Source organism: uncultured Marinobacter sp. (assembly GCF_947488835.1).
In the GTDB taxonomy this organism is placed as follows: Bacteria; Pseudomonadota; Gammaproteobacteria; order Pseudomonadales; family Oleiphilaceae; genus Marinobacter.
Genome location: NZ_CANLBK010000001.1, coordinates 1,672,053 through 1,787,395 on the forward strand (window position 1 = coordinate 1,672,053; position 115,343 = coordinate 1,787,395).

Genomic DNA, 115,343 nt, shown 5'->3' on the forward strand with positions numbered 1-115,343 from the left:
AGGTCGCTGGTGCAACCGGACTCTTCTTTCACAATGGTTTGCTCTGCCTCTTCCGAGGGGTAATCAAACCGCAGGGATACGAATCTTTGACGCGTGCTGGGTTTCATACCTTTGAGCAGGCTCTGGTAGCCCGGGTTGTAAGAGACCACCAACATAAAACCAGGCGCTGCGGTAAGCAGTTCACCGGTGCGCTCTATGGGCAATTCCCGGCGATCGTCCGCTAACGGGTGCAATACTACCGTGGTGTCCTTTCGCGCTTCGACCACTTCGTCGAGGTAGCAAATGCCGCCTTCGCGAACGGCGCGGGTCAGCGGACCGTCTTGCCAATAGGTGCCTTCCGGACCTATCAAATGCCGCCCAACCAAGTCGGCAGCGGTCAGATCGTCGTGACAAGCTACCGTGTATATCGGCCGGTTTAACTTTTCGGCCATATAGCGCACAAACCGGGTTTTTCCGCAGCCTGTGGGCCCTTTGATAAGAACCGGCAGGCCATTATCGGCTGCTGCCTGGAACAGCTCTATTTCATTACCAACTGGCTGGTAAAACGTCATGTATTACAACCCTCTGTTACTGACTATCAGTTCTGGCAAAGCCGCAAACCCATTCAGGAAAACTGCAAACACCTGTTTTTCATCCGTTCGGCGCAGCGATAGGCATTGATATTACCGCCCTTTAAATGCATTCCTAATACTGGTTAAAAACGCTCTCTACCACAACAACTTTTTGGTTATACCCATGGATGGGTACCCACTAATCAAATGGCATACATCTGATTTTAATCAATGTTCATCCGGCTAAAGAAGAGAAACCTAATAGCACTCTAATTCAAGGAGATAGCCTGATGAGAGCAAACAACCCACTATTAAAACCACTGGTGCTTGCCATGTCTGTCGCGTCGTTTGGCGTGATGAGTGCAAGCGCAGCACCCACCCATCCCGACTCCACAGAAGCTGCATACGAAGGCACCCCAAGCCCAATTGACTCGGAGTCTGCCAAGATCGTCCGCTCCCCAGGAGCCCCCGATCTTTCTGACGCTGAATTTGAAAAATCCAAAAAGATTTTCTTCGAGCGCTGCGCTGGTTGCCACGGGGTACTGCGTAAAGGTGCCACCGGCTCGGCGCTGACGCCAGACGTTACTCAGGAGCGAGGTATCGATTACCTCAAAATGTTCATCACCTACGGCTCACCAGCCGGCATGCCGAACTGGGGCACTTCGGGTGAGCTCAGTGAAGCTGAAGTCGAGATGATGGCCAAGTACCTGATGCACGAGCCACCCGCACCCCCAGAGTGGGGCCTGGCCGACATGAAAAACACTTGGGAAGTGCTTATAGCGCCTGAAGATCGCCCCAATAAACAGATGAACAATCTGGATCTTCAAAACCTGTTCAGCGTCACTCTGCGGGATGCCGGTGAGATTGCCCTGATTGATGGCGATACCAAAGAAATCGTGGAAATTATCAAAACCGGTTATGCGGTACACATTTCCCGAATGTCAGCCTCTGGCCGCTATCTGTTTGTTATTGGCCGCGATGCGCTGATCAACATGGTTGATCTGTGGATGGAGCATCCTGACACCGTTGCCAAGATCAAGATTGGCCTGGAAGCTCGCTCGGTCGAAACCTCCAAGTACAAAGGTTATGAAGACGAGTACGCCATTGCCGGTGCCTACTGGCCACCGCAGTTTGTAATTATGGATGGCCAAACCCTGGAGCCTAAAAAGATCGTGGCCACCCGGGGCATGACCGTGGGCACCCAGGAGTATCACCCCGAGCCACGGGTCGCCGCTATTGTAGCGTCCCATGCGCACCCCGAGTTCATTGTTAACATCAAAGAAACCGGCAAGATCATGCTGGTCAATTACGAAAACCTCGACAGCTTGAGTACCACCACCATTGATGCTGCTCGGTTCCTGCACGATGGCGGCTGGGACAGCAGCATGCGCTACTTCATGACGGCTGCAAACCAGTCCGACAAGATTGCCGTTGTTGACTCCAAAGATCGTGATCTGGAAGCCTTGGTGGATGTGGGCAAAATCCCTCACCCTGGCCGTGGCGCCAACTTTGTAGATCCTGAGCATGGCCCGGTTTGGGCAACCAGCCACCTGGGCGACCCCACCATCCAGATGATTGGTACCGATCCCGAAGGACATCCGGATAAAGCCTGGAAAGTAGTCCGTAACCTCAATGGTCAGGGCGGCGGCTCACTGTTCATCAAAACTCACCCCAAGTCCAAAAACCTGTACGTTGATACGGCTCTGAACCCTGCAGAATCCGTCAGCCAAAGCGTTGCGGTGTATGACATCGACAACCTCGAAGGCGGCTACGAAGTACTGCCAATTGCAGAGTGGGCGAACCTGGGCGAAGGCCCCAAGCGCGTCGTTCAGCCGGAATATAACGTGGCAGGTGACGAGGTTTGGTTCTCTGTATGGAATGGCAAAGAGCAGAGGTCAGCCATCGTGGTGGTGGATGACAAAACCCGCAAACTGCTGAAGGTTATCGACGACGAGCGCCTGGTCACTCCGACTGGCAAGTTCAACGTTTATAACACCCAGCACGACGTCTACTAGAAACCGTTAAGCAGGCGCAAGCCTGCTGGCTAACGTGGCGGCTCCGGAACAGCAATGAATCTGATAGCCGCCCGCATTAACCGTCCTCCGGCCCTCAGTCTTGGCCTTGCCAACTGAGCTTGGGACCTGGCATTAGGAATAGCGAGTTGAGCTTCAAAACCATACCTTTCGTCTTGAGTAACTTGGTGCGACCCGTGACCAACAACCATTCAGGCCTTTTGTGCCTGGCTGCAGCTCTGTTGCCAGCCCCCGTTTTGTGGGCACAAGAGGCCGCTGAAGCCCTACCGTCAGAGGCCATTACATTAGATACCATTTCGGTAACGGCCACGTTATCACCCGTTGACACGCGCTTGGCTCCGGCTTCCGGCTCGGTAATTTCCCGTGAAGAATTGGATGCGCGCCATGCCGATTCCCTACCGTCTGCAGTTGCTGGCGAGCCCGGAGTTGCCTTCACGCAGGGTGGCGGCATAGGGCGCAAATCCATTGCCTTGCGCGGCATGGACAGCAAGCACGTGCTCACACTCATAGATGGGGGACGTATTCCTGCCAGTGATGATGTATTCGGCCACGCCGACTACCAATACGGCTGGGTACCTATGTCGGCGGTAGAGCGCATCGAGATCATCCGTGGCCCTATGTCTACGCTCTACGGCTCCGACGCTCTGGGCGGCGTCATCAATACGATTACCCGAAAGCCTGGCAAGGAATGGGAAACCAACCTGTTGCTGCGTGGTTCAACGCTGGCAAACAGCGAAGCCAGTGACGACAGCGTGAACGGCGGACTGGCATCCATATACACCTCGGGCCTTGTTACCGAGCGCCTGGGACTTCGCTTTACCGGTGAAACGTCACGCCAGGACAGAACGCAGAATCCGACAGACAACCGCCAGAGTGAACTCGAAGGCAGCAAGGCCAATCGCGGCAGCGTTACGGCTTTCCTGGAGCTTACGCCTGAGCAGTCACTGGAACTGCAATTCTCGATGAGCAACGAGGAACGCGAGTTTGACGCCCAAGCAGGAAGCAGACTACCCGCACCACCGGTTTATTATGAGAATCGTTACGAGGTGGATCGATCCGGGTTCGGTTTAACCTGGAACGGTGAGTTTACCAACTGGGTGAGCCAGGTACGGGCCTACCGCAGCAAAGTCGAGGTCAGCAATGAGCGCTCGGCCGGCATAGCCGCCACAGACCCGCAAGCGCTTACCGATGAAATTATCGATGCCCATACCAGCCGTGCCCTCGGTAACCACTGGCTAACGGTGGGCGCCGAAGTACGGCGTGAAACTCTTGAAAATACTGATCTTGAGGATGGCGAAAGCGACGCTGATCACACCGCTGTCTTTTTGCAGGATGAGGTGGCGCTGACCAGGCAACTGCTGCTGACGGCAGGCCTGCGTTACTATCACCAGGACGACTATGGCAGCGAAGCCAGCCCGCGCGCCTATCTGGTATGGGAAGCCACACCGCAGCTTATCGTTAAGGGCGGATATGGCCGCGGATTCCGTGCCCCAACGTTGAAGCAAAGTTCACCGAGCTATGAAAGTACACCGGTGCCCTTCTTCAAATTTATAGGCAATAGTGATATCAAGCCGGAGACAATCGATTCTTACGAATTATCTATCGATTGGCAGGGCGACACTGTGGGCCTTAACGCCACTGTGTTTCATAGCGAAGCAAGCGACCTGATTATCAACAAGCCAGTTGTTATAGCCAGACCGCCGCAAACGTCTGTGTTCCAATTCGCCAACGTTGACGAAGCCCGCCTTACAGGCCTGGAAGCCGGGTTTTCCTGGCAGCTCCACCCTGTCGTAACCTGGCAGAACAATTTCGGCTGGCTCAGAACCAAAGACCTGGGTACTGGGGATGAACTGGAGTACCGGCCACGTAGAACCTTTAACTCGTTTTTGAACTGGCAAGCAACCGCTAGTCTATCGGCCCGCTTGAACGCAGAGTACACCGGCAGCCAATACCGTGCCGACACCGACGACCTGCCCGCCTACACACTTTGGAACGCCAGCGTGGCCAAAGACTGCGGCGAAGATGTCACCTTGCGCGCGGGCATTGACAACATTGGGGATGAGCACCTGGCAGACAAGTCGCCGAACTATCGCCATGTTGAACGGGGCCGGACGGTTTACGTGAGTACTCAGCTAAATTTCTGATTACCGTAGTTTGAACTCAACTGGAATGGCCATGCGAACCTCCTGCCCCGGTAAATCAACCGGGAACCGGGGCAGAGGGTCGGCCCGTTCCAGCATTTCCTCGACCGCACGGTTCAGTTCAGCGTGCTCTGATAGCCCGGTAATTTCAGACGCTCTGACACTGCCATCACGGGCAACCACAAAGCTCAGGGTGACCACCGCTTCTTGCCGCATACGCCGGGCACGCATGGGGTAGTGCTTATGGCGTGCCAGATGCGCAGCCACTTCTGCATGCCATAATTTGCGCGCATTCGCGGCTTTGGCCCCTGCCTTAGCGGTACGGTCACCTGCGCTGCCACCTCCAGAACTTACGCCCTCGGAGTTAGAACTCCCGCCAGCTGCAGCGCTGGGATTTGTAGGGCTGACCTCGGCATCTATCGGCTTGCCTGCAACCTCGGCTGAGGTTTGTGCGAGCTTCCGTTCTGGTTCTGGCTCTGGCTCTGGTTCTGGCTCTGGCGCCGCCACAGGTCTGGTTTTCAGTGCAGGCTCAGGTGAAGATTCAGGTTTGGGCTCGGGTTCAGGTTCTGACTCTGGTGCGGATTCTGGCTCGACTTTGGAGGCCCGCTCAGCCGGTGGTGCCACATCCGCCTGCGGCTCCTTATCTTCTCCACTGGCCTGCGACCCATCACCCGGGTCTCCCAGCATACTCAGCTCCACCTCAATACTGTAGTGGCCAGGCAACTCAGCGCCTTGATCAGGCTTAAGAACCAACACCGAAAACGCCAATGCGTGCAACGCCACAGAGGTAACAACGGCCACAGCCCAGTGTCGATGACGAATCATGGCACCACATCACTTACGGCAATACGCCCCGCGATCATAAAAAACATGAGCAGAAGGAAGATAATGTTGATCAGCGGCACCAGATTGTCATTACTACGGAAGTCGCGCCGGGCTATCGGCGGAGAAATTCTCATAAGGTGTTTCCGATGTGCTCAGTTCAACGAGCAACGCCCGCCAGGGATGCCCGCCTTATGCTGCCTGCCGACCGTTACATTTCAACAAATTGTGATCGCCCAAATTGTGTACAACAACCGTGAACGCCACACGAAATCCATCTTAACCGCCTGACCAGAATTCACCAGCAACTAAGTCATTATCGAGTGAATGAAAAAGCCTTAATGATTTAAGTCATTTCCTGTAGCATCTCTCTGCTAGGATAATTGACACATATTCCAATGGCGACTACGCAATGACCCGCAGCACCACCCCAGAACTGTCTTCCTCCCCCTGCATGCTCGGAGAAAACAACCCGGACATCATCCAGTACGGGACAGCGCCACAGTCAATGGCCTTGCTCAACGGGCTGAGCCGCGTATTTGGAATACGCCTGACCGAAAAGCAAGACACCCCGGAAGCACGGTTTTTAAGCGACCTGACGCGACTGTTTCACCAACGCCGGGTCGATGCCGAAGCGGATATGGAAAAACACGACACCCCTTGGGCCAATGTATACCTGATTCAGCACGGCATCATGCGGCTGTTCCGGGAATCACCCAGTGGCAAGGTGGCAATACACCACTTCTTTACCGAAGGCGATATGGTGTGGCCGGTGTTTGGCCGCAGCCGCACGGTACGCAACACTCTTTGCCTCACCACGGTCACACCCGCCACCGTATGGGTCGCCGACTTCGCGGCTTTCCGCGCCGCAATTCATTCTCACGGTGATGGCATCTGGCCCAAGTTTGCCATGGCGCTCACCGAAGAGTTGGCAGAACTTACCAGCATGCGGGAGTTTCGTAAGCACACCATGTCGGCCAAAGAACGCTATCAATTGCTGCTTGAAGAGTACCCCGAGCTGGTAAAACGTGTGCCAGACAACCAGCTTGCCTCATGGCTGGGCGTGGTGCCTGCAACCTTTTCCCGGCTCAAAACCGGCGCGATAAAGTACTGAGGAATAGCTCGCAAAACTGCTACCGTTAGTCATTGCGTACACGTGTACGCTGAAGTACCGTGTTGCCACGATAAAACACGGACTTTATCCCAATGGCTGCATTACAACCTTCTTCCAAATCAGTGCACTCGCGAATAGAAGAATTTCTGAACAGCGTCACCCACGGCATAGGCGCACTGCTAAGCGTAATCGGAACCATCGCGTTGATCGTTGGCGCCACGCAGTTAAACGACACCTGGAAAATCATCAGTTTCAGCATATTTGGCGCATCTCTGATTTTGCTGTACATGGCCTCCGCGTTGTATCACGGTTCACGCCGGCCTGAGTTGAAAAAAGCCTTCAAAACCCTGGACCACTGCGCCATTTTCCTGTTGATTGCCGGTACCTATACCCCATTCCTGCTGGTAAACATGCGCGGCACCGTGGGCTGGACGCTCTTTGCAATAATCTGGTCGCTTGCTATAACGGGTGTCGTCTTGAAAGTCATCTTCGCCAATCGCTTCAAACTGGCACGAGTAGGTATCTATATAGCCATGGGCTGGCTCATCACGTTTGCCTCGTCAGATCTGGTGGCAAGCCTGAACGAAACCGCGCTAACCCTCACGATTGCTGGCGGTATCGTTTACACCGCCGGCGTTGTCTTTTACCTGGCCGACCGCATTCCCTACATGCATGCGGTTTGGCACCTGTTCGTTATCGGCGGCAGCGCCTGTCATTTCAGTGCTATTTATTTCGGCGTACTTCCATACGCGACATGATGGCAGCAACTAATAAGCGTGCTACCCTTCTGATTCATTGAATCCATATTCATTTATGCCGGTCACTTCCTGGCCCAGACAATCCTGGGCAACCGCATAATCACGGAACAAGATAATCAGAACAAAAGGTGCGTGAGTGAAATTCAACAAGCTACTGATCGCCAACCGCGGCGAAATCGCCATTCGGATCGCCAGAGCAGCCGGAGACATGGGGCTGGAATGTGTTGCGGTCTACTCTGAAGACGATAGCGAATCCCTGCATATCCAGCACGCGAATCAGGCTATAAAACTTCCCGGCAAAGGTGCCCGAGCGTATCTCGATATTGATGCGATTATAGCGGCCGCAACTGAGGCAGGCGCAGATGCCCTGCACCCTGGGTACGGCTTTCTAAGCGAGAATCCGGAACTGGCCCGCCGCTGCCTGCAGCAAGGCATCACGTTTATCGGCCCCGATGCCAACACGCTTGAACAACTTGGGGATAAGGCTGCGGCACGGCAGCTTGCGCAGAAGTGTGGCGTACCCATTACGCCCGGCACACAAGGCTGCACTTCCCTTGATGAGGTTAAAGAGTTCATAGCCAACCAAAGTGGCGATGCCTCAGCTGTGATCAAGGCAATATCCGGTGGCGGTGGCCGGGGCATGCGTATTGTTCGGCCAGGCGATGATATTGAAGCCAATTTCCACGCCTGTGCTCGTGAGGCCAAAGCCGCTTTCGACGACGACAATCTATACGTTGAACAGCTAATTGAGCGGGCTCGCCATATCGAAGTTCAGGTGTTGGGCGATGGCCTTGGAAACGCTGTGCACATGTGGGAGCGTGAGTGCAGCCTTCAGCGGCGCAACCAGAAGCTGATTGAAATTGCCCCCAGCCCGACACTTTCCGAGGCCACCCGAAATCGGCTGCTGGAAGCGGCTTTACGCCTGGCACAGGAAGTAAACTACGCAGGCCTTGGTACCTTTGAGTTTCTGGTGGACGCAAACGGCTCTGACTTCTACTTTATGGAGGCCAACCCCCGGCTTCAGGTAGAGCACACCATTACCGAAGAAATCACCGGAATTGATCTGGTTCAGGCGCAGATTGCTGTGCTTGGCGGTGCCAGCCTCCAAAGTCTTCAACTGTTGCAAACCGATATCCCTGCACCAAACGGATTTGCCATTCAGTGTCGTATCAACATGGAGTCCCTGGACGCCAGCGGAGCCACTCGCCCAAGCGGCGGCACGCTGAGTATATTCGAACCACCCGGCGGCCCGGGTGTGCGGGTCGACACCTACGGCTACAACGGGTACACCACCAATCCCAATTTCGACTCCTTGCTAGCCAAGGTTATCGTGCATAGCCGCTCACAGGATTACGCCCAATCGGTGAGAAAAGCCTACCGGGCTCTTTGCCAATTCCGGGTTGAAGGGGTTAGAACCAACATCAGCTTCTTGCAGGTTTTGTTGTCCCAAACCGATGTTGCGGACAACAGCGTGTATACCCGTTATGTGGACGACCAGATGACGGCACTGGTTGCCAAGTGCGAGCAGGAACACCCTCGGCTGTTTTCCACCACAGAGCCGGCACAAAAAGCCGATAGCGCCAAGCCCTCGGCAGAGGCTCCGGATGGTACAGAGGCAGCCTTGGCTCCCATGCAGGGGCAGTTAATCAAGGCTCCGGTGGCGGTAGGAGAAAGCGTTCACAAGGGCCAGATCCTCGCCATTATTGAAGCCATGAAAATGGAGCATGAGATACAAGCCTCCGTTGCAGGCAGTGTTCATAGCCTTCCACTTGAACATGGCGACTACGTGAGCGAAGGCCAGGCGATTGCCTATATTGAGCCTGGCGAGGGAACCCAAAACATAGAAACGACTGAGAAAACGGTCGACCTGAACCACATCCGCCCGGACCTGGCAGAGTCCTTCGAGCGTCACCGATTAACTCAGGATGACGCCCGTCCGGAGGTAATGGCAAAGCGCCACAAACGGGGCATGCTGTCGGCACGGGAAAACGTAGCCAACATCTGCGACCCGGGCAGCTTCATGGAATACGGCGCCCTCACCTTCGCAGCCCAGCGTAAGCGCCGGTCTGCAGAGGAGCTGATGCAGTCTACCCCGGCCGATGGATTGGTAACCGGCGTCGGCGCTGTGAATGGTGACCATTTCGACGAAGAGCAGGCACGCTGCGCTGTGCTGGCTTACGATTACACGGTGCTTGCCGGTACTCAAGGCACCATGAACCACCGCAAGACCGACCGGATTTTGCATGTGGCGGAAGAGCAGCATTTGCCGGTGATTTTCTTCACAGAAGGTGGCGGTGGCCGCCCCGGCGATACGGATGATGCAACTTTGATCGCCGGCCTGCACACGCCCAGCTTTCTGCAATACGCCAGACTGAGCGCTCTGGCCCCACGTATTGCAATAGTGTCTGGCCGTTGCTTTGCCGGAAATGCGGTGTTTGCCGGTTCCAGTGACCTGTTGATTGCCACTCGGAACTCGAGCCTGGGCATGGCTGGCCCCGCAATGATTGAGGGCGGTGGTCTGGGCGTATTCGCACCAGAGGATGTTGGCCCCATGTCTGTGCAAGTGGCCAACGGCGTAGTGGATTGCCTGGTAGAGAATGAGCAAGAGGCTGCTCAAGTAGCCCGCAAACTCATGTCGTATTTCCAGGGAACCATCTCTGACTGGCAATGTGACGACCAACGTTTATTACGCTCAAGCATTCCGGAAAATCGTCTACGCTCCTACGACATTCGCGCTTTGATTCAAACACTGGCCGACGCCGACAGCTACCTTGAGCTAAGGCCAGATTTCGCCTCAGGCATGGTCACCGCCTTTGCCCGCATTGAAGGCCGCCCCGTCGGAATCATTGCCAACGATCCAAGACACCTTGGCGGCGCCATTGATGCCAACGGTGCAGACAAAGCCGCACGGTTCATGCAACTGTGCGATGCCTTTGATGTGCCACTGGTAAGCCTGTGCGACACCCCAGGCTTCATGGTGGGGCCAGAGGCTGAGAAATCCGGGCTGGTTCGTCACACCAGCCGCCTGTTTGTGACTGCCGCCAGCCTGCAGATTCCCGTGTTCACTATTGTGCTGCGCAAAGGCTATGGGCTGGGTGCCATGGGCATGGCCGCTGGCTCTTTCCACAATCCCTTCTTTACTGTGGCCTGGCCCACCGGAGAGTTTGGCGGCATGGGACTGGAAGGCGCGGTTCGCTTAGGGTACAAGAATGAACTGGCGAAGGCGGGTGACGAAGCTGCACAAAAAGCGCTTTTCGAAAAACTGGTGGCCAAGCACTACGAGCAAGGCAAAGCCTTGAACATGGCGGTTTCGCTGGAGATTGACGCGGTGATTGATCCGTTTGAAACCCGGAGCTGGATTATCCGGGGGCTCAAGTCTGCGAAGAAAGTTGGGCCAAGGCGGGGTCGTCGCAGGCCTATGATCGATACCTGGTAAACGAGAGAGCTCGTTGGCCTCGCGGGGTCTTTCAGGCCCCCGCAGGCCAACTGATCTGAAACGTCATATCAATACGCCCAGACCAATGCCATCAAAATACCCCAGGCGAGCAGTGAGGCAGCCATAACAGTGTAAGTAACGGACATGGTTAGCACGTCATCCGGGCTGCGGTGGCACAAGGATCTCAGGCCCTGATACACAAGGGTGCACGACAGCACCATAGCAACCATCACCGCCAACACACTCACCATTACCGCCGGCACAAGTAGCGCCAGCGACGACAACCAAAGTGGCAATGGCGCAATCGCTGCAAGCAAATACGCGTCGTTATAGCTGATTTCCAACTTATGGCTTTCAACGACGCTGTGAATCAGCCAGCCCATTACGAAAAAAGTCAGAAGCTCCGCCAAAAACAGGATGGTGGTGATGTGACGCCACTCTTTACCACCAAACCCTGCAATGAAACCGTCACCATAATGCGTGCCGGCGTAGTACAACAGCACCGGCGGCAACAACGACAGAGGAACCACAACTGTCCAGGCAAGCATGGGTATGGAAAGCTGCCTTTCCTGAAGTTCACCCCAGCCCCCATTGCTGGAAAACGGAAGTTTAAGCAAGCTTGAAACGTTCATGTTGAATCTCCTTGCTCTCAGGCGGGCGCATTTGCCACACGGGACAGCTTTTGCAATATTATGATGGCTTTTACTTATTCTTTTTAGGCGCCTTTTGCCCAACCGTCAATAAACCGGGATGACCTTGAGCAACTCAAACAGCATGCGTAAACAGAAACCTCAGGCCTTCTGGCTGTTTTTCCCTGCCGCAAGCCTACTGGCCGCCATTGCAGTTCCGCTCTCTGTTTGGGCAGTCTGGTCAGGCACAGGTTGGCCGGCCGGGTTGCTGGGCTCCGGGCATGGCCATGAATTGATTTTCGGCTTTGCGCTGGCCCTTGTGGCCGGCTACACCCTTGGCCCGCAGCCGGTGTCGATGCTCTACCCGCTTCTGGGGCTGTGGCTAGCTGCGAGGCTGAGTTGGATTCTGGTACCCGAGACGCTTCTGGCACAGCTTCTGGGGCCTGCCTTCGCGTTGCTGCTTGCCTGGCATGTGGTGCCCCGCTTCAACGCCGCAAAAAAATGGCGAAACAAAATGGTCGGGCCCCTCATTTTGCTGATCTGCCTGCTCGCGCTCGTGTTCTGGCTTTCTACTGCCTTGTATTCTCCTCTGGCGGCTTGGCTGCCTGGCCCATTCCCGCTCATGCGCTCCGCCATTGCCGGGCTGCTATTGTTGATGACCTTCATGGGTGGGCGCCTTATTGCACCGGCGGTTGCAGGTACTCTGGAGAAAAAGGGTATACCTCTGGAAGCCCGGGTTCAGCCGCGAATCGAGGGCTTATTAATCTTCATTCTGGGGTGTTCCATTTTTCTTATGGCATTTCCCGCCGCAAACCCGATAACAGGTAGCCTGTTCGTAATAGCGTCAGGATTACTGGCCATTCGCACCTTTCGCTGGAAGCTATGGCTGTGCCCGGAGCGCCCTGATTTGCTGGTGTTGGCTCTGGGCTATTCCTGGCTTGCCATCGGGGCTTTCGTTACAGGATTGGCGCTGATTCAGGGCACCCAACCCGCCGCTGCTTTGCACCTGATTACCATTGGCGCATTGGGCACCCTGTCCGCCAGCGTGATGCTTCGCCTGGCTTGGCAAAGAAGCCATCGCACGCCACCGCCTGCGGGAGAAGTTTTCTCTATTGCGGCACTCATTGCTATCGCCGCAATCAGCCGATTCATTGCTGGCCCCTCGCCGTTTGGCGCACCTATGCTGTTATGGCTATCCGCAAGTTGCTGGGCGCTGGCCTATCTTTGGGTAACAGTCAGGCTTCTGCACCTTGCCAAATACTCTAAAAAGCGCAGGAAATGAATGGCTACCTCTCCTGCGCCATGCTCGAAAACGCCTACCTCCTTGGTGATATCACCAACATATTCCTATATATATCAACTAGTTAAAACAACAACCCTACCCCACACCCCTGACAAAAAATACGACCCTCATCGCTAAAACCTTTTCCTTGACTAATATCATGAATACACGGGCATCTCACTTTGCACAATGGAACCATGACGCCCGGTAACCGCGCCCAATGCGGCACAGGGCAGGGTAACCAAGGGAGTATTGTTATGGCCAAAACCAACGCCGACATCGAACACTGGGATGTCGAAAACGAAGAATTCTGGGAGAAAGAGGGCAAGAGAGTTGCCTCCCGCAACCTGTGGATATCCATTCCCAGCCTGCTCCTGGGTTTTGCGGTATGGCTGATGTGGGGGATGATCACCACCCAGATGAAGAACCTGGGGTTTGATTTCAGCATTGAACAGCTGTTCTCCCTCTCGGCGATTGCTGGATTGTCTGGTGCCACCTTGCGGATACCGGCGTCGTTCATGATCAAAATTGCCGGCGGCCGTAACACCATCTTTCTGACCACAGCCCTGCTGATGATCCCTGCGGCAGGCACCGGCTTTGCGTTGATGAACCCGGACACACCGTTCATCGTCTTCCAGGCACTGGCGCTGTTATCCGGTATTGGTGGCGGTAACTTCGCCTGCTCCATGAGCAACATCAGCTCCTTCTACCCCAAGAGCAAGCAAGGCTATGGTCTGGGCATGAATGCCGGCCTGGGCAACTTCGGCGTTACTACCATGCAGATCCTGATTCCGCTGGTGATGACCGTTGGCATGTTCGGCTTTTTGGCGGGCGGCCCCATGGAGCTGCAAAGCCCAAGTGGTACGCTGATTGGCCGGATTGAAGCCGGCACAGATACCTGGATCCAGAACGCTGGTTTTATCTGGTTGGTTTTCCTGATCCCCTTGGCCTTTGCTGGCTGGTTCGGCATGAACAACCTGAAAGTTGTCACCCCCAACCCGGGCAATCCGGCTTCAGCTTTCGGCAAGATCCTGGGGCTTTATGGCGTGGGGATTCTGACATCTGTTGTAGGCGTCTGGGCTCTGAGCATTATGAACATGTGGCTGGCCCTGCCATTAACCATTGTGTTGACCGTTGTTCTTCTGCGCCTGATTCCTGGTGACATCAAACCCAACATCAAGAACCAGTTTGCTATTTTCAGCAACAAGCACACCTGGTCCATGACTGTGCTGTATATCCTAACCTTCGGCTCGTTCATTGGTTTCTCTGCAGCATTGCCGCTGTCCATTGGCGTTATCTTCGGCAACATGATGGAAGTGGCTGCCGATGGCACTGTTACCCGTGTTGTGAACCCCGATGCGCCCAGCGCACTGACCTGGGCCTGGATGGGGCCATTCGTAGGCGCTCTGATACGCCCGGTAGGTGGCTGGATTTCCGACAAGATGGGCGGATCTATCGTTACCCAAATCATCTCTGTGGTGATGGTTGTGGCGTCGGTAGCCACCGGCTATGTGATGATGCTGGCCTACAACTCCACTGATCCCAACAGCTACTTCGCGCTGTTCCTGATCCTGTTCATTGTGATGTTTGCCGCCAGCGGCATCGGCAACGGCTCTACCTTCCGCAGCATCGGGTATATTTTTGACCAGCAGCAGAAGGGCCCAGTGCTTGGCTGGACCAGCGCCATCGCCGCCTACGGTGCCTTCATCGCGCCCAAGCTACTGGGGCAGCAGATTCAAGCAGGTACTCCGGAAGTGGCTATGTACGGGTTCGCAGTGTTCTATGCGCTGTGCCTGATCGTTAACTGGTGGTTCTATTTGCGCAAGGACGCCTATATCAAGAACCCTTAAAACGCTCAGCTGAACCGCAGACAAACAAAAGCCCGCCGAGGATAATATCCCCGGCGGGCTTTTTAGTATGGTTGAAACGCTTTAGCTATCCAGGGGTATCAGCCTGCGGCTAGCACACCACCTACAACCGCAACGACACCACCCAATGCACGGGTAACACGGTTATCGGCCTTCAACATCAAAGCTCCCAAGCCTCGCCCCATAAAGGTAATTGCCAGAGTAGCCACAACAAAGCCCGCCATATATGCCATCAGGCTGGAGCCTGCGGCCATTTCAGTGCCGTGCGCATAGCCGTGGGTGATCATGAACAGAGCAACCAGAGCGCCCCCGACAACAGTTGGCAGCTTTGCCATGGTGGCAATCAGCACACCGGCCAGGAGAACCGACATGGCAATGCCGGTTTCCACACCCACCAGGCTCACACCACCCCAGGCGATAGCAGCGCCCAGCACCATGCCTCCCACCACAAATATCGGTGTTGCGTTTTTCATGATCCGGTTCTGCCGAACGCTCCAGAAACCAATGGCGGCCATTGCCAGCAAATGGTCAATGCCCAACATCGGGTGCAACAATCCACTGAGAAAACCGTTATGGATGTGGCCAGTCTCACCCGGGTGCGCCACAGCGAGGGTAGCGGTCAGCATCAAACCAACGGTCATCAGCAACTTGGTTATTCTAGTCATAGTACTCTCCGTCTATTCTCTGCGTTTGTTGTCAGGCTTGTGTGCACTCAGGCGGTATCGGTGAGTTTTTCAGGTCGACGTTCGGGCAGCATGCCCTGCTTCAGAATGAAGCTGATAATCTCTTCCAAACCAACACCGTCATACAGATTGGTGAAAACGAAGGGGCGATCGCCACGCATTTTTTTGGAATCCCGCTCCATCACATCCAGCGATGCGTGCACGTATTCAGCGATGTCGATCTTATTGATGATCAGCAAATCCGATTTGGTAATGCCGGGGCCGCCTTTTCGGGGGATCTTGTCGCCAGCCGCAACATCGATAACGTACAGGGTCAAATCCGACAGCTCAGGGCTGAACGTAGCTGCGAGGTTGTCGCCACCAGATTCCACCAACACAAGTTCCAGATTTGGATGGCGCGCATGGAGGTCATCAATGGCCGCCAGGTTCATGGACGCATCCTCACGGATTGCCGTGTGCGGGCAACCCCCTGTTTCCACTCCTAAGATGCGGTCTGCAGGCAGCGCCTCGTGTTTCAGCAGGAAGTCGGCATCTTCCCGGGTGTAGATGTCGTTGGTAACTACCGCTATGTCGTAATGATCTTTCAAAGCACTGCATAACTGTCGCAACAGGGCCGTTTTCCCGGAACCTACCGGCCCACCAACGCCTACTCGTAAACAATGTTTCATTGTTGTTTGTCCCTCTGTGTACTCAAAGCCGTCAGCTTCGGAATAGTCTTGAATATTGGGTTTCATGCTGGGCACTGCCAAGGGCCAGCCCTGGCAGAATGGGGCCCATGTGTTCGTCAGGCAGCGACAGTGCGTTTTCAACCGCAGCCACCAGCTTCGAGCGAAGCTGTTCGTTCAGGCGTTGCGCAGCCGTATGCCCGAGGGGCATGGCCTTACACGCAACTGCGAGCTGGTTTTCAAGCCATCCCCAAACGAAGCCAAGCAAGCTTTGGCGTACCGGCACACCTCGTTGATAGGCGGTCCAGGCAAACACTGTGACGTAATCCGGCTCTTCCGGCAGTTGGTCAGCCTGCGGCTCAAGCTTCAAGCTGGTCAGCAGGCGAAGCAATGCCAGCCCTAACCGGGTTCCTTCGTCACTCAGTTCTGCTGTTTCCCGGCTGGCATGCAACCAATCGTTCCAGTATGCAAGGCCGCGGCTATCACTCTTGGCCCAACAGTTTTGTAGCCTGTACAACACCGGCAGCTCGCACCGGGTCAAGCCATCCTCCAGTACGCCTTCCAACCACTCGCCCAACTCTTCTTCGTTTCGAACCCATCCCATTTCAAAGGCACTTTCCAGGCCTTGCGACCAGGCGAAAGCACCTATCGGTAAAGCCGGGCTGACCAGTTGCATCAATCCGAGCAACGCCAAGTCGCTCGGCACGGTGGGCTGGTTGTCAGTGTGCATGGTTATGCTCTTCATCATGACTATGACCATGGGAGTGCTCACGCCCCGCATGGGCATAAGCACCGGACTCTGGATCAAAGGGGGCCAGATGGTGCTCCAGGCTTGCCCCCAACAGCTTCGCCAGTTCTTCCAGCACGTGATCTGGCGGAAACCTGACCCAATAGCGCCCGTCTGCCTCAACACCCAGGGCAAGCGTTACATGGCGGTTGCCCAGGTGATAGCACAGGCGTGCCAAGGGCAGTCCATTTTCAATATAGGCGGTTGTGACCGACTCATCAGCAGCGCACACACGAACTACCTCGCCACCACTGGAGCGCAACAGATCGCCGTGACGCAGCACAGGGCCACGATCCAGAAACAGCCCAACATCGCGCCCCTTGTCGGTCTTGGCCCGCAACCGACCCCGGATGCGCAGTTCGTATGGCAAGGTCAGAGTGTCGTAGATTTCCCCTTCAGAATTGCCATCCAGCCTTTGTGTTAACTCAAGCATTTTGATGTCCTTACAAACAGTTAAAACAGGTGATAGCGCTGAGCCAGTGGCACTTCTGTGAGGGGTTCACAGGTCAGTAACTCGCCGTCTGCATGAACTTCGTAAGTTTGCGGATCTACCGTCAGTTTTGGGCAGGCGCTATTTAGCTTCATATCGCTCTTGCGCATCTGGCGGACATTTTTAACAGGCACCAGCGGGCTCTTCAGCCCCAGCTTTTCTTCCAGCCCTGTGTTCATTGCCGCCTGGCTTACAAAGGTCATTCGGGTTGCTGCTGCAGCCCTGCCCAAAGCCCCAAACATACGCCGGTAATGCACGGGTTGTGGCGTGGAGATAGCAGCGTTTGGGTCACCCATGGCAGCGCCTGCAATCATGCCGCCCTTGAGGATGATCGATGGTTTAACGCCAAAGAAGGCCGGCTTCCATAACACCAGGTCCGCCAGCTTACCTACTTCCACAGAGCCAACCTCATGGCCAACGCCGTGGGTAATAGCTGGGTTGATGGTGTATTTGGCGATGTAACGCTTCACCCGGAAATTATCAGTGCCGCGTTCCTGATCCTCCGGCAGCAAGCCTCGCTGAACCCGCATTTTGTGGGCGGTTTGCCAGGTGCGACAGACCACCTCACCAATACGTCCCATAGCTTGGGAGTCTGACGAAATCATGGAGATCACGCCGAGGTCATGGAGAATGTCTTCAGCAGCGATGGTTTCACGACGAATACGGGAATCTGCAAAGGCCACGTCTTCCGGAATATTTGGATCCAGGTTGTGGCACTCCATCAACATATCGAGATGCTCATCAACTGTGTTGATGGTGTATGGGCGGGTAGGGTTGGTGGACGATGGCAGCACGTTGGGCAGGCTACAGGCAACGATAATGTCCGGCGCGTGACCACCCCCGGCTCCCTCGGAGTGATAGGTATGGATACAGCGGTCTTTGAATGCGGCCAAAGTATCTTCCACAAACCCCGATTCGTTCAGGCTGTCGGCATGGATGGCGATCTGTATATCGAAGCGATCTGCTACATCCAGCGCGTTGCTGATCGAAGCCGGCGCAGCACCCCAATCCTCGTGGATTTTCAAGCTCATGGCTCCGGCTTTTACCTGCTGCTCCAGCGCTTCTGGCGTACTGGCGCTACCTTTACCGAGAAAACCAATATTGATAGGCAGGTCATCCACCGCCTGCATCATTTTACCCAGGTGCCATGGGCCAGGAGTGTGAGTGGTCGCAACCGAACCCGTTGCCGGCCCGGTACCGCCGCCGATCATGGTGGTGAGGCCGCTCATCAAGGCCTCATCAACCTGCTGCGGGCAAATATAGTGAACGTGGGTGTCCACAGCGCCCGCGGTAAGTATCTGGCCTTCTCCGGCGATGATTTCAGTGCCGGCGCCAATAACAATGTCAATATCCGGCTGAGTGTCGGGGTTACCGGCTTTGCCGATGGCGGCAATGCGCCCGTTTTTCAGCCCCACATCAGCTTTAACTATGCCCCACCAATCAATAACAATCGCGTTGGTGATCACTGTATCCATTACGGCATCATCACAGCGCTGGCTTTGCCCCATACCATCACGAATAACCTTGCCGCCACCGAACATCACTTCTTCGCCGTAATGGGTGTGATCCTTTTCGATTTCGATCCACAGCTCCGTATCACCCAGGCGAATACGGTCGCCGGTCGTAGGGCCGTACATATCTGAATAGGCTTGTCGGGAAATCTTCATGATTTTGCTCCCTCGTTCGTGTTCTTATCCAAGGGGCCCATCACTTCGCCACGGAAACCGTAGATGCGGCGCAAACCCACATAGGGAATCAACGTCACTTCGCGGGTCTGGCCGGGCTCAAAACGAATAGCGGTACCCGCAGCGATAGCCAGCCGGTAGCCGTATGCTTTTTTGCGATCCAGGCGCAGAGCCGGGTTGGTTTCAGCAAAGTGGTAATGGGAGCCGACTTGTATTGGCCGGTCGCCGGTGTTGGCGACGCTCATGGTGATGCTTGCCCGCCCCACGCACAGTTCAATGTCTTCGCTCTTCAACTGATATTCACCAGGAATCATGGCGCACCTCCTCAAACAATGGGGTTATGGACGGTGACCAGCTTGGTGCCGTCGGGAAAGGTTGCTTCTACCTGAACGGACTGAACCATCTCGGCAACGCCTTCCATTACATCGTCACGGGTCAGTATTTCGCGGCCGGCACTCATCATATCTGCCACAGTGCGACCTTCGCGGGCACCTTCCATAATGGCGCAACTGATCAGCGCGACCGATTCCGGGTAGTTTAATTTGAGGCCTTTTTCCTTGCGGCGTTCAGCGAGCAGCCCAGCGGTGAACAACAGCAGTTTGTCTTTATCTCTTGGTGCTAATTCCATTGTTAACTCCGTTGTTATCCAGATCGCTTTTTCTATAGCTCTTGCCATTTGACGGGCAAAAGCGCTGTTCAGCGCCCAAGCGACTGCCTCGGCGTAATGTATAAATCAGGTCAGCCAGATGCGCGGCACAATGGCTTGATGCCCCGTCAGTCGTGGACGAAGAATATCCCGTGCCTGCTGAAACAATTCCCAGGCTTGGTTACGCTCCTTACCCAGGTATCGCAGCAGCAATACATTGCGCCGGAAAGTTACAGCCCAGTGACTGCCCGATGGTAGTTGCTCCCTGAGCATTGAGATGGCGTCAGCCGGTTCACTCAACCCTACGGCCCAGAGTGTGGCATGCACAGTGGCACCGCCCTGCCCCCATTTTCCGGTATAGCGCGGGTGATGAGGGTCTATACATTGACGCTCCAACCACAAAGGGCGGCCATTACGGGTGAGCTGAAAGCGTTGCTCAAGGCGGCCATTTACGAATGGCAGGTCGCTGGCGGGCCGGCCAAGGCCGAGAATTTCCCAGCCAAGGCACTTGGCGCTGCCGTCCAGATCAACATGCAGGGTTTGTTCGCCGCGGGAGCCGTCAAACGCCAGGGTTTCCTGGGGCAACCATTCCAGCGTAGCGCCATCGGCAATTTTGAGATGAGTGTGCTGTGTCCAGGCAACGCCGTTACTGTCAGCTCTGTAGAGTTTGTTGGCAGCAGGTGTGGTTAACAGCGTGTGCGAGTTTGCACCAACAGTGACATCGATATTGAGCGCATCGCCACTGACAACGCCGCCAGGCGGGTGCAACAAATACACGTGGCAGCAGCCGTCGCGGCCTTCTGGGTAGAACGGCCGCTGCACTCGTAGGGGGCCATAATGGCGAGCGGTGCTCATGCGGGTGATGCTGGCATCGCCCTCGACATAGGCGTGGAAGCCCAGAGTTAAAGAGGCTGCCCAATGGCGAGTCACATCGAAACGGTGCCCGGAGTCCGAAATCACCTGATTCTTTCCGGGTGCAGAAAATAGAACAGTCATTCTATCAAACACCTTAATTTAGTGGCCTGGAGTGGACGCTTCTGGGTCGTCGACCACTTTGCCATATGGCAAGGCTTTCAATTTAAGATAGCAGTGCAATCGCCCATGTGCGCGATCAGAGGGAGGCACAACATAAAAAAAGTTCTATGGCAGGCAAGAGATCAATGCGTCGTCTAAGATTAATTTCGGGGGGGGGTGGCAAGACTCAAGCCCACATAAAATGCCATGAAATTGGGGCACTATCGATATGAGCGACAACATCGTTAAAGTTTCAAGAAATACGGAAAATGCACCCAAAAACCTGTCATCGACGCACTCAGTGGCATTTTCTCATTACAATAATATTTCAGCGCAACTACCAATAGACCCCGAAACAGGTACGGTGGTTACGGGTGGGATCAAAAATCAGACAAAGCAGTGCCTTGAGAACATAAAAGCAATTATAGAAAGCATCAATCATGTCATGGACGATGTAGTCAAAATCAATATATTCCTGACAAACATCTCCGATATTGACGCTGTAGAGACAGTGTACGAATCATTCTTCCAGAACTATCTCCCTACACGAACAACCGTCGCGGTTTCAGCTTTGCCTGCGGAAAACGCATTGCTGCAAATAGACGCCCTCATTTCGAATGGCGAAGGCACTCCGCCACAACAGCCATGCGACCTCTTAAAAGCGGCAATAGACACGAAAGCCGCGCCACAAAGCGCGTCCTCAACACAAACCGTCGCGTTTTCTCACTACAACAACATTTCGGCCCAATTACCGATTGATCCCGAATCTGGCGGGTTGGTTACAGGCGGTGTAAAAGCTCAAACCGCGCAATGCTTGAAAAACATCAAAGCAATTCTAGAAAGTATCGACGTTCCTTTTGACGACATTGTCAAAATCAACATATTCCTTAAAAACATATCGGATGTTGATGCAGTAAATGAAGTTTACACAACGTTTTTCCCCGACTCAGCTATAGCAAGAACCGCTGCCTATGTACCGGCACGGACAATAATTTCAGCATCAGGATTGCCGTTGGATGCGTTAGTGCAGATTGATGCGGTTGTATCGCATGGAGACGGTACGCCCCCGCAAGCCGTTGAAGACAGGCACGGAATCGTCATAAGAGCACACAATACGGAGCGGGCACCCCGGAGTTCACTGTCTACACAGACAGTCGCATTTTCACATTACAATCACTTATCCGGCCAACTGCCTCTGGACCCGGACACCGGCAGCATGGTCGCAGGAGGCGCAAAAGAGCAGGCCGGGCAATGTTTGCAAAATATAAAGGCAATTATAGAAAGCACTGATCACGTGATGGACGATATCGTTAAGGTAACGATCCAGGTAAAAAATATTGCAGACATTGGCTCTATAAACGAGGTTTACACAACATTCTTCGAAAGCGATCTTCCTGCCAGAACAACCATTGGCGTTTCAGCTATCCCTGAGGGTGCTTTGGTTCAAATCGATGCCGTTCTTTCGAACGGAGAAGGTACACCACCCAGTCTGTGACGATCACAAAATAAAGCCCGCCGAAATCACTTCCGGCGGGCTTTGTTACTTCAGGATATTGATACTGGCATCACGCCCTGCCAAGTGCTACCTGGCGCTGACGCTCCTCTTCCTCAATCTGCAGATCGACAGAAGACACTTCATACTCTTCCGCAAAGCCGGACTCGGGCTCTTTCAACCACATCAGGCAAAGCACCCAGCTTATGAAGGCTCCGCCAGCAATGATAAAGAAGAACTGGCTAGGGGTAACGAAGGTGAAGATAGTCAGGTAGACAACCGCCCCCACGTTGCCATAAGCACCTGCCATGCCTGATATTTGCCCGGTCAGGCGGCGTTTGATCGACGGGATAATACCGAAGGTTGCACCTTCTGCACCCTGCACAAAGAAGGAAGTGAAGACAGTAATGCCTACGGCGATAATCAGCGGCCAACTGGAGTTGAGCAAGCCCATCAGCGCAAAGCCCACACAAATACCAAACATATAGCTGAGCATCACGAAACGGCGATTACCCATGCGGTCGGAAACCATGCCACCCATGGGGCGGGCCACCAGGTTAACGAAGGCAAAGGAGGCTGCAACCATGCCGGCGGCCGCCGCACTCAAGCTCCAGGTTTCTTCGAAGAACATTGGCAGCATGGAGACCACCGCCAGCTCGGCGCCAAAGTTGGCAAAGTAGGTGCTGTTCAGTGCAGCAACACTGTTGAACGGGTATTTGTCGTCCTCTGGCACACCCTTTTTCAGGATAGGCAGGTTCACCCGCAGGATTTGCACGATCTGGTAGAGCACAATCGCAACGATGACTGCGTAGGCGATCACCGCACCGGTCACACTCAGGTAGCCCATATTCTGGATACGCCATACCAGAATAGCCAGAACGCCGATCAAGGGAATGGTCCACAGGATCAGTTTGATCATGTCGCCCCAGGTACTGACTTCCAGCGCGCTGGCTTTGCGGGGCTTGCGGTGCACGGTTCCCACCGGGCCGTCTGTTACGGCGAACCAGTAGTAAACACCGTAGAGCGCCATCACAATCGCACTCTGGGCAATGGCCCAGCGCCAGCCGTCATCGCCGCCATACATTTGCAGCGCGATGGTAGGCAGAGTCAACGCCGCTGCTGCGGAACCGAAGTTACCCCAGCCTGCGTAGAAGCCCTCGGCAAAGCCAATGTCGCGAGGCTTGAACCACATGGCAGTCATGTGGATACCCACCACAAAGCTGGCACCGATGGAGCTAAGAACCAAACGGCTGACCAGCAGCTGGGTCATGGTGTCGCCAAAGGCGAAGGTGAGTGCCGGAATCGACATCAGAACCATCAGTATGGAGAACACCCGGCGCGGGCCAAAGCGGTCAAGGGCCATGCCCACAATGATTCGTGCGGGGATCGTCAACGCCACGTTACAGATGGCGAACAGGCGTAGATCATCAGCCGTCAACCAGTCGACGCTTTTAAGCATACTGGACGCCAGCGGCGCCATGTTGAACCACACATAAAATGTGATAAAAAACGCTATCCAAGTCAGGTGCAGTGCCTTGATCTCTGGATTCTTGAAACCGAATACGTCTGCAACTCTCATTCTAAGCCTCCGGGGGCTTCCAGTTCAGCGCCAGTGGCTGTCAGTGGCTAGGCAGGATAAGTAGGGGGCATTGCACCCGGCGCGCCAGAAAAGAGCTGACTTTGCCAAATGTCATGTAATCCAGCTCATCCACAAAGTAGGTCAATGAACGAGCAATCAACCCGCCATCCACCTCTTCACTGTGGCGGGCGATAACCAGCATGCCGGGCTTAACTTTGCTCTCTGCGGCATACAGCAACATTTTCCGGGCATCGCCTTCCAGAAGTAGCGTCTCCGAGGTGACGTCCTCTTTCTCGCAAACCTCTTGCGCCTCAAGAAGGTGCCGCTTGAGGTCCATCAACTCTTCCTGAAACATATCTTCATTACTGGCAGTGATGTCTCTGGGGTTTTCCGCCACAGCCACCAAGGTGATCTGCGGGTTCAGCTCGCGAAACATCGTAATCGTCTGAACCAGCGCCAGCTTTGCATTCCTGGAGCCGTCGTAGGCAATCATGATTTTCATAGCAGTCTCCGAAGGCGGCCACACCCCACACGGGCACTCCGCCAATTGATATTGCTCAGCATTAGCCCACATTCCTCAGCGACGCATATTTGATTTAAGTCAAATTCAACGGCGGGTACCCCTACAGAGCAATCGAAGCCCTACCCCCTCTCAGTAATTCCCTGCCGGCACCTACCACCCGCCCACCCTGCTGGAGGTACCCCCAATGCTTTCCCACGGAAAAACCCACTTTTGATATGGTTGCAGAGGCTTTGAAAAAGCCGGTATGTGCAGACAGATAGGGCCGCAGCAATGAACTCGCCAACCAGATCACAACAACATCGCGCACTTGGCCTTTCCACTCTGGCCTTCACCCTGTGCTTCGCCGTTTGGACCATTTTTTCCATCATTGGCATCCGCATAGCGGAAGACCTGGGCCTGTCTGACACACAGCTTGGCTTGCTTATGGCCACCCCTATCCTGACCGGCTCAATCAGCCGGCTGTTCCTGGGAATCTGGACGGATCGATACGGCGGTCGCTGGGTGTTGGGCATACTCATGCTGACCACGGCTACCTGCGTTTACTTGCTCACCTTTGCCACTACTTACCTGATGTTGTTGGTTGGCGCTCTTGGGGTTGGCCTTGCCGGTGGCGCGTTCATTGTGGGTGTAGCCTACACGGCTGCCTGGTTTGAACCCGCCCGACAAGGCACGGCGTTAGGTATCTTTGGTGCAGGCAACGTGGGCTCCGCAGTGACCAACTTTGGTGCACCCTTTTTGTTGGTGGCCTTCGGCTGGGAAACAACGGCCCAGATTTACGCCTCTGTGCTAGCGGTTATGGGCATCGTCTTCATGCTCCTGGCAAAGGAAGACCCTATCTCAGCTGGCCGAAAAAAAGACGAGCAGCAACGCTCGTTTATGGAGCAAATGGAGCCCCTGCGGGATCTGCGCGTATGGCGTTTCGCGCTTTATTACTTCTTCGTATTCGGGGCTTTTGTGGCACTGGCTCTTTGGTTGCCCCATTACCTGATAGGCGTTTACGGCCTCGATATAACAACCGCAGGCATGATTGCGGCGCTGTACACAATTCCTGCATCCCTGTTCCGCATTCTGGGCGGCTGGATGTCAGATCGTTTTGGTGCACGCAGAGTAATGTACTGGACCTTTATCGCATCGGTTATCTGCACCTTCTTGCTGAGTTACCCCCCTACCGATTACGTAGTCCACGGCATTGATCGAGACGTTCGTTTCACACTTGAGATGAACTTGCCCGTATTCATTGTTCTGATCTTCACCCTGGGGTTTTTCATGTCACTGGGTAAAGCAGCAGTCTACAAGCACATCCCCGTTTACTACCCCATGCACGTGGGTGCTGTTGGTGGCGTGGTGGGCATGATAGGCGGGCTGGGTGGGTTCATTCTGCCGCTCACTTTCGGGGTTTTGAACGACGTTACCGGCATTTGGCAGAGCTGCTTTATGCTGATGTTCATCATTGCCGCTGCGGCCCTGGCCTGGATGCATTACGCCATCCGCTCTGCAGAGCGCGTGGAGTGGGCTGCCAACCAGGAGCAAACCGACCTGCCGGAGCTCGCATCTCCTCAGCTGTTCTATCCACTGAATCGCAAGCAGCGCCGCGGCGGCAGCACAGAATCACCGCCGCAGTAAGTTGTTTGGTGCGAGTTTCTTGAAATCTCTGTAACAGTGCTGTTCCAGCGCTGGCCATGCCTTTAGAATCCGCACACTCGATTTCACCTGGAGCAGTAACCCCCATGTCCCTGGAACTTTCTCCTACGGCCGGCTTCAACCAGCTGCACCGTATTGAATCCAGCACGCTCTTTCAGGGCGTAGTGATTGCCATAATCATCCTGTCTGCCCTGACCATAGGCGCGAAAACCTACGACTTGCCCCCACTGGTGGAGCAGTCATTAGGTGTTATGGATGCAGCGATCACTCTGTTTTTCCTGATCGAGATTCTTTTCCGGTTTGCCGCCAGCCCGATTAAGCGGCGCTTCTTCATGGACGGCTGGAACGTTTTCGACACACTGGTGGTGATTGGCAGCCTGATTCCTCTGGATAACTCGGAGGCGGTCTTGCTTGGAAGGTTGTTGAGGGTTTTCCGGGTATTGCGCCTGGTCTCTGTGGTGCCGGAGCTGCGATTCCTGATCAACTCCCTGCTCAAAGCCATCCCGCGGATGGGTTACATCGCGTTGCTGATGTTCATTATTTTTTACATCTATGCCGCCATGGGTTCGATGTTCTTTGCCAAAGTGGATGAGGACCTCTGGGGTGATGTCGCCATTTCCATGCTCACGCTATTCCGTGTGGCCACCTTCGAGGATTGGACAGATGTTATGTATGCAACGATGGAACACTACCCGCTTAGCTGGATTTTCTATCTGACGTTCATTTTCCTCACAGCTTTCGTGTTCCTGAACATGATGATCGGAGCGATTCTGGAGGTGATGAGCGAGGAGCAAAATGCCAAGCAGGCTCAGCAAGCTCACGATGAGCGCGATGAGATTACGCGCCAGTTGCGAGACGTGCAGAGCCAGCTGGCAGAGCTGGTCAGCCTCTCCAAATCAGAACAGAACGGGCTTGGCCATGGCAAGATGGAAGATAGCTGACACCTGGACTAAAGCCAGAACAGCCGCCACAACACGAACCGGGCGTGACACGGTAACTTTCAGGGCGAATAGTCCGGCGGCGATGTAGCCTAGCAACAGTGTAATTTTCGCCAGAATCCAGCCTTGTTCAAGCGGGTTCCAGCCACCCACAAACAGCAGGCTGATGGCCGCAACCAGCAGCACTGTGTCGTTAGCATGGGGTATCCAGCGCAGCGGGGTCATGCGCCAGCCGGGCCGGCCCACGGCATCCATCAGCAATCTCAGTGTGAACAGGACTACGGTGAGGTAGGCTGTCGTCATGTGAAGGTGCTTCAGTATCATGTATGAGTTCATAAACCATTCCATTGTGAATCAAAACGATAGAGACATTGTACGCATAGATACCACCAACCGGGTATGTTAATTCTGCGCTCAGCCGTTTAACATATAACTCACATATATGTATCGGCAGGAACCAACATGCAGGCTACTTCAACACCCCCTAACGCTGGGTCCGCCAGCTTCAGTCAGCTTTTCGGCTACCCGTTTCGTATTTTCTTCCTATCCATGACAGTACTGGCACTTCTCGCCATTCCGCTTTGGGTGCTGCAGGTAACAGGCACAATCAATATGCCATTAGCCATGCCGGGGCTGTTCTGGCACCAGCATGAGATGTTGTTTGGCTTTCTGACCGCTGCTATTGCAGGCTTCTTGCTCACGGCTGTCTGTGTTTGGACGCAAACCGAACGCACCCATGGCTTCCGGCTGGTACTGCTTTGGGGCGTGTGGTTAGCTGGGCGGCTACTGCTGGCGTTTGGCGCGGAATTGCCAGATTGGTTGGTGCAAGGCGTCAACCTGGCATTCCTCCCTCTGGTAATGCTGGATGCAGGATGGCGGGTTTGGCATGCGAAACAAAAACGTCAGCTCATGCTGCTGGTGGTTCTCGGCTTGCTGTGGCTCATGCAGATTGGTTTTGTAACTCGCCTGGACATGACATACAGCCACGGAGCACTTATTGCAGCCATGGCTCTGATCAGCATTGTGGGTGGACGCATAACGCCTGCATTCACTACTGGCTGGTTGCGCCAGCGCGGGCTGAATGCTGATGCGGTAAAGAATATCCCGGCGCTGGATATGGCATCCCTGTTTTCCATGATTCTGCTAATGGCCTCACTGGTAACCGGTTGGCAAGCCATCACAGGCATTCTGGCGATTGTTGCCGGCACCCTTGTGTTGGTGCGCCTCGCTAACTGGAAGGGCTGGCTGGCTCGCAAAGAGCCCCTGCTGTGGGTTCTTCACCTCTCCATCCTCTGGATCCCGATTTCCCTATACCTTCTGGCTGGCACCATTTTCGCGGGTTGGCCGTCTAACGCCTGGAGCCATGCTGCAGGTACTGGCGCCATCAGCTGTCTCATTCTGGGCGTTATCGCCCGGGTAACACTTGGCCATACCGGCCGCCCCCTGGTACTGCCCAAAGGTATGGTTACCGCATTCATTGCGATCCAGTTGGCGGCAACGCTTCGCGTACTAACGGCCTTCGACATAGTTCCCTGGCACCCCGGAATTGGCAGCAGTAGCCTGCTTTGGATATTCGCCTTCGGCATGTTCCTGGTGCGTTACACAAAAATACTGGCCAGCCCGAGACCCGATGGCCGCGCTGGCTGACACCCTGGGGATGAGGTTTTCCAAGGGGTTAGAAGAATGAACAGGCTCGCAGGAGCCTGTTTTTTTTGGCGCTACAACCCGCCCCGGAGAACAAACCGAACTTGCAACTGCACCGCTTAAGCGTTAATCATCCACTAATGGTCAATAGCGACTCTCGAAATAACAGCTAAAGTAACAATAAATCATTCTGTAACAGAGACGATGGCACTATGAACCCGGATCATTTTGACAAGGAAGACCTGATTAAGTGTGGTCATGGCAAACTTTTCCCGGGCGCCACGCGGCTGCCCATAGATGAGATGCTAATGGTTGACCGCGTCACCCATGTAGGAACAGACGACGGCATCTACGGGAAAGGTAGCCTGGTGGCTGAACTGGATATCAATCCCGACCTCTGGTTCTTTAAAGTCCACTTCGTAGATGATCCCGTTATGCCTGGCTGCCTGGGCCTTGATGCTCTGTGGCAACTGGTGGGGTTTTATCTGGCCTGGGGCGGCAGTGAAGGCAAGGGCCGTGCGCTGGGCGCTGGAGAGGTGAAGTTCACCGGCCAGGTTCTCCCGACCAACAAAAAGGTAACCTACTACCTCGACCTCAAACGCGTAATCCGGCGTAAGCTTACAATGGCTATTGCCGACGGACGCATGGAAGTGGATGGCAAAGAAATATACACCGCCAAAGACCTGCGGGTTGGCGTGTTCACTTCCACCGACGATTTCTAGGAGCAAACAAGATGCGGCGTGTTGTTATCACCGGCATGGGGATTGTCTCCAGCCTTGGCACCAATCAAAAAGAAGTCACACGCTCCCTGAAGGAGTCCATTCCAGGAATCGCCTTCAGTGAAGAAGCCCGTGACAACGGTTTGCGCAGCCACGTGTGCGGCCAGATCAACCTGGACCTACCAGAACTGATTGACCGCAAGCTTTTGCGTTTCATGTGCCCGGCTGCTGCTTACACCTACCTCGCAGCCTGCGAAGCCATTGAGCAGGCTGGACTGACCAAAGAGCACCTCACGGCTAACACCACCGGCGCCGTATTTGGCACCGGCGGCGCGTCAACGGTTGAGCTTCTCGATGCGATCGACACCCACCGTGCCAAAGGCATTCGTCGCGTTGGTCCTTATCGCGTGCCTCGCACCATGGGCAGCTCAATCAACGCGACCATTGCAACAGCATTTGGCATTACCGGCATCAACTACGGAATTACCTCAGCCTGTGCCACCAGCGCACACGCCATTGGCCATGCCGCTGACCAGATTGCACTGGGGCGCCAGGACGTGATGCTTGCCGGCGGCGGCGAAGATATCCACTGGACCCTGAGCCTGATGTTTGACGCCATGGGCGCACTCTCAACCAAATACAACGATACGCCTGAGAAAGCATCCCGCACCTATGATGCAGACCGTGACGGCTTTGTTATCTCCGGCGGCGGCGGTACCCTGGTGATCGAGGCTCTGGAGCATGCAGAGGCGCGAGGCGCGAACATCATTGCAGAACTGGTTGGTTTTGGCGCCACATCAGACGGCGCCGACATGGTTGCCCCAAGTGGTGAAGGTGCTATTCGCTGTATGCACCAGGCCATGAAAAACCTGGATGGCGAAATCAGCTATATCAACACCCACGGCACCAGTACACCTGCTGGTGATGTAACTGAACTGAAGGCGCTGAAAGCGACCTTTGGTGACAAAATCCCACCGCTAAGCTCCACCAAGCCGCTTTGCGGCCACGCTCTTGGTGCGGCAGGCGTTCACGAAGCCATCTACTGCTTAATCATGCAGCGGGATGGATTTATCGCGCCCTCAGCTAACATCGAGAACCTCGACGAAGGTGCCGAAGGCTATCCAATCGTGCGTAAGCGCCTGGACAACCAAAACCTGGATCTCGTTATGAGCAACAGTTTTGGCTTTGGTGGCACCAACGCAACATTGGTATTTAAAAAGTTCTGATTTCTCGCAATCAAAGTTCAGGACAATCTGATAGAGCGATATTCAGCCGGGGAAGTGCCCATCCAGCGCTTGAATGCCCGGCTGAACGCGCTCAATTCTGAAAACCCAAGCTGCTCAGCAATTTCCACCAGCGGCTTGGTTTTATCCTGCATGTAAGTTAGCGCCTGCTTACGGCGCACATCCTCCAGTATACGGGCAAAAGTCAAACCTTCCCGCTTCAATTTCTTGTGGAGCGTATACCGACTCATGTGCAACTGAGACGCCACTACCTCAACACCCACCTTGCCTCGGGCAAGCTGAATGCTGATCAGCGAACTCACTCTGTTACCCAGTGAAACCCGCGCCACATCTTGGCTCAGGGGGCCTGACACCATCTTTCGATCCTCCAGATTCATAACCGTCCAATCACGTACCACGACTTACAGCGTACACATGTTAGCTGAAAATAATCAATAAGACGTTTGAGCAGGATCAAGGGAAAGCGCATTAGCCTGCGGCAAAATAGCCCACCATTGATTTACCCGGAGCGCACATGAATATCCCGGAATTGCTCGCACCCGCCGGCACCCCTGAACACATGGAAACCGCATTCGCCTATGGCGCTGACGCTGTCTATGCCGGCCAGCCGCGCTACTCTCTGCGGGTGCGCAACAATAGCTTTAAAGACGCAACCGCACTGGGCTCCGGTATCCGGCGCGCCCATGAACTGGGCAGGCAGTTTTATCTGGTATCGAACATAGCGCCCCACAATGACAAGGTGCGCTCTTACCTGCGAGACTTGGAACCGGTGTTGGAGTACAAACCGGATGCGCTGATTATGTCCGACCCCGGCCTGATCATGCTGGTGCGGGAAAAATGGCCAGATCAGCCCATTCACCTATCGGTGCAGGCCAATGCCGTAAACTGGGCCACGGTGGAGTTTTGGCGCCGCCAGGGCGTCAGCCGGGTGATTCTTTCACGGGAACTGGGGCTGGGTGAAATCCGCGACATACGCGAACGGGTTCCGGGTATGGAGCTGGAAGTCTTCGTTCATGGTGCCCTGTGTATGGCCTATTCCGGGCGCTGCCTGCTCTCTGGCTATATGAATCATAGGGACGCCAACCAGGGCGCATGCACCAATGCCTGCCGTTGGAACTACAAGGAAGTTGCCCACACTCAGGACCAAACCGGCGACCTGATTGCCACATCGCCCGTGACGGATGTTCAAAGCTACGAGCCAAAAGAAATTCTTCTGGAAGAGCCCAACCGCCCCGGCAGTTTTATTCCTGCCTATGAAGATGAGCACGGCACCTACATCATGAACTCCCGGGATCTGCGTGCCGTGCAACACGTGGCAGAACTGGCCGCCATGGGCGTGCACTCCCTGAAAATCGAGGGCCGCACCAAAAGCACCTATTATGTTGCCCGAACTACTCAGGTTTACCGCAACGCCATTGATCAGGCGGCACAAGGCAAGCCTTTTGACATGAGCCTGATGAACGAATTGGAGGCACTTTCCAACCGCGGCTACACAGAAGGATTCCTACGCAGGCACATGCCACAGGAATACCAGACCTACGAGCGTGGTTCGTCCTATCTGGGCACGCAACAAGTTGTAGGCACCATCACCGATGATGACGGGCAATGGCTCACCATCGATGTGAAAAACAAATTCTCCCCTGGCGACCAGATGGAACTGATTACACCTTCTGGCAATCTGCAGTTTTCAATACCGGTTATGGAGAACCGCAACGGCATCGCTATGGATTGCGCGCCGGGCAGCGGCCACATTGTTCGCATCCCTCGCCCACCGCACACACCTGAAGCACTGAAACACAGTTACCTCACCCGCATTTTGCCACCCGAAGCCTAACGTTCACGGAGCTATCGACTCCGTATATACGCCTATCAAAACCGCTCCAAACCCGTCAGATTTAGCGTCTGGCGGGTGTATTACGATATACTTGCCATTCCCCCCAATTTAATACCTGACTAATTTAGTATGGTATTGTACAATTACGAACCAGAAGCAACAGATCAGGCCCCGCAACCCGTCACGGTTGCCGGCAAATCAAAGGGCCTCAGAGCCCGCGAGAGAGAATACGGAGCGACGATCATGACGACCGCCAACAAAGAGGTGAACGAACTGATCAAACGGGAATACGAACACGGTTTCGTAACAGATATCGAAGTAGATACCTTCGAGCCCGGTTTGAATGAAGACGTTATCACCCGCCTTTCTGAAATCAAGAAAGAGCCGCAGTTCATGCTGGAGTGGCGCCTCAAGGCCTATCGTCGCTGGCTTGAAATGGAAGAGCCCGATTGGGCTCACTTGGGCTACGAGAGAATCGACTATAACGATATTTCCTACTACTCAGCCCCGAAACGTAAAGAAGACATGCCTCAGAGTCTTGATGAGGTAGATCCCGAACTGCTGAAAACCTATGAGCGGCTGGGCATCCCCCTGCACGAGCATGCAAAGCTCGCGGGTGTAGCCGTTGATGCGGTATTTGATTCTGTTTCAGTAGCCACCACGTTTAAAGAGCCACTGGCAAAAGCAGGCGTTATCTTCTGCTCTATTTCAGAAGCCGTGCGCGATTACCCTGAACTGGTGCAAAAGTACCTCGGTACTGTTGTGCCCCACACAGACAACTTCTTTGCCGGCCTTAACGCAGCAGTCTTCTCGGACGGAACCTTTGTATACGTTCCAAAGGGCGTTCGCTGCCCCATGGAACTGTCCACCTACTTCCGCATCAACGCGGCAAACACCGGGCAGTTCGAGCGCACACTGATTATTGCCGACGAAGGCAGCTACGTGAGCTACCTGGAAGGCTGTACCGCCCCCATGCGCGACGAGAACCAGCTGCACGCAGCGGTGGTTGAGCTGATCGCACTGGATGATGCGGAGATCAAATACTCCACAGTACAAAACTGGTACCCGGGCGATGAGAACGGCAAAGGTGGCATCTACAACTTTGTAACCAAGCGCGCGGCCTGCATCGGCAAGAACTCCAAGGTTTCCTGGACTCAGGTAGAAACCGGCTCAGCCATTACCTGGAAGTACCCCAGCTGTATCCTGCGCGGTGAAGGCAGCGTTGGTGAGTTCTACTCAGTTGCGCTTACCCACAACTACCAGCAGGCCGATACTGGCACCAAGATGATTCATCTGGGCAAGAACACCACCAGCACCATCATCTCCAAGGGTATTTCAGCCGGCAAAAGCTCCAACGTATATCGCGGTCTGGTCAAGTTCGGCCCCCGCGCCGAGGGCGCTCGCAACTTTACCGAGTGTGATTCGCTGCTGATCGGTGACCAGTGCGGCGCACACACCTTCCCGTACATTGAGAGCCTGAACAAGTCCGCCATCGTTGAGCACGAGGCCACCACCTCGAAAGTGAGCGACGAGCAGATGTTCCTTTGCCGCCAGCGCGGGATTGATATGGAGCGGGCCGTGTCCATGATTGTGAACGGTTTCTGCAAGGACGTTTTCAAGGAACTTCCCATGGAGTTTGCGGTTGAAGCCGGCAAGCTTCTTGAAGTTAGCCTTGAAGGTTCTGTTGGTTAAATTACATACACAGATTTTCAGATTAAAGAGAGAAGCCACAAATGCTGAGCATCAAAAACCTGCACGCCTCCGTTGAGGGCAAAGAAATCCTCAAGGGTATCAACCTGGAGATCAAAGCCGGGGAAGTACATGCGATTATGGGCCCGAACGGTTCGGGCAAAAGTACGCTGGCCCAAGTGCTTGCAGGCAACGACGCATTTGAAGTTACCTCTGGCAGCGTCACCATGCACGGTGAAGACCTGCTTGAGAAAGCGACTGAAGAGCGTGCGCGGGATGGCGTGTTCCTGGCGTTTCAGTACCCGGTAGAGATTCCGGGCGTCAGCAACCTGCAGTTCATGCGCACATCCGTGAACGCCATGCGTCACCACAGGGGCGAGTCAGAAATGAACGCTGCTGAATTTATGAAGATGGCCCGGGAAATTTCCAAGCAAGTGGATCTCGACCCTGCTTTTCTCAAGCGCGGTGTAAACGAAGGCTTCTCCGGTGGCGAGAAAAAGCGTAACGAAATCATGCAAGCCCTGATGCTGCAACCAAAGTTGGCCATCCTGGATGAAACCGACTCCGGCCTGGACATCGACGCACTCAAGGTTGTTTCTGACGGCGTTAATGCTCTGCGCGCCGAAGACCGGGCCATTTTGATGGTCACTCACTATCAGCGCCTGCTTGACCATATTGTTCCTGATTTCGTTCACGTTCTGGCCGAAGGCAAGATTGTGAAGTCTGGCGGCCGCGAATTGGCCCTGGAGCTGGAAGAGCGTGGTTACGCATGGCTTGGCATCAAGGACGATGAAACTGCAGCCAGTTCAGCCCTCTCCAACTCAGCCAACTAAGGAGACCGCGGAATGAAACCAGCACCAAGTCTTCTTTCCAGCGCGTTTCTGCAGCCGGCTGGCCAGGCACTACCCGCACCATTGCTTGCCCTGCGTAAACAGCGTGGCGCCGCCTTGGTAGACATGCCCATGCCAACGCGGAAAACCGAGAACTGGAAATACTCCAGCAAGTATCTGAAGCTGACCGACGAGATGGCTGTCTCACTGCCCACGGCGGGCAAAACCGGCAGCGCTCTTGCTGTACCCGGCTACAAGGTGGCTTTTATCAATGGCGTAATGGTGCCAGAAGCCAGCGAGTACCCGGATCTGAACGATATCCTTATCCAGCGCTTCAGTGATCTTTCAGACGCCGAAGCCAGCGAACTGGCTGAACGCCTGGACAGCACCCTCGATGCCAAAGCCGTGCAGTTTGCAGGATTAAACACTGCACGCTTTGAAGACGGCCTCGTCATTCGCCTGAAACCAGGTGCGGTGCTTGACCAGCCACTGTTCATCATCCATGAAGTGACCGCCGACGCCAGTGGATCTGCCTTCCCACGCATCTTTGTGGAAGCCGGCCGTAACAGCCAGGTCACGCTGGTTGAAGAGTTTATCTCCAGCGGTCAGGAAGCGGTATTTGTGAACTCTGTAACCGAGTTCACCCTTGCAGAAGGCGCAAACGTTACCAACATCCGGCTGAGTATGGGCGGTGAGAACGTACAACACATTGGTGCCACTGGCGTAACCCAACAGCGTAGCTCTCGCTTCGAGAGCCACTGCGTAGGCTTTGGCGGCCCCCTGCGGCGCCATGATCTTCGAGTGCGACTGGAAGGCAAAGGCGCAGAGTGCAAGCTCAACGGCGTTGTTGTAACCCAGGACACACAGCATTACGACAACCACACGACCATTGAGCACGTAGCGCCCAATTGCGACAGCGAAGAAACCTATCGCAACATTGCGGCGGATAAATCCCACGCCGTGTTCAACGGCAGGATTCATATTCACCCGGACGCCCAGAAGTCCAATGCGAATATGAGCAACAAGAACCTGCTGCTCTCCACTGGCGCCGAGATCGACACCAAGCCCGAGCTTGAGATCTACGCGGATGACGTAAAATGCGCCCACGGGGCCACAATCGGTCAGCTGGATAAAGAATCGCTGTTTTATCTGGTATCGCGGGGCATTGGCCTTCGTGAAGCCAATGTTCTGCTGACTATGGCGTTCATCAACGAATTGGTTGCTCAGATTCCAGTGGATGCCGTGAAAGATACGGTGCAAATCCGTCTCAACCAGTTTTTTGATCAAGCATTCCAGGAGGTCTGACCGGTATGAATGACCTGTCCATGGCAAGCACAGCAACCCAAAAGGCGTTTGATGTACAAGCCATACGCCGGGACTTTCCCATCCTGTCCCAACAGGTAAATGGAAAGCCGCTGGTATACCTGGATAACGGTGCGTCGGCACAGAAGCCGCTCGCCGTTCTGGATGCCATGGACCGTTATTACCGGGAAATGCACTCCAACGTACACCGGGGTGCCCACACCCTTGGCGACCGTGCAACCGCCGCATTTGAAGGCGCGCGGGAAACCGTTCGCAGTTTTTTGAATGCAGGCAGCACCCGGGAAATCATCTGGACAAAGGGTACAACCGAGGCCATCAACCTGGTGGCGAATGGTCTGGCCCCCAAACTCAAAGCCGGCGACGAAATTCTGGTGAGCCACATGGAGCACCACGCCAACATTGTGCCCTGGCAGATGATTGCCGAACGCACTGGCGCAAAAGTGGTGCCGATTCAGGTTACGCCCGCGGGCGAACTGGATCTTGAGTCCTTTGATCGCTTGCTGAACGAGCGCACCCGAGTATTGGCCATCACCCACGTCTCCAATGTTCTGGGTACAGTCAATCCGGTAAAAGAATTAGTCGGCAAGGCGAAGGCTCGTGGTGTGATCACCCTGCTAGACGGCGCCCAGGCAGTTCCCCACTTCCAACCGGATGTGCAAGAACTGGATTGTGACTTTTACGTGTTTTCATCCCACAAGCTGTTCGGCCCAACCGGCATTGGTGTGCTTTTTGGTAAAGCCACGCTGCTGGAAGACATGCCCCCTTATCAGGGCGGCGGCGAGATGATTGAGCGGGTATCGTTCGAGCGCACCACCTGGAACGTTCTACCCTACAAATTTGAAGCAGGTACGCCGGCAATCGCTGAGGCCGTGGGTCTGGGTGCGGCAATTGACTACCTTAACCGGCTCGACCGGCCAGCAATGGAAGCGGCGGAGAATGCCTTGATGGCCCGCGCCAATCAATTGGTTGAGACCGTTCCGGGCATGAGCATTATTGGCACCGCCAAGCAAAAAGTTCCCGTGATGTCCTTTAAAATCGACGGCTTGCACCCCAGTGATATAGGTACCTTACTGGATCAGCAAGGCATCGCTATTCGCACTGGCCATCACTGTGCCATGCCGCTGATGGATTTCTACGGAGTTCCCGGTACAGCCCGGGCCTCCTTTGCGTTCTACAATACACTGGATGAGGTGGAGCAACTGTTTGCCGCCTTACAAAAAGTCCAGCGCCTGTTTGCCTGATGGAGGAGACACCATGACAGCTGAAGTCTTCACGCCGACCGTAGGCGTCACCATGACGCCAAGTGCCGTCAAACACGTGCGCAAGCAACTCGACAAAGCATCGAATGCAAAAGGTATACGGCTGGCAATCAAAAAAAGCGGATGCTCCGGCTTCAAGTACGAAACCCAGTGGGTGGACGAAGCCTCATCCGACGACAGAATATTCCACATTGACGGGGTTGATGTGTTTGTGAAAGAGGAACACCTTGCCATGGTGAATGGCATCGAGATCGACTTCGTTACCGAAGGCGTAAACTCCATGTTCCAGTTCCGCAATCCAAACGCCACCGCCGAATGCGGGTGTGGCGAGAGCTTTACCGTAAGCTGATTACGCCCCCTCTCCGCGCCAAACGAGGTTCAACCAGGCATGCAAGAACGTGAAGTCGTCCTGACCAAACGCGAGGTGGAAGCCCGCCTTGTTCCTGTTGGAACAGAAATCATGATTCCGGCAGACACCTTTGTCACGATCACCCAGTCACTAGGTGGCACCTTTACCGTTGCAGTTAACGGCAACCTTGCCCGCATTGAAGGTCACAACGCTGACGCCTTGGGCAAAAAGCCCTTGGAAAGCAGCTTCGAAACGCCGGAAGACGGTACTATCAACGAAAATCAAGTGTGGGAGGCCATGCGCAACTGCTACGACCCGGAAATTCCGGTCAACGTGGTGGACCTAGGCCTGATTTACGAGTGTCGGATTGAAAACGGTACGCCCGACGGCAACCATGTTTTCATTCTTATGACTCTCACGGCCGCCGGTTGCGGTATGGGGCCAGTAATCACCGACGATTTGAAAACAAAAGTTGAGCATGTTCCCAACGTAGACAAGGTAACCGTAGAGCTAACCTTTGATCCGCCCTGGAACAACGACATGCTGACTGACGAAGCCAAACTCGAACTGGGAATGTTGTAAATGCCAGCGACAGAACAGGATTTTCTGGACAACCCACTCGGGAAAAACCCGACACTGGAAGACGTACTCGACGGTTTTGAGTTTCTGGACGACTGGGAAGAGCGCTACGCATTTATTATTGATCTGGGCAAACAGCTACCGGACTTTCCGGACGACGCCCGGATTGAGGAAAACTACGTCCACGGCTGCCAGAGCCAAGTCTGGGTAATTTCCCACTTCCACGAAGCCAGTGGCAAGCTCTATCTCCTGATAGATTCAGACGCAATGATCGTACGTGGCCTCGCCTCTATGATTCTGATTGCACTGAACGGGAAAACCCCAAGAGACCTGCTGGCTACCGATATAGACGAGCTGTTTGAACAACTGGATCTGTTCCGCCATATCTCCCCTACTCGCGGCAACGGCCTGCGCTCCATGATCGGGAAGATCCGCGATATTGCCGCGGCACAAGTGGCTGAGTGACCTACGCACCGGCTTAGGTGTGAGTTACCAGATTATGGCAATATCGTCTCGCTGAATGTTTACCTGCCCACCTATGCTGGGCATTTTGCCATTACTGAAGTCCGGATGAACATTATTCAGGGTGACCGTCATCTGGCTGTCACTCAATTCCGGCGTCCCTCCCAAAGAATCAAAATACCGGGCACTGCGATACAGATGCAGCTCATCGCCAGGGCGTAAACCTGCGGTTGCTCCTGAGGCCAGCGTTACCAACTGCCCATCTACCCGTGTAATCCGGGTCATAAACGGCTGACATGCCAAGGCTTCGGTTACGGCCTGAGTCATATCGCTCAGAACACCAGCCACTGCCTTCCCATACTGGGATTTACGAAATCCTTCGGAGCCAAATCCGGTAGAGCTACCCACGTCGGCAGTCCAGACTGCGGCCGTTTCAAAGCGTTGCTGATAGACAGGCGAGCCACTGAAGCCATCGAGAACAACAAGATCCACCGCGAAACGCCGACGCATATCCGCGACACCAATACCTCTCTGAAATTTGTCCAGAACCGATGTGCCCCAAGCTGTAGGGTCTGCAACGCCAAGATCCCGTATAACACCTGTCACCACAAACTGGGCGCCCATTTCACGGGCCACCTGGATCACATTGGTAAGGCGGTTGCTCCCCTGCTGCAGTGTTGGCGCATTCAGCAAATCAGGGAACAAACGAGAGGTAGAGGCAGACAACACCTGCAGGTTCCCAGCTTCCCGCAAGCCTTGCTGCAAAAACTGCGGCAGAACTTCACCAGCGTCATCAATACGCCCCACACGGGCCTGTTCAGGGTGTAGAAGCGGGAACCCGGCCACTGCCACCCGTTTTTTCAAACGCCCGGCATCTCCGCCACCACAGCTGGCTTGCCCGGCAGAAATTTCTCCCCGCACGGTCACACGCATGAGGTTGCCGATGCGATGCTCATCAATCACTTTTACATTCCGCGCTCTCGCGTTGGACGCCAAGCGAATACTGGATTCGGTAAGAACACCGTTTTCCATGGTGTCTCTGGTACTCACCTGCGCCTCATACTGAAGGGCGAGATCACGCATGGCGGCATTGCGGGCTTCCGCGCGTGCTGTCGCGAGATCCTCATTATGGATACTGGCATGGCCCACACCTTCCAGAACAACAGCCTGAGCGTTGGCAACCAGCATCAGTGGTAGTACGACACACCACAGTGACAACCGAACAAACTGCCTCATAAACCCACGCATCGCTTCATACCCGCTTTTCCAATTTTCTCACGCTTCAGGAGCCATAGAGCCGACACAGCACAACCCGGTGGGTGCCAGCGGTATCAGTCGAGATAGTACAGAGAGTCCACATTTTTGCTCTGAACATCACCCACACTGTCGTTGTAACTGGGCATAGGTATAGGGCAAAGATCCTGTACCTGATCGGCATCTACTTTAGATACACAAGCCCGGAAACGTGGTTCCAGCTTTAGCTCCATTACGGTCTCAACAACTCCATCGCTGTGTTCGTTAACAGCAACCATCTTTGCACCGCGGATATAGCTGTCCACGTATGTGCGGAAACTGTCGTTTCGAAGAACAAAGTCGTTCACGGTAGAGCTGCCATACACAACCGTGCCATACACCCGCTCTGCAAGGTTTCTGTATGCATCCACCTGGGATGCACGGCGCGCCATCAAACGTTTGCGGGTATTCAGGCGGTCCTTACTTGCGTCCTCATAGGTACCAAAACCACTGACTCGCACTGTAATAGGCTCAAATTTTGGTTCAGATTGTGTTTTGCTTTTATCGCTGTCCCGGTGTCCACCAACAGGCGCACAGGCCGCCAGCATGACAGCCATAAGAGGAACAATTATCCAGCGGATGGCCATTTTTTCGTCTCCAGAATTCGTTTCAACTTGCCGTTTCCAATAACCATGAAAAAATCACGCCACCTTTCCTAACACGCTGATAAAATTAAATTTCTTTCTCGGAGCTACAAAACAGCCCGCTAAACCGGCAAATAACTGCCTCCGTTTACATATCAAAAACAAACCGTTACCGGTTATGCCGTGTTCCCGTACGCATATTGCTCTAACCTTTCAGTATTCTCATTGTTCGTAAACACATACTTATCCCAAAGGTACCGAAATGCATCAATATCGTCTGTCCAGACTGTTCATTGCCGTGGGCTTGTCCGTTGCAACCTCCTCAGCGCTCGCCAGTCCGCAGTCGTTTATGTCTTCACGTTCCTTTGCCATGGGTGGCGCTGGCGTAGCTATTGCTCACCCAGCCTCGGCCACCTCTGCAAACCCGGCAATGATGGCTGCAGACCAGCATGACTGGGCTGATGATTTTGGCCTCACTCTGCCCTCTGTTAACGCGCGGGCTGCGGATGAAGAAGAAACCATCGATCAGGTTGATGATATTCAGGATTCAATTGATCAGCTTGATAATGCTATCAACTCTGCAAACCCAGCCGACGTGCAACGGCATGCGGGGCAGTTGCGTGAACAACTTGCCGCCTTCGATAAAGACACCGTTCGCGCCAACCTCGGTTTGGGCCTTGCTGTTGCCGTTCCCGGAAAGAAGATTGCAGTCGGTGTTTTCAGCAATGGCAACTTGACCGCTACAGTCAGGGGTGAGTACGACGAAAGGGACGACAAAATACTGGAGGATATTGAAGACGGCACGGTGGTCATTCCTCCCGGCCAAACCGTCAACCTCAATTCCCGCGGCAAGGTCCTCGCTTCAGCGGTGGTGGAGGCGGGTCTGAGCTTTGCTCACGCTTTGAAGCTAAATAACGGCGAAACTCTCCAGCTGGGTTTTTCCCCCAAATACGTAAAACTGCAAACCTTCCAGTACACGGAAACCGTTTCCGGTTTTGATGACAACGATTTCGACAGTGATGACTCCCAAACGGATAAGAGCGGCTTTAACCTGGATATCGGTGCTGCGTATGCGTTTGGAGATGAGAAGCAGTGGAACGCAGGAATTCTGGTAAAAAACCTGATTCCCATGAAGCTCGATTCTGCAGCAAGCCGGAGAGATCTTGGCGAGGAAGTGCGAACGCTAAAAGTTGGCCCGATGGCAACCGTCGGCATCGCCCACAAGAGCAACTACCACATTGTTACCGCAGAGTTGGACCTCACCAAAAAAGAAGCCTTCGGCTTTGAAGATGACACCCAGTGGCTTGCCTTGGGCGCAGAGTTTGACGCGTTCCGTTACGCCCAGCTTCGCGCCGGTGTTCGCTACAACCTTGCCAGTAACGATGACAACGACGGTATTGCCGAAGAAACCCAGTTCACGGCCGGCTTGGGAGTTAACCTGTTAGGCGTTCGTCTTGATCTTGGCGCGCTGTTCAGCGATGCGGATATGGGCGCATCTCTGGAGCTGGGCACAGCATTCTGATTATTTTGTAAACACCTCTTCCGGAGTCAGGCAAGCCCATCAGAATATACGGGTTTGCCTGACCCGCCCGGGAAACGGATAATTCCCGAACATTTCTCGGAAAGGAACCGAACTCTCCATGCAAACCTATCTGGTTGGCGGCGCTGTTCGCGATGAACTACTGGGCCTGAACGTTAAAGATCGGGACTGGGTAGTTGTCGGTGCAACCCCGGAACAAATGCTTGCCCTTGGCTTTACCCAGGTAGGATCAGACTTCCCCGTATTCCTGCACCCGAAAACCCATGAGGAATACGCCCTCGCCCGCACAGAACGCAAGCAAGGGCATGGCTATCATGGCTTCTCAGTCTACAGCGCCCCGGATGTCACGCTGGAAGAAGACCTGCTGCGCAGGGATCTCACCATCAACGCCATGGCGCGCTCCGAACAGGGCGATCTGAGCGACCCCTTTGATGGACGCAAAGATCTTGAGGCAAGAGAGCTGCGCCACGTTTCACTGGCCTTCAAAGAAGACCCCCTGAGAATTTTGCGAACCGCGCGGTTTGCGGCGCGTTTTCAGCCTCTGGGTTTTCGTGTTAGTGCAGAAACCATGGAACTCATGCGTTCTATGGTTGCCGAGGGCGAAGTGGGACATCTGGTGCCTGAGCGGGTATGGCAGGAGATTCAGCGGGCCCTGCACGAAAATGCCCCCGGGACGTTTTTTCAGGTGTTGAGAGACTGCGGCGCACTCGACGTGTTGATTCCAGAACTTTCACCGGAGGCGCACTTCAGCGCAGCCATTAACGCCCTGCAAAGGATTCACGCCAGAAATGGCTCAACAGCAGAGCGCTTTGCTTCGCTGTTTTGCACACTTGATGAACCTGGTGGCACAGCAAGAGCCAAGGCACTGAAAGCACCCAACGACTGCCAACAGCTTGCCCGGCTGACCATGATCTTTATTCCCACACTGCAACAGCTCAAACCGCTACAGCCAGATACCCGTGTTGGTGCCGGCAGTCCTTCGAACACCCTGCTAGCGCTATTGGAGAAGGCCGATTTATGGCGGCGACCAGAACGGTTTGAGGGATTGATCAATGTGCTTGAATGCACTCTTGGCACCACGAATCGGTTACAACTGGAAGCACTGAATAATGCAGCAAAGGCTGCATCAGGCATTGACCCGAAAATGCTGATGGACCAAGGCTTTTCAGGCAAAGAGCTGGGCGATGCAATCCGGCGCGAACGTTTGGCACGTATAAGTCAGGCACTATGCAGCTCACTATCCTGAGGAACCACCATGCCTGAACATGCGCCTGTCGCCCTGATTACCGGTTCGGCCCACCGCCTTGGCGCTCGCACTGCGCAAATGCTGCATGAGCGGGGCTGGAACATCGTCATCCATTATCGTAGCCGCGAAGATCAGGCCCTCAGCCTTGTTGAATCAATGAATCAGCAGCGGCCAAACTCTGCCGTGGCACTGCAAGCGGACTTGAGCAACACCTCCGACACCAGGCACCTGGGTACCGAAGCCACGGCTCAGTGGGGGCGGCTGGATGCACTGATTAACAACGCATCGGTGTTTTACCCAAACCCGACGCCTGAAGCCACGGAAGACGATTGGGACAGCATCATGCACACCAATCTGAGGGCGCCATTCTTTTTGCTGCAGGCGTGCCTTCCGGCTTTGCAGGCTAGCTCAGGCAGTGTCGTAAATCTCATTGATATCTACAGTGAAAAGCCGCTGGCAGACCACCCACTCTATTGCGCCAGCAAAGCAGGGCTCGCGGCGCTCACCCGCGCCTGGGCCAAAGATCTGGCTCCAGAGGTGCGGGTGAATGGCGTGTCTCCCGGTGCCATTCTCTGGCCCGAGGGCGACGCGGCCGTTGATGCGGACTACCAAAGTATAATACTGGCAAAAACGCCCCTCAACCAAACCGGTACACCGGACGATATCGCCCGCACCATCGTGTTTCTGCTAGCCGAGGCGCCATTTATCACCGGCCAAATCATTTCCGTCGACGGCGGCCGCAGCCTTAACATGTAGGCCGAGGTTTGGGCCTACGCTTTTGCCCGCTCGTCCTTTCCGGCTACAATGCGCGCAACTTTATACTCTGTGTGAGCAAGGCTTGTTACAGCGCCCTGCCGAAGCACACTCACCTGACTGGAGATTTCCTATGCGTGATGTCGTCATCGTTGCCGCTCGGCGTACAGCTATTGGAGCATTTGGCGGAGGCCTTTCCAGCCTTCGTGCGGATCAGCTCGGCACCGCTGTTATCAAAGCACTTCTGGAAGAAACCGGTGTTGCCGGCAACCAGATCGATGAAGTCGTTCTGGGGCAGGTCCTGACCGCAGGCTCCGGCCAGAACCCGGCACGCCAGTCGGCCATCAACGCTGGGCTGCCCGCTTCTGTACCCGCTATAACCATCAACAAGGTGTGCGGCTCCGGCCTCAAAGCCGTTCATATGGCCGTTCAGTCAATTCGCTGTGGCGATGCTGAAATGATTATTGCGGGCGGTCAGGAAAACATGAGCCAGTCGCCCCACGTGCTGCCCAACAGCCGCAATGGCCAGCGCATGGGTAACTGGACCATGATCGACACCATGGTCACAGACGGCCTCTGGGATGCCTTCAACGACTACCACATGGGCATCACTGCAGAGAATATAGTTGAGAAATACGGCATCAGCCGCGAAGAGCAGGACGAGTTCGCAGCAGCCTCTCAACAAAAAGCGGTTGCCGCCAGAGAAGCCGGTCGCTTTGATGGCGAAATCGTGCCGGTTTCTATTCCCCAGCGTAAAGGCGACCCGGTTGTAGTGAGCAAAGATGAAGGGCCCCGCGACGGCGTAACCGGCGAGGGCCTGGGCAAGCTTCGCCCGGCGTTCAAAAAGGACGGCACGGTGACCGCAGGCAACGCTTCATCCCTGAACGATGGCGCGGCAGCTGTTCTGGTGTGTAGCGCCGACAAGGCAAAAGAGCTGGGCCTGACACCTCTGGCAACCATCAAAGCCCACGCCAATGCCGGCGTAGACCCCACTATTATGGGCACCGGCCCAATTCCTGCCAGCCAACGCTGCCTGAAACTGGCGGGCTGGAGCGTTGACGATCTCGACCTGGTTGAAGCCAACGAAGCCTTTGCGGCCCAAGCTATCTCCGTAAACCGCGATATGGGCTGGGATACCAACAAGGTAAACGTCAACGGCGGCGCCATTGCTCTGGGCCACCCCATTGGCGCTTCGGGCTGCCGCATACTGGTTTCACTTTTGCACGAAATGGTACGCCGTGATGCCCACAAAGGCCTGGCGACTCTGTGCATCGGCGGCGGCATGGGCGTTGCCCTTGCAGTCGAGCGCTAAAGCCGAATGCTGAATGTGGTGCTGTACGAGCCGGAGATACCGCCCAATACGGGCAATATCATCCGCCTGTGCGCCAACACCGGCTGCAACCTGCATCTGATTGAGCCTCTAGGATTCACTCTGGAGGACAAGCAGATGCGGCGTGCGGGCCTGGACTATAACGAATACGCCACAGTAAAAGTGCACAAGAACTATCAGGCGTTCCTCGACAGCGAGCAGCCCAGGCGCTTGTTTGGCCTTACCACAAAAGGCCACCGTTATTATCACGAGGTGGCCTATCAGGAAGGTGACTACCTGATGTTCGGCCCGGAAACCCGCGGCCTGCCAGAGGATGTACGCGAGGGTTTATCTTCAGAGCACTGCCTGAAGGTGCCTATGTGCCCAAATAGCCGAAGTTTGAACCTTTCCAATACGGCCGCTTTGGTGGTCTACGAAGCCTGGAGGCAGCTAGGGTTCGAGGGCTCACCACACAGCACGTCATAAGCAAAAAAACCCGGCAGTTGCCGGGTTTTTTTAATCAGGATAGAGCAAAACGCTTAGTGAGTTTTCTGCTCGGCACCGGCTTCACCGGCTGCCTCTTCCTGCTTGCGCTGCAATGCCTGAGCATAGATAGCGTCGAAGTTAACAGGCGCCAGCATCAACGCCGGGAAGCTGCCCTTGTTAACAACACCATCAATTGCTTCACGGGCATAGGGGAACAGAATGGTGGGGCAATAGGCTCCCAGCATCTGGCCAAGCTGCGGCCCGTCAATACCAGAAACCAGGAACACACCCGCCTGCTGAATCTCGACAATGTAAGCAACTTTGTCGTCAATTTTCGCCGTAACGGTCAGCGATAGAACAACTTCGTACTGGTTGTCACTCACTTTTGTGTGAGCGGTATTCAGATCGAGGTTTACATGCGGCTTCCACTGCTCCTGAAATACCACCGGTGAATTCGGGGACTCAAAAGACAGATCCTTCACGTAGATACGCTGAAGCGCAAACTGCGCTTGATTCTGGTTTTCGTTGCCTGCGGCGGCTTGCGGATTCTCAGCCATGTTAAGTCCTTTTGCTTTAGTAGGGAGTCGTAGAGAGGGCTCAGGGCCCGTTGTTATAGTTACATCTGCCGTGACAGTCTACTGCCTGGCGGCGATCTGTTATGTGAAACAGTGCGGCAGATCGGCGCTCAGATCAAGTTATGCTGACGCTGCTACTTCTTTACCAGCGGCAAATTGCTGGCCTTCCAGTCGCTGACTCCGCCATTGAGTCGCACCACATTCGTGAACCCTTCTGCGTTCAGCTGCTTGACGGCCATGGCGGAATGCTGGCCCATCTTGTCCGCCACAATAATCTGCTTGCTCTTGTGCTTGTTCAACTCGGCAGCTCGGCCTTTAAGGCTGCTCAGCGGAATATTGATTGAACCGGTAATGCGGCCCTCGCCGAACTCTTTGCGGTCACGGATATCCACCACTATGGCTTCGTCCCGGTTGATCAGACTAACAGCGCCCTGGGCAGAAATCTTGGCACCACCGCGCCGGGACTCCAACACAAGAATAGCGATCAGAAAGGCTACAAACAGCGAAGCGAGAATGTAGTGGTTAACGACGAATTCAAACAACCGATCCATGAGGTTACCCTGAAAATAAGTTTGGGCGGATTATACACAGCCTGCACGCCGGACAGAAGGCGACCATACAGGTGACGACTGTGGCCTCAAAGTGTAAAAATGGATAAGCTTCACGCCTACTTCTGTAAATTTACTGCAACTCTACCTCCGGACTGAATGATGACAGCATTGCGCAAGCCGACAGCACTGATAATTCTAGACGGCTGGGGCCACCGTAACCCCGCTGAAGACAACGCCATCAGCAACGCCAATACGCCTTTTTGGGACAAGCTCTGGGCATCCAGACCTAAAACCCTCATCAACACCTCCGGTATGTTTGTAGGCCTGCCCCAGGGCCAGATGGGCAATTCCGAAGTCGGCCACATGAATCTTGGCGCGGGTCGCGTGGTTTATCAGAGTCTGACACGCATCGACAAGGATATTGAGGAAGGAACCTTTAACGAAAACAAGGTTCTTTGCGCAGCAATCGACAAAGCCATCAGCAATGGCGGCGCCGTTCATCTTATGGGACTGCTCTCTCCCGGCGGCGTTCACTGCCATGAAGACCACGTGCTCGCCGCCGCCGAGCTCGCAGCCGCTCGAGGTGCGAAAGAAGTATATATTCACGCATTCCTCGATGGCCGCGACATGCCACCCCGCAGTGCTCGCCCATCCCTGGAGAAGGCTGCGGCAAGGCTAAAAAGCCTGGGCGTAGGCCGGGTGGCCTCCATTGTAGGCCGCTATTTCGCTATGGACAGAGACAACCGCTGGGACAGGGTGGAAGCTGCCTACAACCTGATGACGCTAGGCGAGTCTGATTTCATAGCTACCGACCCCGTTTCAGGTCTGGAGCAGGCATACGAGCGCGGCGAGAATGACGAATTCGTCAAACCAACCCTGATTCAAAGCGCCGGAGAGCGTGCCGCCACAATCAATGATGGCGATGCGGTTCTGTTTATGAACTTCCGGGCTGACCGGGCGCGTGAGATCACACGCACATTTGTAGACGAAGGCTTTGAAGGGTTTGAACGCAAGAAACACCCGAGGCTCGCAGACTTTGTAATGCTCACCGAGTACGCGGCAGATATCAAAACCTCCTGCGCTTACCCGCCGGAGCAACTGGTCAACGGTTTGGGCGAGTATCTGGCGGGGCTCGGTAAAACACAGCTTCGCATTTCCGAAACCGAGAAATATGCCCACGTCACTTTCTTCTTTAACGGTGGGCAGGAAACACCTTTTGCGGGCGAAGACAGAATTCTGGTGCCATCCCCGAAAGTGGCAACCTACGATCTACAGCCTGAGATGAGCGCACCAGAAGTTACAGACAAGCTGGTAGAAGCCATCAAGAGTGGAAAATATGATCTGGTGGTATGCAACTACGCAAACGGTGACATGGTGGGCCATACCGGCAAACTGGATGCAGCCGTAAAAGCCGTAGAGTGCCTGGATCATTGCTTACAGCGAATAGTCGAGGCGCTGGAAGAAGTAGATGGTCAGGCACTGATAACAGCCGACCACGGCAACTGCGAACAGATGACTGACCCTGAATCTGGTCAGGTTCATACAGCACACACCATTGGGCCCGTACCTCTTGTCTACACAGGTAGCCGCGAGGTAAGCCTGAGTGATGACGGCAGCCTGAGCGATGTAGCCCCCACCCTGCTCGCATTGATGGGGCTGGAACTGCCAAAGGAAATGACCGGGCACAGCCTGGTTAAAATCGGTTGATCCGGAAACAGGCTACAGCATTGCGACTGACGGCGGCACTGACGCTGGCACTCACGTTTCTGGTGGGTGCTGCTGCGCCATTAGCGTTTGGGAAAGAGGTAACGCCAGCTCAGATCGAAGCCCTCAAAAAACGCATTGAGGGAATCGACAAATGGCTGGCGGACGCTGAAAAGGACCGCTCCGCCCTGGAGCGGCAGCTGGCTGCGGCTGAACGCACCATCAGCCGGCTGACTCACGAGCGCAGATCTCTGCGGGAACAGGTAAAAGAGCAGCAACAGCAGCTGGCTACGTTGCAAAGTGAAGAACGGCAACTGGCGCGCACTCTGGAGCGCCAGAGAGAAAGCCTGAAGAAGCAGATACGCACCGCATGGATGGAAGGCGACGCTCCCGCCGTGAAAGTGCTACTCAACGAAATCGATCCGGACAACATTGCCCGGACCATGACCTATTACGAATACCTCAGCCGGGACACAGTGCGGCGCCTGGAAACCTTCCATAAGAACCTGGAGGAACTCAAGGTCACGCAAGCCGCCGTGCAAAGCACCCGCGCCGAACTTGCGAGCGCAGAGGAAGGGGTCATTAAACGCCAGCAAGCGCTAAAAGCCTCTCGCCTGGAGCGCCAAAAGACGCTCGCTGCGCTTGACCAGGACATCCGCAGCCACCGCAGCGAAAAGGATGAGCTGGAATCCGATCGCAAGCGGCTGGAAAAACTGCTTTCCGAAGTTCAGCAAGCCATCGCCAGCATTCCATCTCCCAATGAATCCGCGCCTTTCCAGTCGCTACGCAAAAAGCTGCCATGGCCTGCACAAGGCAAGGTAGTCAGTCGTTTTGGCGAAAAATACGCAGATGGCAAACTAAGCAGGAACGGGTTGATCATTCAGACCGGGGAAGAAGCCGAAATCAAAGCCATTCATTATGGTCGGGTTGTATTTGCTAACTGGCTCCGAGGCTTTGGTCTGATAACAATTATTGATCATGGAGATGGCTACATGACACTCTATGGCCACAGCAGTAGCCTGTTCACCAGCCCTGGAGACTGGGTTGCAGCAGGGGAAGCCATTGCACAAGCGGGCCGCACAGGCGGAACCGAAGCGCCGGCACTCTATTTTGAAGTTCGACATAATGGCAAACCGGATAACCCGGGGCGCTGGCTGACTAACTGAGCATCCGCAGCGGGGCTGACAAATGGGCCCGCTGACGCCATACTGTCGGGATATAGCAGGTTCAGCCCAACTACCGGAATAACCACGGGATATGTGAATGAAACGGGTCCGATGTACACTCCAAGCCTCACCTTTGCGCTCAGCCATCCTCACCGCCTGTTTCATCTCCCTACCCGGGTTTGCATTCGCCCAGGATTACGCGGCAGATAGCCCCCAGGTACTGGAAGGTATTCAGGACGGGGAGCGTGTTGAAATCACGCTGCCGGACCCGGAAAAACAACTGCCCCTGGACGATCTGCGCAAATTCACCGAGGTTTTCAGCCGCATCAAGGCAGCCTACGTGGAAGAAGTAGACGATCGCCAACTGCTGGAAAGCGCCATCAAAGGCATGCTATCCGATCTCGACCCGCACTCTACTTACCTGGCGCCCAAGGACTATGAAGAGCTGGAGGAAAGCACCTCTGGCGAGTTCGGCGGCCTGGGCATTGAAGTGGGCATGGAGAATGGCTTTATAAAGGTTATCGCCCCCATTGATGACACACCCGCGCAACAGGCCGGCGTTCAGGCAGGTGATCTGATTATTAAGCTTGATGAAAAGCCCGTAAAAGGCATGAGCCTGGAAGAATCCGTTCAACTTATGCGCGGCAAGCCTGGCACCATCCTTACGCTGACCATCATGCGTGAGGGCCAGAGCGGCCCCGTAGAGATTGATGTTGAGCGCGCAGTTATCAAGGTAACCAGCGTGAAGAGCCGCATGATCGAAAACGGCTACGGTTATGTGCGCGTGACTCAATTCCAGGCTGAAACCGGCGGGCAGTTTTCGAAAGCCCTTAACAAACTGAAAGAAGAGCACGACGGCGATCTGGACGGGCTGGTAATAGACCTTCGCAACAACCCAGGCGGTGTATTGCAGGCGGCAGTAGCAACCGCTGACGCTCTGCTGGATGAAGGGCTGATTGTGTACACCGAAGGCAGAATTCAGAGCTCACGCCTTCGGTTCAGCGCCAAAAACGGCGATCTGATGGCCGGGACGCCCATTGTTGTATTGATCAACGGCGGCTCGGCGTCTGCATCTGAAATTGTTGCCGGTGCCCTGCAGGATCACAAGCGAGCCGTCATCATGGGCACACAGTCCTTTGGCAAGGGCAGCGTTCAGACTGTTATCCCGCTGGATGAAACCCACGCCATCAAAATGACAACGGCGCGCTATTACACCCCCGACGGTCGCTCCATACAGGCCACTGGCATTAAGCCAGACATTGAAGTAAAACCGGCCGAACTGAAAGAACTGGATAGCCGCCCGTTCTTTACTGAAGCGGATCTGAGTGGCCACCTGATAGGCCAGGACGAAGAAACGGAAAACAAAGACAAACAATCGAAGAGCGAAGATCAGCCTGGCTCCATAGCAGACAGGGATTATCAGCTACGGTCAGCACTTAATCTGCTGAAAGGACTGAGCATTCTGAACCGTAAGGGAGCCGACGCAGCACAGTGAAGGCATTCTCTCGCTTAACTCCGGCCACCTTACTGGCCAGACTGGCTCTGGCTACCTTGGTGGGCGTTGCTGCAAGTGCAGCAGCAGAGCCAATGGCGCAGGATGTTCCGCCTACCATCGCCATCATTATTGATGACATGGGGCACAACCTGCACGAGGGCGAGCGCCTGGCCAATCTGGACCAGCCGCTTACTCTGGCTTTCCTGCCCTATCGCCGGCACACAGACCCGCTCGCGCGCCTGGCACATAGTCGCAGCAAAGAAATCATGCTGCACATACCTATGGCCAACACCCGGAACTTCAGCCTTGGGCCGGGCGGCCTAACGCCGGATATGGACGAGCCGGCGACAACCATAACCCTGCGCCGTGCTTTGCAATCCATCCCCTACGTGCAAGGGGTGAACAATCACATGGGCAGCCTGCTAACCCAGCAGTTGAAACCTATGGACTGGGTTATGAAGGAGCTGTACCGCTACCCGGTCTATTTTGTCGACAGCCGCACCATTGCATCATCCGTTGCAGGTGACGTCGCCACGGCTTACCAGATTCCCACAATGACCCGGGACGTATTTCTCGATCACGAGCAAACGGAAGAGTTTGTAGATCGGCAATTCAAGGAATTGATTCGGCAAGCGAAGGAAAACGGCAGCGCAATTGGCATTGGCCACCCGCATACCGTGACTGTGGATTATCTGGAAAAGCATCTGCCCCTGCTGGATGAGCAAGGTATCGCTATTGCCACGGTCAGCGGACTTTGGGCTATTCGCAACAATAACCAGAAAATGTTTGCAGAAGGGGAAAAGCAGACCATACGACCTGCCTTTGCCAAGAAAGACTAATCCCGGACTTCAATTCCCTGGGCCCTCATGAAGGCCTTTGCTTCGGGAATGGTGTGCTCACCGAAGTGGAATATCGAAGCTGCCAACACCGCATCTGCGCCGCCTCTGGTAACGCCGTCTGCGAGATGCTGAAGCTCGCCCACACCGCCTGACGCGATTACAGGAACGGATACCGCATCACTCACTGCACGAGTCAGGCCCAGATCAAAACCGATTTTGGTTCCATCTCTATCCATGCTGGTAAGCAAAAGCTCGCCGGCACCCATTTCTACCATTTTGCGCGCCCATTCCACAGCATCCAGCCCTGTCGGCTTGCGCCCGCCATGGGTAAAGATCTCCCAGCGCGGCGTTTCACCTTCAGCACTTACCTGCTTGGCATCAATCGCAACCACAATGCACTGGCTGCCAAACCGCTCTGCGGCTTCTTTTACCAGCTCCGGGTTGAACACAGCCGCGGTATTTATCGCCACCTTGTCTGCGCCGGCATTTAGCAGCTTACGAATATCCTCAACGGCACGAACACCACCGCCAACAGTCAGCGGAATGAAGACTTCGGCCGCCATGCGCTCAACCATTTCATAGGTGGTATCGCGGCTTTCACTGCTTGCGGTGATATCCAGAAAGGTGATCTCGTCGGCGCCCTGCTCGTTATAGCGGCGAGCCACTTCTACCGGGTCGCCGGCGTCCCGGATATCCACAAAGTTCACGCCTTTTACAACGCGCCCCTTGTCCACATCCAGGCAGGGAATAATGCGTTTTGCCAGTGTCATAATATCTGCCTTGTTCAGCCTTTCAGGGAGTCGCAGTATGCCTGGGCTTCAGCAACATCCAGCGTGCCTTCATAAATCGCCCGGCCGGTGATCGCGCCGATGATGCCTTTATGGGCAACGGGTGCCAAACGCTTGAGGTCATCCATATTGGTTACACCACCGGAAGCAATTACCGGAATGCCGCCTTCCTCAGCCAGAGCTGCGGTGGCTTCCACGTTAACGCCCTGCATCATGCCGTCACGGTTGATGTCAGTGTAAACGATGGATTCAACACCATCGTTGGCAAATCGCTTGGCCAAATCAACGGCCATCACTTCCGAGACTTCCGCCCAGCCATCTGTAGCAACGCGGCCGTCTTTGGCATCCAGGCCCACAATAATGTGACCGGGAAAACGCTTGCACATTTCCGTCACAAACTCAGGCTCTTTGACCGCCTTTGTGCCGATGATCACCCACTGCACACCGGCTTTCAGGTAGGCCTCAATGGTTTCTGCGGAGCGAATGCCACCGCCAATCTGAATAGGTAAATCCGGGTATTTGCGGGCAATGGCCTTAACAATTTCCCCGTTAACCGGCTCGCCTGCAAAAGCGCCGTTCAAATCCACAAGATGCAAACGGCGGGCACCGGCTTCCACCCAACGGGTGGCCATATCAACCGGGTCACCACCAAATACGGTGTAATCTTCCATACGGCCCTGGCGCAACCGCACGCACCGGCCGTCTTTCAGATCAATGGCGGGAATAATCAGCATGTTCCGTTCCAGTCAGTAAAGTTTTTGAGAAGTTGCAGCCCGGCCCCGGCACTTTTCTCCGGGTGGAACTGCACTGCAAAAATATTGTTGCGGGCGACTGCCGCTGCCAGATCGACGCTGTAGTGGCTGCGCCCGGCAATGTCTGCATTCCCTTCTGCCTCAGCGTAGTAACTGTGCACAAAGTAGAAGCGCTCGCCATCGGGAATGCCCTGCCACAGAGGATGCTTAACCGAATGGTAAACCCCGTTCCAACCCATGTGGGGCACTTTCAAACGTTCACCGTTTTCTACCAAGTTGTCGCCAAAATAGCGCACCTCAGAAGGAAATAGGCCGATGCAGTCAACACCGCCATTCTCTTCGCTGCGGGACATTAGCGCCTGCATGCCAACACAAATCCCGAGAAACGGGCGGTCGCGGGACACTTCGCGCACCAGTTCATCCACGCCCAGCCGGCGAATTTCCGCCATGCAATCACGTATGGCTCCGACACCAGGAAGAATCACCCGGTCGGCTTCACGAATCTGGTCTGCGTTGTCGGTTACCAGAACTCTGGTACCCGGGGCTACATGCTCTACCGCCTTGCGGGCAGAGTGAAGATTACCCATGCCGTAGTCTATGATGGCAACGGTTTTCATGGTCGGTTCTGTGTCCTTCAGTGGCTTTGGAACGGCAGCTTACAGCGAACCCTTGGTAGACGGAGTAACACCCGCCATTGCCATGCGCTCATCCATTTCAACGGCCATACGCAGAGCACGGCCGAATGCCTTGAACACAGTCTCAATCTGATGGTGGGTATTCTTTCCGCGCAGGTTATCGATATGCACGGTCACCATGGCATGGTTGATAAAACCACGGAAAAACTCTTCAAACAGATCCACATCAAAGCCACCCACAACAGCGCGGGTAAACGGCACTTCCATAATCAGGCCAGGGCGGCCAGACAGGTCAATCGCAACGCGAGAAAGGGCTTCATCCATGGGCACATAAGCATGACCATAACGGCAAATGCCTTTTTTATCCCCAACAGCCTGCTTGAACGCCTGGCCAAGAGTAATGCCAACGTCTTCCACTGTGTGGTGGTCATCTATGTGCAAATCGCCTTTGGAAACGATATCCAGATCCATCATCCCATGACGGGCAATCTGCTCCATCATGTGTTCCAGAAAGGGAACGCCAGTATCAAATCTGGATTTGCCGGTACCGTCGAGGTTAATGTCGACAGTGATCTGGGTTTCAAGGGTATTTCGTTCTACCCGAGCCTTACGTTCGGCCATGGAGACTCCGTAGCAAATTAAGTGGCACAACGCCGGTAAATATCAATTCCGGGATTATACCTTTTATGCCCTCAGGAGTCCCATAACCGGATTAATCGCAACAATAGTTTGTCAGAACAGAAAAATCAGAAGGCCTTCTTAAGATTCGCCATATAAGTGTCCACCAAGCCGTTGAACTCATGCTTGATAACAGGACTGATAGCGAGTTTCAAAAGCCCGGGCAGCGGCAGCGTAAGCTCAGCGCTGGTCTGGAATTTTGCAATGGTGGCATTATCTCCTTTGGCCTTCAGCACCCAGGACCCGCGCACCAGGCCATTACCCTCGCCTTTTACAGGCTCCCAGGTAATTTTCCCTGAGTCTTTGTCTGAAGCATACTTGCTTGCGTATACAGATTGGATTGCGTGCTTGTCGACACCCACCTTTTCCATTTCCCAGCGGTAGGTGTTATCGCCCAGGTCGGTGAGCTTATTCACTTTGGGGAAATGGGCTGCAGAGCGCGGCACATCTGCGAGCAGGTCGAATACCTCGTCATAGCTGCCCGGTATTTCAAGCTCTCGGTTCAGTTCAATCGAAACAGTAATAGCCACAGCGAACTCCTTTTTATGGTTATTCAATAATTCTCAGCGCGGAAACAATGGAGGTATTTTGGCCTAACACTACGGCATTGTCATACTCCCACCCTGTTAATTTGTTAACCCTGCGTTATCCTTTAGCTTATTCGCACCCGGATTCGACTTGAATCCTGAAAGCTATCGCACCAGTTCTCGCAACAAGAAAGGACGCCCGAAACATGAAAGCCATACGTTATGTGCTGATCGCCATCGTTGCAGTAATTGTTCTCGCCATTGCCGCGATTGCTATTGCCATGGTTGTTATCGACCCAAATGATTACAAACCGCAGATCGAAAAAGTTGTTGAGGAAAAAACCAACCTCGACCTCATTCTGGAAGGCGATATCGGTTGGTCTTTCATCCCTCTCGGGCTTGAGTTGAATGATGTTGAGGCCACCCTGGATGGCGAGCGACTCGTTGCATTGAAAAAATTGGTGGCACAGATCGACTTCTGGTCTCTGATTGCCATGTCGCCCCAGGTAGACACCTTCGTACTCGACGGGCTCGACGCCCACCTGACCATCAACGAACAGGGCGAAGGCAACTGGACCCGCATCATGCCGGAGCCGGCAGAAGGCGATGCGAAAGATAAGCAGGATGTTGCCAGCACACCTGAACAAACGCCAGCAACGGACACCGGCGACGAACAGGGCGGTGAAGCCCTTAACTTCAATGTTGATAACGTGCAGATAAGCAATGCTCAAGTGCACTACAGCGATCTGAGCACCGGCCAAAAGGTGACACTTGAGGATTTCACGGTAAACGCCAGCAGCATTACTCTGGGCTCTGAGTTTCCGCTGGAAATCGCTTTTCGCGTAGAAACAACCCAGCCGCAGTTCGCCGTGGACGGAAGTATAAAGGCACGCCTTGCAGCCAACGAGGCGCTGAACGATTTTGCAGTCTCAGGCCTGAAAGCAGAATTCAAAATGAACGGCGAGCCGTTTGGTGGCAAATCCGTAACTGCCGAGTTGTCTGGTTCAGCCAATGCAAACCTGGAAAATGAAACAGCAACGCTGAGCGACTTTACTGCCAGCCTCGCCAACCTGACCCTTAGCACAAACCTGGACGTTAAAGGGTTCGGCGCCAAGCCAGCCCTGAAAGGCAAGCTGGCCATCAACGAGTTTTCCCTTAAGGATCTGCTCGAAAACCTGGGACAACCTGCGGTTGAGACAACCGATGAAGCCGTCCTGCAGGCCATCGCGTTCTCCACCAACATCGGCGGCCCCGCAGGCAAACCTGCGTTGTCTGACCTCGTGATCAAACTGGATGACACCACCTTCAAAGGTTCGGGTAGCTACAACCTCGAAAACGGCGGCATTGTGTTCGACTTGCAAGGTGACACGCTCAACGCCGACCGCTACCTACCCCCTGCAGTTGAGGGTGCAGAGGCTAAAAGCGCTGAACCTGCGCAAACCGCCGGCGGCCCGGAAAGCGATCTCCTGCCACTGGAAACCCTGCGCGGCCTGCTACTGGATATCGACTTCGGACTGGGCGAGCTGATTGTAAGCAACCTGTCGATCAACGAGATCAAGGCCAGCACAACCGCCAGCAAAGGCCTGCTGAAAGTGGATGAATTCAGCGGCAAACTCTATGAAGGCAGTTTTGGCGCAAACGCCACCATTGATGCCCGCACCGATACGCCAAAATGGACCATAAATTCAGATGTCAGCAATGTGCAGACCCTTCCCCTGCTGGCAGATCTGGCAGAAATCACCATGCTTGCCGGTGGCGCCAACCTTAAAATAAATGCCACTACCTCGGGCAACCGTATCTCGGTTCTGAGAGACAAAGCTGATGGCCAGATCAGCTTCAATCTTGCGGAAGGCGAGTTCCGCAAAATGAACCTGACTCACCTGGCTTGCCAAGGCATTGCTTTGGTTAACCAGGACGAGCTAACAGCAGATGACTGGGGCGACACTACGCCATTCAACGATATGCACGGCACCCTGGACATCAACGGCAACACCTTTGACAACACCGACCTGGTTGCATCACTTGCAGGCATGAAACTGGAAGGCCAAGGCACCGTCGACCTGAAGCAAACGCTGGTTGATTATGAGCTAGGCCTGCGGATTGTAGGCGACATCCACCGCGACAACGCCTGCCGTGTAACCGAGTACGTGGAAGACGTGGTTATACCGGTGGAATGCCGGGGCGATTTCTCAGCCGGCGCCGCCAGCCTGTGCTCCTTTGATGGCTCACGCTTCCGCGACACGCTGAAAACCATTGCCTCAAATGCCGCGAAGAAGAAAGCCAACGAAGAAATAGATAGAGCGAAAGATAAAGCTGAGGAAAAGGCACGTGAAAAGCTGGAAGAAAAGCTCGGCGAAGGTGCAGGCGACAAGGTAAAGGATGCCCTCAAAGGTTTGTTCAAGTGACGGCAGACAGCTTCGCTGACAAACTTCTGAAATGGTATGACCAACACGGCAGGCATAACCTGCCGTGGCATCACCACCGCACCGCCTACCGGGTTTGGGTGTCTGAAATCATGCTTCAGCAAACTCAGGTAGCGACTGTTATCCCCTACTATCAGGCCTTCATGGCGCGCTTCCCGGATGTTCAATCCTTGGCGGAGGCGCCAACGGATGATGTGCTCAGCCACTGGTCCGGGCTTGGCTACTACGCCCGCGCCCGCAACCTGCAAAAAGCAGCTCGTGCAGTTATAGAAGATTTTGGTGGCACCTTCCCAAGTACACAGGAAGAACTGGAGAGCCTCACCGGCATTGGCCGCTCCACCGCCGCAGCCATTATTGCCCAAGCTCACAACAAACGCGCAGCCATCCTCGATGGCAATGTGAAGCGAGTACTGGCGCGCTATCACGCCGTTCCCGGCTGGCCCGGCCAGACCTCTGTACAAAAGCAGTTATGGGTACACGCAGAAGCACACACACCCGATGAACGTGTTCGGGACTATACCCAGGGCATCATGGACCTCGGCGCCATGGTATGTACGCGCACCCGCCCAGCCTGCGAGGACTGCCCTCTGCAACAAGGTTGCACGGCATACGCCAGAGGTGAAGCCACGCTCTATCCCGGCTCAAAACCGAAAAAAACAAAGCCGGAAAAGACCACATGGATGGTGATACTTGAAGATCAGGAAGGTCGCATTCTGCTGGAACGTCGACCACCCAGCGGCATTTGGGGTGGGCTTTGGAGCCTGCCAGAGTTGGACCCGGCTTATGGTGCAGATGAGCTGCAGGAAGCCTGCGAGAGGAGCCTTGGGGTTAATTGCACAGAGCCGGAGCTGATCGATGGTTTTCGTCACACTTTTTCCCACTACCACCTGCACATTCAGCCCGCCCGGCTAAATGTAACCAGGCAAAACTCAGTGAAGGACGATGCCCAGCAGAAATGGCTCCACCGGCACGAAGCCCTAACCCTGGGCTTGCCCGCGCCCATCCGCACGTTGCTCACAACCCCGGAACAGACCAACCTGCTGTGATAACAGCGCGCACCCGCTCAGCCGGCACTATCTGATATCATCCATTTACTTATCTTTAACAACAGGAGCGATCATGAGCCGTACCGTTTTCTGCCGTAAACACCAGAAAGATCTCGAAGGCCTGAGCTTCCCCCCCATGCCAGGCGCAAGGGGTCAGGACATCTACGACAACATCTCCAAACAGGCTTGGGAAGAATGGCAGCACGAGCAAACCATGCTCATCAACGAAAAGCACCTGAGCCTGATAGACCCGAACACCCGCAAGTACCTGCAAGCTCAGATGGAGCATTTCTTTAACAACGAACCTTTCGACAAAGCCGAAGGCTATGTACCACCGGAGAAATAACCCCGGTTTGGTCAAAGCCTGACCAACCCTGAAAAGAATCAGATATTTTTCCGGACCGGCCTTGACTCACTACACCGAAACCGGTTTAATAGCGCCCCGTTGCATAGCAGTAAAGCAACTTGCCCGGATAGCTCAGTCGGTAGAGCAGAGGATTGAAAATCCTCGTGTCGGTGGTTCGATTCCGCCTCCGGGCACCATTAAGAATTCAGATGAAACCCGCCTTGTGCGGGTTTTGTTGTTTCTGGGCACACATCATTCGCAGTACCGTTTTCAAGCCGCAGAGCACACGCGGTTTCGCCCTCCGGCCTTGGCTTCGTAAAGCGCCTTATCAGCCCTTCTGGCGGCATCTTCAACCGACTCCGTGGCACTACTCACCTGTGCAACACCCAGACTCACAGTTACCCGAATTCTCACATTATCACCGGCCTGAACCACGTGTTTCTCAACGCCTTGGCGAATACGCTCAGCACAACCTTCGGCCTCTGCGTGGCCCGCGCCGGGTAAAAGAATCATAAATTCCTCGCCGCCGAAGCGGGCAACCAGATCCCTGTCTCGACTGAACTTCTGGAAAATATCTGCCACATCTTTCAAAACCAGATCTCCGACATGGTGTCCGTAGGTATCGTTTACCAACTTAAAGTGATCGATGTCCATGGTGATAACAGACACTTGCTCCCCCGTAGCTCTGGCCTGTTCAACCAGGTACCCACCTTCTGCCATGAAATATCGACGATTATAAAGCTGGGTAAGCGGATCAGTAGCTGCCTGCCGTTTGAGCTCATCCTGCTGGGACCGGATATCTTCCAGCACTTTGATTCGGTACGAAATGATAAATGCCAGAGTGATCGCTTCCAGCACGATACCAACCCCGACACCGTGGCTGTTGAGGTAATTTGGCTCGATCAAGCCTTTGTAAAACAGCACCGCAAGCCCGTTGAACACGACAAAGAAACTGTGCCCCACGAGAAAGAATTTTGCCAAGGGGTGGCCTTTGCGCAATATCGAGAGGCTTACCGAAAAAGTGACCACCATCATCAGCGCAGCCAGGCTGCTTGCAGGTATTAAAGCCCCTTCAATATCGAAGAAACCATAACCGAAGCCTGCGACCAGCAAGGCCAGCAATACTTTCAGTATTCTATGTTCGGTAACGTAAAATTCACGGGTCTCGAAAATCACCATCATGAAGAGAACAAGAAAAATCGGCATAGTAAATACCGACAGATTCAATATGAACACGGCATCTCCGTACATATTGAACGCTTTGGCAATCAGTCCGTAGGAAAGGGCTATCCAGACAACACCCGAAATGAGGTAGAGGGAGTAAAGCAGGTTTTCTTTCTTGCTGGTGGCGAAGTAGAGCAGGCCGTTATAGAACACCAACGCCATCATCATTCCCACCAGTAGTGCAATGTCCAGATGCCCACCTACCAAGGCCTTTCGCGAGTGCTTGTCGTCGTATATTTCCGCCGCAAACCACTGATGTGAGTACAACTGGCTTCGAACAAATAAAACTGTAGTTTCTCCTGCAGGCACGGAGAATGGATAGATTATTGTCCCTCGATGCATCAATGGGTTGTCACTGGCATCGTTAAGATCAACCGCCGCCTGCCCAACCACGCCTTGGGAGCGCTCTTCGTAAATTTCGATTGCGCGCACCTGGTACGCCATGGGCATGTGCAGATAAAGCGCCTTTTCCTCAGCTCCTGAGTTGTGCAGCGCAATCCGATGCCAGGTTACCGATGCGCCAGTGCCAAGAGTGGCGGTGTTGTTTGCGGCTTCAAAAGTCTCCTTACGAACTGTCTCGTAACTCAGCGATTGCGAGTTATCGACAAGGTACCCGACGGGAAAGTCCGTCAGGCGGATCTCGTCACCGCTAACATCCAGGGCTGGCACAGCGTGCGCTGCAATACTCACGACCCACAGCAAAAACATGGACACAATCATTCTGCCGGGCACCAATACAGTGGCAGCTGGAAACATTATCGGGAGCGACATGGAGAGAGCCCTTGTGCTTGCAAAACAAGTAACCCTGCCCTGCGCTTTTTAACTTCTTATACTGTATTTCTTTAGGCTTGACAAAGATGCTTAGGAATTCAGTCTTCCCATGATTTCACTCTACTCAAGTCGCGCTAATGCGACTTGCGCTCTCTGAGCCGAATAGCTACATTAATCGGCTCACATAATGATCCCGAAAGGCAACCGATTCGGCTCATGTATATCTGGCAACATGCAAACTGGCCTCACTTTCTCTGGGATGAATCAGCACTGCGCTCCCAGCTGGATAGCGTGCGCCTTTTACAAGGGCGCTTGCTGGGCCGAACTGAACTGGCCCCGGAGCAGGCCGATCTTGAAGTGGAAATGGACGCCCTGATCCAGAATGCCATCCGCACCAGTGAAATCGAAGGCGAACACTTGGATGTCAGTTCGGTGCGTTCGTCTGTGGCTCGCCAGCTGGGAATTGAGCAAGCCGGCATGGTAGAGCGCGGCACTCCTGAATCAGACTCACTGGTTACCTTGCTTCTGGAAGCCACACATGAGCCAGACAGTCCCCTCTCAACCCAGCAACTGTGCCACTGGCAAGCGTTACTCTTTCCCGACGCAGCTGGCGCGTTTACCGAAGTCCGTGTGGGCGACTGGCGTGGCGATCAACCTATGCAAGTGGTGTCCGGTCGCATTGATCGGCCCAAAGTACGTTTTGAAGCGCCGCCGCGCGTGGGGTTGGAAACTCAGGTTAACGACTTCCTGGCATGGTTCAATGCACCACCTGCGGATCTCGACCCTTTGATACGTGCGGGCATTGCTCACCTTTGGCTGATCACCTTGCACCCGTTTGATGATGGCAACGGTCGCACTACCCGTGCGGTTACTGACCGGGCTCTGGCACAGGCCGAACGGCATTCTGTACGCTTCTATTCCCTCAGCGCCGCAATCATGGCCCGGCGCAACGCTTACTATGAGCAACTGGAGCAGGCTCAGAGTGGCGAACTCGACATAACTCAGTGGCTGGCCTGGTTTCTGGACACTTTGGAAGAGGCGTTGCAGCAGGCACTGCTAAGGGTAGAGAGAGTTTTGGCAAAGACCCTGTTCTGGCAACGCCATGCAACCAAGGTACTCAACCAACGCCAGATCAAAGTGCTGAATCGCTTATTGGATATGGCAGGTGAAGAGTTTGAGCACGGCATCAATGCGCGCAAATACCAATCGCTCACCAAAGTCAGTAAAGCCACAGCCACCCGAGATCTGGCTGAACTTCTGGAACTTGGCTGCCTCGATAAGTTGCCCGGAGGCGGGCGAAGCACACGCTACGGCGTAAGATCTGAAAACAACAAGGGAGACGTCTGACAGAATACAGGCCGACTCTATACTGGCCAGCTCACTTCACATGAGCTGGCCTGCTGAAAACTCAATATCACCCGTTAACAACAGTAACCGGCCCCGAAGCATGGCGAACCACTTTCTCGCTGATGCTACCAAGCGTAAGGCTGCGCACCAACGAATGGCCGCGACGCCCCAGCACAAGATGCACACCCGGATTATCCTCCAGGTAGTCGAGTATTACCTTGGCCGGGTCGCCTCTCAGAAGAACCTCTTCAGCTGACTCAACTGTGCTGCCCACCGCTTTCCTGGCGGCATCAAGCACTTCGCGTCCGTAGCTATTCACTTCTTCATCAATGCTTTCAGGCATGGCGCCGCCAATTACCAGCTTTTCAACCCGTGAACTCGGGAACACAGACAAGAGTTTGAGGGGTTGGCCCATCGCCTTTGCCAACTCCGCCGCCATCCTCGCCGCTTCTAACGAGTGCTCTGAACCATCGCAGGCCACCACTATGCCGGAAGTAACTTTTGCCATGACACACCTCCATTTCTGTTAGGTACGCCAATACCATAGCACAGGCAGACGGTGGAACTTGTCGTAGAAAACGGCTCCTCTGCCGCGTCTAAAAACAACAGGGTGTCGCGTTCCAACAAGCTTTTGCTTCAATGCCAAGGTACCTTCAATCTATAAATAAAATAATGAGGGTGACCATGGCTGATCACTATGTAGCTTTTTCCATTCCGTTCTTTTTGCTGTTTATAGGTCTGGAATCACTGTTTTTCTGGCGTAAAAACCGGACTTCGCTGCGTGTGAACGATAGCCTCACCAACATGAGCTGCGGAATTATCACGCTGATATTCGAGCTGTTCACGAAAGGTGGTTTGTTCGTGATCTTTGCCTACCTCTCAAACAGGTTCGGCCTGTTTGAATGGAGTATGGGTTCTGCATATACCTGGATTCTGTTTTTCTTCGTTTACGACTTCTTTTACTACTGGGGCCATCGCCTGTCCCATACCATCAACTTTATGTGGAATGGTCACCTGCCCCACCATCAAAGTGAGGAATACAATTTTACCGTAGCCCTCCGCCAAGGCGCCCTGCAGGACACATTGGTATTCCCGATCTTTCTTCCAATGGCATTTATGGGTTGCCCAATCGAAGTCTTCGCGACGGTATTGCTACTGAACAAGTTCTTCCAGTTCTGGATACACACCAAAGCTATTGGCCGGGTGCCGCTAATTGAAGGCGTTTTTAACACACCCTCCGCCCATCGCGTGCACCATGCGGTGAACCCCCGCTATGTCGACAAAAACTATGGCGGGGTGGTTATGTTTTGGGACAAGCTTTTTGATACCTGGGCAGAAGAGCGGGACGAAGATCCCTGCATTTACGGCGTGCGCAAACCCTATCGAAGCTGGGACCCGCTATACGCTCATGTGGATTGGTGGGCAAGGCTATGGAAAGACGCAGTGAATACCGAAAAGTGGACCGACAAGATCAAGCTGTGGTTCATGCCCACGGGCTGGCGCCCTGCAGATGTCACCGAGAGCGATCCGTGGAAGCCCTATGACATTGGGAACTATAAAAAGTACGACCCGGACGTGAGCCTCTGGCAAAAAATCACAGCGATTGCCCTGTTTTTAGCCACTCTCCCCTTGATCAGCCACCTTCTGTTTGAGCAGTTCAGCTTGCCTTTGTGGAAAAAGGCCGTGCTTTCGGTGGTGATAGTTGCCTGTCTTTACGGCTGTGCCTATCTACTCAACGGCACCAAGCGCAAGTCCCTGGAGGTAGTGGCGACAAACAGCACAAACGAAGGATTTTCGTAAAACAGCCCATCAGGCAGCTTTGCGAAAATCCTCCATCCGTACATTTTTGTCGCGGCTGCGGCGATATTTGCTTTTGTCTTCGACCACGCGCATTTGATACTTGGGGGTTTTGAGTTCCCGCTGCACAGCACTGTGCTTTGTGGGGCTTACCTTCTTTTTCGCCATCGTAATGTCTCCATTGGCATTGTGTTTTAACCGTTGCATCTTAGCAGTTACCGAGACGGCTAAGAATATAGGGAAAGACACGCACCTCATGGCCTGCTTGTCTTCTACTGTGTTTAACGCGCCAGTGCCTCTTCGTTCGTTTACAAAACTCAACAGAAGAACGCATGGTCAGCCATTACCCTTAGCGCCCTACTCAAATACCCCCCTTTTAATAGAGGCTCTATAAACGCATATGAACAACACCGATCTGGTTTTCCAAAGCTACGGAAGGTGCTGCAACCGTGATGAGTTTTTCATCGATTTCTACGACCATTTCATGTCTAGCTCGGATGCCATCAGGAACCGCTTTGTGAATACAGATATGCCCGCACAACGGCATCTTCTTCGCCACGGCGTTTTGCAACTGATCCTTACCGCACGTGGTATGCCAGACCGCAAGCTCAAAGCACTTGGCGAAAGCCATAACCGCTCGAACCTGAACATCAATCCTGAGTGGTACTCGTTTTGGCTGGACTCGCTGCTGAAAACCGTTCGCCTGCATGATCCTGAGTACACCAAAGAACTTGGCGATGCATGGGAAGAGGTGCTGACCCCGGGAATCGATCTGATTCGCGGAGCCTACTGAGCGCCCCACTGATACTTCTTGATTCGGCCCATTGATTTCCACACACTTGAATGCCAGCCCTCAAGCGATAAACTGTTTTTATGCTCTTCAAACTATTGCCTGGTTTGCTCTGGTTGCAAGGATACTCGGCCCACACATTAAGGCGGGACGTGGTATCGGGCTTGGCTATTGGCGTTATGCTAATCCCGCAAAGCATGGGCTATGCAGTGCTGGCCGGCTTGCCACCAGAGTTTGGGCTGTATGCGTCGATCTTTCCGCCGCTTTTGTACGCCCTGCTGGGAACCTCCAACAAGATTTCCATTGGGCCGGTGGCACTGGATGCCATTCTTATTCTCTCCGGCCTCAGCGTGCTCGCAGAGCCTGGCTCAGACCAATACCTCCAGCTTGCCATTGAGTTAACCCTGCTGGTTGGCTTGATTCAGTTTCTGTTTGGGGTGCTTCGCTTCGGCTTTATCGTCAACTTTCTCTCATACCCGGTTGTCGTTGGCTACACCTCGGCCGCTGCCATTATCATCATAGGCAGCCAGCTCCAAAGCCTGACAGGGGTGCATGTTGATAGCGCCAACGTGCTCGACCTTTGCTACCAACTACTCTTGAACATAACCAACTGGCATGGCCTTACCGTAGCTATTTCTGTGGCAAGCCTGCTGTTTATATATCTGTGTAAACATCGTGCACCAAAGGTGCCTAGCGCGCTGATTCTGCTGGTTGGCACCATGCTGCTCTCGGGGCTTTTCCATGCCGGGCAGGCGGGTGTAGAAGTTATCAATTCTGTACCCCAGGGTTTCCCTTCGTTGCAGTTCCCGGATTTTGATCTTGCAAAGCTTGGTGAGCTGCTGCCGGTGGCATTTACCGTAGCCCTGATGGGCTTTGTAGGCACCATGTCGATTTGCAAATCCCAGGAATCGCCTAAAGACAAACGCAGCGCCCAACCCAATCAGGAATTGATTGCACTCGGTTTGGCCAACGCTCTGGGTGCCATGTTTCGCAGTTTTCCGGTTTCAGCCAGTTTTTCTCGTAGTGCGGCGATGCGGGAAGCGGGCGCACTAACTCAGGTGTCCGGGCTCATTTCTTCTGTCTTGATTGCGATCACGGTGATTTTCCTTACGCCTCTGTTCACCGACTACCCCCTACCGAAAGCTGCTCTGGCAGCAATTATCGTTATGTCGGTGTTGGGGCTATTCAAATATAAGGAAATGAAGGCGCTGTTCCGGCAAGACAGAAAAGAATTTCTGATTCTGCTGGTCACCTTTGTTATCACCATCTTGTTGGGCGTACAGCAGGGTTTGCTGGTGGGCGTAGCGGTATCGTTAATGCTGGTGATTTATAACAGCACAACACCGCACATGGCCGAACTCGGCAAACTTGATGGCGAAGATCTCTATCGCAACATAACTCGATTCGAGAGCACCAGCGTTCGCAAAGACCTGCTTATTTTCCGCTTCGATGCACCCCTGTATTTCGCCAACAAAGACTATTTCAAAAGCCGGCTATACAGCCTTATCAAGAAGCGCCCGGAGGGTGCTTTGAAGGGCGTGATTCTCGATGCTCAATCGGTTAGCAGCATCGATACCACGTCGTTAATCATGCTGGAAAGCGTGATTGAAAACCTGCGGGAACAGGGCATTGAGTTCTATCTGGTTAGCCTGATTGGCCCTGTGCGCGACACCCTCACACAATCATCTGCACTGGGGCCGTATGTGCTAAATGAGCACATGTTCCCTCAAATTACAGATGCAGTATTGTACATTGATCAGGGTATTAGCTCCCGCGCTTCGATTGCCAAGCAGAGCAATGCTGCAAAGGCTCGGCGCGCCAAAAGCTAGTTCTGGCAGCCAACCCTAGGCCTGCTTCTTACGTTCAATCGCCGCTGGCCCGCCAGCAGCCAACACAGCAGCCCCATAAACGCACACCGCCATAATCAGCACGATGGGCAACAGTGCACTACCTGCCAGAGTTGCTGAAAGTGCACTGATAGCGCCCGCAATCGTGAACTGCGCCGCGCCCAGCATTGCTGCTGCAGTGCCGCCAAGATGGGGGAAGAACTCCAGAGCATTAGCCATGTTGTTGGGAATAATGGCGCCCATGAACCCAACTGCAACAATAATGCAGCCTGCTATCACCCAGTAGGGTGCGCCCGCCCAAGCGCAGATTACCAGCGCGCTCACAGCAATGGCCTGCAGGAACACGCAGATTCTGAGAATGCGCACGGATTCATATTTGTTTAGCAGGCGACGGTTGAGCAGATTCAAACTTGCCATAGCCACTATGTTGGCAGCGAACAGCCCCGAAAACATGGCATTTGAGAGCCCAAACCACTCCTGATAAATAAACGATGCGTGGGTGATAAACACCATCATGGAACTGAAGCACAGCGCTTGCAGCCCAACAAAGCGCATGGTGACACCATGGCGAAGCACCAGCCCATAGTTGGTTACCAGCGTGGCAACCGGGGTGCGTTCTGTTTGGCGGGGAGGTAGGCGCCGAAACAATTGGAAATGCAGAACAACGGCCAGCAGAGCTGCGTAACCTGCCAGCATCAGAAAGATCACATGCCACTCGCTGAAATACAGTAATGCCGAGCCAATAGAGGGCGCGGCCGCAGGTGCAATGAACATGACCAAGCCAATCAACCCGAACAACCGGGCAGCATCCTGACCACTGGTTTGATCGCGAACTATGGCCGGCACGGACACTGCGCAAAACGCCCCACCAATGCCCTGCACAATCCGCCATCCCAGCAAGTTTGCAAGGGTTTCAGACTGGGCAACCATATAGGCGGCAATAGCGAAAACCAGCAGCCCGGCAAACAGTATCCGCTGTCGACCATAGCGGTCAGATAATGGCCCGCCCAGCAACTGTGCAAGCCCCAAAGCGCCAATATAAGCACTCAACGTGAGGCCAACGCCTCCATGCCCAATACCTAATTCATCAGCAATTTCCGGGAAGGCCGGCAAGTATGCATCAAGTGCCAATGGCCCCAAGGCAACGGTCATGCCCAATAAGACGGCTAGCTGAAGGTGGGACATAGGGGCTGTATTCAAATCGGTATCCAAATGAGAGGGCCAGACAGAAGATGCTGCAACCGTGGATTGTTAGCGTGCTCACAACTTAGCAGTCTAGCGCATAGCAGCAAGATACACTCCCTTAGTGACGGAAATCACTAAGGGAGCAATACAATCATCATAGGGAATGCAGAGCAGCCTAGCCTTACTACTTATTGATCAAGCAGCTCTATCCAGTGTTGCACCGGTACTTGGGCTTTGGTCTCAAGGTGCATCTGGCAACCTACGTTGGCGGTTACGATACGATCAGGATCATCCACCGTCAGTGCTTTGAGTTTGTTGCCCAGCAGTTTCTGGCTAAGTTCTGGTTGCAATACCGAATAAGTGCCTGCAGAACCACAGCACAAATGCTTGTCTTTGGTGATGGCCAAGTTGATGCCTGCCTTGGTAAGCACCTGCTCCACAACACCGCTCTGTTTCATTGCATGTTGCAGTGTGCAGGGGCAATGAAAGGCAACTTTGCCAGAGGTGTTCTGCACCTTGAGGCTTTCGAGATTCTGATTCAGCAAAAATGCGCCAAGGTCGGTGCTGAGCTCGCTGACTCTCGCGGCCTTGGCGGCATAGACAGGGTCGTTTCTCAACAAGTGTCCGTAGTCCTGCACCATGGCCCCACAACCAGAGGCGGTCATAATCAGTGCCTCTGCACCAGATTCGATGGCTGGCCACCAGGCATCGATGTTCTGGCGCATGCGCTCAAGGCCCTTTTCGTGCTCAGAGAGGTGATAGTTAACCGCCCCGCAGCATCCGGCTTCAGGGGCTTCGACCATGGTGATGCCGAGCTTGTCCAGCACTCGAGCGGCAGCTGCGTTGGTGTTCGGTGTGGCAGAGGGCTGCACGCAGCCTGCCAGTGCCAGAACAATTCTGTTATGGCTTGCGGCGGGCCAGGGGCTTGCCTGTTTTTTGGGTGGTACTTTGGATCGCAGTTTGGCAGGCAGTATGGGGGCGAAGGTTTGCCCGAGCTTTAGCAAGTTTCCAAACAGTACTCGATTGGGCAGTACTCGCGCCAGGGCCCAGCGCACCCACTTTTCTTTCGGGGGGCGTGGCAGTTCTTTGTCGATAAGGTTGCGGCTGATGTCCAGAAGGCGACCGTACTGAACACCGGATGGACAGGTGGTTTCGCAGCTGCGGCAGGTTAGGCAGCGGTCGAGGTGTTCACGGGTTTTTTCGGTGACTTCGGCGCCTTCGAGGAACATTTTCATGAGGTAGATGCGGCCTCGGGGGCCGTCGCGCTCGTCGTTGAGTTCCTGGTAGGTTGGGCAGGTTGCGGTGCAGAATCCGCAGTGGACGCACGCTCTCAGGATGGCTTCTGCTTCCTGTCCTTCTGTTGTGTTGGCAAATTGTTGAACCAGGTTTGTTTGCATGTTTTACCTGCTAAAGACTCATATTCGGTGGTATCGCGCTTGGATGAATGGTTCTCTGAAACACGCTGTGAATACTTCCCTGTACGCTTGGCTACGCCATCCATGGCTTCGCACAGTTTCAGAGAACCATTCACCCAATCGCTGTTCTGACCTTCGCGAAATTACAACCAGCTATACAGTCGTCCCGGGTTAAATATTCCGTCGGGATCAAACGAGTTTTTCACCCGCTGCTGGATTGCTTTAAGTGCATCAGGCTGGCCGTGCATTACCTCACCACTTCTGTCACCACCCCGGAACAGGCTTACCTGTCCGCCAGCGGCGCGAGCCAATGGCTCCATGTCGCTCAATTGGCTCGCTCCCCTGAACCATCGCTGGGAGCCGGCCCAGTCTATGAACCAGTCGCCTTCGATGGCGGGGTTCACAGCGGTGGAGTTAACGGAGAAACGCCATAGTGCTTCGTCGCTGCGGGTGAAGAAGTCGTGCTGCATGTCTTGCACTGAGCGCCAGAAATCAGCACCTGCCTCTACCACCTCCCCACTCCACTTTTCGGCTGTGGCTTCTACGGCTGTTTTGGCTCCGGAGAGGCGCAGATAGACTTTGCCATCTACCCAGCAGGCGGCTGTTATGGGTTTGGGTTCGGCTGAGCGGCTGTTCATGTAGTGGAGGACTTCGTCTATGCCCATTTCCTGCACTAAGGTCATGCTAGCAGCGGGGCTAGGCATTACTTTGAGGCTGATTTCAGTGATGAGCCCCAGGGTGCCTAAGGCTCCGGCTTGGAGTCGGGAGACATCGTAACCGGCGACGTTTTTCATCACTTCGCCGCCAAATCGTAGATGCTCGCCTTTGCCGTTAATCAGGCGTATGCCAAGCACTTGGTCCCGCACTGAGCCGGTCCAGGGCCGCGCAGGGCCAGACAGGTTGCAGGCGAGTGTGCCGCCAATGGTGGATTCGGGGCCAAAGTGAGGGGGTTCGAAGTGCAGTGCCTGGCCTTGTTCGGCAAGCACCGCTTCAATGTCAGCCAAAGGTGTGCCAGCACGTACGGTCATTACCAACTCTACGGGATGGTAATCCACTATGCCGGTGTGCTCGCCCACGTTGAGGGTGCCAGCCTCTGCACTGGGTTCACGGCCGATGAAGGCTTTGGTGTTGCCACCCACTATGTTGAGTTTCTCCCCGCCAGCGCGGGCCTGGAGCACTTGCTCCTGCAGTTGTTGAGAGATATCAGCCATGTTGTGCGGCTTCCGTGTGTTCGTGCTTGTGTTGTTTGTATTCGAGCGACCGATATTCCTGGCAGAACTTCAGCGCAGGCACAGCTTTGCCCGGATTGAGAATCCCCGTTGGATCAAACGCGGCTTTCACATCGTGAAATTGCTGCAGCTCTTCATCGTTGAATTGAATCGCCATTTGGCGAATCTTCTCCACGCCTACACCATGTTCACCAGTAATGCAGCCACCCACATCCACGCACATTTTCAGTATTGCCGCTCCGAAGGCTTCGGTACGTTCGAACTCCCCCGGTACGTTTGCATCAAACAGGATCAACGGGTGCAGGTTGCCATCGCCGGCATGGAATACGTTGGCGACACGCAAGCCGAACACTTCAGACATTTTGTCCATCTCAGACAACACATAAGCAATGTGTCGCCGGGGAATGGTGCCGTCCATGCAATAGTAGTCGGGAGAAATGCGACCGACGGCCGGGAATGCAGATTTCCGTCCCAGCCATAGAAGTGCCCTCTCCTCTTCGCTTTGAGAGGTGCGAACCGAGGTGGCTCCAAGCTTGCGGAAAACCTCTTCGGCCTCGGCAATGTGTTCGTGCACTTCTTCTTCGGTGCCATCCACTTCGCAAAGAAGCAGCGCTTTGGCCTCTCGGGGATAGCCCGCACCGGCAAAATCGTCGGCCGCCACAATGGCGTAGCCGTCCATCATTTCCAAACCGCCAGGAATGATGCCATGGGAGATGATGCCACCCACCGCATCACCCGCCATCTGCACGCTGTCGAAACCGGCCATCACCACTTGCGCCACTTCAGGCTTGGGCAGAAGCTTTACTTTCACTTCTGTCACCACACCCAGCAGGCCTTCTGATCCGGTTAGCAGGGCGAGAAGGTCCATGCCGCAGCTATCCAATCCGTCGCTGCCCACGGTTACCACATCGCCCTCAGCGGTCACTATTTCCACGCTGAGAAGGTTGTGTACCGTTAGCCCGTACTTCAGGCAGTGCACACCACCTGAGTTCTCCGCCACATTGCCGCCAATGGTGCAGGCAATCTGCGATGAGGGATCGGGGCCGTAGTAGAGGCCGTATTGAGCGGCTTCTTCGCTAATCGCCAGGTTGCGAACACCCGGCTGCAAGCTGGCCGTTCGTGCCAACGGATCTATGTTCAAAATACGGTTGAACTTGGCCAGCGATAACACCACACCTTCTTTATTCGGCATGGCACCAGCACTAAGACCGGTTCCCGCTCCACGGGCAACAACCGGAACTCCATGCTGATGGCAGATTCGCATAATCCGCTGCACCTGTGTTACGGTTTCCGGCAGCACGACCAGTAACGGCATTTCGCAGTACATCGACATGCCGTCGCATTCGTAGGGCTTCATAGTTTCGTCATCAGTGATAACGAAATTTGCATCAACAAAGCCCCGGAGCTTTTCAGCCAGCTCGGCTTTGCTGATGGTTGGCTTGGTTGTCATAAGGCCTTCCTCAAACCGCCTGTTTCAGCCTCGCTGGGCTGCAAAGTAATCAAGACCTGCCTGGGCGCAATCCATATCCTGTTGTGGCGTGCCGGAACTTAATCCGATACCGCCCACAACCTCCCCATCGACGATCACGGGCAAACCACCGCCAACAGAACTTACGCGCCCGCCCACTTCGGTATGGATGCCAAAAGCCAGGCTGCCAGGCACGTTCACGGCATTGTATTCGTGGGTAGCTTTCTTGGCCGCTGCGGCTGTGAATGCTTTGTCCTGGGCAATGGTGACGCTTGTGATCTTGCCTCCATCCATGCGCTCGAAAGCGATCAGATTGCCAGATTCGTCAACAATGGCAATGCACATGGGGACGCCAATTTCCCGGGCCTTGTCAGCTGCTCCAGCAATCAGCAGCCGGGCTTCCGTCAGATCAAGTCTCTTGATAGTTAACATGTTACTTACCTCCAAAATGGATCAGCCGTAAACCAGCCCTGGCAACCAGGTAACAACACCCGGAATAGCGATGCATACCATCAGGCCAAACGCCTGAATGGCAAGGAACACCAGAGAGGATTTGAAGATAGTGCCCATGGATATTTCCGGCGGGCACACGCCACGTATGTAAAACAGTGCATAGCCAAAGGGCGGGCTAAGGAATGACATCTGCATGTTCACCAGATACAGCACCCCGAACCAGAGCACCACATCATCGCCATCTACCGGCGGCAAACCGAACAGCCCCTCAAACGTCAGCGCCTTCACAATCGGAATGAAGATCGGAACGGCCAGAAGCAGGATGCCCACCCAGTCAAGGAACATGCCCAGCACTATCAGCAGCCCCATCAACAAAAACAGAATGCCGTATGCGCTCATACCAGTGCTCAAGATGGAATCTGTTACAAACTCCTGACCGCCCTGAAGAATATAGAAACCCACAAACACTGAGGCACCAAACATGATCCACAGGACCATGGCAGACGCTTTAGCCGTGGTTATGGAGGCCTCACGCAAGCCACTGATATTGAACCGGCCGTGCATGATGGCGACAACAATGGCGCCGAATGAACCAATGCCCGCTGCTTCAACCGGGGTCGCTATGCCACCGAACAGAAGGCCAAGCACCAGAGCCACAAGTATGAGGGGCGCAATCAGGCCTTTAAGCAGAAGCAGTTTTTCCCGCAGGGAGATTCGCTCTTCCACGGGCACAGGCGGCCCAAGGCTTGGGTTAAGCCAACTGCGAATCAGAACATACGCAATATAAAGGCTCGAGAGCATCAGCCCGGGAATAACGGACCCCAGGTAAAGCTCGCCCACCGACTGCTGCGCCACCACTGCATAGAGAATGGCAAGAATGGAGGGTGGGATAAGAATACCCAAGGTGCCGCCCGCCATAATGGAACCAATGGCGATCTTGTGGTCGTAGCCACGCTTCAGCATGGCAGGCAGAGCAATGATGCCCATGGTTACAACCGCAGCACCGATTACCCCCACCATGGCAGCCAAAAGCGTGGACGCCAGTATGGTTGCCGTTGCCAGGCCACCGCTAAGGCCGCCCATCCATTTGTAAACCACGCTGAACATTTCCTCGATCAGCCCGGCACGCTCAAGCATGGACGCCATGAAAATAAATAGCGGAATCGCAGCCAGATCGGAGTTGGTCATCATCGGGAATATCCGGCTGGGCACGATATTGAGCATCATCGCATCCCCTACCAGATACACGAACAGTACCCCGAGGCCACCCGTAACGAAGGCCAGTGGCAAGCCCATCATCAGGGCAACGAAAAGCGAGCCAAACATCAGATAGGTAAGCGGGCCGATTTCAACACTGGCAAGACTGCCAGCAAATTTGAAAAGGAATTTGTCGTCGCTGAAGGGATCGTAGAACAGGATATTGATCATCTCGACACAGATGACAAACCCGAAGCCTATGGTGGCCAGAATCATCAACCAGGTGCCGAGCTTACCCGACAGAGTAGGTCCTGAAGCAGTCGGTGTACTGGTAGTCATGCGGCACGCTCCTGTCCAAGGCGAACAAATAGAACAATATCTTTAATGAGCTTGGATATGCCCGCGAGTAGCAACAAAGTAGAGCCAAGCATCATCATGCCTTTAACCGGCCAGTACTGAATGCCCCAGGTCTCAACAGTGGTTTCGTTCATGGAGTATGAGTTCTCGAAAAAGGTCCAGGAGGTGACCATGAGTACCAGGGCGAATACGAAGAAGAACATTGAAGTAAAGATGTCCATGCCAACCCTGCCGCGCACCGGCAAGAGGTTGTAAACCACATCCACCCGCACATGGGCGCCATGGAGCATGGCAAAGGCGCCTGCCAGCAGGTACTGCATGCCCAGCAACAAGAAGCTGGCTTCATGCACCCACACCGTGGGCTGGTTGAACATGTACCGCATGACGACTTCGAAAAAATAGAAAACCACCGCGTTGACCGTCCAAAAGGCGACAAACTCGCCAGATTTCTCACTGATCCAGTCAATAATGCGGGTAAACCAGTTACCTTCGAACTTCAGGTAGACCAAAGGGTCATCTTCCATTGCCTGCAATTCACCGGGCGTCATGCCAGGCTCTGCAGGTTCACCGCCCCTCGCGCAAGCCCACTTGTGCCACCCCATCATGATGAGCGGCATCACCGCCAGCCAGCCCCAGTACATCCAGTGCGGCATTACAAATCCGAAGCCTTCCAGATCAGACATACGCTTACTACCTCAGCCATAAAACGGGGAAGGAGGCGCTCCGCTTTTCAGGAGCAGTCCCTAGCCTTCCCCACTGTGCTTTTATTGTTATCAGATAACGCAGGCTTACTTGCCTTTAACGCCTTCCAGATCAGACTCGCTCACATAACCAACGGTGTCGTTCATCATGTATTCAAGCTGCATATCGAAGATGGCGCGGGCATCCTCATCCTTGTTTGCCCACTTGTACCAGATAGGAATCGCGGCACGGCGGAACTCGGCAAGGTCATCCTGGCTGAGGCGGGATACCGTATCGCCGTCGGCCCGGAACTTCTTCATGGCTTCAATGTTGCGCTTCTGAATGGTGAGGTAGTGAATCTGGGAGTAATTGCGAACTTCATCTTCAACCAGCTTTTGCAGTTTCGGATCAAGGTTGTTCCAGTTTCGCAAGTTGACGGTGAGGTCCATCAAGTCCACTGGCTGGTAGATAGACATAACACCGGGAGGGCCGAACATGATGTAGTCCGTCACTTGGGAGAAGCCCAGCTCGTAGTTCACCGCAGGGCCAACGTAGTCCGCTGCATCAATGGTGCCTTTTTCCAGTGCAGGGAAAATATCAGAGCCTGGTAAGCTCACAGTCGAGACACCAAACTGCTGGAACACTTCGGCGACCATTCCGCCGGGCACGCGAATCTTCATGCCCTTCAAATCGCTCAAGCTGTTAACCGGCTTTTTGGAGTGGATGATGTTGGCATCGTGCTGAATGGGGCCTACGTAAAATAGACCATACTTTTTATAGATTTCCCGGGTCTTTTCCAACATACCCATGGAGTAGAACATGGTGTCCCACTGGTGCGGCTGATCCGGGCCAGCAGGATAGGAAGACAGAAATACCGATGCCGGAATCTTACCAGACCAGTACAAGGTGAAGGGATTCATCCCTTGCAGCACGCCATTGCGCACGGCTTCGAACAGGGCGTTGTTATCGGCAGCAACCGCCTTGGCAGGGAACGGCTTGAAAATCAGCTCGCCGCCGCTTTTTTCCTTGATGCTCTCGCACCATTCTTCAAACAGGTCGTAACCGACAGTGCCTGCATCCCAAACTGACTGTATTTTCCAGGTTGTTGCAGCGTGAGCCTGGCCTGCCCCCATCATCAGCGCACCCGCCAGAGCGGTGCCAAGGGCTGCGGTTTTCAGAAAACTCCTGCGCTGCGAAACTGCGCCGGCTCCGCAATTATTGGTATTGGTCTTGCTCGGTTTCATCGAGACATCTCCGCTAAAATTGTTGTTATGTTTTTTTGTAGAGCTCTGAGCAACACCGGCTTCATACCCGGTATCAGAAACGATATTCGTTGGCGGCACCTGTTTAGTCCAGCAAAGAGACCACTGGTCAGACCAGTTTCTGTAACGGACAAAATGGACGAATGCGGCCCAATCGGCCATATTCAAAGGGCTGTCGTATTGCAGTCAGCATAAACCTGATAACAACAATGACAAACGGCACTGGTCAGACCAGCGTCCCCGCAGGCAAGAAAATGGCTATTTCACGTGAAGTTTCGTACCGGCTGGAAAGGCTCATCCTTGATGGAGGGCTGGCACCAGAACAAAAAATACCGTCAGAACGGCAACTTGCGGCACGCCTTCGGGTTTCGCGGTCGGTGATTCGCGAGGCGCTTCATGAACTCCAGGGGCGCGGAGTTATCGAAACCCGCCACGGCAAGGGCTCCTTTGTTTCCACAATGGTGCCCGGGTCTGACGACCTCCGTGAGCAAGGCCCGTTAATGCATCTTTTTGAAGGGCATCCACGAACCCTCTACGATTTGTTGGAGGTTCGTGAACAGTTGGAAGGGCAAGCAGCGTTCCTGGCTGCCAAGCGTGCAACCAGCCTGGACCATCATCGGATCACCAAAGCCTACAGGGCATTGGAAGAAACCGACCCGCTAAGCAATGCCCGGCCAGATCACGGTTTCCATCAGGCAATTGTTGAGGCTTCGCATAATCCGATTCTGGTTCATGTACTCAACAGCCTCAAAAACATGATGCTGATGACGGTGCAGGCATCTGTCGCCAATCTCAACCCCAGAGCCGAAAAGCGTAAGAAAATTGTGCAGCAGCATCGCCAACTCTATGAAGCCATTATGGCTGGCCGACCCGCAAGCGCACAGAAAGTGGCCATGGCTCATGTACGCTTTGTAAGTGAATCCATGCGCGACATGGAAAGCGAAGGCAGCGAGCTTATACGCATTCCAGTTTTGCCGGAAACAGCGCGGAATCCACACCACATCAGCGGCTGAAACCAGCAAAATGCTTGCATTGAGCACTCATTACGCCACAATACGTGGTCTCAATTACAGGCGCTGAAAAATAACAATACTGTGTGCGTAAGGCATTGATTTCTTCAACCACAGTCCGTAAAACAAGCGCCCTTGATTTCCAGTTTCAGGAGCCATCCATGGCGGACCAAGCGCCTTTGATCTGCAAGGACATACATAAGACCTTTGCCGAGCTTGAAGTGCTCAAAGGTATTTCACTCGAAACCCGCAAAGGCGATGTGGTTTCTCTGATCGGCAGTTCCGGCTCTGGTAAAAGTACCTTTCTGCGCTGCATCAACCTGCTGGAAACACCCACCTCCGGTGACATCATTGTTCACGGCGACCCCATAAGGTTTACCAATAACCGCAAGGGCGAGCGTATTCCTGCGGATAACAAACAGGTAGAACTGATTCGCGCCAAGCTTTCCATGGTCTTCCAGGGTTTCAACCTTTGGTCTCACATGACGGTGCTGGAAAATATTATTGAAGCGCCAATCAACGTGCTTAAGGTTCCCAAAAAGGAAGCCATTGAACGGGCAGAGGCTTACCTGAACAAGGTGGGCATATACGAGCGCAAGGATTATTACCCGGCTCAGATGTCCGGGGGCCAGCAGCAGCGGGCAGCCATAGCCAGAGCACTGGCCATGGAACCAGAAGTAATGCTTTTTGACGAGCCCACTTCAGCACTGGACCCGGAGCTGGTTGGGGAAGTATTGAAAGTTATGCAAAGTCTGGCTGAGGAAGGCCGCACCATGATCGTAGTAACTCACGAAATGGCATTTGCAAAGGATGTGTCGACTCAGGTGCTGTTTTTACACCAGGGCGTTATCGAGGAACAGGGAACACCCCAAAAGGTGTTTGATAACCCTGACTCGGAGCGCATGAAACAGTTCTTGGCTCCCAAGTTCTGACAGGCGGTGCTATCTTTATCGCTGTCGGACATATAGTTTCCAAAAAAATAACGCCCTAGAGGCGATACACTGGAGAAGTGACACATGAAAAAACTGATGATTGCAGCAAGCTGCGCGCTGGCCATGTTTGCTACAGGTGCGCAGGCAGACGAGCGTAATTTGCGCATTGCTTTCGACGTACCTTATGAGCCGTTCGAATACAAAGATGAAAATGGTGAGCTGACAGGCTTCGAAGTTGATCTGGCCGCTGCCATGTGTGAAGAAATGAAGGCCGACTGCGAGTTCGTCATTCAGGCTTGGGACGGCATGATTCCTGGCCTCTTGGCCCGTAAATTCGATCTGATCATGTCTTCCATGTCGATCACGGAGGAGCGTGCTGAGCGGGTTCTTTTCTCTGAGCCGTACTACAACACGCCAGGCGGCTGGTTTGGCCCGGACAGCTTCAATGCAGACGTTACCGACATGGGCGCCATGAAAGGTAAAACTGTAGGCGTTCAGCGCGGCACCACTATGGACACCTTTGTTACCGAAGAAATGAGTGGCGTAGTAACCATCAAGCGTTACACCACCGCAGATGACATGGTTCTGGACCTCGAAGGCCAGCGCCTGGATGTCGTATTTGTTGATTACCCGGTAGGCGAACAGACCGTTCTGACCAAGAAAGGCTTCAAGGAAGTCGGCGAGCCCGTAAAGCTGGGTGAAGGCGTGGGCGTTGCCATGCGCAAGCGCGACAAAGACGTTGCCGAAGAGGTGAACGCGGCCCTGCGTAAGCTGAAAGAAGACGGCACCTACGATGCCATCATGAAAAAGTATTTCGCTTACGACGTAAAAGTCTGACCGTTAAGATCTGATACTTCCAGCCCCAGGGGTAGCCGTAGTGGCTACCCCTGACTACCGGACACTCCCATGTTTGATCTGAAAGGCTATGGTCCGGCCCTTTTGAACGGGGCAGTTGTTACCGTAGAACTCGCTTTCCTGTCTCTTGCTCTGGCATTGATTCTCGGGCTTATTGGCGCGGCTGCAAAGCTGTCAAACAGCCGTGTCGCTGTGGGCATTGCGACCACTTACACCACCCTGATTCGTGGTGTTCCTGATCTGGTGATGATGCTGCTGTTCTATTATGGCGGCCAGGTGGGCGTGAATATGCTCTCCGACTATATTTGGGAAACCTATGAAGTCGACTTTTTCTTCCAGTTCAATCCATTCATTTCTGGCGTGATAACCATCGGGCTGATTTTCGGGGCCTACATGACAGAAACCTTTCGAGGTGCCTTTCTGGCAGTTGAAACCGGACAGATTGAGGCGGCGCGAGCCTACGGCTTTAGCAAATGGCACACCTTCCGCAGAGTGATGGTTCCACAAATGTTGCGCCATGCCCTACCCGGCATTGGCAATAACTGGCAAGTTTTGCTCAAAACCACAGCTCTGGTTTCTATTATCGGCCTCACGGATATGGTGCGTGTAGCAGAGGAAGCAGCCAAGGCGGAGCGCATGCCCTTTCACTTTTTCATTCCGGTGGCGTTTGTGTATCTCGCCCTTACGGCAGGCTCCGAGCTTTTCATTAAGTGGCTCGATAAACGAGCCAATGTCGGCGTGATTCAGGAGACTTGATAATGCCACCCGACTTTATTGCTGCCTGGCTTAACAAGAACGACATTTTTACGGCCATGACCATCATGGAGTACTGGGATGGGATGGTCACGACCGTTCAACTGGTATTTCTGTGCCTGATTATCGGGCTTGTGTTTGCGGTTCCTCTGGCGATTCTTCGCACGGTTAAAAACCCGTTTGTGTCTGGCCCTGTGTGGCTTTACACCTATCTTTTCCGTGGCACGCCGCTGCTGATTCAACTGTATATTATTTACTATGGCGTCGCCCAGATTCCCGGCATTCAGGAAACCTTCTGGTGGGAGATTTTCCGGGAGCCGTTTTACCCTGCCCTGCTGGCCTTCACATTGAACACCTGCGCCTACACCACTGAGATTATCCGTGGTGCGATCATTTCTACGCCCCATGGTGAAATTGAGGCGGCGAAGGCTTACGGTATGAATTGGTTTATGCGGATGCGGCGCATTGTGTTGCCAAGTGCGGCGCGGCGGGCGGTGCAGGCGTATTCCAATGAGGTTATTTTCATGCTGCACTCGAGTGCGATTGCGAGTGTGGTAACGATTGTGGATCTTACGGGGGCTGCGCGGAATATTTATTCGCGGTTTTATGCGCCGTTTGATGCGTTTATTTTTGTGGCGCTTTGCTACATGGTGCTGACCTTTATTCTGGTGTTTGCGTTCCGCAAGCTTGAGAATCATTTGTTGCGGCATCAGCGGCCTGTGGGCTCTTGAGTATTCTTAAACCATCAAAACTTTACTCTGTGCAAGGTCTGGCAGGGCATTCCCTTCCGGGAGACGCTACGAGCACATCCATGTGGGCTTGACTGAAGCCATCCATGGCTTCAGACACTCCCGGAAGGGAATGCCCTGCCAGACCCCAGACTTTATTCGGGGATTCTATGGCTGCATATCCAGATCTTTTTGAATCCAGCCCTGATTGGCTAGCCCACACGCTTGCCAATGCCGCAGCTGACCTTCCCGAAACCACAACCACACTCCCGGATGGCACTCGCATAAACCGCAAAGCGGTTGGCGTTCTGCAGCTCACGCCGCCACCCGGTCGCACCAATCCGAATCAGGAGGCGTTGATCGTCTCTGCCGGAATCCATGGCAATGAAACCGCTCCCATAGAGGTTCTTAACACGCTTCTCAGCGAGCTGTTGAACGAAGAGTGGCAGTTGGCTGTTCCGCTGCTGCTGATTCTGGGAAACCCGCCAGCCATGGTGGCCGGGGAACGGTTTTTGGATGTGAATCTTAACCGGTTGTTTAATGGGGCTCATGGTAAGCCGGAGTATGACGGGCTGCCGGAAGCAGCTCGAGCGCAGCTTCTTGAGGAGGCTTGTCGGCAGTTCGCTGTGGCGCATCCGCAGGCACTTTCCCACTATGATTTACATACGGCCATAAGGCCCTCCCAGCGGGAGAAGTTTGCACTTTACCCGTTTGTTGAAGGTAGGCAGGTGCCGGAGGTGCAGTGTGATTTTTTGCTGGAGGCAGAAGTGGAAACCTTATTGCTACAGCATAAGGCAGGCACTACGTTTTCGTCGTTTTCTTCATCCGTGCTGAACGCCGAGAGTTTTACGGTGGAGTTGGGCAAGGTTCATCCGTTCGGTATGAACGATCTCACTCGGTTTGAGGGCGTTAAAAATGCGCTTCGGCGGCGTTTTTGTGGTGAGCCAACGCCCGCAAAACAACCACCCTTTGACCATCTCACGGTGTTCGAGGTGGTGTACGAGATTTTGAATACAGGGAAGAACTTTCAGTTTCACATTCCGGATGATGTAGCCAACTTTACCGAGTACGCCCCGGGTACCGTCATCTGGGAGGATGACGATACCTGTTACAAGGTTGGCGAGATTCCAGAGGCGATTGTGTTCCCGAACCGGGACGTGCCGGTTGGCCAGCGGGTGGGCCTGTTGATCAGGCCCCGTTAAAAACCGCCGGCACAGAGCTACGCCGGAGCGTTTTCGGGTTCAGCCACTTTCACCTTGATCAGCTGCGTACACACCGCGGGGATCACCAGCAGGGTCAGCACAGTTGAAGCCAGTAGCCCTGAGATAATCGCCCAAGCCATGGGCGGCCAAAGTGTGGAGCTCGAGAAGGCAAGCGGCAACAAGCCGGCTACGGTGGTGGCTGTGGTCAGCAGGATGGGCCGGGTTCGCTGTATTACGGCTTTGCGCATGGCTTCGTGGATGTTTTCGCCGTTTTCCAACTCTCTGTCCATCACATCCAGCAGCACTATGGCGTTGTTGACCACAATGCCCACCAGTGCGATCACGCCCAACATCGACTGAAATCCGAAGGGCGAACCAGATAGCACCAAGCCGGGGAATATACCCACGGTGGCCAGGGGTACGGTCAGCAGGATAATGCCAACCCGGCGGAAGGAGTTGAACTGCAACAGCAAAAAGAAGAGCAGCAAGAGTATGCCAATGGGCGCGGCTGTTAGCAGAGCACCGTTAGCGTCGCCTGAGCCTTCGGCATCGCCGCCCATTTCCATACGGGTACCTTCAGGCAGAGGGTTATCTTCCAGCGCTCGTTGCAGCCCATCCAGCGCCTGGCTGAAGCTGTAGCCTGTCAGCAGATTTGCGGTCACGGTGTTCAGCCGGGTTCCGTTACGCAGGTAGCGTGCAGCTGGCTCCCAAGTTGTCTCCACGCTGGCCACAGCAGACAGCGGTACCGCTTGCCCTCGCTCGTTATAGATATTCACTGAAAGCAATCGTTCCAGTGGCAGCGAGGTGCCTTCCTGGGATCTCAGCACCAGTGGTATCGGGTCTTTTTCCTGGCGGTAGCGCTCGGCAACCACACCAAAACTCTGGCCATACAGGCTTTGAGCCACATCCGCACGGGTAAGCCCGTATCGTGCAGCGGTGGCGTCGTCTACGTTTATGGCGATGCTGGGTACGCCAATGTCCAGATCGTGCCGCACATCCACTGTGCCCTCCACCTGACGCAATGCACTGAACAACTGCTCTACTGCATGGGTGCGTGTCTTGTCGTCGGCGTGGTACACACGCACTTCCACCGGAGCAATGCTCGGCGGCCCCTGCCCCAGAACACCCACGCTTACGTCCAGCTCGGGCATCTGTTCATCCACGTGGGCACGAATCCAGTGAATCATGCCGGTTGTGTCTTCCAGCGTCGGCGTGGCTATCACAAGCCGGCCTCTGTTCGGCGCTTGGGGGGCCCGCTGGAGATTGTAATAAAAAGCGGGGCCGGTAAAGCCCACAAACCGATGAATCTGAAGCGCATTGGGCTGAGTGCGTATGGCGTGCTCCAGATTGGCAGCGGCTTCAGCGGTGCGCTGTTGGTCTGTGCCTTCCGGCATAAAGAGCTCAACAATCACCTGAGGCCGGTCGGCATTGGGGAAGAACTGTTGCGCCATAAATGTCGTCATGGACAAACTGATCACAACCAGAAAAGCGCCAGCAGCAATCAGGCGCTTTGGATGGCGGTACACCATGCCACCAAGAAAACGCGCCAATCCAAGCAGGCGGTCAGCCTCGGCATTGCGGCGAGGCTTGAGGAAGCGTGCTGCCAGCAGGGGAACCACTGAGATCGCCAACAGGTAACTTACAGACAGCGTGAGCATAATCATCACCGGCACGCCCCGGGTGAAATCTGCCGCACCGCCCTTGGCAAGTAATAGCGGAGCAAAGGCAGCAAGTGTGGTGCCAGTGGAGGCTCCCAATGGGCCCGCAAGCTCACCAACCGCTTTGCGCAGAGCGTCCAAACGGCGCACGCCCACATCAAGGTGCCCCTGAATGTTCTCAACAATCACAATGGCGTTGTCGATCAGAATGCCCAGAGAGATCACCATGCCGATAACTGCTATCTGGTGCAGCACGCCACCGCCAAGATCGTAAAGCCCAACGCTGATCAGAGCCACCATCGGCAGAATGGAAGCCACCAGCAGGCCCATTCGGATGCCCATGCCGGTGAACACCACCGCTACGATGATCAGTACCGAAAGCACCAGACTCCAGGCCAGATTATCCAAACGCTCAGAGACTTTATCCGGCTGAAAGAACATCTCGCGGATTTCGTAGGGCTCGAAGTCCCCGCGTATCTGTTCAACCCGCTCCCGCACTCGCTCACCAAAACGGATCGCGTCGGTGGTGCCCTCTTCCATAATCAACGAGAGTAATACAACCCGCTCACCATCAAACCAGGTTTCTGGCTGGCGTGGCTCTGCTGGGCCACGCCACACGTCTGCAGCCGCCGCCAGTGGCACCTGAGAACCGTCCGGAAGCTCTATGGGTGTGGCTCGGATGGCATCAATATCCGCAAACTCCGTATTAGGAAGCACAGACAAACGGCGACCGTCCACAACCACAAAACCGCCGGGGGTGGTCTGGTTACGTTGAGCAAGGGTTTGCAGAATTCGAGCCGGCGAGATACCAAGGCGGTAAAGCGCCGCATCATCCAGAGCCAGGGTGATCTGCTCATCGGCATCCCCTTCCAGTTCAATACGGGAGACACCACCCAGATCGGACAGGTTTTCTTTGAGCCGTTCCGCCACATCCGTCAGCTCACTCACTGAAGACGCGCCGCCTATGGCAAGAACAATCGCTGGGTTATCAATCAGGCGGTCATCCAAAGCCATCTGGCCAATGTCGTCGGGGAAGTCTTGCTTTGCACGCTCCATCGCTTGGCGAACGCGGTCCCACGCGGGATCTGTATCGTAAATATCGTCGTTCAAGCGCAACCTGACAAGCGCCACACCGGTACGGGCTGTACCTTGGGAAAAGTCTATTTCCTCGACCTGCCGCAGTTCATCCGTTAGCGGCCGGAGCACCAATCGCTCTACAGCATCGGCACTGGCACCCGGATAGCTCACCGACACCAACCCGGCCCGGTACGGAAATGAGGGGTCTTCCTGGCGCGGCATAGTGCTGTATGCCGCAATACCCAGCAAACACAGCATGGTAACCACCATGCCCAACAATCGCTGATAATTGAGTAGCCGGCGCGTCATCAGCGCACCTCCACGGCATCACCGTCTGCAAGGCGCGTCATACCTGCGTAAACCACTTGATCGCCGGGTTCCAGCTCACCTGTGCGCACCACGACGCGCTCACCCACAACACGCTCAACCTGTATGGGTACTCGCCGGGCAATACCTTCACGCACGCGGAATACCGTCATGCCATCCGCGCTGCGGAGCACGGACAAAAGCGGCACAGTCATGGCTGATTCCCGGGTGGGTGTTATACCTACTTCAACTGGCTCTCCGGTATCCAGGGTATTGATCGGCAAGCTAACCAGAACCGGATGCAACTCACCCCGGATAGCGCCCGCCTGAGCAATTTCAACAACAGAGCCAAGTACCGGAGCCTCGATTCGATTCTGCACAGACCACACTGGCAATTCTTCATCCACTGCCACGTGGGCCAACAGATAAGCCGGCACCCGCACTTCCACTTCTTTACCTTCAGGTGAAGACAAGCGCATTACCGGCTGGCCCGCCGCCACAAACTCATCCCGTTCTACCAATAGCGCTTCCACACGACCGCCAAATGGCGCTCGCAAGGCGCTTTCTTCCAGCAACTGGGTAGCCTCAGCCAATGCCGCTTGAGCTGTTGCCACGCTGGCCTTCAGGGAATCCCGGCGAGCCGCAATCTGTTCAAGGTTTTGCTCGGATACCACGCCTCGTTCGTGCAGCCGGCTTGAGCGCTCCCACTCACGTTTGGCCTGTTCGTGACGGGTGTGCAACTCGTCAAGCTTGGCTTTTGCCGAATCCCGTGCAGGTTCCAGCGCCGGATTGTACACCCGTGCCAGCAAGTCGCCGGCGGCAACTGTCTGGCCCAATTCCACGGCCCGCTCCCGAAGCGTTCCGCTAACTTGAAAGGTAAGCGTTGCGCGCTGGGTTGACCGTACAATGCCGGAAAAACGCAGGGTAATTTCCTGGGCCTCGCCACCCGTGACCTCTGAAACACGCACCGAAACTGCATGCTCACCCGAGGCAGCAGGGGCATCATCGGCCATGCAACCGGATAGGAACAGGCCGCAGGCAGCAAGAAATAAAAGGGCAACAGGGGTGCGCGATGGTGTCATAAAGTATCCTTTCGTCCGTGCTCAAGTTGGTGTTGATACCGCTTCCTGCGGAAATCCGGGGGCGTTGAGCACGACATAATGTCATTCTTTGACATTATGTCAATAATCAGCTTTCATTCTCCAATTGAAAAATTAACCGCTGAAAGAGCCTGACGAGAGAGCCAGATGACTGAACCGCTGAAAACACGCCGTGAACGGGAGAAACAGGCCCGCTACGACACGATTCTGGACGCCGCTGAACGGGTCTTTTCAGAGAAGGGCTACGAACGCACCTCCATGGATGACATTGCACGCACGGCAAGCCTGAGCCGGGCTTTACTGTATGTTTACTTCAAGGATAAGGCGGCAATTCAACGGGGCATCATGCTGCGTGCAGGGCATAGTTTGTATGAACGCTTCAGAAAGGCACGGCTGACTGCCGATACGGGGCTGGCGCAAATTCGCGCTATGGGGGAATCCTATTATCGCTTCTATCTGGATGAGCCAGATTATTTCTCTGCCCTTACCAAAGCCTCCACCGCCATGGCAGAGGCAGATGAAACACAAGCCAAAGAAATGCTTTGCTCAAAGACAGAGCTGATGACGCTTATGACTGAGGCCATAGAACTGGGGCTGAAAGATGGCACCATGAGCCGTCAACGTATCCACAGCCCGGAGCAGACCGCGCTCTATCTGCGCGGGGCACTGCACGGCGCGCTTTTGCTATGCCAATCCGAAGCCAGCGAAAGTGGCGATATCTTCCCGGCCGAAAGCCTTATCCGGCACACTATGGACATGCTGACTGCTTCGATTGCCGCACCCTGACCATGCTTTTATGACCAGTGGGGGAGGCTGCTACATCTGGAAATCGTAAATAGAACCCAGCCCCAGAATTCCGGTCAGCTCATCCAGCGCTTTGCGTACTTCTTCCAGCAGCATGGGATCCGCCAGGTCATCCCTGCTTAGTTCGCTACGGTAGTGGGCTTCAACCCAGGTTGTCAGGCGCTCATACAGCGCATCAGTCAGAATCACACCCCGATGCATGGCCTTTAGTTCGTCGTCATTCAGAACCACTCGCAAACGCAGGCAAGCAGGGCCACCGCCATTGCGCATGGACTGTTTCACATCAAACACTTCCACCGCGGTAATCGGCCCGCCAGAGGCCAGCAGCTTATCCAGGTACTTGCTCACAGAGGGCACTTCCCTGCACTCACCCGGAACCGCCAGCAACATACCATCGGGCGTATTCAGCAACTGGCTGTTGAAAAGATAAGACGCGACTGCATCCGCAATCGGCACTTCCCCGCTGCTTACGCGAACGGCCTCCAGTTCAGCGCCAGTCAACCGAGCACGAATATCTGACAGCACCCGCTGTTCATCAAGAAACGCCATCTCGTGGTAGAAGAGCGTATTACCATTACCTACCGCAATAACATCGTTATGAAAGACACCCGCATCAATGGCTGCAGGGTTTTGTTGGGCAAATACCAGATGGCCATTTTTGAGGCCGTGCAGACGGGCGATTGCCTGTGAGGCTTCAAGAGTCTGCCGGGCCGGGTATTTTTTCGGAGCCGGTGCTTGCTCGTTAAATGCAATCTGGCCATACACAAACAGCTCCACCCCCGGTTCACCATACCCGCCGCAAAGCCGGGTGTGGTTGGCTGCGCCTTCATCGCCAAAGTGGCTGACTGATGGCAGCGCCGGATGATGGGCAAAGTACCCCTCGTCCGCAAAGATAGATTTGAGCATGCGGCCAGTTACCCTGTGCTCAATGGAGCGATGGAACTTGGCGCTCAAATTGGCGGGGGTGAAGTGCACCCTGTGGTCGTCTGTATCGGCACTGGGAGAAACCGTCGCTGCATTGGCTGTCCACATGGACGAAGCTGACGCCACAGCCGCCATAATCGACGGGCTGGACTTGGCTGCCTGCGCCAGAATTTGCGCATCCGTGCCGCTGAACCCGAGCGCTTTGAGAGAGGGAACATGAGGACGTTCATGGGGCGGCAATACACCCTGAACGTAGCCCCGGTCCGACAGGCGCTTCATTTTCGCCAACCCCTGAAGCGCAGCCTCCCGGGGGTTGGATACCGCATTCACATTGGACTTCGATGCCACGTTGCCCCAAGACAGGCCCGCATAATTGTGGGTTGGGCCAACCAGGCCATCAAAGTTTGCTTCTACCGCATGTTTTGCCATGTCTGGGAATTCCGTCCATTCGGATTCAGGGAATAAAGCTCAACGTTGCCAATCAGGAATCGAAGTTAAGGCCCGGCGACAAGCTTTCCGGCACCTCGCTTTTGCCCGCTTCAAGAGAGGCCATAGGCCAGGCGCAGTAATCTGCAGCGTAATAGGCGCTGGCCCGATGATTTCCGCTGGCGCCTACGCCACCAAAAGGTGCGGCACTGCTGGCGCCGGTCAAAGGGCGGTTCCAGTTAACAATGCCCGCCCTTGCCTCTTCCAGCAACCGCTCGTAGAGCTTTCTGTCGTCCGAAAGCAAGCCGGCAGAAAGCCCATAACGGGTGTTGTTAGCCAGCTCCAGGGCATCATCGAAACCCTTGTACCGATAGACGGTTAATAGCGGCCCGAAGAACTCCTCATCCGGCAGCTCCAACCCGCTTACATCCACAATGCCTGGAGAAAGAAGGCCAGTGTTTGGTTTGAGTTGTTTCATCTCCAGCATGGATATTCCACCTTTTTCGAGCATGCTGGCCTGAGCAGCCAAAAGTTTTTCTGCCGCCTGTGCAGAAATCACCGAGCCCATAAACGGTTGGGGTTTATCATCAAACTCTCCAACCTGGATACGTGCAGACACCGCCACAAGGCGATCCAGAAACTCATCGCCCTTCGTGCCCTTTGGAACCAGCAATCTGCGGGCGCAAGTGCAGCGCTGTCCAGCAGACAAAAACGCCGACTGCAGAGCGTGATGGACCGCGCCATCGATGTCCGAAATATCCTGTACAATCAGCGCGTTGTTACCACCCATTTCCAGGGCAAGAATCTTCTCCGGCTGGCCTCCAAGTTGCTCATGCAGCTTATGACCTACCGTTGAGCTACCGGTAAAGAACAAGCCGTCAATTGCAGGGTGGCCCGCAAGCGACTTGCCTGTATCCGCAGCACCCTGAACCAGGTTGATTACACCATCGGGCAAGCCAGCTTTCTCCCACAGTTTCACCGTCAACTCCGCCACGCCGGGCGTCAACTCACTGGGTTTGAATACCACCGTATTGCCCGCCAATAGCGCCGGCACAATATGGCCATTAGGAAGGTGGCCGGGAAAGTTGTAAGGGCCAAACACCGCAACCACCCCATGGGGCTTATGACGAAGCACCGCATGGCCACCCGCAACATCCGATTCGCTGTGCCCGGTGCGTTCATTATAGGCTTTCACCGAAATGCCGATCTTGCCGGCCATGGCAGCCACTTCCGTACGGGACTCCCAAAGGGGTTTACCGGTTTCCAGGCCAATCTGGTGGGCCAGCTCCTCCTTGTTTGCTTCCAGCAATTCAGCAAAAGCCTCAACAACCGAAAGGCGCTCGGCAAAGCTCTTGCGCCGCCATTTCAGGAAGGCGTCCCGCGCGCTGCGCACGGCTGCATCCACATCAGCCAGGCTGGCACCAGTACCTTCCCATACGGCCTTGCCGGTAACGGGCTGAACAGACTCGAACGCGGGGCCATGGCCCTGAAGCCAAAGCCCACCAATAAACAGTTCGCCGGTCAGGTTTGCCATATCACTCACTCTCCTGCTGCTGGAATTGTACGTTTTTAGCTCGCGGCTTTGGCCGGTGCCTGAGTCCTTTCCTTAAGGGGGGCCAGCCGAACCGGGTCGCCCGACTCTATCTGCAAGGCCTCTGCCACTTCCGGTGGAAGGCTGATTGTGTCTATACCCACGCAACTGGCGGGCACCGTAGTTACCCGAAAGTTACGGAACGAGCGATTGGAAATCATCACCCGCTTATCCGCCGGCACATCGAGATCTATGGCTTTTCGGGTCACAGAGGCATAGCGGTTGAAACTGTCCCGAACTGTGCGAATGGTGTGCACGAATGCCTCAACCACCGGGCCACCATCAAAGATGTCGACCATGCCATTAAAGTTAAACCCTTCGGCTTTCAGCATGGTAAGCGCCGGAGCCGTATTACCATGAACCATGCCGACAACCGCCCGTGCCGAATCCGGCAGCATAGGCAGGTATATAGGGTATTTGGGCATCAGCTCAGCAATAAACGCCTTATTGCCAAGCCCGGACAGCATGTCGGCTTCTATGAATTCCATATCAAAGAACTTGCTACCCAGCGCGTCCCAAAGCGGGCTCATTCCCTGCTCATCAGACACACCGCGCATTTCCGCAAATACTTTTTCAGAGAAGTGCTTTCTAAACTCATCAAGAAACATGAAGCGACAGCGGGACAGAAGCAGACCATTGCCGCCACCGTGGTAATCGCTGGATAGCAGCAAGGAACAGATCTCACTGGTGTCTGTCATGTCGTTTGACAGGTGCAGTGTTGGCGTTCGCACATGCACACCCAGCTCTTTGGAGGCGTTTACGGTAACGCTGAGCCGATAGTTATAAAACACCTCATCCAGGCCCACCCGGGCCTGAATACCGCTGATTCCTACCGCTTTGCCAGTATCCGTATCTTCCAGGGCAAACAGGTACAGGCCCGCTTCCGGTGCACAACGCTGATTGAAGGTTTCCTGTGCCTGGTTGATTTTACGCTGCAACATGTCCCGGTCGGCCGGCAACGAGGTCAGTCCCTTGCCCGCTTTCTGAGCCATGGCGTAAAGATCTTCAAGATCAGTTTGCTGAAGTGGTCGAATGACTAGCATGGCGCTACCCTCACTTCATCACCTGCAGTCTTGTCGAGTAAACCCCAGACCTTCACAGGTACCTTGAGGGTACCTTCAAGCGTGCCGGCAGCACGAGCAAGCGTACAACGGAACCCAGCGCCACCACCCGCGGCAATAAGGCAAAGATCTCCGCTCCCATCGCCAGCATCATTCACAGAGCCATGGAGGGCTTTGCGCTGACTGGTTACCAATGTGTGCAGGGCGTCGGTGCGCGCTTCCAGCACCGGCCCACCATCGAAAATGTCCAGATAGCAACCCGCCTGAAAACCTTCTCTCTGCAACAACTCAAGGTTTGGCACAGTCAGTTCGTGAGGCTGCCCTAACGCCTCCTGCGCCGCTTCGGAAAGCAAAGTGACGTACACAGGGTGCGGCGGCATAAGCTCCGCAATAAAGGTTTTACTGAGCGCGCCCGAGTGCTGGTCAGCTGTTTCAAAATCCATATTAAAAAAGTGACGCCCCAAACTGTCCCAGAAGGGCACACTGCCATCCTCGTGCTGCACGCCCTGAATTTCCACAGCAACCCGCTGGGTAAACCAGTCGCGATGCTCGGCGATGAACAGGATTCGGGCTCGGGACAAGAGCTCAAAGGCTTCCGTGTTGCGCAACTCAGGCGTGATGGAAAACGAGCAAAGCAATGTGTGATCGGTCAGACCGTGACTCGGGTAGAGAACGTCTACGCGGCTTGATATGCCTAGCTCGTGGGAGGCATGAATCAATGCATCCCGGCGGTAGTTATAAAACGGCTGACCATTACCTGCACGAGCATCAATACCCGCCGTGCCATGGATCCTGCCTGTGGCGGTATCCTCCAGAACGAAAAGAAACCGTGGCAACGGGCCGCCAGAGATTGTTTTACCGGCGAGAGAAGTTAGCGAGTGTTTTATTTTTTCGGCAAGCGCGTCACGCTGCCGGGGCAGCGTGGATGAGAGACGGGCGGTTTCTGAACCCGCCGCGCCGGCTATCTCCAGTATCTGGTTCACGTCATCGGGTAGTGCCGGACGTACCAACCACATAAAAGCTCCTAGGCAGTCAGTTTCTTCACCGCTGCTTCAAAGCGCTCAAGCGCTTCATCAATATCGGTATCCGGAATGATCAGCGAAGGTGCCAATCGAATAACATCGGCGCCAGCAATCAACACCATCACACCTTCATCCAGGCCGGCGTTGAGAAATTCCTTCGCCTTTCCTTTCCATTTTTCGGTCAGCACACAACCCAGCAAAAGCCCGGCACCGCGAACCTCACTGAAGAGTTCATAGCGCTCACCAATATCCATCATGCCTTTACGCAGGTGCTCAGAACGGGCCTTGACACCCTTGAGGATCTCGGGCTGGCTTACGGTATCGATAACCTTTTGGGCAACCGCGCAAGCCAGGGCATTGCCACCATAGGTGCTGCCATGGGTGCCTACGCCAAGACTGGCTGCAACTTTTGCAGTGGTCAGCATGGCGGCTACCGGGAAACCACCGCCCAAGCCTTTGGCGCTGGTAAGAATGTCTGGTACTACACCATACATCTCGTATGCATACAGATGACCTGTACGGCCCACCCCGGACTGCACCTCATCAAAAATCAGCAAAGCGCTGTTGTCATCACAGAGCTTGCGCAGGCCTTCCAGGAATTCAGGGTCGGCTGGAACCACTCCGCTCTCACCCTGAATTGGTTCCACAACCACCGCACAGGTCTTTGCCTTGGAGATCAGTTTCTTGACGGATTCCAGATCGTTAAAGTCTGCGTGGTGGATGCCGCCCGGCGCAGGCTCAAATCCCTCCAGATACTTTGCCTGCCCGCCCACACTCACGGTGAATAAGGTACGGCCGTGGAAGGCGTTCTTGAAAGAGATAATTTCGTGTTTCTCAGGGCCTGTGTGCTCCCAGCCATAACGACGTGCCAGCTTGAACGCCGCCTCGTTGGCTTCACCACCGGAGTTGGCAAAGAACACCCGCTCAGCAAATGTGAGATCGCACAGAGTTTTAGCCAAACGCAAAGCAGGCTCGTTGGTCATCACGTTAGAGAGGTGCCAGATTTTCTCCGCCTGCTCCACCAGGGCACCCACCAGCCCTGGGTGCGAATGCCCGAGACAACTCACGGCAATACCACCCTGAAGATCTATAAACTCGCGGCCATCCTGATCCCAAATTCGGGAACCCTCGCCTCGCACGGGAATAATAGAGCCCGGTGCGTAGTTGGGTACCATAACTTCATCAAACAGTTCGCGGCTGACAGGTTCTTTGTTCATAGATCTCTCTCGGAAAAGCAGTTAAGCCTATAAAAATAGTAGAGTTGCCGGCGTAGGCAAGTAAGTAGGTGTGCGGATCAGTCACTTATACTACGCCACTTAATGCTTCAGCACATCTGGTGCTATTGCCCCCTTAAAACTCCGTCACACCAATGCAGCACTGCTGCCTCGGAGAACGGCAAGTCAACCGCGGTTTCACCACCAAAATCATGCCACTGAGAAAGGAACTTTCGCTTCACCACCGTTAAAACCGGAATGCCGGCAGCAAGTAGCTGAACAAATTCCGCGCGGAACCCATTGCCGCCGATTTCCTGCTGGCCGAACCGGTTAACAACCGCCAGCTTGGGTGGCTGCTCTAGCAATCCGCGTATCACGCTCGTTGCATCTGCCAACCCACGGGGATCGAGGCAACAGGATTGCGATTCTTTTCCAAGGTTCTGGGCAATGGAATACTCCTGACCCGTTTCCAGATCCTGTAGCGCCATGGGTTCTCGCCGTAACCCATGCTCATTCAACACCATGGATAAGCCAGCCACTCGATCGCCTCGCTGGTTCAGGGTTGCTGCCACCTTATGCAACAACTGATCCACTGCCTGCTCATCGTTGTCGTAGATTATTGCCGCGAAATTCAGCTGTGTGCTCATACGTGTGTTACCTGCTGACTAAGTAAGACAAGCCTAGCGGGTTTGAAAATACGCTCATTGCTCTGGATCAGTAACTCCGGACTGCTTTGCTCCATACCAAAACGCAAAAGGCGGGCCTGTTAAGCCCGCCTTTTGCTGCCCCCAAATTTCATAGACTGGAAGCCTGTCTGGCTAGTTTCACAGCAAAAGGGAGCGAATATCCCCAAGCAGCTCACCAAGCAATGAGGTAAAGCGCGCTGCATCAGCCCCGTTCACCGCTCGGTGATCGTAAGACAACGACAGCGGTAGCATCAGCCTCGGCTGAAACTCGCTTCCATCCCATACAGGCTTCATTGCAGCCCGGGACACCCCAAGAATCGCCACCTCCGGCGTATTCACAATTGGCGTGAAAGCCGTACCACCGATTCCACCCAAGCTTGTAATGGTGAAACAAGCGCCCTGCATCTCTGCAGGCTTTAACTTCCTGTCACGGGCTTTCTGGGCAAGCTCGGCACTTTCTGCCGCCAACTCCCAAAGGCCTTTCTGATCGACATCGCGAATCACCGGAACCATCAGCCCGTTGGGCGTATCCACAGCAATACCAATATGAATGTATTGCTTGCGAACCACCTCTTTGCGCTCCAAATCCAGAGACACGTTGAATTGCGGCAGCTCCGCCAATGCCGTTGCACAGGCCTTGAGAATAAACGGCAACGGCGTCATCTTCACGCCCCTCTTTTCACCAGCCGCTTTCTGGGATTTTCGGAATGCCTCCATATCGGAGATATCCGCATCCTCAAACTGGGTGACGTGGGGCACGTTCAGCCAACTGCGCTGCATGTTGCTGGCCGTCACCGCCATCATCCGTGACATGGGCTCTCGCTCAATATCACCGAATTGGCTGAAATCTGGCAGCTTCACACCTGGTATTCCAGACCCCGTACCAGCGCCCGAACTTCCTTGCTGAGTCTGTTGCAGCTGACTTTTCACATAATCGTTCACATCGTCTTTCAGAATCCGGCTTTTCGGGCCAGACCCTTTGATGCGAGTCATATCTGCACCCAGCTCGCGAGCCAGTTTGCGCACGGCCGGGCCAGCATGAACTCTGGAACCCGGCGAAGGCGGCTCGTAGGTTGAGCTCTGGGGCTGTGCCTCGGGCTCCTTCGACGGCTTATCATCGGCTTCAGGTTCAGGCTTTGCTTCCTGGCCCGAGTCGGCAGCCGTCTCGCCCTGATCGTCATCGTCCTCGTCGCTATCGTCGGCGACCGTCATTTCCAGGAGCTTGTCGCCTTCAGACAACTTGTCTCCTTCACTCACCAGAACCTTCACCACCTTACCGGCGTATGGAGACGGTATATCCATGGATGCCTTATCGGATTCAACCGTTACCAAAGACGCATCTACCTCAATGGTGTCGCCTTCAGATATGTTGACCTCGATAACCGGCACGTCTTCCATACCATCCAGAGGCGGAACCAACACCGTTTCCGTGCGGGAGCCGCCTGACTTTTTCTTCGGTTCTGGCTTGGGTTTTTCGGGCTCGGGCTTTCCATCCGAATCAGCACTGGACTCACTTTCTGCTTTCGCTTCCGGCTCATCGTCAGTTCCGCCAGAAGCTCCGCCAGCGTCCATCATTGCCACCACGTCGCCTTCTTTCACCTTGTCCCCAACCTTCACGGAAAGCTTGGTGATTTTACCGGCACCAGGGGATGGCAAATCTACAGAGGCCTTATCGGTTTCAACAGTCAGAATGGAGTCCTCTGCCTCAACCGAGTCGCCAACACTGACCAGAATCTCGATTATCTCAACTTCATCTGCCCCGCCAAGATCGGGAACCTTGATTTCCTGTTCGCTCATGACGGTCTCCTTAGCAGTGCGCCGGGTTCGTTTTATTACGATCGATACCGTACTTGCGCATGGCTTCAAGAACCTGCTCCTGCTTCACCTCGCCATCTTTGGCCAAGGCCGACAGAGCAGCTACCGTTACGTAATAACGATCCACCTCGAAGAAGCTTCTCAGCTTCTCGCGAGTGTCACTGCGACCAAAACCATCGGTACCCAGTGTCAGGAATGTTTTGGGGATGAACGCACGCAGTTGCTCGGAGTGCAGCTTGACGTAATCTGTCGACGATACGACAGGGCCTGTCTGCTTCTCCAGGCACTGAGTGACGTGAGCCTTACGAACCTTGTCATCCGGATGCAGCAGGTTCCAACGTTCAACGTGCTGACCGTCTCGGGCAAGTTCGTTAAAGCTGGTGACGCTCCAGACATCGGAGGCTATACCCCAGTCGTCTTTCAGCATCTGAGCCGCTGCCCGCACTTCGTTGAGAATGGCTCCGGCACCCAGTAGCTGTACACGCAGCTTTTTCTTGCCACCTTTTACTTCGACGGATTCGAACTTGTACATGCCTTTGATAATGTCGTCTTCCACGCCCTTGGGCATGGCCGGCTGCTCATAGTTCTCGTTTTCCATGGTGATGTAGTAGAAAACGTTTTTATTCTCTTCAAACATTTCCTTCATGCCGTGGTGAATCACTACGGCCATCTCATATCCGAATGCCGGATCGTACGCTTTACAGTTGGGAATGGTGTTTGCCAGCACATGGCTGTGACCATCCTGGTGCTGCAAGCCTTCACCATTCAGCGTAGTGCGCCCGGCAGTGCCTCCAATAAGGAAACCACGCGCCTGCATGTCGCCGGATGCCCAAGCCAGATCGCCCACGCGCTGGAAGCCAAACATGGAGTAGAACGCGTAGAACGGAATCAGCGGGAAGTTGTTGTTGCTATAAGATGTCGCAGCCGCCATCCACGCGGCCATAGCACCACCTTCGTTAATACCTTCCTGCAGAATCTGTCCTTTCTTGTCCTCCCGGTAATACATGATCTGTTCACGATCCTGGGGTACATACTTTTGCCCCTCAGACGTGTAGATCCCCAGCTGACGGAACATACCTTCCATACCGAAGGTACGAGCCTCATCCGGCACGATTGGCACTATCCGCTTGCCAATACGCTTATCTTTAACGAGCGCTCCCAGCAGGCGCACAAACGCCATGGTTGTGGAGATTTCACGGCCACTAGAACCTTCCAGAACCTGTTTGAAAATATCCAGATCAGGAATCTGAAGAGGCTGACAATCCTTGCGGCGACGGGGATAAAAGCCACCCAACTCCTGCCTGCGCTTGTTCATGTACACCAGCTCGGGGCTGTCTGGCGCTGGCCGGTAATAGGGTACGTCTTCCAGCTCTTCATCTTTCAGCGGAATTGCAAAGCGATCGCGGAATGACTTGAGGGTTTCAATATCCAGCTTCTTCAGTGAGTGGGCCGTGTTCTGAGACTCGCCCGCCGCACCAAAACCATAACCTTTAATCGTGTGCGCAAGAATAACCGTCGGCTTGCCGTTCGCCTCGGTCATAGCCTTCTGATAAGCGGCGTACACTTTGTAGGGGTCGTGACCACCCCGATTGAGCTTGTTGATATCTTCGTCGGTCCAGTCTTCTACCAGCTTGGCCAACTGCGGGTACTTGCCAAAGAAGTGTTTGCGGGTATGGGATGGACCGTTATGGGTAAAGTTCTGCAGGTCACCATCGCAAATCTCGTCCATGGCCCGCTGCATAACGCCGTGTTCATCCAGGTCGAACAGGGTGTCCCAAACCCGACCCCAAACCACCTTGATCACGTTCCAGCCAGCTCCCCGGAAGGTGCCTTCAAGCTCTTGAATAATCTTACCGTTACCACGCACCGGACCATCCAGGCGTTGCAGGTTACAGTTCACCACAAACACCAGGTTGTCGAGATTTTCCCGACCGGCTTTTGAGATACACCCCAGGGTTTCCGGCTCGTCGGTCTCACCATCACCCACAAAGCACCAAACCTTGCGATTGCCCATTTCAACGAGTTCGCGGCTATCCAGGTACTTCATCACGTGGGCCTGATAAATGGCCTGAATCGGCCCAAGCCCCATAGATACGGTGGGGAACTGCCAGTAATCCGGCATTAGCCAGGGGTGCGGATACGAGGAGAGGCCGTCTCCATCCACTTCCTCGCGATATTTATCAAGCTGGGCTTCTGTAAACCGTCCTTCCAGAAAAGACCGAGCGTAGTTGCCCGGCGAGGCGTGACCCTGAAAATAGATCAAGTCGGACTCACGCTTTTCATCACCACCATGGAAAAAGTAGTTAAAGCCAACGTCGTAGAGCGTGGCTGCAGATGAGAAGGTCGATATATGGCCGCCCAGATCGCCCGGCCGCTTGTTGGCACGCACAACCATGGCCATGGCGTTCCAGCGGATCAGTGACCGAATCCGGCGCTCCATAAACAGGTCGCCCGGCATCCGCGCTTCCTGGGTTGCCGGAATAGTATTTCGGAACGGTGTAGTAATTGAATACGGCAGCTCGGTGCCGTCACGGCTGGCACGCTCAGAAAGGCGCTCCAGAATGTACTTAACCCGCTCTATGCCTTCGTTCTCCATGAGCGACTCAAGTGCATCAAGCCATTCGCTCGTTTCTATGGGATCATCATCCTGGTACATCAAACCTCCCCCTTCGCATCCAAAAGTGCTGCAAGTGCCAGGCGTGGCACCCGCGCATGCGGTATCAAGTTAACTGCAACAACGGCAACGTTTTCGTTATGTATTTTTTTCCGGTAGACATACCGGTCAAGGTTACTAACTGCGTCCATCAAGCATAGAACAGCTTTTCTGTTTTTACTGCCCGTCCCTGCCGGATGATCAGACTGTGGCGCCAAACCAGCCAGGTATCATTCGGTCAGTACTCAAAATCCGTAGTATTTTTACTACGCATTTACGGTAAAAACCAACAAAAAGGCGAAACCTACGCGCCAAACACAATCACAATTACGATTAGTTACGCAATAATGCCCTTTTTAAGAGCACCAAACAACCAGACTCAGACCAACGTCTTAGTCGCGATAACACCCAAGCTTTCATTACCACGCTAAACGATCTTGACACTCAAGCCTGCCGCGAAACCATATTTTTATGTATACATTTCAATTTGTTACGGTCACAAAAACAAAATAACCGAATTTTCTTCTGCGCATTTTTAATTAGACCTGAAACTAAACAATAATTTATGTATACTCGCCTGCCCATTTTTTGACCACCGGAGCGGCGTTTATTTTGCGCTCCTGACATTTCATACCTTTAATTACTGAGGGCGAACCATGAACTCAATCGTCACTTTTCCAAACCGGATTCCTACAACAGAATTCGAGGAACGACGCTTCAAGGTTTATACAGACCGCCAACTAGACAAAATCGAGATCATCCAGAATCTTCCGGAAGAGACCCTGTTTGAAATGAAGGTAGTAGCCAGCGTGCTGCCCTTCCGTGTGAACGAGTACGTGATCAACGAACTGATTAACTGGGACAAGGTACCCAACGACCCCATTTATCAGTTGGTGTTCCCGCAAAAAGGCATGCTGAAAGACGAGCACTTTGACCGCATGGCCAAGCTGCACCGGGAAGGCGCGGAGAAGAAAGAGATTCAAGCGGTAGCAAAAGAGATCCGTGACGACCTGAACCCGCACCCAGCCGGCCAAATGGAAATGAACATGCCGGAGCTGGAAGGCGAAGTGCTCGACGGGGTGCAGCACAAATATCGCGAAACCGTGCTCTTCTTCCCGGCCCAGGGCCAGACCTGCCACTCTTATTGCACCTTCTGCTTCCGCTGGGCGCAGTTTGTGGGCGACAAAGACCTGAAGATGTCCAGCACCGAGGCTGAAAAGCTGCACGGCTACCTGCAGGAGCACACAGAAGTAACCGACCTGCTGGTAACCGGTGGCGACCCCATGGTGATGAAGACCAAGAGCCTGGCCCAGTACCTTGAACCTCTGTTACAGCCAGAGTTTGACCACATCCAGACCATTCGCATTGGCACCAAGGCTTTAACCTTCTGGCCGTACCGCTTTGTGACTGATAAAGATGCTGACGAGCTAATTGAGTTGTTCGCCAAACTGGTAGATGCCGGTAAGCACATTGCGATCATGGCCCACTACAACCACTGGCAAGAAATCACCACCGACATCGCCGAAGAAGCCATCCGTCGCATTCGCGCCACCGGTGCTGAAATTCGCGCACAAGGGCCGCTGATCAAGCACGTTAACGACAATGCAGATGACTGGGCCAAGCTCTGGAAGAAAGAAGTTCAGCTGGGCATCATCCCCTACTACATGTTTGTAGAGCGGGATACCGGCGCCAAGAACTACTTTGAAGTGCCGCTAGCCGAAGCCTTCCAGATTTACCGCGAGGCCATGAAAAAAGTCAGCGGCCTGGCCCGCACTGCTCGCGGACCTAGCATGAGTGCAGGGCCCGGCAAGGTAGAAGTTCAGGGCATTGCAGAAGTCGCCGGTGAGAAAGTCTTTGTGCTGCGCTTCCTGCAGGGCCGTAACCCGGACTGGGTACAGCGCCCGTTCTTTGCCAAGTACAGCGAAACAGCTACCTGGCTGCATGAGCTGGAGCCGGCATTCGGGGAGGAGAAGTTCTTCTTTGAGGATGAGTTTGAGGAAATGAAGAAAGGGAATGGCTAAGAGGCCGTGACCTGATAAGAGATGGAGAAAAGGGCCAGATGAAGGGATTCATCTGGCCCTTTTTCTTGGCCCCCAGCTCTCCAGCCACTCATTTCAAAGGATTGCGGTTCATGCAGAATCTGCAACCTGCATCCAAATTGCACCCAACACCGTAAGGTCTATCATTAACTAAAACCATCTAAGAACCTACCTGCGGGAGCCAAACATGCAAGCCTCCGGAAAACCCTGGCTCACCAACAAAGTTTGGCTCGCCCTGCCCATCATTCTGTTACTCCTGCTTGCCCGCTGCAGCAGCGACAACAACGACGAAACCGAAGCGGCCAGCCAACAGAACCAACCCATTGACCAGAGCAGTGATGAGCCACAAGCCAGCGCCGCACTGGTATCATCGAGCAATAAACGCTTTACCTCCAGTCAGATCAAAGCCGCCATGCGTGAACACATCGCCAAACGCACAGCGCTCGGCAACCCCGGTGTTTTCGAAATTACCGACCCGCGCACCAGCCAAAACCTGGAACTGCAGTTTCAGGTCATCCACGACCCGGTTCGAGTGATCGACGGCAAGTTCTATTTCGCCTGCACCAATTTCGCTGCTATCAACGACCCGGACAAAACCTATGACCTGGATTTCTGGCTGCAGGAGCTGGATGGTGAACTGGTGGTCTACGAAGAAAACGTCCACAAGCTACCCATACGATCAGACAATCAATGGGTACAAGAGCCGCGATACAACTTTGTGAATGACCGGATCAACCTTCTCCGGTAGGCAGGCGCGTAGCTATGGATGACGCAAAGCTGATTATCTTCCTGCTGGGTTTCGCTCTTCTCTACGGCGTGGAAACCCTGTTTTCAGCTCGTCCCTGGAAAGAAGCGCGGGGCAAGCGCCTGCGCACTCACCTGTCCATGGCTATTTTCAATACGGTACTGCTCAAACTGATCATTCTGGCGCCGTTTCTATACTGGACTGAATGGGTTGTGGAACAGGGATGGGGTCTGGCACCCATGCTTGGTTATAGCGGGCTCGGTGGCATTCTTGCCACCATTATTGTGCTGGATATGCTGGACTACTGGTGGCACCGGTTTAATCACAGGCTGGGCCTGCTTTGGCGGTTCCACAAGGTTCACCATGTGGACACCCACGTGGACATAACCACAGCGCTGAGATTTCACCCGGGGGAGCTCTTCATTTCTTTCTTCGTGAAGCTAACCTGGATTGCGCTTTGGGGGCCATCCCTTGCGGGCTTTATTGCATTCGAAATTGCGGTAAGCCTTGCCAGCCAGTTTCATCACTCCAACATTGATCTACCAGAGCGCTGGGAGCGCAGGCTAAGGAAATTCATCGTCACGCCCCGATTTCATGCCAGCCATCACACTGTGGCCCGGCGCACAGGCGATGCCAATTTTGCCACTATCTTTATTGTTTGGGATCGCCTGTTTGGCACCTACGCCGAACCCGACGAACAGGAGATGACACATCTGGGCTTGCCAGAAGGTCGCGACGACTATTTATCCTTCAGCACCTGGCTAACGGAACCATTCCGACCACGGAATCAGGCGCCGGAAAATCCACCCTAGGGCATTGCCCGTATATCAAGTTGCACTTATAAATAAGTGGCAATGACATCAAAAAGGAGAAATAAAATGAAAATGCTCCAATCAATTACCTACCTGCTATTCCTGCTGGCCGCCTTCGCATTCGGCGGCGTTGCCGTGGCTCAAGACGAGCATGGTGGAACCGCTGTTGAAGAGAGTAGTGGTGATGAGCATGCAGGAGAAGCAGCCGATTCTGACGAGGATTCAAAGAAAGAAGAGGAAGAAGATGAGCATGCCGGGGAAGAGGCTGACTCTGACGAACATGCGGGGGATGACGCTTAAAGCCCGTTCTTTGAGCCGATCCATCAGTGTGTACCCCAGGGAGCAAGGTTTCACTCACTCCCTGGGATATTTCTGATTAGCGCCTGATTTTCTTATCCAGACTCGCCAACTTGGCCGCGCTGAACACATACATAGACGCAACCTCAACCGCGCCATCATCCCAAGCTGTCAGGGGTGCAAGAGATTTTTGTCCTGACTGAATGCTATCCGGGAACCCATCAGCCCCTTCAACATCAACCGACCAGAGGATCTCAAAGGTGTCTGGGTCACGACGTTGCAATGCAGATGCTGTAACCACCAGCAAGCGGCCTTGTGCATCGATAGCCACATCATAGATATCGGCACGAACATCTTCGGCATAGCGCCAGCGCTTATCAATCAGCGCCTCTACATTGCCACTGCCGGTATCCACGCGATAAACGCTGTAACGGGACATTCTTTCTGCATTTAGTAAGATATTATCGTGCACACTGAAATAGAGCTGATCCCCTACTTTACGGAACAGGCTGGAGGCCACAATTTCGTTGGCATCGCGCAAAACACCAATCTGCCTCGTCCATTGAACGCCACATGTTTGATTCATTTTGCTGATCACGCCCGCATTTCCACTGAAGCTGAAAGCATAGATAAAGCCATCATCGCCCAGAATGACCGTGCCATCGTCTTTTGCAGAGGCGACTCTCTCCCACCAATTCGAGCCAGAGTAGTTCAACGGCATGTAACGCATATCATTCAGGTTGCCCAAACGGGCAGAACAGATCTCAGTGCCAGCTCCATCCTTTAATGTCAGCTTGCCTTTTGCAGCATTAAATATAAGGTCTGCCGTTAAGTGACTGACTGATTTCCGCCCTATTGCCCCGTTATCATAACTGGACGATGCTAACTGAAACCCGGATGCGTCAGCGGCATAGACTTTGACGCCACCGGTGGTGAGTGTATAGCCATCACTAACGCCGTCATACCGAATACGCTGCGCTCCCTCGACACCACTGTAGGGTTTCTGAACGGCACTGCTCCAAATGCTTCTATTGACGTTGGCATCTGAAAGATCGATGTCTGAAACCCTTACTTGATCCACACGCTCACCAGCGGCATTCACCCGCCCCAGGTAGAGTCCATTCTCACTGGCACCCGCACCGCTTGCGCTGTACATATAAAACTCAGGGTCACCGGCCTGTTTATCAAATAGCCATTCAATGGTGGTGCCTTCAGCGAACTGATTATTCAATATCTGGTCTTTATCGAGCTTGTCCGGAAATGCGGCAACCTGATTGTCAGAGCCTGGTGTAATTCGTGGACCATCGCTCAACGGCATACCGATTATTTTGTAGGTACCAGAACTACCGCCACTATAATTCGATGCGGTATACGTGCCAGCGCCTGCACTTTTTGGCGTCAACACAAAGGTATCTACAACCTGACTGCCGGCATAATCCAGAACAATTTTATAGTTTGAGCCGCCCGAGCGCTGCCAGTTATAGCTGTCAAAATCGTCTGCATCGAATACCTTCTTGTCACGGGTGTTAAAGCCAGCAGGGGCATAACCTGATGGATCGGAAGAGGAAGGCTTCATAAACAAAATGATTTGCCCGACATTCGTCCCCGTGCCGGTCGCTGACTGAACAGTCATTTCAATCTGCAGATTTTCAGGGGACGCAGGCCAAGTGTAGCCGGCAGAGCTTGAACTGCCCCCACCTGCGCTATCACCATCACCACCACCGCCACAGGCGGTTAGCGCAAAACTGCACACTACAACAGGAAGAAACGAGCGGGGTTTATTCGCAAAGGGGAAGTTGGTCACTGGTCGTAACTCCGAATAGGCAACAGCAACTTCAAAGGTGCGCAGGACTACCCTTTGAAACAAAAGCTGCGAACAGCTTTGCTTGCAAACAACTCTGCGTGCCGGTGCGATAAAAAGGAAAACAGCGCCAGCTTACGCAATGCCCGCAACAGCCCACCACCCCCATATAAGGGTAATCTTAGGTGCCCTAAATCAACAGCGCCGGAGAAGCCGTGCTGGTGGCCGGGCCTGAACTGACGGGCCAAACTGTCATTTAATGTGAAACTTTACTTCTTTCTGTATCGATCACTCGCTATCCCGAATAGCCACGACTGCCCATCCGTGTGGGCCGGCCCCGGTTTTCCCGGAGCTACTCGGCAAGTGCTGCATTGTGAGCACCCCTAAATAGGGGCATGCACGAGAAAAGGCACGTGCTAATTTCTTCGGCGTAAACACTGTCGGTTCAAAAGGAGTTTCCAGTGAAAAAAATAAAACACATAGCTATCGCGGGCGCACTATCCTCCACACTATTAATTACTGGCTGTGGTGGATCATCCAGTGGCGATGACACTGCAACTAACTCCCGAGCCATCTCGGGCACCGCAACAGCACCGGTAGGCGCAGTTGCGTATTTTGAGGAGCAAAGCGCTTTTGAAGTGGCGCTAAACTTTTTCATATCGCCACTGGCAGCCGCCATCACAGGACTTGATCCGGTCAGCGGAGCAACAGTCGAACTTATTCGGGTCGACAATAGCGGAGCCCAAGTCGGGGATGTGCTGGCGACAACGGCAACCTCTATCACCGGAGACTACACCCTTACCCTTCCTGAAGGGGTCAATCTTGCTGGCAACCTGGTTGTGAGAATAAGCGGCAGCAATAGCGCCCTCCGCGCCCAAGTGGTGGAAAGGAATGTGGATATTTCACCCGTGTCTGAATTCGTGCTGCGCAAGTTTGTTAATCAAGGTGTTGCGCTTGACCAACTGGTGGTATCCGACATTGTTAAGCTTTCTGGTCGCGTAGAAGAGTTCGATATCACTTTATCTGGCGCAGCCAATCTGGATGCCGCCTACGCCGCTTTAGAAAATGAAATCGGTGATTTCGTTGAAAATGAAGTGGCGGTGTCTACAGCTCCCGCAGGCAACGCAGCCAGCATTGTAGGAGATTACCGCAACGCCGCTTTTTCTTTCGGGCTAAGCGACGGTGAGGGTACTGGGTACGGCTCCTTTGCAATGGACGTATGGACTGGCGACTTTACGTTTGCAGACAACGGGGGCAACAACGTTTCACTCACAGTGCTGAACGAGGGGGGCGCTTTTGGTGACCTACGTGGTACAGCGGTAAACCAGGGCAGCGTTTATTATGAGAGCGAGACAGAAAACAACATAAACGAAACATTCCCGGGAACACTCACTGCAAACGGTATTCTCAGCGTATCCGGCGCCTTCGAAGAGAGCATCGATGGCGACTTTGGCTGGCGCTACCCTCCGATGACCTACAACTTTTCAAAGGTTCAAAACTCGGGACTGTTTTTTCTGCTGACCAACGAAGCATCGGTACGCTATAGCACCAAGGATACCAATGGTGATGGTATAAAAGATGCTCTCGACCCAAGCCAAAAAAGTGGCGACGAAATCTTCCGGTATATCGAGATGTTCAGCCGCCAGCCAACGGCATTCAGTGATACTGATCTAACGGGCAAGTTCGGTCGCGTTTACATTGAATCCGGCATGTCCAACGGTCATATTGAACTGCTCACAGAAACCAACACCCTAACGTTTGCCGGGGATGGCACATTCACTTACGGCGCTTCAACCGGGCACCGGGTCTCGCTCTCCAGTACTTCGACTTACGAAGTACCTCAGCCCGAGCCAGAACAAACAGGTCTGCCGATAACGATTACTGCTGAAGGGGATATCACGTTTGCAGGGCTCAGTGATGACGTGCCCGCGCAACCCCAGCCGGCCGATGGGTTCATCAACGATACCTTTGACTTTATGGCCTTCACAAATGCAGAGGGCACCGTTGGGCAAGACGCATACTTCGGTCAGACGCTCCTAATGAAGCTTCCAACCACCTCGCCCGCTGTAACTAACAATAAATACCGGATGCTACTGCTAGCCATGCAAATGAGTGACGGCGGCGAAATGGTGCTGTCTTCAAGCCAGTTCAACACCTACGTCAACATGGCTTCCGAAACAGAAGGGACCGTTGACGGTACTTTTTTTGAAGTGGTCAAACCGAACCTTGGCGGTGAAATCCTGCTTGAAACCTATACTGAGTCAGCCACAGACCTAACTGCCAGCATTGACAATGACGGTGGTACGACACTGACAGTGGCCGACGCTGAAGGCACCACTTCCATGGACGGCTTCTTCAACGAAGGCGCAACCCTTGGCATCTTCACGCTCCGCTATGCTGACACTGGAAATGATCCTGACGAACTCGGCATCGTTATTCTGGTGAAGACCGACAATTGATACCCTGAACCGCAGGGCGCATCTATAACCGGGGCGCCCTGCCCTTCCCCTTACCAACCAGGGACCTAGCGCAACAACGCAGAAAGAACCGTGCTGATCAACTGCCCCTGCCGGCTCTGTCCGGTTTTATGGAAAATCTGTTTCAGGTAACTGCGGATCGTCGCCTCACTTTTATGCCGTTTTGCGGCAATATCTTTCAGGCTGAGCCCCGTAACAAGATCCTCGCAAACCTCCGCTTCCACTGGCGAAAGCAAAAAATACTCAGCAATCTCTGCAGCGCTGGGAAACACTCTTGATTCCGAGTTAATTACCGTTATCAACACGCCACCCGTAAGCAACTCGTTATGCCCAAGTGGCCTGAAGGTCATTGCAAGCGGTGCTTCTAACTCACGGCCAACTATCAGGGTTTCAGGGCGCACCGGCTCTTCGCCCGTAGCCGCATCAGACACACTCGTAATCGCGCGAAAGAAGGCTTTCTGAACAACTTCTGATTGGAAGCAAAAGCGCTGATTCCGGATAGCAAGACACGGCTCGCGCTCCATAAGCTCATCACCGCGCAGGTTCGCAAGCACCACCAACCCTTGATTATTAAGAACAAACGCGGCTTCGGAAATCAGTTCCACTATTGCTGAAAGTGACTGTTCTGCGCTTGGATGCTGATGAAAGGTCTGCGCAAGGCCAATTGTTTGCCGAACAAAAGGCACAAGACGATTCAATGCTGCAAGCTCCCTCTGCTCATAGGGTCCTTGGGCAACAGTGCGTTGAACAGTAAGCAATACGATATGGGTGTCTGATGCATCAACCACCAGCCATGCAGAGTCGAGCATGCTGTGGTCTGCCTCCCACCGGTCATAGTCATCACCCGGAGCGCCATGCTCGACTAATGGAAGAGCCGAATGAAATTCCCCTGGCGGCTGCGTGACGGCATGATTAGTCACCGCATCGTGCGCAATCATGTTGTTATCCAAATACCAGGCTAGAAACTCGTCGGGAAGACCGGCATGCCAAATATGCTCTATTGCTCTGGGCGCTTTGCGAATGAAGGAGAGCTGAGCAGCGCAACCATTAATGGCGGTCGTCAGCATAGCTAAAAAGTCGTGGAAGCCTGATTGGTTCTGCAAAGACTCATACAAACACCGAATCAGCTCAGACTCCTCTGGTAGAACTTCCTGGTGGCTAAATGTCCCGTGAAGTGACTGAGACTCCATCGGCTCTCCCATTTGTTTGATTTTTATTGGAGCGAGTTACTTGCTTCCGCTAACCAAACTATAGAAGAAACTCAACAATATGTAGAGGAAAACGGGCCATCCCCATGATGGATAGCCCGCTAAAGGATGGAATCAGTGCATCAGTGTATAAAGCTTACGCCGGTAGGTCCGCACATCCGGGTTGCCATTTCCCAGCTTTTCAAACAGCTCAACCAGGGTTGTTTTGGCCACCTCGTCTTTGTATTTACTATCCACCTGCATAAGCTTGATGAGCAGTTCCATCGCTTCCGCATTTTTTTCCTGCAGTACATGGTGAAGCGCCAACAGGTGCAACGCATCAGGATCTTTCGGATCCTGCTCCAGCGCCATTTCCAGATCCTTCACTGGCGGTAGCTCCGCAGACTGTCTCAGGAACTTGATTCTGGCCGCCAGCTGCTTTGCCTGGTGCTGAAGTTTTTCTTCAGGCGGAAGGCTTTCGAGTACCTGCTCAGCGGTTTCGATATCACCGCTTTCGGCTTTCAGCTGGGCAAGGTCGATCAGCACTTTCAGGTTTTCGGGGTCTTTCTGGTTCATTTCAGAAAGGATTTCCATGGCGCCGTCGACATCGCCTTCACCCCATAACCGATGGGCTTTCTCGTATGGGTCCTCATCGGGAAGTTCAATGTGCTTTTCAAGCACCTTGCGGATTTCACTCTCGGGCAAAGCTCCGTTAAACCCGTCAACTGCCTGCCCATCTTTGACCAGAATAATCGTTGGCAAGCTCCGCACACCCAAGCTGGAGGTGAGCTGCTCCTGTTGGTCCGCGTTCACTTTCGCCAGCCGAAAAGCGCCTTGGTACTCATTAGCCAGTTTTTCCAGTAAGGGCATTAGCTGCTTACAGGGCGCACACCATTCGGCCCAAACATCTACAAGCACAGGGGTGGTTGAGGAAGCCTCCATAACCTCCTGCTGAAAATTTTCCATAGTGGCTTCAAAAATATGGGGAGAGCTGCTCATGTAGGGCACCTGAAATGTTCGTATATTGGTTAAAGCGTAGATGGGGCTACAGGACCGGAATTCAAGAGTGGCAGACCACGGCTCGAGTGCCCCTGAGCTTGAAAATACAACTTTAGGCTCTAGTTAGTGACTAGACACTCCTCATATCAGGAAGCACTAGCAGCATGAATCACGATAACGACAAAGACTCTCTGGAAGATTTCGAGGAAGACATCACCGAATACATTGGCAAAAACGAGCACAGCAAAGAGCTGGCATTACCGGAACAATCTTTACCCAAGCGGATGTATGTGCTGCCGGTATCAAACAGGCCGTTCTTCCCGGCTCAGGTACAGCCAGTCGTGGTCAATCAAACCCCATGGCAGGAGACCCTCAAGCGCGTAGCCGAAACCGACCACAAAATGCTCGGCATCTGTTACGTCGATGATCACCAGCCCGGGCAGAGCATACCCGAGAGCAGCGAGTTAGCCACGATTGGCTGCGCCGTGCGAGTTCATCATGCGCAGAACAAAGACGGGAATGTGCAGTTTATCGCCCAAGGCCTGCAACGGTTCCGGATAGTGCAGTGGCTGCGACGCAAGCCACCGTATCTGGTGGAGGTTGAATACCCTCAGGAGCCCGAGGAAGATGCGGATGAAACCAAGGCCTACACCCTCGCCATCATCAGCGCCATTAAAGAACTGCTACGAACCAACCCGTTATACGGCGAGGAAGTAAAACAGTACCTCTCCCGTTTTGGCCCGGAAGACAGCTCGCCACTGACCGACTTCGGCGCATCCATGACCAGCGCACCCGGCTTGGAGCTACAAGGCATTCTGGACACGGTTCCCCTGCTCCGACGAATGGAAAAAGTACTGCTGTTGATGCGCAAGGAGCTTGAGGTTGCACGCCTCCAGACCGAAATCAGCGAAGAAGTGAACGAGAAGGTGCAGAAGCATCAACGGGACTTCTTCCTGAAAGAGCAGCTCAAGGTGATCCAGCGCGAACTGGGCATGTCGAAAGACGACAAATCAGCAGATGCGGAACGCTTCGAAGCCCGCATGGCAGAACTTGATCCACCCGAGGCTGTTCAAGAGCGCTTTGACGAAGAACTGCAAAAACTGCAAATACTCGAACAGGGTTCGCCGGAGTATGGCGTTACCCGCAACTACCTCGACTGGCTGACCCAGGTACCCTGGGGCCAGCATTCCGAAGATCAGTTTGACCTGGCGAAAGCCCGTAACATTCTGAACCGCGACCACGACGGCCTTGATGATGTAAAAAGCCGGATCATCGAGTTTCTGGCCGAGGGCACGTTCAAGGGCGAGGTCAGCGGCTCTATTCTGCTGCTTGTTGGCCCGCCGGGCGTCGGTAAAACATCCATTGGCCACTCAGTGGCGGACGCGCTTGGGCGCAAGTTTTACAGATTCAGCGTTGGCGGCATGCGCGATGAAGCGGAAATCAAAGGGCACAGGCGCACCTATATCGGCGCCATGCCGGGCAAATTTGTACAGGCTCTGAAAGACACCAAGGTGGCCAACCCGGTGATCATGCTGGACGAGATCGACAAGATCGGCGCGTCCTACCAGGGCGACCCGGCTTCGGCGCTGCTGGAAACTTTGGATCCGGAACAGAACAAGGAATTCCTGGACCACTATCTGGATGTGCGCATGGACTTGTCCAAGGTTCTGTTTATTTGCACGGCCAACCAGCTCGACACTATCCCCCGGCCGTTGCTGGACCGAATGGATGTTATTCGCTTATCTGGATACATCACTGAGGAAAAGCTGGCGATAGCCAAATATCACCTGCTGCCACGCTTGCTGAAGCGGGCCAAACTGCTCAAAAAGCAGTTCAACATTACCGATGCCGCCATCCGCCAAATAATCGAGGGCTATGCCCGGGAAGCAGGCGTGCGGAACCTGGAAAAAATGCTTCACAAGGTCATGCGCAAGGGCATAGTGAAACTGCTCGAATCCCCGGACGAACCAATAAAGGTAGGCATATCGGACTTGCAAGAATATTTGGGCCAGCCTGCGTTCCGGAAAGAAAAAGCCCTGAAAGGGGTTGGAGTAGTCACCGGATTGGCCTGGACTTCCATGGGCGGCGCAACGCTGAGCATTGAGGCGTCACGAATTCATAGCAGCCAGCGTGGCTTCAAGCTGACCGGCCAGCTTGGTGATGTCATGAAGGAATCCGCTGAGATTGCCTACAGTTACGTTGCCTCGAATCTGAAGCGGTTCAAGGGCGACCCTGCATTTTTCGATAAATCTTTCGTGCATCTACATGTGCCAGAGGGCGCAACCCCCAAAGACGGCCCCAGTGCCGGCGTGACTATGGCAACCGCCCTGCTTTCCATTGCCCGCCGGGAAGCACCTCAGCAAAACACAGCGATGACCGGAGAACTGACACTAACGGGGCAGGTGCTACCCGTGGGAGGTATTCGCGAGAAAGTCATTGCGGCCCGCCGGCAGAAAATCAGTAACCTGATTCTTCCGGAAGCAAACCGCGGCGATTATGAGGAACTACCGGATTACCTGAAAGAAGGCCTCACCGTTAACTTCGCTCGCCACTATAACGATGTGTTCCAGGTGTGCTTTGGCAACAAACCCAAAACCGGCTCAGTGGTACATTGAACCCATGGAAAGAAAAGGCTCAGGTCTTTTCTTTCCAACCATCGTCCTTCAGCATGGGGCCAACGTCCAGTACGGGTGAGGCGTCAATGTCGTCCGCATCCATCATGTTTGCGACTCGCTGAATAGAGGCCAGAATCATATTCTGTTCCCATTCATGAAGGCTCTGGAATTTCTGAATAAAGTCTTCTTGCAGGGGGTTAGGTGCACGGGAAAGCAAGTCTGCTCCGCTTTCTGTCAGATGCGCATGAACTTTGCGCTTGTCTTGCGTACTGCGAACGCGATACACCAACTGCCGGTGCTCAAGACGATCAAGAATGGTGGTGACTGTTGCCTGGCTCAGGCTCACCTTGTCGGCAATGGTGCCAATTGTGACCTCACCCAGATCGCGGATGGTCCGCATAATCAGGAGTTGCGGCCCGGTAAGCCCGGCATTTTTGCTGAGCCGCTTGGAATGAAGATCTGTTGCCCGGATAACTCGCCGGAGTGCGACCAGAACATGCTCATAATTCTGCACTGTATTACTGCTCCAATAAGGCCTGCCGGCCACTGTTTACACCACTAACTATTAGAGGTCTTCGCACTCCTGAATGCAAGTAAATACATGCACCTGCTTCCTTTTAGTCTCGCTCCGCGCAATACTTTTTTGATCTGAGCCTTGAACAGTTGCGTGACGACGAAAGCTTCCGCACACTGGCACTCACAGATCATCTCTACATCACCGGAATGTTGACCGGGAAATGTTAAATGATCACCGAAGCCTCGGGCTAGCTTGACAAGGCAGGATGTGTAGTGTTTGTTTAGCTTTCTGAGAACATAAGAATAACCCTGAACCTAACAGGACAGACTCAATGACAACTTCACTAAAAAAACTTGTAACCGCCGTTAGCACTTCCGTTGCACTTATGGGTGCAGGCTACGCAGCTGCAGACATCCAGATTGGTATCGCCGGCCCCGTAACCGGCCCCGTTGCCCAGTATGGCGACATGCAGTTCTCCGGTGCCCGCATGGCCATTGCACAAATCAACGCCGCCGGTGGCGTAATGGGCGAGAAGCTCGTCGCAGTAGAATACGACGACGTGTGTGACCCCAAGCAAGCCGTTACTGTTGCTAACCGGCTGGTAAATGATGGCGTAAAATATGTCATCGGCCACCTTTGCTCAAGTTCAACCCAGCCTGCGTCTGACATTTATGAAGACGAAGGCATCCTGATGATCACGCCTGCATCAACCAGCCCGGAAATCACCGAGCGCGGTTATGAGCTGGTATTCCGGACCATCGGCCTCGATAGCATGCAAGGCCCGGTTGCCGGCAACTACATCGCCAGCCAGAACCCGAAACGGGTTGCTGTCATTCACGATAAACAGCAATACGGTGAAGGTATTGCTACGGCGGTACGTGACACCCTAAAAGACAAAGGCATCGAAGTTGCCATGTTTGAAGGTGTTACGGCTGGCGATAAAGACTTCTCCTCTCTGGTGACCAAGCTCAAGCAAGCCGACGTGGACTACGTGTACTTTGGCGGCTACCACCCTGAGCTGGGCCTGATCCTGCGCCAAGCGCGTCAGGCAGACCTGAAAGCCAAGTTCATGGGCCCTGAAGGCGTTGGCAACAAAGACATCAACACCATTGCCGGCGAAGCCGCAGAAGGGCTACTGGTCACTCTGCCACCCAGCTTTGATGAAAAGGCCGAGAACAAGGACTTGGTAGCAGCATTCGAAGCCAAAGGTGAGGATCCCTCAGGCCCGTTCGTACTGACATCTTACGCCGCTGTTCAGCTGGTCGCCCAGGGCATTGAAGCTGCGAAATCCAAGGATGCATTCGACGTTGCAGCCGCACTTCGCAGTGGCAGCTTTGAAACTCCAATCGGCACTGTGCAATACGACAAAGCCGGCGATATGAAGTCATTCGAGTTTGTTGTGTACGAATGGCATTCAGATGGAAGCAAAACTCCGGTAAACTAAGCCAGATCGTTACTAAACGGTAATCAAAGAGCACCTTCTCACCGCGATCCGGGAGAAGGTGTTTTTCTAGGCTCCCGTTAATTCTGTCTCACTCCTGGCGTGGTTATCCTGCGCCAGGCTGATACAGCGGAGGGAGCGGGCCTCCGGAGTCAAACAATAATGCAAGATCTCCTTTATTTCTCTCAGCAGCTCATTAACGGGCTTACGATCGGGAGTGCCTATGCCCTGATCGCCATCGGCTATACGATGGTTTACGGCATCATCGGCATGATTAACTTCGCCCATGGTGAGATCTACATGATCGGCGCCTACACCGCGCTCATCGCCATTACCGGCCTGACAGCTCTCGGCCTTGCCTGGCTTCCACTGATTCTTATCGTTGCGCTTCTGTGCGCCATGCTGGTTTCCAGTTCCATGGGCTGGGCAGTGGAACGAGTCGCCTACCGGCCAGTACGGGGCCGTCATCGCCTGATCCCATTGATCTCTGCAATCGGCATGTCCATCTTCCTGCAGAACTATGTTCACCTGGCCCAAGGTTCTCGCAACATTGGCTTTCCTGCGCTCATTGAAGGCGGCTTCAACTTCAGCGCCGATGGTGCGTTCGAGATGTCCCTCTCCTACATGCAAATCACCATATTCATAACCACCCTGATTTGCATGACAGCCCTGTCGCTTTTTATATCCCGCTCCCGTACCGGCCGTGCCTGCCGGGCAGTTTCGCAGGATATCGGCATGGCCAGCCTGCTGGGCATTGACACCAACCGCATCATTTCCGCCACCTTTATCATAGGTGCAGCACTGGCAGCCGTCGCCGGTCTGCTCCTTGGCATGTATTACGGTTCGGTTGACCCGCTATTTGGCTTCATTGCAGGGCTAAAAGCGTTTACCGCAGCCGTACTGGGAGGCATTGGCAGCATTCCCGGTGCCATGCTCGGCGGCCTGATTCTCGGGGTCTCGGAAAGCATGACATCTGGCTATCTCAGCGGTGAATACAAAGACGTGGTCTCATTCGGCCTGCTAATCCTCATACTGTTGTTCAAACCCACGGGCCTGCTCGGCAAACCGGAGGTTGAGAAGATCTGATGGCTGCTAACAACATGAGACACGCCCTGTTCTGCGCGATTGTCACACTCATTATTTCCTTCCCTATTCTTGGCCTTAGCCTCGAAGCCAAGGGCGTCAACATCACGCTCTCCGGCGCGAAAACCTCAACCTACGTCGCCATTGTGTTGGCTGCGGTTGCCGTGTTTGTGTTCCAAATCTTCCGTGACACATTCATGGGCGCACTGGGCAAACTACCCAACCTCAACCCGTTAGCCGGCAGGGAGCCGATGGAGCAAACAAAGCGGGTAAAGCTGGAATCCTGGCTACTGACCGGCATTGTGGTGTTTGCACTGTTCTGGCCATTCCTTGTGTCACGGGGCTCGGTGGATCTGGCGACGCTGGTACTGATCTATATCATGCTGGCACTCGGCCTTAACGTGGTCGTAGGCCTCGCGGGCCTGCTGGATCTCGGGTACGTGGCATTCTATGCGGTTGGTGCTTACACCTTCGCCCTGCTGTCCCAATACACGGGCATTTCATTCTGGATGGCTTTGCCCATTGGTGCGTTGCTGGCCGGGTTGACCGGGATGATTCTGGGTTTCCCGGTTTTGCGTCTCAGGGGGGACTATCTGGCGATCGTCACCCTGGGCTTTGGCGAGATCATCCGCATCCTGCTGAATAACTGGACAACCCTGACTGGCGGCCCCAATGGCATTGGTGGCATTCCTGAGCCTACCCTGTTTGGCATGGAGTTCGGCCGGCGCGTGAAGGAAGAAGGCAACACCTCCTTCCACGAAACCTTTGGCATTGCATACAGCGGCGAGCACAAGGTTATATTCCTGTATCTGATTGCGTTGGTGCTTGCAGTGATTACTGCACTGATCATCCGGCGCTTTATGCGGATGCCAGTTGGCCGAGCGTGGGAAGCCTTGCGCGAAGACGAAATCGCAGCTCGCTCCCTCGGCCTCAGCCGCACGGCGGTCAAGCTATCAGCCTTCACTATCGGTGCTTTCTTCGCCGGGTTCGCGGGCACTGTATTTGCTTCCAAGCAGGGCTTTATCAGCCCCGAATCTTTCGTGTT

At 54.2% G+C, this 115,343-nt stretch carries 103 protein-coding genes and 1 tRNA gene (2 of these 104 cut by a window edge); 54 read left to right on the plus strand and 50 right to left on the minus strand.

Translation table 11 applies throughout. From position 1 onward, the window contains the following. A protein-coding gene (locus tag Q0824_RS07755) for a CbbQ/NirQ/NorQ/GpvN family protein (protein WP_298449048.1) crosses the window boundary here: on the minus strand, positions 1–551 show its 5' portion. Its footprint begins 238 nt before the window's first position; 551 of the gene's 789 nt are visible here — the first part of the coding sequence; it begins with the start codon at positions 549–551; its stop codon lies off the left edge, out of view. Between the two features lie 356 nt (positions 552–907). On the opposite strand from Q0824_RS07755, the gene Q0824_RS07760 reads away from it, so the two are divergent. Further along, entirely contained in the window at positions 908–2,566 is a 1,659-nt protein-coding gene (locus Q0824_RS07760; RefSeq protein WP_298449567.1) for a nitrite reductase, read from the plus strand. 194 nt (positions 2,567–2,760) lie between these two features. Then, the gene (locus Q0824_RS07765) at positions 2,761–4,728 is read left to right on the plus strand and encodes a TonB-dependent receptor (protein ID WP_298449050.1); all 1,968 of its coding nucleotides are present in this window, start codon (positions 2,761–2,763) and stop codon (positions 4,726–4,728) included. Here Q0824_RS07765 and Q0824_RS07770 read toward each other — a convergent pair whose 3' ends face one another. Then, a complete protein-coding gene (locus Q0824_RS07770; RefSeq protein WP_298449052.1) occupies positions 4,729–5,550 on the minus strand; it encodes an energy transducer TonB in 822 nt (273 codons plus the stop codon). It abuts the gene before it with no gap. Beyond that, a complete protein-coding gene (locus tag Q0824_RS07775) occupies positions 5,547–5,684 on the minus strand; it encodes a hypothetical protein (RefSeq protein WP_298449054.1) in 138 nt (45 codons plus the stop codon). The genes Q0824_RS07770 and Q0824_RS07775 overlap by 4 nt, the downstream gene beginning before the upstream one ends. 275 nt (positions 5,685–5,959) lie before the next feature. Here Q0824_RS07775 and Q0824_RS07780 point away from each other — a divergent pair, with 275 nt between their 5' ends. From Q0824_RS07780 to Q0824_RS07790, 3 genes are all read left to right on the plus strand, one after another. Continuing rightward, complete coding sequence (locus tag Q0824_RS07780; protein ID WP_298449056.1) at positions 5,960–6,661, plus strand: Crp/Fnr family transcriptional regulator; 702 nt, start codon at positions 5,960–5,962, stop codon at positions 6,659–6,661. 92 nt (positions 6,662–6,753) lie between these two features. Next, complete coding sequence (locus Q0824_RS07785; RefSeq protein WP_298449057.1) at positions 6,754–7,419, plus strand: hemolysin III family protein; 666 nt, start codon at positions 6,754–6,756, stop codon at positions 7,417–7,419. Between the two features lie 136 nt (positions 7,420–7,555). Further along, on the plus strand, positions 7,556–10,855 hold the full coding sequence (locus tag Q0824_RS07790) for a carboxyl transferase domain-containing protein (RefSeq protein WP_298449059.1): 3,300 nt from the start codon (positions 7,556–7,558) through the stop codon (positions 10,853–10,855). 68 nt (positions 10,856–10,923) lie between these two features. On the opposite strand, the gene Q0824_RS07795 is transcribed toward Q0824_RS07790, so the two are convergent. Next, on the minus strand, positions 10,924–11,487 hold the full coding sequence (locus Q0824_RS07795) for a YIP1 family protein (protein ID WP_298449061.1): 564 nt from the start codon (positions 11,485–11,487) through the stop codon (positions 10,924–10,926). Between the two features lie 142 nt (positions 11,488–11,629). Between Q0824_RS07795 and Q0824_RS07800 the strand changes: the two genes are divergently transcribed. Further along, a complete protein-coding gene (locus Q0824_RS07800) occupies positions 11,630–12,766 on the plus strand; it encodes an NnrS family protein (RefSeq protein ID WP_298449063.1) in 1,137 nt (378 codons plus the stop codon). 257 nt (positions 12,767–13,023) lie between these two features. After that, entirely contained in the window at positions 13,024–14,616 is a 1,593-nt protein-coding gene (locus Q0824_RS07805; protein ID WP_298449064.1) for an MFS transporter, read from the plus strand. 98 nt (positions 14,617–14,714) lie between these two features. Here Q0824_RS07805 and Q0824_RS07810 read toward each other — a convergent pair whose 3' ends face one another. The 8 genes from Q0824_RS07810 to Q0824_RS07845 form a co-directional block, all read right to left on the minus strand. Then, the gene (locus Q0824_RS07810; protein ID WP_298449066.1) at positions 14,715–15,299 is read right to left on the minus strand and encodes a HupE/UreJ family protein; all 585 of its coding nucleotides are present in this window, start codon (positions 15,297–15,299) and stop codon (positions 14,715–14,717) included. Positions 15,300–15,346: 47 nt separating this feature from the next. Continuing rightward, positions 15,347–15,985: an urease accessory protein UreG gene (ureG, locus tag Q0824_RS07815; RefSeq protein WP_298449569.1), complete on the minus strand. Its 639-nt coding sequence runs from the start codon at positions 15,983–15,985 to the stop codon at positions 15,347–15,349. 31 nt (positions 15,986–16,016) lie between these two features. After that, on the minus strand, positions 16,017–16,712 hold the full coding sequence (locus Q0824_RS07820; protein WP_298449068.1) for an urease accessory UreF family protein: 696 nt from the start codon (positions 16,710–16,712) through the stop codon (positions 16,017–16,019). Beyond that, complete coding sequence (ureE, locus tag Q0824_RS07825; RefSeq protein WP_298449069.1) at positions 16,702–17,202, minus strand: urease accessory protein UreE; 501 nt, start codon at positions 17,200–17,202, stop codon at positions 16,702–16,704. Before ureE ends, Q0824_RS07820 begins: the two co-directional genes overlap by 11 nt. A 20-nt stretch (positions 17,203–17,222) precedes the next feature. Continuing rightward, positions 17,223–18,926, minus strand: coding sequence for an urease subunit alpha (ureC, locus tag Q0824_RS07830; protein ID WP_298449071.1), 1,704 nt, complete (start codon positions 18,924–18,926; stop codon positions 17,223–17,225). Next, positions 18,923–19,258 carry an urease subunit beta gene (locus Q0824_RS07835; protein WP_298449073.1) on the minus strand — a complete coding sequence of 112 codons (336 nt, stop codon included), beginning with the start codon at positions 19,256–19,258 and terminating at the stop codon, positions 18,923–18,925. Before Q0824_RS07835 ends, ureC begins: the two co-directional genes overlap by 4 nt. A gap of 11 nt (positions 19,259–19,269) precedes the next feature. Then, positions 19,270–19,572, minus strand: a complete 303-nt coding sequence (gene ureA, locus Q0824_RS07840; protein WP_100638258.1) for an urease subunit gamma — start codon at positions 19,570–19,572, stop codon at positions 19,270–19,272. Positions 19,573–19,677: 105 nt separating this feature from the next. After that, complete coding sequence (locus Q0824_RS07845) at positions 19,678–20,586, minus strand: urease accessory protein UreD (RefSeq protein ID WP_298449076.1); 909 nt, start codon at positions 20,584–20,586, stop codon at positions 19,678–19,680. Between the two features lie 247 nt (positions 20,587–20,833). Between Q0824_RS07845 and Q0824_RS07850 the strand changes: the two genes are divergently transcribed. Continuing rightward, complete coding sequence (locus tag Q0824_RS07850; RefSeq protein WP_298449078.1) at positions 20,834–22,099, plus strand: RidA family protein; 1,266 nt, start codon at positions 20,834–20,836, stop codon at positions 22,097–22,099. Between the two features lie 70 nt (positions 22,100–22,169). Here Q0824_RS07850 and Q0824_RS07855 read toward each other — a convergent pair whose 3' ends face one another. Together Q0824_RS07855 and Q0824_RS07860 are read right to left on the minus strand one after the other, a co-directional pair. Next, on the minus strand, positions 22,170–23,675 hold the full coding sequence (locus tag Q0824_RS07855; RefSeq protein WP_298449080.1) for an MFS transporter: 1,506 nt from the start codon (positions 23,673–23,675) through the stop codon (positions 22,170–22,172). Positions 23,676–23,715: 40 nt separating this feature from the next. Then, a complete protein-coding gene (locus Q0824_RS07860; protein ID WP_298449082.1) occupies positions 23,716–24,177 on the minus strand; it encodes a universal stress protein in 462 nt (153 codons plus the stop codon). A gap of 291 nt (positions 24,178–24,468) precedes the next feature. Between Q0824_RS07860 and Q0824_RS07865 the strand changes: the two genes are divergently transcribed. Next, positions 24,469–25,821: a nitrate/nitrite transporter gene (locus Q0824_RS07865; protein ID WP_298449084.1), complete on the plus strand. Its 1,353-nt coding sequence runs from the start codon at positions 24,469–24,471 to the stop codon at positions 25,819–25,821. Between the two features lie 104 nt (positions 25,822–25,925). Continuing rightward, entirely contained in the window at positions 25,926–26,780 is an 855-nt protein-coding gene (locus Q0824_RS07870) for an ion transporter (RefSeq protein ID WP_298449086.1), read from the plus strand. On the opposite strand, the gene Q0824_RS07875 is transcribed toward Q0824_RS07870, so the two are convergent. After that, positions 26,736–27,113, minus strand: a complete 378-nt coding sequence (locus tag Q0824_RS07875; RefSeq protein WP_298449088.1) for a SirB2 family protein — start codon at positions 27,111–27,113, stop codon at positions 26,736–26,738. The genes Q0824_RS07870 and Q0824_RS07875 overlap by 45 nt on opposite strands. A gap of 126 nt (positions 27,114–27,239) precedes the next feature. Here Q0824_RS07875 and Q0824_RS07880 point away from each other — a divergent pair, with 126 nt between their 5' ends. From Q0824_RS07880 to fabB, 3 genes are all read left to right on the plus strand, one after another. Further along, on the plus strand, positions 27,240–28,424 hold the full coding sequence (locus tag Q0824_RS07880) for an NnrS family protein (RefSeq protein WP_298449090.1): 1,185 nt from the start codon (positions 27,240–27,242) through the stop codon (positions 28,422–28,424). 209 nt (positions 28,425–28,633) lie between these two features. Further along, positions 28,634–29,143 carry a bifunctional 3-hydroxydecanoyl-ACP dehydratase/trans-2-decenoyl-ACP isomerase gene (fabA, locus tag Q0824_RS07885; RefSeq protein WP_298449092.1) on the plus strand — a complete coding sequence of 170 codons (510 nt, stop codon included), beginning with the start codon at positions 28,634–28,636 and terminating at the stop codon, positions 29,141–29,143. Positions 29,144–29,154: 11 nt separating this feature from the next. Next, positions 29,155–30,366 (plus strand): beta-ketoacyl-ACP synthase I, encoded by a 1,212-nt coding sequence (fabB, locus tag Q0824_RS07890; protein WP_298449094.1) that lies wholly within the window; start codon positions 29,155–29,157, stop codon positions 30,364–30,366. 17 nt (positions 30,367–30,383) lie between these two features. On the opposite strand, the gene Q0824_RS07895 is transcribed toward fabB, so the two are convergent. Then, complete coding sequence (locus Q0824_RS07895; protein ID WP_298449570.1) at positions 30,384–30,740, minus strand: helix-turn-helix transcriptional regulator; 357 nt, start codon at positions 30,738–30,740, stop codon at positions 30,384–30,386. 158 nt (positions 30,741–30,898) lie between these two features. Here Q0824_RS07895 and yegQ point away from each other — a divergent pair, with 158 nt between their 5' ends. The 8 genes from yegQ (at position 30,899) to Q0824_RS07935 (ending at position 38,712) form a co-directional block, all read left to right on the plus strand. Further along, positions 30,899–32,218 (plus strand): tRNA 5-hydroxyuridine modification protein YegQ, encoded by a 1,320-nt coding sequence (gene yegQ, locus Q0824_RS07900; RefSeq protein ID WP_298449096.1) that lies wholly within the window; start codon positions 30,899–30,901, stop codon positions 32,216–32,218. A gap of 243 nt (positions 32,219–32,461) precedes the next feature. Continuing rightward, entirely contained in the window at positions 32,462–33,910 is a 1,449-nt protein-coding gene (gene sufB, locus Q0824_RS07905) for a Fe-S cluster assembly protein SufB (protein WP_298449098.1), read from the plus strand. A gap of 41 nt (positions 33,911–33,951) precedes the next feature. Further along, entirely contained in the window at positions 33,952–34,740 is a 789-nt protein-coding gene (gene sufC / locus Q0824_RS07910) for a Fe-S cluster assembly ATPase SufC (RefSeq protein WP_298449099.1), read from the plus strand. A gap of 12 nt (positions 34,741–34,752) precedes the next feature. After that, positions 34,753–36,042 carry a Fe-S cluster assembly protein SufD gene (gene sufD, locus Q0824_RS07915; protein ID WP_298449101.1) on the plus strand — a complete coding sequence of 430 codons (1,290 nt, stop codon included), beginning with the start codon at positions 34,753–34,755 and terminating at the stop codon, positions 36,040–36,042. 5 nt (positions 36,043–36,047) lie between these two features. Further along, positions 36,048–37,301, plus strand: coding sequence for a cysteine desulfurase (locus Q0824_RS07920; protein WP_298449102.1), 1,254 nt, complete (start codon positions 36,048–36,050; stop codon positions 37,299–37,301). Between the two features lie 13 nt (positions 37,302–37,314). After that, complete coding sequence (locus tag Q0824_RS07925; protein WP_298449104.1) at positions 37,315–37,668, plus strand: iron-sulfur cluster assembly accessory protein; 354 nt, start codon at positions 37,315–37,317, stop codon at positions 37,666–37,668. Positions 37,669–37,707: 39 nt separating this feature from the next. Further along, positions 37,708–38,250, plus strand: coding sequence for a putative Fe-S cluster assembly protein SufT (gene sufT / locus Q0824_RS07930; protein WP_298449105.1), 543 nt, complete (start codon positions 37,708–37,710; stop codon positions 38,248–38,250). Further along, on the plus strand, positions 38,251–38,712 hold the full coding sequence (locus Q0824_RS07935; RefSeq protein WP_298449107.1) for a SufE family protein: 462 nt from the start codon (positions 38,251–38,253) through the stop codon (positions 38,710–38,712). 24 nt (positions 38,713–38,736) lie between these two features. Here the strand turns inward: Q0824_RS07935 and Q0824_RS07940 are convergent, their stop codons facing one another. After that, complete coding sequence (locus tag Q0824_RS07940) at positions 38,737–39,945, minus strand: flagellar assembly protein T N-terminal domain-containing protein (protein ID WP_298449109.1); 1,209 nt, start codon at positions 39,943–39,945, stop codon at positions 38,737–38,739. Positions 39,946–40,040: 95 nt separating this feature from the next. Beyond that, entirely contained in the window at positions 40,041–40,589 is a 549-nt protein-coding gene (locus Q0824_RS07945) for an LPP20 family lipoprotein (RefSeq protein WP_298449111.1), read from the minus strand. A 259-nt stretch (positions 40,590–40,848) separates the two neighbouring features. Here Q0824_RS07945 and traF point away from each other — a divergent pair, with 259 nt between their 5' ends. The 5 genes from traF to trmL all read left to right on the plus strand — a co-directional run bounded on the left by traF (position 40,849) and on the right by trmL (position 45,920). Then, positions 40,849–42,108 (plus strand): conjugal transfer protein TraF, encoded by a 1,260-nt coding sequence (gene traF, locus Q0824_RS07950; protein ID WP_298449113.1) that lies wholly within the window; start codon positions 40,849–40,851, stop codon positions 42,106–42,108. A 118-nt stretch (positions 42,109–42,226) separates the two neighbouring features. Then, positions 42,227–43,372: a multifunctional CCA tRNA nucleotidyl transferase/2'3'-cyclic phosphodiesterase/2'nucleotidase/phosphatase gene (locus tag Q0824_RS07955; RefSeq protein WP_298449115.1), complete on the plus strand. Its 1,146-nt coding sequence runs from the start codon at positions 42,227–42,229 to the stop codon at positions 43,370–43,372. Between the two features lie 9 nt (positions 43,373–43,381). Continuing rightward, positions 43,382–44,128, plus strand: coding sequence for a pteridine reductase (locus Q0824_RS07960; RefSeq protein ID WP_298449117.1), 747 nt, complete (start codon positions 43,382–43,384; stop codon positions 44,126–44,128). A gap of 130 nt (positions 44,129–44,258) precedes the next feature. Beyond that, positions 44,259–45,437: an acetyl-CoA C-acetyltransferase gene (locus Q0824_RS07965; RefSeq protein ID WP_298449119.1), complete on the plus strand. Its 1,179-nt coding sequence runs from the start codon at positions 44,259–44,261 to the stop codon at positions 45,435–45,437. Positions 45,438–45,443: 6 nt separating this feature from the next. Then, entirely contained in the window at positions 45,444–45,920 is a 477-nt protein-coding gene (gene trmL / locus Q0824_RS07970; RefSeq protein ID WP_298449121.1) for a tRNA (uridine(34)/cytosine(34)/5-carboxymethylaminomethyluridine(34)-2'-O)-methyltransferase TrmL, read from the plus strand. A 53-nt stretch (positions 45,921–45,973) separates the two neighbouring features. Here the strand turns inward: trmL and secB are convergent, their stop codons facing one another. After that, positions 45,974–46,477 (minus strand): protein-export chaperone SecB, encoded by a 504-nt coding sequence (gene secB / locus Q0824_RS07975; protein ID WP_200202903.1) that lies wholly within the window; start codon positions 46,475–46,477, stop codon positions 45,974–45,976. A gap of 152 nt (positions 46,478–46,629) precedes the next feature. Continuing rightward, a complete protein-coding gene (locus Q0824_RS07980; protein WP_298449127.1) occupies positions 46,630–47,046 on the minus strand; it encodes a rhodanese-like domain-containing protein in 417 nt (138 codons plus the stop codon). 159 nt (positions 47,047–47,205) lie between these two features. Here Q0824_RS07980 and gpmM point away from each other — a divergent pair, with 159 nt between their 5' ends. The 4 genes from gpmM (at position 47,206) to Q0824_RS08000 (ending at position 52,250) form a co-directional block, all read left to right on the plus strand. Further along, positions 47,206–48,753, plus strand: coding sequence for a 2,3-bisphosphoglycerate-independent phosphoglycerate mutase (gene gpmM / locus Q0824_RS07985; protein WP_298449129.1), 1,548 nt, complete (start codon positions 47,206–47,208; stop codon positions 48,751–48,753). A gap of 20 nt (positions 48,754–48,773) precedes the next feature. Continuing rightward, positions 48,774–49,916, plus strand: coding sequence for a peptidoglycan DD-metalloendopeptidase family protein (locus Q0824_RS07990; protein ID WP_298449572.1), 1,143 nt, complete (start codon positions 48,774–48,776; stop codon positions 49,914–49,916). A 97-nt stretch (positions 49,917–50,013) separates the two neighbouring features. Continuing rightward, positions 50,014–51,411 (plus strand): S41 family peptidase, encoded by a 1,398-nt coding sequence (locus Q0824_RS07995; RefSeq protein WP_298449130.1) that lies wholly within the window; start codon positions 50,014–50,016, stop codon positions 51,409–51,411. Between the two features lie 92 nt (positions 51,412–51,503). Further along, positions 51,504–52,250 carry a divergent polysaccharide deacetylase family protein gene (locus Q0824_RS08000; protein WP_298449575.1) on the plus strand — a complete coding sequence of 249 codons (747 nt, stop codon included), beginning with the start codon at positions 51,504–51,506 and terminating at the stop codon, positions 52,248–52,250. On the opposite strand, the gene hisF is transcribed toward Q0824_RS08000, so the two are convergent. The 5 genes from hisF to Q0824_RS08025 all read right to left on the minus strand — a co-directional run bounded on the left by hisF (position 52,247) and on the right by Q0824_RS08025 (position 55,633). Further along, positions 52,247–53,020, minus strand: coding sequence for an imidazole glycerol phosphate synthase subunit HisF (gene hisF / locus Q0824_RS08005; protein ID WP_298449132.1), 774 nt, complete (start codon positions 53,018–53,020; stop codon positions 52,247–52,249). The genes Q0824_RS08000 and hisF overlap by 4 nt on opposite strands. A 14-nt stretch (positions 53,021–53,034) precedes the next feature. Beyond that, positions 53,035–53,772 (minus strand): 1-(5-phosphoribosyl)-5-[(5-phosphoribosylamino)methylideneamino]imidazole-4-carboxamide isomerase, encoded by a 738-nt coding sequence (gene hisA / locus Q0824_RS08010; RefSeq protein ID WP_298449134.1) that lies wholly within the window; start codon positions 53,770–53,772, stop codon positions 53,035–53,037. Next, positions 53,766–54,407 (minus strand): imidazole glycerol phosphate synthase subunit HisH, encoded by a 642-nt coding sequence (hisH, locus tag Q0824_RS08015; RefSeq protein ID WP_298449136.1) that lies wholly within the window; start codon positions 54,405–54,407, stop codon positions 53,766–53,768. The genes hisA and hisH overlap by 7 nt, the downstream gene beginning before the upstream one ends. Before the next feature lie 39 nt (positions 54,408–54,446). After that, the gene (gene hisB / locus Q0824_RS08020; RefSeq protein ID WP_200202910.1) at positions 54,447–55,046 is read right to left on the minus strand and encodes an imidazoleglycerol-phosphate dehydratase HisB; all 600 of its coding nucleotides are present in this window, start codon (positions 55,044–55,046) and stop codon (positions 54,447–54,449) included. 125 nt (positions 55,047–55,171) lie between these two features. Beyond that, positions 55,172–55,633, minus strand: coding sequence for an SRPBCC family protein (locus Q0824_RS08025; RefSeq protein ID WP_298449139.1), 462 nt, complete (start codon positions 55,631–55,633; stop codon positions 55,172–55,174). A gap of 203 nt (positions 55,634–55,836) precedes the next feature. Between Q0824_RS08025 and Q0824_RS08030 the strand changes: the two genes are divergently transcribed. From Q0824_RS08030 to Q0824_RS08045, 4 genes are all read left to right on the plus strand, one after another. Next, the gene (locus Q0824_RS08030) at positions 55,837–58,035 is read left to right on the plus strand and encodes an AsmA family protein (protein WP_298449141.1); all 2,199 of its coding nucleotides are present in this window, start codon (positions 55,837–55,839) and stop codon (positions 58,033–58,035) included. After that, entirely contained in the window at positions 58,032–59,099 is a 1,068-nt protein-coding gene (mutY, locus tag Q0824_RS08035) for an A/G-specific adenine glycosylase (protein WP_298449143.1), read from the plus strand. The genes Q0824_RS08030 and mutY overlap by 4 nt, the downstream gene beginning before the upstream one ends. Before the next feature lie 73 nt (positions 59,100–59,172). Then, positions 59,173–59,445, plus strand: coding sequence for an oxidative damage protection protein (locus tag Q0824_RS08040; protein ID WP_298449145.1), 273 nt, complete (start codon positions 59,173–59,175; stop codon positions 59,443–59,445). 121 nt (positions 59,446–59,566) lie between these two features. After that, positions 59,567–59,642, plus strand: a tRNA-Phe gene (locus Q0824_RS08045). 73 nt (positions 59,643–59,715) lie between these two features. Here Q0824_RS08045 and Q0824_RS08050 read toward each other — a convergent pair. Further along, positions 59,716–61,440 (minus strand): diguanylate cyclase, encoded by a 1,725-nt coding sequence (locus Q0824_RS08050; protein ID WP_298449146.1) that lies wholly within the window; start codon positions 61,438–61,440, stop codon positions 59,716–59,718. A gap of 216 nt (positions 61,441–61,656) precedes the next feature. On the opposite strand from Q0824_RS08050, the gene Q0824_RS08055 reads away from it, so the two are divergent. Then, positions 61,657–62,787 carry a Fic family protein gene (locus tag Q0824_RS08055; RefSeq protein WP_298449148.1) on the plus strand — a complete coding sequence of 377 codons (1,131 nt, stop codon included), beginning with the start codon at positions 61,657–61,659 and terminating at the stop codon, positions 62,785–62,787. Positions 62,788–62,854: 67 nt separating this feature from the next. Here the strand turns inward: Q0824_RS08055 and Q0824_RS08060 are convergent, their stop codons facing one another. Then, positions 62,855–63,295, minus strand: coding sequence for a universal stress protein (locus tag Q0824_RS08060; RefSeq protein WP_298449150.1), 441 nt, complete (start codon positions 63,293–63,295; stop codon positions 62,855–62,857). A gap of 176 nt (positions 63,296–63,471) precedes the next feature. Here Q0824_RS08060 and Q0824_RS08065 point away from each other — a divergent pair, with 176 nt between their 5' ends. Then, positions 63,472–64,587 (plus strand): sterol desaturase family protein, encoded by a 1,116-nt coding sequence (locus Q0824_RS08065; protein WP_298449152.1) that lies wholly within the window; start codon positions 63,472–63,474, stop codon positions 64,585–64,587. Between the two features lie 9 nt (positions 64,588–64,596). Here the strand turns inward: Q0824_RS08065 and Q0824_RS08070 are convergent, their stop codons facing one another. Then, positions 64,597–64,752, minus strand: a complete 156-nt coding sequence (locus Q0824_RS08070) for a hypothetical protein (RefSeq protein WP_298449154.1) — start codon at positions 64,750–64,752, stop codon at positions 64,597–64,599. Between the two features lie 232 nt (positions 64,753–64,984). Between Q0824_RS08070 and Q0824_RS08075 the strand changes: the two genes are divergently transcribed. Together Q0824_RS08075 and sulP are read left to right on the plus strand one after the other, a co-directional pair. Further along, positions 64,985–65,377: a globin gene (locus Q0824_RS08075; RefSeq protein WP_298449156.1), complete on the plus strand. Its 393-nt coding sequence runs from the start codon at positions 64,985–64,987 to the stop codon at positions 65,375–65,377. 80 nt (positions 65,378–65,457) lie between these two features. Beyond that, positions 65,458–67,203: a sulfate permease gene (gene sulP, locus Q0824_RS08080; protein WP_298449158.1), complete on the plus strand. Its 1,746-nt coding sequence runs from the start codon at positions 65,458–65,460 to the stop codon at positions 67,201–67,203. 15 nt (positions 67,204–67,218) lie between these two features. On the opposite strand, the gene Q0824_RS08085 is transcribed toward sulP, so the two are convergent. The 8 genes from Q0824_RS08085 to dctP form a co-directional block, all read right to left on the minus strand. Further along, entirely contained in the window at positions 67,219–68,421 is a 1,203-nt protein-coding gene (locus Q0824_RS08085; RefSeq protein ID WP_366521633.1) for a multidrug effflux MFS transporter, read from the minus strand. 173 nt (positions 68,422–68,594) lie between these two features. Further along, a complete protein-coding gene (glcF, locus tag Q0824_RS08090; protein WP_298449159.1) occupies positions 68,595–69,803 on the minus strand; it encodes a glycolate oxidase subunit GlcF in 1,209 nt (402 codons plus the stop codon). Between the two features lie 161 nt (positions 69,804–69,964). Then, positions 69,965–71,032, minus strand: coding sequence for a glycolate oxidase subunit GlcE (gene glcE, locus Q0824_RS08095; protein ID WP_298449161.1), 1,068 nt, complete (start codon positions 71,030–71,032; stop codon positions 69,965–69,967). Beyond that, complete coding sequence (locus Q0824_RS08100; protein WP_298449163.1) at positions 71,025–72,500, minus strand: FAD-linked oxidase C-terminal domain-containing protein; 1,476 nt, start codon at positions 72,498–72,500, stop codon at positions 71,025–71,027. Before Q0824_RS08100 ends, glcE begins: the two co-directional genes overlap by 8 nt. 24 nt (positions 72,501–72,524) lie before the next feature. Further along, a complete protein-coding gene (locus Q0824_RS08105; RefSeq protein ID WP_298449164.1) occupies positions 72,525–72,950 on the minus strand; it encodes a heme-binding protein in 426 nt (141 codons plus the stop codon). A gap of 21 nt (positions 72,951–72,971) precedes the next feature. Beyond that, positions 72,972–74,507 (minus strand): TRAP transporter large permease subunit, encoded by a 1,536-nt coding sequence (locus Q0824_RS08110; protein ID WP_298449166.1) that lies wholly within the window; start codon positions 74,505–74,507, stop codon positions 72,972–72,974. Next, positions 74,504–75,208: a TRAP transporter small permease subunit gene (locus tag Q0824_RS08115; protein ID WP_298449168.1), complete on the minus strand. Its 705-nt coding sequence runs from the start codon at positions 75,206–75,208 to the stop codon at positions 74,504–74,506. Before Q0824_RS08115 ends, Q0824_RS08110 begins: the two co-directional genes overlap by 4 nt. A gap of 105 nt (positions 75,209–75,313) precedes the next feature. Then, on the minus strand, positions 75,314–76,450 hold the full coding sequence (dctP, locus tag Q0824_RS08120) for a TRAP transporter substrate-binding protein DctP (RefSeq protein WP_298449170.1): 1,137 nt from the start codon (positions 76,448–76,450) through the stop codon (positions 75,314–75,316). 272 nt (positions 76,451–76,722) lie between these two features. On the opposite strand from dctP, the gene Q0824_RS08125 reads away from it, so the two are divergent. The 6 genes from Q0824_RS08125 to Q0824_RS08150 all read left to right on the plus strand — a co-directional run bounded on the left by Q0824_RS08125 (position 76,723) and on the right by Q0824_RS08150 (position 81,948). Then, the gene (locus Q0824_RS08125; RefSeq protein ID WP_298449578.1) at positions 76,723–77,481 is read left to right on the plus strand and encodes an FCD domain-containing protein; all 759 of its coding nucleotides are present in this window, start codon (positions 76,723–76,725) and stop codon (positions 77,479–77,481) included. Between the two features lie 158 nt (positions 77,482–77,639). After that, positions 77,640–78,410, plus strand: a complete 771-nt coding sequence (locus tag Q0824_RS08130) for an ABC transporter ATP-binding protein (RefSeq protein WP_298449172.1) — start codon at positions 77,640–77,642, stop codon at positions 78,408–78,410. 84 nt (positions 78,411–78,494) lie between these two features. Continuing rightward, positions 78,495–79,247 (plus strand): transporter substrate-binding domain-containing protein, encoded by a 753-nt coding sequence (locus tag Q0824_RS08135; protein WP_298449174.1) that lies wholly within the window; start codon positions 78,495–78,497, stop codon positions 79,245–79,247. A 69-nt stretch (positions 79,248–79,316) separates the two neighbouring features. After that, a complete protein-coding gene (locus Q0824_RS08140; RefSeq protein ID WP_200202930.1) occupies positions 79,317–80,021 on the plus strand; it encodes an ABC transporter permease in 705 nt (234 codons plus the stop codon). Between the two features lie 2 nt (positions 80,022–80,023). Further along, the gene (locus tag Q0824_RS08145) at positions 80,024–80,749 is read left to right on the plus strand and encodes an ABC transporter permease (RefSeq protein ID WP_298449178.1); all 726 of its coding nucleotides are present in this window, start codon (positions 80,024–80,026) and stop codon (positions 80,747–80,749) included. Positions 80,750–80,916: 167 nt separating this feature from the next. Next, positions 80,917–81,948 (plus strand): succinylglutamate desuccinylase, encoded by a 1,032-nt coding sequence (locus Q0824_RS08150; protein ID WP_298449180.1) that lies wholly within the window; start codon positions 80,917–80,919, stop codon positions 81,946–81,948. Positions 81,949–81,965: 17 nt separating this feature from the next. Here Q0824_RS08150 and Q0824_RS08155 read toward each other — a convergent pair whose 3' ends face one another. Continuing rightward, positions 81,966–84,992, minus strand: coding sequence for an efflux RND transporter permease subunit (locus Q0824_RS08155; RefSeq protein WP_298449182.1), 3,027 nt, complete (start codon positions 84,990–84,992; stop codon positions 81,966–81,968). Further along, positions 84,992–86,071 (minus strand): efflux RND transporter periplasmic adaptor subunit, encoded by a 1,080-nt coding sequence (locus tag Q0824_RS08160; RefSeq protein WP_298449185.1) that lies wholly within the window; start codon positions 86,069–86,071, stop codon positions 84,992–84,994. Before Q0824_RS08160 ends, Q0824_RS08155 begins: the two co-directional genes overlap by 1 nt. 165 nt (positions 86,072–86,236) lie before the next feature. Here Q0824_RS08160 and Q0824_RS08165 point away from each other — a divergent pair, with 165 nt between their 5' ends. Then, complete coding sequence (locus Q0824_RS08165) at positions 86,237–86,875, plus strand: TetR/AcrR family transcriptional regulator (protein WP_298449187.1); 639 nt, start codon at positions 86,237–86,239, stop codon at positions 86,873–86,875. A 30-nt stretch (positions 86,876–86,905) separates the two neighbouring features. Here Q0824_RS08165 and astB read toward each other — a convergent pair whose 3' ends face one another. The 8 genes from astB to aceE all read right to left on the minus strand — a co-directional run bounded on the left by astB (position 86,906) and on the right by aceE (position 98,288). Next, positions 86,906–88,246: an N-succinylarginine dihydrolase gene (gene astB / locus Q0824_RS08170; protein WP_298449189.1), complete on the minus strand. Its 1,341-nt coding sequence runs from the start codon at positions 88,244–88,246 to the stop codon at positions 86,906–86,908. Between the two features lie 52 nt (positions 88,247–88,298). Then, positions 88,299–89,777 carry a succinylglutamate-semialdehyde dehydrogenase gene (gene astD, locus Q0824_RS08175; RefSeq protein WP_298449191.1) on the minus strand — a complete coding sequence of 493 codons (1,479 nt, stop codon included), beginning with the start codon at positions 89,775–89,777 and terminating at the stop codon, positions 88,299–88,301. Between the two features lie 35 nt (positions 89,778–89,812). Beyond that, positions 89,813–90,877 (minus strand): arginine N-succinyltransferase, encoded by a 1,065-nt coding sequence (gene astA, locus Q0824_RS08180; RefSeq protein WP_298449193.1) that lies wholly within the window; start codon positions 90,875–90,877, stop codon positions 89,813–89,815. Then, a complete protein-coding gene (locus Q0824_RS08185) occupies positions 90,871–91,911 on the minus strand; it encodes an arginine N-succinyltransferase (protein ID WP_298449195.1) in 1,041 nt (346 codons plus the stop codon). The genes astA and Q0824_RS08185 overlap by 7 nt, the downstream gene beginning before the upstream one ends. 8 nt (positions 91,912–91,919) lie before the next feature. After that, entirely contained in the window at positions 91,920–93,134 is a 1,215-nt protein-coding gene (locus Q0824_RS08190; protein WP_298449197.1) for an aspartate aminotransferase family protein, read from the minus strand. Between the two features lie 122 nt (positions 93,135–93,256). Next, on the minus strand, positions 93,257–93,778 hold the full coding sequence (locus tag Q0824_RS08195) for a DUF2478 domain-containing protein (protein WP_298449199.1): 522 nt from the start codon (positions 93,776–93,778) through the stop codon (positions 93,257–93,259). Positions 93,779–93,955: 177 nt separating this feature from the next. Next, a complete protein-coding gene (gene aceF, locus Q0824_RS08200) occupies positions 93,956–95,614 on the minus strand; it encodes a dihydrolipoyllysine-residue acetyltransferase (RefSeq protein ID WP_298449201.1) in 1,659 nt (552 codons plus the stop codon). 10 nt (positions 95,615–95,624) lie between these two features. Beyond that, positions 95,625–98,288, minus strand: coding sequence for a pyruvate dehydrogenase (acetyl-transferring), homodimeric type (gene aceE, locus Q0824_RS08205; RefSeq protein ID WP_298449203.1), 2,664 nt, complete (start codon positions 98,286–98,288; stop codon positions 95,625–95,627). A 653-nt stretch (positions 98,289–98,941) separates the two neighbouring features. Between aceE and Q0824_RS08210 the strand changes: the two genes are divergently transcribed. The 4 genes from Q0824_RS08210 (at position 98,942) to Q0824_RS08225 (ending at position 102,181) form a co-directional block, all read left to right on the plus strand. Further along, a complete protein-coding gene (locus Q0824_RS08210) occupies positions 98,942–100,306 on the plus strand; it encodes a lysine 2,3-aminomutase (protein ID WP_298449205.1) in 1,365 nt (454 codons plus the stop codon). A gap of 205 nt (positions 100,307–100,511) precedes the next feature. Further along, a complete protein-coding gene (locus tag Q0824_RS08215; protein ID WP_298449206.1) occupies positions 100,512–101,072 on the plus strand; it encodes a hypothetical protein in 561 nt (186 codons plus the stop codon). A 14-nt stretch (positions 101,073–101,086) separates the two neighbouring features. Then, on the plus strand, positions 101,087–101,881 hold the full coding sequence (locus Q0824_RS08220) for a sterol desaturase family protein (protein WP_298449207.1): 795 nt from the start codon (positions 101,087–101,089) through the stop codon (positions 101,879–101,881). 66 nt (positions 101,882–101,947) lie between these two features. After that, positions 101,948–102,181: a hypothetical protein gene (locus Q0824_RS08225; protein ID WP_298449208.1), complete on the plus strand. Its 234-nt coding sequence runs from the start codon at positions 101,948–101,950 to the stop codon at positions 102,179–102,181. A 76-nt stretch (positions 102,182–102,257) separates the two neighbouring features. On the opposite strand, the gene Q0824_RS08230 is transcribed toward Q0824_RS08225, so the two are convergent. Beyond that, positions 102,258–103,982 carry a hypothetical protein gene (locus Q0824_RS08230; RefSeq protein WP_298449210.1) on the minus strand — a complete coding sequence of 575 codons (1,725 nt, stop codon included), beginning with the start codon at positions 103,980–103,982 and terminating at the stop codon, positions 102,258–102,260. 458 nt (positions 103,983–104,440) lie between these two features. On the opposite strand from Q0824_RS08230, the gene Q0824_RS08235 reads away from it, so the two are divergent. Continuing rightward, positions 104,441–106,438, plus strand: a complete 1,998-nt coding sequence (locus tag Q0824_RS08235; protein WP_298449212.1) for a hypothetical protein — start codon at positions 104,441–104,443, stop codon at positions 106,436–106,438. A 65-nt stretch (positions 106,439–106,503) separates the two neighbouring features. Here the strand turns inward: Q0824_RS08235 and Q0824_RS08240 are convergent, their stop codons facing one another. Further along, complete coding sequence (locus Q0824_RS08240; protein ID WP_298449214.1) at positions 106,504–107,646, minus strand: LuxR C-terminal-related transcriptional regulator; 1,143 nt, start codon at positions 107,644–107,646, stop codon at positions 106,504–106,506. Positions 107,647–107,778: 132 nt separating this feature from the next. Continuing rightward, entirely contained in the window at positions 107,779–108,642 is an 864-nt protein-coding gene (trxA, locus tag Q0824_RS08245) for a thioredoxin (RefSeq protein ID WP_298449217.1), read from the minus strand. Between the two features lie 164 nt (positions 108,643–108,806). On the opposite strand from trxA, the gene lon reads away from it, so the two are divergent. Beyond that, positions 108,807–111,257 (plus strand): endopeptidase La, encoded by a 2,451-nt coding sequence (gene lon, locus Q0824_RS08250; RefSeq protein ID WP_298449219.1) that lies wholly within the window; start codon positions 108,807–108,809, stop codon positions 111,255–111,257. Between the two features lie 19 nt (positions 111,258–111,276). On the opposite strand, the gene Q0824_RS08255 is transcribed toward lon, so the two are convergent. Next, positions 111,277–111,771, minus strand: coding sequence for a MarR family transcriptional regulator (locus tag Q0824_RS08255; protein ID WP_298449221.1), 495 nt, complete (start codon positions 111,769–111,771; stop codon positions 111,277–111,279). Between the two features lie 334 nt (positions 111,772–112,105). On the opposite strand from Q0824_RS08255, the gene Q0824_RS08260 reads away from it, so the two are divergent. The 3 genes from Q0824_RS08260 to livM form a co-directional block, all read left to right on the plus strand. After that, positions 112,106–113,218 (plus strand): branched-chain amino acid ABC transporter substrate-binding protein, encoded by a 1,113-nt coding sequence (locus tag Q0824_RS08260; RefSeq protein ID WP_298449223.1) that lies wholly within the window; start codon positions 112,106–112,108, stop codon positions 113,216–113,218. Positions 113,219–113,377: 159 nt separating this feature from the next. Then, positions 113,378–114,301, plus strand: a complete 924-nt coding sequence (gene livH, locus Q0824_RS08265; RefSeq protein ID WP_200202951.1) for a high-affinity branched-chain amino acid ABC transporter permease LivH — start codon at positions 113,378–113,380, stop codon at positions 114,299–114,301. Continuing rightward, on the plus strand, positions 114,301–115,343 hold the 5' portion of the coding sequence (gene livM / locus Q0824_RS08270; RefSeq protein WP_298449226.1) for a high-affinity branched-chain amino acid ABC transporter permease LivM. Its footprint extends 229 nt past the window's final position; only the first 1,043 of its 1,272 coding nucleotides appear in the window; it begins with the start codon at positions 114,301–114,303; its stop codon lies beyond the right edge, outside the window. Before livH ends, livM begins: the two co-directional genes overlap by 1 nt.

Excerpts from the sequence above, each read along its gene's own strand:
- astD (WP_298449191.1), bottom strand. The coding sequence starts at position 89,777 with ATGGCAAACCTGACCGGCGAACTGTTTATTGGTGGGCTTTGGCTTCAG.
- Q0824_RS08150 (WP_298449180.1), top strand. The coding sequence starts at position 80,917 with ATGGCTGCATATCCAGATCTTTTTGAATCCAGCCCTGATTGGCTAGCC.
- aceE (WP_298449203.1), bottom strand. The coding sequence starts at position 98,288 with ATGTACCAGGATGATGATCCCATAGAAACGAGCGAATGGCTTGATGCA.
- Q0824_RS07770 (WP_298449052.1), bottom strand. The coding sequence starts at position 5,550 with ATGATTCGTCATCGACACTGGGCTGTGGCCGTTGTTACCTCTGTGGCG.
- sufC (WP_298449099.1), top strand. The coding sequence starts at position 33,952 with ATGCTGAGCATCAAAAACCTGCACGCCTCCGTTGAGGGCAAAGAAATC.
- Q0824_RS07955 (WP_298449115.1), top strand. The coding sequence starts at position 42,227 with ATGCAAACCTATCTGGTTGGCGGCGCTGTTCGCGATGAACTACTGGGC.
- Q0824_RS08040 (WP_298449145.1), top strand. The coding sequence starts at position 59,173 with ATGAGCCGTACCGTTTTCTGCCGTAAACACCAGAAAGATCTCGAAGGC.
- Q0824_RS08000 (WP_298449575.1), top strand. The coding sequence starts at position 51,504 with ATGGCGCAGGATGTTCCGCCTACCATCGCCATCATTATTGATGACATG.
- Q0824_RS07880 (WP_298449090.1), top strand. The coding sequence starts at position 27,240 with ATGCAGGCTACTTCAACACCCCCTAACGCTGGGTCCGCCAGCTTCAGT.
- Q0824_RS07810 (WP_298449066.1), bottom strand. The coding sequence starts at position 15,299 with ATGACTAGAATAACCAAGTTGCTGATGACCGTTGGTTTGATGCTGACC.
- Q0824_RS07870 (WP_298449086.1), top strand. The coding sequence starts at position 25,926 with ATGTCCCTGGAACTTTCTCCTACGGCCGGCTTCAACCAGCTGCACCGT.
- Q0824_RS07945 (WP_298449111.1), bottom strand. The coding sequence starts at position 40,589 with ATGGCCATCCGCTGGATAATTGTTCCTCTTATGGCTGTCATGCTGGCG.
- Q0824_RS07865 (WP_298449084.1), top strand. The coding sequence starts at position 24,469 with ATGAACTCGCCAACCAGATCACAACAACATCGCGCACTTGGCCTTTCC.
- Q0824_RS07795 (WP_298449061.1), bottom strand. The coding sequence starts at position 11,487 with ATGAACGTTTCAAGCTTGCTTAAACTTCCGTTTTCCAGCAATGGGGGC.
- Q0824_RS08060 (WP_298449150.1), bottom strand. The coding sequence starts at position 63,295 with ATGGCAAAAGTTACTTCCGGCATAGTGGTGGCCTGCGATGGTTCAGAG.
- sufB (WP_298449098.1), top strand. The coding sequence starts at position 32,462 with ATGACGACCGCCAACAAAGAGGTGAACGAACTGATCAAACGGGAATAC.
- glcE (WP_298449161.1), bottom strand. The coding sequence starts at position 71,032 with ATGGCTGATATCTCTCAACAACTGCAGGAGCAAGTGCTCCAGGCCCGC.
- Q0824_RS08130 (WP_298449172.1), top strand. The coding sequence starts at position 77,640 with ATGGCGGACCAAGCGCCTTTGATCTGCAAGGACATACATAAGACCTTT.
- Q0824_RS07940 (WP_298449109.1), bottom strand. The coding sequence starts at position 39,945 with ATGAGGCAGTTTGTTCGGTTGTCACTGTGGTGTGTCGTACTACCACTG.
- hisB (WP_200202910.1), bottom strand. The coding sequence starts at position 55,046 with ATGGCCGAACGTAAGGCTCGGGTAGAACGAAATACCCTTGAAACCCAG.
- Q0824_RS07800 (WP_298449063.1), top strand. The coding sequence starts at position 11,630 with ATGCGTAAACAGAAACCTCAGGCCTTCTGGCTGTTTTTCCCTGCCGCA.
- Q0824_RS07775 (WP_298449054.1), bottom strand. The coding sequence starts at position 5,684 with ATGAGAATTTCTCCGCCGATAGCCCGGCGCGACTTCCGTAGTAATGAC.
- Q0824_RS07980 (WP_298449127.1), bottom strand. The coding sequence starts at position 47,046 with ATGGATCGGTTGTTTGAATTCGTCGTTAACCACTACATTCTCGCTTCG.
- Q0824_RS08135 (WP_298449174.1), top strand. The coding sequence starts at position 78,495 with ATGAAAAAACTGATGATTGCAGCAAGCTGCGCGCTGGCCATGTTTGCT.
- Q0824_RS07760 (WP_298449567.1), top strand. The coding sequence starts at position 908 with ATGAGTGCAAGCGCAGCACCCACCCATCCCGACTCCACAGAAGCTGCA.
- Q0824_RS07860 (WP_298449082.1), bottom strand. The coding sequence starts at position 24,177 with ATGAAAATCATGATTGCCTACGACGGCTCCAGGAATGCAAAGCTGGCG.
- Q0824_RS08125 (WP_298449578.1), top strand. The coding sequence starts at position 76,723 with ATGGCTATTTCACGTGAAGTTTCGTACCGGCTGGAAAGGCTCATCCTT.
- Q0824_RS07935 (WP_298449107.1), top strand. The coding sequence starts at position 38,251 with ATGCCAGCGACAGAACAGGATTTTCTGGACAACCCACTCGGGAAAAAC.
- Q0824_RS07920 (WP_298449102.1), top strand. The coding sequence starts at position 36,048 with ATGAATGACCTGTCCATGGCAAGCACAGCAACCCAAAAGGCGTTTGAT.
- Q0824_RS08185 (WP_298449195.1), bottom strand. The coding sequence starts at position 91,911 with ATGTGGTTGGTACGTCCGGCACTACCCGATGACGTGAACCAGATACTG.
- Q0824_RS08050 (WP_298449146.1), bottom strand. The coding sequence starts at position 61,440 with ATGTCGCTCCCGATAATGTTTCCAGCTGCCACTGTATTGGTGCCCGGC.
- Q0824_RS08105 (WP_298449164.1), bottom strand. The coding sequence starts at position 72,950 with ATGTTAACTATCAAGAGACTTGATCTGACGGAAGCCCGGCTGCTGATT.
- Q0824_RS07805 (WP_298449064.1), top strand. The coding sequence starts at position 13,024 with ATGGCCAAAACCAACGCCGACATCGAACACTGGGATGTCGAAAACGAA.
- trxA (WP_298449217.1), bottom strand. The coding sequence starts at position 108,642 with ATGAGCAGCTCTCCCCATATTTTTGAAGCCACTATGGAAAATTTTCAG.
- dctP (WP_298449170.1), bottom strand. The coding sequence starts at position 76,450 with ATGAAACCGAGCAAGACCAATACCAATAATTGCGGAGCCGGCGCAGTT.
- Q0824_RS08070 (WP_298449154.1), bottom strand. The coding sequence starts at position 64,752 with ATGGCGAAAAAGAAGGTAAGCCCCACAAAGCACAGTGCTGTGCAGCGG.
- traF (WP_298449113.1), top strand. The coding sequence starts at position 40,849 with ATGCATCAATATCGTCTGTCCAGACTGTTCATTGCCGTGGGCTTGTCC.
- Q0824_RS08165 (WP_298449187.1), top strand. The coding sequence starts at position 86,237 with ATGACTGAACCGCTGAAAACACGCCGTGAACGGGAGAAACAGGCCCGC.
- yegQ (WP_298449096.1), top strand. The coding sequence starts at position 30,899 with ATGAATATCCCGGAATTGCTCGCACCCGCCGGCACCCCTGAACACATG.
- astA (WP_298449193.1), bottom strand. The coding sequence starts at position 90,877 with ATGCTAGTCATTCGACCACTTCAGCAAACTGATCTTGAAGATCTTTAC.
- sufD (WP_298449101.1), top strand. The coding sequence starts at position 34,753 with ATGAAACCAGCACCAAGTCTTCTTTCCAGCGCGTTTCTGCAGCCGGCT.
- Q0824_RS07895 (WP_298449570.1), bottom strand. The coding sequence starts at position 30,740 with ATGGTGTCAGGCCCCCTGAGCCAAGATGTGGCGCGGGTTTCACTGGGT.
- hisF (WP_298449132.1), bottom strand. The coding sequence starts at position 53,020 with ATGACACTGGCAAAACGCATTATTCCCTGCCTGGATGTGGACAAGGGG.
- livH (WP_200202951.1), top strand. The coding sequence starts at position 113,378 with ATGCAAGATCTCCTTTATTTCTCTCAGCAGCTCATTAACGGGCTTACG.
- hisH (WP_298449136.1), bottom strand. The coding sequence starts at position 54,407 with ATGAAAACCGTTGCCATCATAGACTACGGCATGGGTAATCTTCACTCT.
- Q0824_RS08220 (WP_298449207.1), top strand. The coding sequence starts at position 101,087 with ATGGATGACGCAAAGCTGATTATCTTCCTGCTGGGTTTCGCTCTTCTC.
- Q0824_RS08140 (WP_200202930.1), top strand. The coding sequence starts at position 79,317 with ATGTTTGATCTGAAAGGCTATGGTCCGGCCCTTTTGAACGGGGCAGTT.
- sufT (WP_298449105.1), top strand. The coding sequence starts at position 37,708 with ATGCAAGAACGTGAAGTCGTCCTGACCAAACGCGAGGTGGAAGCCCGC.
- Q0824_RS08055 (WP_298449148.1), top strand. The coding sequence starts at position 61,657 with ATGTATATCTGGCAACATGCAAACTGGCCTCACTTTCTCTGGGATGAA.
- gpmM (WP_298449129.1), top strand. The coding sequence starts at position 47,206 with ATGACAGCATTGCGCAAGCCGACAGCACTGATAATTCTAGACGGCTGG.
- Q0824_RS07875 (WP_298449088.1), bottom strand. The coding sequence starts at position 27,113 with ATGAACTCATACATGATACTGAAGCACCTTCACATGACGACAGCCTAC.
- fabA (WP_298449092.1), top strand. The coding sequence starts at position 28,634 with ATGAACCCGGATCATTTTGACAAGGAAGACCTGATTAAGTGTGGTCAT.
- Q0824_RS07965 (WP_298449119.1), top strand. The coding sequence starts at position 44,259 with ATGCGTGATGTCGTCATCGTTGCCGCTCGGCGTACAGCTATTGGAGCA.
- Q0824_RS07820 (WP_298449068.1), bottom strand. The coding sequence starts at position 16,712 with ATGCACACTGACAACCAGCCCACCGTGCCGAGCGACTTGGCGTTGCTC.
- Q0824_RS08160 (WP_298449185.1), bottom strand. The coding sequence starts at position 86,071 with ATGACACCATCGCGCACCCCTGTTGCCCTTTTATTTCTTGCTGCCTGC.
- aceF (WP_298449201.1), bottom strand. The coding sequence starts at position 95,614 with ATGAGCGAACAGGAAATCAAGGTTCCCGATCTTGGCGGGGCAGATGAA.
- Q0824_RS07845 (WP_298449076.1), bottom strand. The coding sequence starts at position 20,586 with ATGACTGTTCTATTTTCTGCACCCGGAAAGAATCAGGTGATTTCGGAC.
- Q0824_RS08145 (WP_298449178.1), top strand. The coding sequence starts at position 80,024 with ATGCCACCCGACTTTATTGCTGCCTGGCTTAACAAGAACGACATTTTT.
- Q0824_RS08260 (WP_298449223.1), top strand. The coding sequence starts at position 112,106 with ATGACAACTTCACTAAAAAAACTTGTAACCGCCGTTAGCACTTCCGTT.
- Q0824_RS08225 (WP_298449208.1), top strand. The coding sequence starts at position 101,948 with ATGAAAATGCTCCAATCAATTACCTACCTGCTATTCCTGCTGGCCGCC.
- Q0824_RS08190 (WP_298449197.1), bottom strand. The coding sequence starts at position 93,134 with ATGAACAAAGAACCTGTCAGCCGCGAACTGTTTGATGAAGTTATGGTA.
- ureE (WP_298449069.1), bottom strand. The coding sequence starts at position 17,202 with ATGCTTGAGTTAACACAAAGGCTGGATGGCAATTCTGAAGGGGAAATC.
- Q0824_RS07785 (WP_298449057.1), top strand. The coding sequence starts at position 6,754 with ATGGCTGCATTACAACCTTCTTCCAAATCAGTGCACTCGCGAATAGAA.
- Q0824_RS08215 (WP_298449206.1), top strand. The coding sequence starts at position 100,512 with ATGCAAGCCTCCGGAAAACCCTGGCTCACCAACAAAGTTTGGCTCGCC.
- ureG (WP_298449569.1), bottom strand. The coding sequence starts at position 15,985 with ATGAAACATTGTTTACGAGTAGGCGTTGGTGGGCCGGTAGGTTCCGGG.
- hisA (WP_298449134.1), bottom strand. The coding sequence starts at position 53,772 with ATGCTGATTATTCCCGCCATTGATCTGAAAGACGGCCGGTGCGTGCGG.
- fabB (WP_298449094.1), top strand. The coding sequence starts at position 29,155 with ATGCGGCGTGTTGTTATCACCGGCATGGGGATTGTCTCCAGCCTTGGC.
- Q0824_RS07850 (WP_298449078.1), top strand. The coding sequence starts at position 20,834 with ATGAGCGACAACATCGTTAAAGTTTCAAGAAATACGGAAAATGCACCC.
- Q0824_RS08115 (WP_298449168.1), bottom strand. The coding sequence starts at position 75,208 with ATGTCTGATCTGGAAGGCTTCGGATTTGTAATGCCGCACTGGATGTAC.
- sulP (WP_298449158.1), top strand. The coding sequence starts at position 65,458 with ATGCTCTTCAAACTATTGCCTGGTTTGCTCTGGTTGCAAGGATACTCG.
- Q0824_RS08210 (WP_298449205.1), top strand. The coding sequence starts at position 98,942 with ATGAACTCAATCGTCACTTTTCCAAACCGGATTCCTACAACAGAATTC.
- secB (WP_200202903.1), bottom strand. The coding sequence starts at position 46,477 with ATGGCTGAGAATCCGCAAGCCGCCGCAGGCAACGAAAACCAGAATCAA.
- Q0824_RS08155 (WP_298449182.1), bottom strand. The coding sequence starts at position 84,992 with ATGACGCGCCGGCTACTCAATTATCAGCGATTGTTGGGCATGGTGGTT.
- Q0824_RS07995 (WP_298449130.1), top strand. The coding sequence starts at position 50,014 with ATGAAACGGGTCCGATGTACACTCCAAGCCTCACCTTTGCGCTCAGCC.
- trmL (WP_298449121.1), top strand. The coding sequence starts at position 45,444 with ATGCTGAATGTGGTGCTGTACGAGCCGGAGATACCGCCCAATACGGGC.
- Q0824_RS07780 (WP_298449056.1), top strand. The coding sequence starts at position 5,960 with ATGACCCGCAGCACCACCCCAGAACTGTCTTCCTCCCCCTGCATGCTC.
- Q0824_RS07960 (WP_298449117.1), top strand. The coding sequence starts at position 43,382 with ATGCCTGAACATGCGCCTGTCGCCCTGATTACCGGTTCGGCCCACCGC.
- Q0824_RS08065 (WP_298449152.1), top strand. The coding sequence starts at position 63,472 with ATGGCTGATCACTATGTAGCTTTTTCCATTCCGTTCTTTTTGCTGTTT.
- lon (WP_298449219.1), top strand. The coding sequence starts at position 108,807 with ATGAATCACGATAACGACAAAGACTCTCTGGAAGATTTCGAGGAAGAC.
- Q0824_RS07925 (WP_298449104.1), top strand. The coding sequence starts at position 37,315 with ATGACAGCTGAAGTCTTCACGCCGACCGTAGGCGTCACCATGACGCCA.
- astB (WP_298449189.1), bottom strand. The coding sequence starts at position 88,246 with ATGGCAAAACATGCGGTAGAAGCAAACTTTGATGGCCTGGTTGGCCCA.
- Q0824_RS08075 (WP_298449156.1), top strand. The coding sequence starts at position 64,985 with ATGAACAACACCGATCTGGTTTTCCAAAGCTACGGAAGGTGCTGCAAC.
- ureC (WP_298449071.1), bottom strand. The coding sequence starts at position 18,926 with ATGAAGATTTCCCGACAAGCCTATTCAGATATGTACGGCCCTACGACC.
- Q0824_RS08110 (WP_298449166.1), bottom strand. The coding sequence starts at position 74,507 with ATGACTACCAGTACACCGACTGCTTCAGGACCTACTCTGTCGGGTAAG.
- Q0824_RS07855 (WP_298449080.1), bottom strand. The coding sequence starts at position 23,675 with ATGAGAGTTGCAGACGTATTCGGTTTCAAGAATCCAGAGATCAAGGCA.
- Q0824_RS08195 (WP_298449199.1), bottom strand. The coding sequence starts at position 93,778 with ATGAGCACACAGCTGAATTTCGCGGCAATAATCTACGACAACGATGAG.
- glcF (WP_298449159.1), bottom strand. The coding sequence starts at position 69,803 with ATGCAAACAAACCTGGTTCAACAATTTGCCAACACAACAGAAGGACAG.
- ureA (WP_100638258.1), bottom strand. The coding sequence starts at position 19,572 with ATGGAATTAGCACCAAGAGATAAAGACAAACTGCTGTTGTTCACCGCT.
- Q0824_RS08100 (WP_298449163.1), bottom strand. The coding sequence starts at position 72,500 with ATGACAACCAAGCCAACCATCAGCAAAGCCGAGCTGGCTGAAAAGCTC.
- Q0824_RS08240 (WP_298449214.1), bottom strand. The coding sequence starts at position 107,646 with ATGGAGTCTCAGTCACTTCACGGGACATTTAGCCACCAGGAAGTTCTA.
- Q0824_RS08030 (WP_298449141.1), top strand. The coding sequence starts at position 55,837 with ATGAAAGCCATACGTTATGTGCTGATCGCCATCGTTGCAGTAATTGTT.
- Q0824_RS07835 (WP_298449073.1), bottom strand. The coding sequence starts at position 19,258 with ATGATTCCTGGTGAATATCAGTTGAAGAGCGAAGACATTGAACTGTGC.